Origin of the sequence: Dyella acidisoli (genome assembly GCF_030160295.1) — a bacterium.
GTDB lineage: Bacteria > Pseudomonadota > Gammaproteobacteria > Xanthomonadales > Rhodanobacteraceae > Dyella_B > Dyella_B acidisoli.
Window position 1 is genome coordinate 57,605 of record NZ_BSOB01000018.1, and the last position, 115,343, is coordinate 172,947.

Sequence of the window (115,343 nt, forward strand, 5' to 3'; positions counted from 1 at the left end):
GGAAGACAGGGATGATCCTGTGATACGCGGTACACCGTGCGGTAGCTGTTATCGCTCGAAGTACTCAGGTCCACGTGTACAAGCACCGAAAAGAAACCGTGCTGATAATGCCCCTTTAAGCTGTCAGCCGGCTTAATGTAGGCTCAAGCTGTACGCTCGCGTTCAATATGTTCGGAAAGCGCGCGCAAGCTGCTGAAGATATGCTGGTTGTCCGGATGATCTGACCGCAGCTGCATGCCGTAGCGTTTGGAAACAGCCAGGGCGATTTCCAGGGCATCGATCGAATCCAGGCCCAGGTCACCGCCGAATAGCGGCGCTTCGGGATCAATGTCGGCGGGTTTGACCGTTTCGAGATTGAGCGCGTCCACGATCAGGGTGGCCAGTTCGCGTTGGGCTGCGGTCTGCGTGGACATGCGTGGGTTCAGTGCTCCGGCTACACGGCCAGCCCCTCGGAGGCTGGGTGGCCGGCCAGTGTAACATAGGGGTCTTTCGTCCCCGGTTGCTGTTTCCAAGCATGGTTCAGGCAAGCGAAAACCTGCAGGCCAAGCCCGACCTGCCGCGCACCCTCAGTGTGGCCTATCGCATGTCGCCTCCAACGATGGCACTGGCCGAAGCCGGCACATTGGCCGTATTCGGCTTCGACGCAGGCATTCCCTTCAGCGAGGATCCGCGCTGGCTGCGCGTTCCATTGGAATGCTTCGATGCGCCAGCACCGCTGGAAGTGTGGCACGTCGATGCCACGGTAACCTGCGGCCGTCATGACAATGTGCGTTGGTCCGCCGGCGGCGGCTGGTTGTTTGCAGCGATCGAATTGGACGAGCGTGAAACCACAGGCATCGAAGGTGCCGCTCGCAACGCCTATGATGAGTTGTGTCGCTTCATGCGAACACGCGATGAGCGTTGCGTGCTGCGCATCTGGAACTACATTGCCGACATCAATCTTGGTGAAGGTGATGCCGAACGCTATAAGCAATTCTGCGACGGGCGTGCGTCCGGACTCGGCGATTTCTTCGCAGAGGGTTTTCCGGCCGCCACGGCTATCGGCCATCACGATAGCGAACCGGTGTTGCAGATCTATCTGCTTGCCTGTGTGGATGAGGGAATCGCGGTTGAAAATCCGCGCCAGATGAGTGCATGGCGTTATCCACGCCAATACGGTCGTACATCGCCGGGATTTGCGCGCGGCATGCTGATGCCCGCACGCGATGCATTGGCGATTTCCGGTACGGCAGCCGTCATTGGTCACGCATCAGCGCACGAAGACGATCTGGAAGCGCAGCTCAACGAAACCTTGGTCAATCTGGAAGCATTGCTTGCTGCCGCTGACATGCCTGAGGGTTTCGACGCGCATTCGCCGCTAAAAGGCTATGTTCGGCACGCATCCGATGCGGCTCGCGTACGGGCGCTATTACAGCAGCGCTTGCCAGGGGTACCTGTGCTTTTGACGCATGGCGATATATGCCGTCACGAGTTGTTGGTGGAACTCGATGGATGGCGTTTCAGGTGATCGCACGATGATCGAACGTCCGGTAAGCAAGAACGACTCTTAAGTTCGTCTCTCACTTCTGCTTTTCGGGACGTTTCCACCCATGCAGCGTGGCTTGCCGGCCACGCGCTATGGTGAGCTCTCCTGCCGGCGCATCTTTCGTGATGACCGAGCCGGCGCCAATGGTCGCTTGCGCCCCCACTGTCACGGGCGCAACCAACGCACTGTTGGAACCGATGAACGCACCATCTTCGATGGTCGTGACGAATTTGTTGATGCCGTCGTAATTGCAGGTGATGGTGCCCGCGCCGACATTGACGTGGCGACCGATCACCGTGTCGCCGAGATACGTCAGATGATTGGCCTTGCTGCCTTCTCCGATGCGCGCCTTCTTGGTTTCTACGAAGTTACCGACGTGCGCACCCGCCGCAAGCTCAGTCCCCGGACGCATCCGCGCAAAAGGTCCGATCAGGCAAGGACCGTGCGTAACAACGCCTTCCAGATCGCAATGCGCATGCACAACCGTGCCCGCGGCGAGCTGCACGTCCTTCAGGCGTGAGAACGGGCCGATGCGTACGTCGTCACCGAGTTGCACGTCGCCCTCCAGAATCACGTCAATGTCGATCTCTACGTCTCGCGCCGCCTTCACTGTGCCACGCACTTCCACGCGCCTGGGATCGACCACGCGCACGCCTTCCACCATCAGCGCAGATACGGCGCGCTGACGATATGCGTCTTCCAGTTCGGTAAGTTGTGCTGGCGTGTTGGCGCCAGCCGCTTCCATGGCATCGTCGCATTCGATGCACTGCGCCGCACGACCTTCTGCGGCAGCCATCTCGAAGATATCGGTAAGGTAATACTCACCTTGCGCGTTGTTGCGGCCAAGTTGGCCAATCCAGCCTCTAAGAGAAGCTGCGTCAGCGGCAACGATGCCGGTGTTGATCAGGTTGACGGCGCGTTGCGTGTCGTCTGCATCCTTTTCTTCGATCACCGCACGCACGAAACCATTGTCATCACGCACCACACGGCCATAGCCGTATGGATTGGCGACACGAGTCGCCAGCATGGACAAGCTGCTTTCGGCTTGCACGAGACGCTGCAAGGTTTCTGCGCGTGTTAGCGGCACGTCGCCATAAAGCACCAACACCCTCGCATCATTTGGCACATTTCGGAGGGCCTCTCCGACCGCATGGCCAGTGCCGAGCTGCTCAGCCTGCAAAGTCCAATGCAGGTCCGATTGCCCGTCGAACGCAGCCAGCACTTGATCACCGCAAAAACCGTAAACGACATGTATGGCATCGGCCTGCAAGGCACGCGCTGTAGTCAGCACATGCGCCAGCAATGGATGACCCGCCAATGGCATCAGCACCTTGGCCTTTTTGGACTTCATGCGTTTGCCTTCGCCGGCAGCGAGGACGATGACGTGCAAGGAAGGCTGGCTCATAAGGGGTCGAGTCCTTGATGTCGTTCGGGCGCTAAGGATACCTGCTCACCTGCGCTCACTTTGGGGCGGCTTGCTGTCAAAGCGATGTGCAAACAAAAACGCCGGCATAGTGCCGGCGTTTTTCCTGAATCGAAGACGTACTCAGTGCTTGAGGTTCTTGCGCAAACGTTCCAACGCCTGCAACTGGGCCAGCGCCTGCGCCAGCTTGGCCTGCGCCTCAGCCACGTCGACCGTACCGGTGCGGTTGGCCAGTGCGTCTTCGGCCTCCTGCTTGGCACGCTTGGCGGCCGCTTCATCCAGGTCTGCCGCGCGCGCGGCGGTATCCGCCAGGATGGTGACCACCTGCGGCTGTACTTCCAGAATGCCGCCGGAAACGTAGAACTGCTGGCGCTCGCCACCTTCCAGCACCACGTCGATGTGGCCGGGCTTGAGGCGGGTAATCAGCGGGGCATGGCGGGGCGTGATGCCCAGCTCACCCAACTCGCCGGTGGCGACCACCATCACCGCATCGCCATGAAAGATCTCGGCTTCGGCACTGACGATGTCGCAACGAATGGTGCTCATAACTCTCTCGCTTCGTCCGATGGGTCGGACGGAAAGGATTTATCGGCTTCCCTGGAACCTGCCTGCTCGCACGCGACAGGTTCCGTCAGATGCCTGGATCAGGCGGCCTTCTTGGCGCCCATGTCCTCAGCCTTCTTGATGGCCTCGTCGATGCCGCCGACCATGTAGAACGCCTGCTCAGGGATATGATCCACTTCGCCGTCGACGATCATCTTGAAGCCGCGAATGGTTTCCTTCAGCGTCACGTACTTGCCCGGCGCGCCGGTGAACACTTCGGCAACGTGGAACGGCTGCGAGAAGAAGCGCTCGCACTTACGCGCGCGATACACCACCTGCTTGTCTTCCTCGGACAGTTCGTCCATGCCGAGAATGGCAATGATGTCCTTCAGTTCCTTGTAGCGCTGCAGAGTGCCCTGTACGCGACGGGCCACGTCGTAATGTTCCTGGCCCACCACCTGCGGATCGAGCTGGCGGCTGGTGGAGTCCAGCGGATCCACAGCCGGGTAGATGCCGAGCGAGGCGATCTGACGGCTCAGCGTCACGGTGGAGTCCAGGTGGGCGAAGGTGGTGGCCGGCGATGGGTCGGTCAGATCGTCCGCGGGCACGTACACGGCCTGGATCGAGGTGATCGAACCGGTCTTGGTGGAGGTAATACGCTCCTGCAGCACGCCCATTTCTTCGGCCAGCGTCGGCTGGTAACCCACGGCGGACGGCATACGGCCGAGCAGCGCGGATACCTCGGTACCGGCCAGCGTGTAGCGGTAGATGTTGTCCACGAAGAACAGCACGTCGCGGCCCTTGCCGTGTTCGTCCTTCTCATCGCGGAAGTATTCGGCCATGGTCAGACCGGTCAGCGCCACACGCAGGCGGTTGCCCGGCGGCTCGTTCATCTGGCCGTACACCATCGCCACTTTCGATTCCGGCAGGTTGTCCAGCTTCACGACGCCGGCATCCTGCATCTCGTGATAGAAGTCATTGCCTTCGCGGGTACGCTCACCCACGCCAGCGAACACCGAAAGACCCGAGTGCTGGGTCGCGATGTTGTTGATCAACTCGAGCATGTTCACCGTCTTGCCCACGCCAGCGCCGCCGAACAAGCCGACCTTGCCGCCCTTGGCGAACGGGCACACCAGGTCGATCACCTTGATGCCGGTTTCCAGCAGCTCGTTGGCCAGCGCCTGCTCGTCGTAGGACGGTGCTTCGCGGTGGATTTCCCAATGCGCTTCGGCGTTGATCGGACCGACTTCGTCAATCGGACTGCCGAGCACGTCCATGATGCGGCCGAGGGTGGCCTTTCCGACCGGCACCTTGATGCCTGCGCCGGTGTTGCGGGCAACCAGACCGCGCTTCAGACCGTCGGTGGAGCCGAGGGCGATCGTACGCACCACGCCGTCACCCAGTACCTGCTGGACTTCCAGCGTGATCTGCGTGCCGTCGATCTTCAGTGCGTCATACACCTGCGGCACCTGATCGCGTGCGAACTCGACGTCGATAACCGCGCCGATGATCTGTACAACTTTACCCTGGCTCATGGATGTGCTCCGGATGGATCTTTAAGGTCTGTTTTACTGCCAAAGCGCCGCCTGGGCGTCGCTCTTAGTGAAGAGTGCGGCCATGGAAGGCCGCTTTTTGATCTTCGCGATCATGGATGATCGCACTCATACAGCCGCTGCGCCGCCTACGATTTCGGAAATTTCCTGCGTAATCGCAGCCTGGCGCGCCTTGTTGTAGCTCAGCGTCAGCTCGGCGATGACCTTACTGGCGTTATCGGACGCGGACTTCATTGCCACCATGCGGGCCGCATGTTCACTGGCGAGGTTTTCCAGCACCGCCTGATACGCCACCGACTCGACATAACGGCCGAGCACGTGCTCGAGCACTGCAGCTGCGTCGGGTTCGTAGATGTAATCCCAGTCGTGCGACTGCTCCAGCGCTACACCGGCAATGTGCTGCGCTTCCAGTTCCGCAGCAACCGTCGGCAATGGCAGCAATGCATCAACCGACGGTTTCTGCGTCATGGTGTTGACGAAGTCGTTATAAGCGAGGAAGACACGGTCCAGCTTGCCTTCCGTGTATGCATCCAGCACGACCTTGATCACGCCGATCAAGTGCTCGACTTTCGGACGCTCGCCCAGATGGGTGGCGCTGCCGATCAGGTTCACGCCCTTGATGCGGCGGAAGAACTGCACGGCCTTCTGGCCGATCGCGACCACATCAACCTGAACACCCTTGTCCTGCCACTCGCGGATAGCAGGCAGCAGGCGGCGGAACAGGTTGGAGTTGAGGCCGCCGCAAAGGCCGCGGTCGGTGGTCACAACCACATACGCTACGCGAGCGACGTCAGCACGCTCGACCAGGAACGGATGCTTCAATTCCGTGCTGGCCTGCGCGACGTGCGCAATCACCTTGCGCATGGCACGCGCGTAGGGACGCGAGGCCTTCATCAGGTCTTGCGCTTTGCGAATCTTGGAGGCCGAGACCATTTCGAGCGCGCGCGTCACTTTGCGCATGTTCTGCGTGCTCTTGATCTTGGTTTTAATTTCGCGTCCGCTTGCCACGTTTGCCTCAACCTGTGGGGTCTATGCCGATTCGGCCGGATGGCCGACGTGCGGGGCAGTCATCCACAACGGACGACTGCACACCCTTTCATTGCTTACCAACTACCCGTCTTCTTGAACTCGTCGAGACCGGACTTGAAGGTGGCCTCGATGTCGTTGTTCCAATCACCAGTGGCGACGATCTTCTTCATCAGCTCGCCATGGTTCTGGTGGAAGAAGGCATGCAAACCCTTCTCGAACGCCAGCACCTTGTTCACCGCCAGATCGTCCAGATAGCCCTTTTCAGCGGCGTACACGGACAGAGCCAGCTCAGCGATGGAAAGCGGGGCGTACTGCTTCTGCTTCATCAGCTCGGTGACGCGCTGACCGCGATCGAGCTGGGCGCGAGTGGCCGGATCGAGGTCCGACGCGAACTGCGCGAACGCAGCCAGTTCGCGGTACTGCGCCAGCGCCAGCTTCACGCCGCCGGACAGCTTCTTCACGATCTTGGTCTGCGCTGCACCACCCACGCGCGACACCGAGATACCGGCGTTAACGGCCGGACGGATACCCGCGTTGAACAGGTCGGTTTCCAGGAAGATCTGGCCGTCGGTGATCGAGATCACGTTGGTCGGCACGAACGCGGACACGTCACCGGCCTGCGTTTCGATGATCGGCAGTGCGGTGAGCGAACCGGTCTTGCCTTTCACTTCGCCGTTGGTGAACTTCTCGACGTATTCCTCCGACACGCGTGCGGCGCGCTCGAGCAGACGCGAGTGCAGATAGAACACGTCACCCGGATATGCTTCGCGGCCCGGCGGGCGCTTCAGCAGCAGCGAGATCTGACGGTAGGCCACGGCCTGCTTGGACAGGTCGTCGTAAATGATCAGGGCATCTTCGCCGCGGTCGCGGAAGTATTCGCCCATGGCGCAACCCGAGTACGGCGCGATGTACTGCAGCGCAGCCGATTCGGAGGCCGAAGCGACGACGACGATAGTGTTGGCCAGCGCGCCGTTCTCTTCAAGCTTGCGCACCACGTTGGCGATCGACGAGCGCTTCTGGCCGATCGCAACGTAAACGCACTTAATGCCGGAATCTTTCTGGTTGATGATCGCGTCAATGGCCAGCGCGGTCTTGCCGGTCTGGCGGTCGCCGATGATCAGCTCGCGCTGGCCACGGCCGATCGGGATCATCGAGTCGACGGACTTGTAGCCGGTCTGCACCGGCTGGTCGACTGATTTACGCCATACCACGCCCGGCGCGACCTTCTCGATCGCCGAGCTGAGCTTGGCGTTGATCGGGCCTTTGCCATCGATCGGATTGCCAAGCGAATCGACCACACGGCCGAGCATTTCCGGGCCAACCGGCACTTCGAGAATGCGGCCGGTGGTCTTGGCGGTGTCGCCTTCGCGCAGATGCTGGTATTCGCCCAGCACCACGGCGCCGACGGAGTCGCGCTCGAGGTTCAGCGCCAGTGCAAACGCGTTGCCCGGCAGTTCGATCATTTCGCCCTGCATCACATCGGCCAGGCCGTGGATGCGCACGATGCCGTCGGACACGCTGATGATCGTGCCCTCGTTGCGGGCTTCCGCGCCGAGCTTGAACTGCTCGATGCGATTCTTGATCAGTTCGCTGATCTCGGACGGATTGAGAGTGGTGCTGGACATGGTCGTTATCCTTGGGTTTGCGCCGCGCTAGCGGCACCCGGTGATTTTTGAAATCTGTTTAGTGCGTAAGCGCATTGGCCAGGCGCTGAAGGCGACCGCGTGCAGAGCCGTCGATCACCTCGCTTCCGGTATCGATCACTACACCTGCCAGCAGCGAAGGATCAACCTGAGTTTCCAGTTCGATCTCGCGCTTGAAGCGGCGCTTGAGCGATGCCTTGAGCTGTTCGGTCTGCGCGGCTTCCAGAGCCATGGCGCTGGTGACTTTCACCAAGAGCTGCGACTCGGATTCGCGTTTGTAGGTCTCATAGAGCGCGCCGACTTCCGGCAGCAACGTCATGCGACGCTTTTCGGCTAGCTCCCCGAGGAATTTGCCGAATGCGCTGTCAGCTTTGTTGCCGTTAGGCAGATGCAATGCAACCAGTTGATCCGGCTGCACGCGCGGATTGGTGCTCAACGCAGCCACACGCGGGTCTTTCGCCACTTCCGCGGCGAAAGCCAGCGCCTGTGACCAGGCGGCGAGAGTGCCTTCCGCCTGCGCCAGCTCGAAAGCGGCGCGGGCGTAAGGGCGGGCGAGTGTGATTGCCTGGGCCGCCATCGATCAGATCTCGGTTGCGAGCTGGTCGAGCAGCGCCTTGTGCGCCGCCGCGTCGATTTCACGCTGCACGATCTTCGAGGCGCCCTGCACCGCCAGCGCACCAACGCGCTCGCGCAGGTCCTCACGTGCGCGCTGCGCCATCGAAGCAATGTCGTCCTGCGCCGCCGCCTTCAGGCGGTTGATCTCCGCCACGGCATCGGTGCGGGCCTTGTCCAGAATCTGGTTGGCCTGCTGCTGCGCACGATCAATGATCTCGGTCGCCTGCTGGCGAGCCTGCTTCACCTCGGCGGCGGCCTTGTTGTCGGCCTCACGCAATTCGGCATGCGCGCGCTCGGCGGCATTGAGACCTTCGGCAATCTTCAACTGCCGCTCTTCGATGGCCTTGGTGAGATGCGGCCACACGAAGTGCACGCAGAACCAGATCAGGATGGCGAATGAGATCATTTCGCCGATCAGAGTGGCATTGAATTCCATCGCTACGTTACCTGTACGTACGGGTTATTGCGGACACGGGCGCCGTGCGCCCGTGTCGAGCTGGCGGCGCAGAAGCGCCGCCCTCGGATTAGCCAGCAACCAGCTTCGACAACAGCGGGTTCGCCACGGCGAAGTACATAGCCAGCGCCACGCCGATCAGGAAGGCTGCGTCGATCAGACCGGCCAGCAGGAACATGCGGCCCTGCAGCAGCGGCACCAGCTCAGGCTGGCGGGCAGCAGCTTCGAGGAACTTCGAGCCCATGATACCGATGCCGATACAAGCACCCAGCGCGCCGAAACCGATGATCAAGCCGAGAGCGATAGCGGTGAAGCCCTGGACCTGAGCAATGTGAGCGACTAGTTCCACGATGATCTCCTCAAGAAAAAGAAAGCAGTTGTTCTAACGAAAGTGAACGAAATTAATGGTGATCGTGCGCCATCGAGATGTACACGATGGTGAGCACCATAAAGATAAAGGCCTGGATCGAAATGATCAGGATGTGGAAGATGCCCCACACTGCATAGCCGATAACACCCATGCCAAAGAGCAGCCAGCTGCCCGCGCTGAACAAGCCGGCGATCAGCATGAACACCAGCTCGCCCGCGTACATGTTGCCGAACAGTCGCATGGCTAGACTGACGGGTTTGGCCACTAGCTCGACCAGGTTCAGCGCAAAGTTGAAGGGAGCGAACCATTTGCCGAAGGGTGCCGTGAATAGTTCGTGCATGTAGCCGCCGAACCCCTTGGCTTTGAAGCTGTAGAAAATCACCAGCAGCAGCACGGTGACGGACATAGCAAACGTCATATTGACGTCGGCGGTAGGCACGGCGCGGAAGTGAGCGACGTGAAGCTTCTCCGTGACCCAGGGCAACAGATCGACCGGCAGCAGGTCCATGGCGTTCATCAGGAACACCCACACGAAGACCGTCAGCGCCAGCGGTCCCAGGAATCGGCGGTCGCCGTGGAAAACGTCCTTTACCTGGCCGTCGACAAATTCGAGCACGATCTCAAGGAACGCCTGCCCCTTGCCGGGTACGCCCGCAGTGGCTTTGCGAGCTTGCAGCCAGAACCAAAGACAGAAAATCACACCCAGACCCAGCGACACGCTCACGGAATCGAGATGGAGATGGAATGACCAAAAGCCATTCGGACCGACCTGAAAATTCAGGTGCGTCAAATGGTGCTGGATGTATTCGGTAAGACCGCCCTGCGGCTCGCTTGCCATCTCTTAACCCTTAAATCTGAACGCCAGCAGATTAACCGCGTACGCTACCGCCAGCCCCGTAATGGCAGCCAGCGGCGGCAATTTCCATTGAAACATGATCGCGATCATCCCCCCGATGATCACCATCCATTTCAGGATCATGCCCGTCAGCAGCCGCCCAAGCGCCATACCGGCGCCGCTCACCTGGCTGAACATCCTCACCGAAAGCAACGCGGTACCTGCCGCTGCGATCGTCGCCCCAGCTGCTGCCGCTATCGCTTCGCGAAGCCCGAAGGTCGCGAAAACGAGGCCCACAATGACCGCCGCGAATAGCTGCCATAGCAGCAATCGCAGAGCAAGGTGTCGACCGGAAGCAAGACTGTTGAGCACGTGAGGTTCCCGCGGTGTAGCAAGGCATCAAACCCGCCACGGGTCACGATCCAATCTAAAAAAGTATATCAGTGCAGCTTTTGAGCCAGCAAGCCAAAGCAATGCGGCACGCAGTCTCGGGGGGCTTTTCGGACAAGAAAAAGGCCGGACTCAACGAGTCCGGCCCAAGAGCATATCGCAAGGGGAGTCGCGATATGCGAGAGGGTATTACTTGGCGGCAGCAGCTTTCTTGATGGCGGCAACCGGGGCAGCCACGGCTTCGTTGGCAGCCTTCTGCTGCTCCTGGAGCAGCGCATTGAGGGATTCGGCCGTCTTCTGGGCCACGGCGATCACGTCCTTGGTCACGGCGACGGCACCTTCAGCCTGCTCACGGGTCAGCGAAGCGCCCTTTTCCCACAGGCCGCGCAGAGCGTCGACGTCGCGCACTTCAACCGCCTGAGCGATGAAATCGGCCGTAACCTGGGCTTGCTTTTCGAGCGCAGCGAGCTGCAGTTCGGCAACCTGCTCCAGACCCTTGATGGTCAGGGCGTGTGCCTTGAACGCATTGTCGGACAGCTGCTTGGCGTAAGCGAAGATCTGGGTGTTCAGTTGCTGAGTCATGGCTTTGTCCCTCGCGGGGGATTTAGGAGAGTGGAACAAAGCCTAACAGGGTGTTTTGTGCAGTGCAATATCTTTTTTTCTATTAGATCGATCTGTCACAAAAAATTCAACGAACGTAGGGAGTTAGTGACGGAACTGTGAATTTTGCGTTGCGTCAAAAACTATCCCGGCTGCAGCTGGCGCCCGACGTACAGGTCTCGTGCACCACCACCTTGTCCAGTCCCGACAGGGTCGGTTCCAAACGCTTCCAGATCCAGCGCGCCAACATCTCACTAGTGGGATTTTCCAGGCCCTCAATGTCGTTGAGGTAATGATGATCAAGCTGCTCGTACAAGGGCGCGAACGCCGCCTTGACGTCGGCAAAGTCCATCACCCAACCCAGTTGCGGGTCGGGCTCGCCACGTAAGTGGATTTCGATGCGGAAGGAATGGCCGTGCAAGCGCGCGCATTTGTGCCCGGCAGGCACATTGGGCAAACGATGCGCGGCTTCGATCTGGAAAACTTTGAAGATATGCATGGCCACTATTCTACTCGTGCGGCCATGGTTGGCTCGTTCTCAAACTTCGCCGTTGCGCGCGATCGACCGCCACACATGCCCTGCATCGAGTAGACGCTTCTGAGTTGCCGGGCCATCGGAACCGGCAGCGTAGAAGTCTGGCGCTCCGCTTTGCCACGCTTCCTGTACAGGTGTGAGCAAACGCCATGCCCATTCCACTTCATCGAAACGCAGGAAATGCGTGCGATCTCCGTCGATGGCGTCGGTCAGCAATTGTTCGTACGCCGAAAACTCGCGATCGACCGAGTTGGCGTAAGGCGCGGTGAGCACCACGGGCCGGCCCGCCAATTCCAAACCGGGTCGCTTGGCCGTCACCAGCAGATCCATCTGCTCTGTCGGCCGGATGCGGAAGATCATCCAGTTATTGCCCGCATGCACAGCCTTGGGCAACGCGCCAGGCACTTCGCGGAACTGCACGGCGATTTCCGAATAGTTGCTGGCCAACCGCTTGCCGCTACGCAGATAGAACGGCACGCCACGCCAACGCCAATTGTCGATTTCCAGACGTAGTGCGGCGAACGTTTCGGTGCATGAACCGCGCACAATGCCTGGTTCATTGCGATAACCCGGCACTTTCTTCCGCCCCATTTGGCCGGCGCGATATTGACCGCGCACAGCATGCGCATCCACTGTCTCTGACGTGATTGGCACGACCGAACGCAACACTTCTACTTTGTGATTGCGCAGCACTTCGGGATCCCATTCCGCCAGCGGCGCCATTGCTGTGAGGCTGAACAACTGCATGAGATGGTTCTGCAGCATGTCGCGCAACGCGCCGGCCTTGTCGTAATACGCCGCGCGCTTTTCTACACCCAAAGTTTCAGCGTAGGTAATCTGCACCTGCGCGATGTGTTGCGCATTCCAGATCGGCTCGATGAAACGATTGGCGAAGCGGAACACCATCAGGTTCTGCGTGGTTTCCTTGCCAAGGAAATGATCGATGCGCAGGATCTGCTCTTCTTTCCAATGCGCATGCATGTCCTGACGCAACGCCTGCGCCGAAGCGAGATCAGTGCCAAACGGCTTCTCCACAACCAAACGGCGCCAGCCATTGCGTGGCGGCTTGGCAAAGCCTGCTTCGCCCAGCGCCTTGGCCGCCACACCGAACAACGGCGGCGGTAACGCGAGATAAAACAAGGTCGCCGGGCTCAGCTTGTCCTTGAGTGCAAGCAGGTGGTCCGCATGCAATTCGCCGCCCACGTAATCAAGCTGGCGGCGGAAGCGATTCCATTGCGCCGGCGTGTAATCCGGCGCGAAGGATTGCAGCGCTTTCTGGATGTGCCGCTCGAAATACTCGCGGCTCCACGGCTCCATCGCGTAACCGACGATGCGCAGATCCCGCGTCAAACCCAGCGTATGCAGACGATAGAGCGCCGGCATCAGCAGACGCTTGGTGAGATCGCCGCTTGCGCCCAGGATAACCAGCGTGGTGGCCGCCATGGCTTAGCCCTTGTTGCCGGGTTTTACTTCCTGATGTCCGCCGAAGGAATGGCGCATCGCCGACATCACCTTGTTCGCGTACAGATCGTTGCCCTGCGAAGTGAAGCGACCGAACAACGCTGCAGTGAGCACCGGCACCGGTACGCCTTCATCGATCGCCGCTTGCGCAGTCCAGCGGCCTTCGCCGGAATCAGAAACGCGGCCGGTGTATTCCGCCAGGCCCGGATCGCGTGCCATTTCGTTAGCGGTGAGATCGAGCAGCCACGAACCGACCACGCTGCCGCGACGCCACAGTTCAACGATGTCGGCGACGGGAAAGTCGTATTGGTACAACTCAGGACGCTCCAGCGGTGCGGTCTCGGCGTCGGCCGTGCGCTTCTGCTTGCCGGCGTTCGCGTTCTTCAGCACGTTGAGGCCCTCGGCATACGCAGCCATCAAACCGTATTCGATGCCGTTGTGGACCATCTTCACGAAATGCCCTGCGCCACTTGGGCCGCAATAGAGATAACCCCTTTCCGCCGGCAGCGGGTCACCACTACGGCTCTCACTGCGCGGTGCGGCATCAACGCCTGGAGCCAGCGCAGCGAACGCGGGCTCGAGGCGCTTATAGGCAAGCTCGGGACCGCCGATCATCTGGCAATACCCGCGTTCACGCCCCCACACGCCGCCACTCACACCAACGTCCACATACATCACTTGGTGTTTGGCCAGTGCTTCGGCACGGCGCAAGTCTTCCACGTAATGCGAGTTGCCGCCGTCGATCACCGTGTCTCCCGCGTTGAGCAGCGGCACGAGCTGATCGAGCACCACATCCACCACGGCAGTGGGCAGCATCAACCATACCGCGCGCGGACCTTCAAGCTTGGCGACGAGATCCTGGATGGATTCCGCCGTGGTTGCGCCATAACCCGCTGCTTCGCGACGTGCTTCGACGTGTGTGTCGAACACCACGCAATCGATGCCCGCTTCCAGCATGCGGCGCACCATGTTCAAGCCCATGCGCCCAAGCCCGACGAAACCAAGCTGCAATGTCTGTGCTTTCCCGGCACTCATGTTTTGTTCTCCCAAGCACGAAATCCACCGGCGAATGCGTTGTGGTTGTCGCCGCGCCGCACACCGTCAGGCAACTCATCAAGATGACGCACGTTGCCACCGCCAAGCACGACGTAATCCGGCTCCAATGCGGCCCGCAATTGCTCGATCACATCGAACACATGCGCATGCCATTTCTTCTTACCGAATTTCTTGAGCCCGCGTGCGCCCACGTAATCTTCGAACGTACCCTTCTTGTAAGGGAGATGCGCCAACTCCATCGGCTCGACGATCCCATCGACGATGAACGCCGAACCCAGCCCCGTACCCAGGCCAAGGAACAGCATGCGTCCACCTTCGTAGCTACCGAGCGCCTGCATCGCTGCGTCATTGATGATTTTCACCGGGCAACCGAACGCGCCAGCGAAATCGAAACCCACCCAACCCTTGCCCAGGTTGTAGGGCTCGCGCGCGATGCGCTCATGCAGCACAGGGCCGGGATAGCCGATGGTGACCGCCTCGTATTTCCAACTGCGGATGGCCGGGCGCAATTGCTTGACCATGTCCGCCGGCGTCAGCGTGCGGCTGGACTTGATTTCCACCTCACGTTTGTTGCCGGTGATCATCGCCTTGACGTGACTGCCGCCCACGTCGATCACCAGCACTTTGCGCTGTGCCGCCAATGCCGGCGCCGCACCACCTTCTTCCGTCTTGCGGCGCGCCTTGCGATACCAAGTAATCGCCGCGTTGGTGGCGCTGTCGTGATGGAGCTGCTTGCGCGGGGATTCGATTTCATCCACCACACGTAGCGCGAGTTGCTTGCCGAGCTCAACGCCCCATTGATCGAACGGATTGATGTCCCAGATGGCCGCCTGGGTGAACACGATGTGTTCGTAGAGCGCGATCAGCGCACCTAGAGTGTGCGGTGTAAGACGATCAGCAAGCAGCAAGCTGGAAGGACGATTGCCCTCGAACACGCGATGCGGCGCGAGGTTTTCATCGATACCTTCGGCCCGCACTTGCTCCAACGTCTTGCCCATGGCCAATGCTTCGGCCTGCGCGATCATGTTGGCCAGCAGCAGATCGTGATGACGTCCGTATGGATTAAGCGACTGCCCGAAGCCGACGAAGTCGCAAGGAATCAGCCGAGTGCCCTGATGGATAAGCTGGTAGAACGAATGCTGCCCATTCGTGCCCGGCTCGCCCCAATACACAGGGCCGGTGGCGTAATCGACATGCGCGCCTTCGACGGTGACGTGCTTGCCGTTCGACTCCATCGTGAGCTGCTGCAAGTACGCCGGGAAGCGCTTCAGATACTGCTCGTACGGAAGCACTGCTTGCGTTTCCGCACCGAAGAAATCGGTGTACCACACGCCCAGCAAGCCCATGATCACCGGCAGGTTGCGTTCCAGCGGTGCGGTGCGGAAGTGCTCGTCCATCGCATGGAAACCGGCGAGCATGTCGGCAAACCCATCCGGTCCGATTGCGATCATGGTGGACAGGCCGATGGACGAATCCATCGAATAACGACCGCCCACCCAATCCCAGAAGCCGTACATCTGCTCAGTGGAAATGCCGAATTCTTCCACCGCCTTCGCGTTGGTGGACAGCGCAACGAAGTGCTTGGCCACGGCGCTCTTGTCGCCGCCTGCCGCCTTCATCAACCAATCGCGCGCACTGTGCGCGTTGGTCATGGTTTCCAGCGTGGTGAACGTCTTGGAGGCAACGATAAACAGCGTTTCCTCCGGCCGCAGGTCATGCACCGCCTCGGCGAAATCGGTGTAGTCCACGTTGGAGACAAAACGCAACGTGAGCTTGCGATCGCTGTAATGACGCAGTGCTTCGTACGCCATCACCGGCCCGAGATCGGAGCCACCGATGCCGACGTTAACGATGTTGCGGATCGGTCGCCCGGTAAAACCCAGCCAGCGTCCTTCGCGAATCGACGTGGCGAACTCGCCCATGCGCTTGAGCACCGCATGGACTTCCGGCACCACGTTTACGCCGTCGACTTTGATCGTCTTGCGCGCAGGTGTACGCAACGCAACGTGCAAGGCGGCACGTTGCTCGGTGGTATTGACCTTTTCACCCGCGAACATGGCATCACGTCGCGTTTCCAATCCGCAATCGCGCGCCAGCGCAAACAGATGCTGCAACGTCTGATCGTTGATGCGATGCCGGGCGTAATCGAGGCGCCAGCCCGCGGCGTCAGCGCGGTAACGCTCCGCACGGCCGGGATCGGCCGCGAACATGTCGCGTAGATGCTGCGTTGCCAGTTCTTGTTGATGCGCTTCCAGCGCGTGCCACGTCGCCCTCTCGCGCAAGGCGCTCATGCAGCCGCCCCCATGCGCTCGCTCACGGTATCGACCAGTTCACGCCAGGATTTCACGAACGCATCGGCGCCCTCCTTCTGCAGCACCTGGGCGAGCGGCTCCACTTGGATGCCGTGCGCTTCGAACTGGGCGAGCGTGCCAGCAACGGTCGGATCATCCAGCGCCATCAAGCGCTCCGCCTTGCCGTGATCGGCGAATGCAAGCAGCGTCTTCTCCGGCATGGTGTTGACGGTGAGCGGCGCGATCAGGTTTTCGATGTAGAGCACGTCGCTGGCATTGGGATCCTTGGTGCCCGTGCTGGCCCACAGTAGGCGCTGCACGCGTGCACCGGCGTTCTGCAAGCGCTGCACGCGTGGCGAATTGATCAGTGCGCGATATTTGGCATAGATCTGCGAGCACACCGCAAAACCGAGCTTGTTGTGCAGTTCGGCCGGCACCTTGTCTACCACTTTCACGTCCCAGCGGCTGATGAATACCGATGCGACGGATGCAACGTCCAGATCCAGCCCCGCGGCGTGACGCCGCTCCAAACCGCGCAGCCACGCATCGGCAGCGGCCTGATACTGCTCGGGCGAGAACAACAGCGTGACGTTGATCGGAATACCGCGGAAGATCAGTTCCTCAATCGCGGGAATTCCGGCCGGTGTGCCTGGCACCTTGATGAATAGGTTATGCACGGCCGCTTGCTTATGCAGCGCCACCGCCTGTTCGATCGTGTTTTGCGTGTCGTCCGCCAACAGCGGCGATACTTCCAGCGACACCCAGCCATCCACGCCGTGCGTGTGCTGATACACGGGCTCGAAGATCGCTGCCGCGCGGCGCAGATCATCGATGGCCAAACCGAAGAACACCGCTTCCGGATCAGTATGGCCGCCCGCACGGATGGAAGCGTCATAGTCCTTGCCGGCCTTGATCGCCTGGGCAAAGATTGTCGGGTTGGAGGTGAGGCCGGTCACCGCTTTCTGCTCGCGGTAACCGAGCAAGGTGCCGTCACCCAGCATGCCGCGGGTGATGTTGTCCAACCACAGACTCTGGCCGAGCCCATGGAGCGTGCGGGTCGGTTGTTCCATTGCAGTACTCCTTCATGAAATGAGGCGGATATTCGATCGGGCCAAGCGCCGAGATGTTGCAACGAGGCCGCGAGTCCGCCCGGCAGGGTAGCAAGACAGATGTCACGGCCTGATGACCGTTACGACTATACGCCTGAACGCCGCGCGCCCGGTACCCGCCGCAGAGGCGGTTGCTAGGTGATTTCCTGCCAGCGATAGAACTTCCGGTGCGCCATAGCGAGCATGTCGAGATCTTCCTTGGTATCACCGTAGGCGTAGATGATTGGAAAGTGCTCAGGCACGCACAGTTCGCGCACGCGCCGGGATTTTTCTGCATTGACGCACTGCGAACCAAGGAAGCGTCCGCTGAGCAGACCCTTCTCGACATGCAGTCGTGAACAGATCAGATCAAGGCCGTGCTGCTTGCACCACGGCGAAAGATAGACATCCAACGCGCCGGACACGACCAGTACCTTGTCACCCTGCGACCGATGCCAGCGAATTCGCGCCAACGCAGTCGGCCGCACGGTCGCGGGCAGGATTTCTTCGGCGAAGCGTTGGCCTGCACGTCCCAACTCATCGGCATGCAGACCACGAAAGCCGAAATGCACGACCCTTGCGCGAATCTCGCTGCCAGAGAGCAGACCAAGCCGATAGCCAGCGACCAGCGGCGCAAAAAATGGAGCGCCCAGCACCCGACGACGACGCGGAGCAGCGAACCGAATGAAAGCGCCGAAGGTTTCCCTGCTGGTGATCGTTCCATCGAAATCGAACAGGGCAAGATTCATGCGCGAATTCTTCCTTGAAGAAAAGAAAGCACAAGATACTCGACTCGATACGAGAGGTGTCCTAAGTGAGCCCCTCTCCCTCCGGGACAGGGTGCCAAGAGGCAGGTGAGGGTTCGATCGAAGCGCGATGCTGATTTCTCGCGCAAGTCTTCATCATCACGCGCTGATCGTACCCTCACCCCAACCCCTCTCCCAAAGGGAGAGGGGCTTATACATGCAGCTCAACATTAAAGCGCCTCCAACGCCAACGCGATGCCCTGTCCACCACCGATGCACAAAGTCACCACACCGCGACGCAATCCTTCGCGCCGCATGGCATACAGCAGTCGGGTGGTGAGAATGGCCCCCGTTGCACCGATAGGATGCCCGTGAGCCACTGCGCCGCCTTCGACGTTGACACGCTCTTCGTCCAGGCCAAGTTCGCGCGCAACGATGATGGCGATGGCCGCATACGCTTCATTGATTTCGAAACGCTCGACATCGCCCACGCTCCAGCCTGCTCGCTGCACAGCAAGCTTCACTGCCGAGATGGGAGCGATGCCGAACATACCGGGCTCCACTGCAGTAACGGCGAAACCTGCCAAGCGAGCCAAAGGTACAAGCCCGCGCGCCTGCGCCGCTTCACGATCAGCGACGACCATCGCGGCTGCGCCGCTGTTCAAACCAGGGGCGTTGCCGGCCGTGATGGATCCGTTATCGCGAAAAGCCGGCTTCAAGCGCGCCAGCCCTTCAAATGTCGTGTCCGAGCGAGGCGCTTCGTCGCGAGCGAAAATATCAGTGCCTTTGCGTCCTGGAACGTCGACGGGCACGATTTCCGGTTCAAAACGCCCAGCATCGCGCGCAGCAACAAAGCGCTGCTGCGAACGCAATGCCCATCGATCCTGCGCCTCACGATCTACTCGCTGCTGCGCGACCAGGTCTTCTGTGTGCCAGCCGGAATGCTTCTGCGAAAACGCATCGTGCAAGCCATCCAGCAACATGCTGTCGTAGATCTGTGCATGGCCCATGCGATATCCCCAGCGTCCATTGCTCACGAAGTAAGGCGCGCGATCCATGTTCTCCATGCCGCCAGCGAGAAAAATGTTGCCCGCTCCTGTCAGGACCTCCTGCGCAGCGGAAACGATCGCCTGCGCGCCGGAACCGCACACGCGGTTTACCGTCATGGCCGGCACCGATACATCAAGTCCTCCGTGGATGGCGGCTTGCCGCGCGGGATTCATACCACTTCCGGCCTGCACCACTTGCCCCATCACCACGCCATCGATGGCATCTGGCGTCAAACCGGAACGCGCCATCACCTCGTGGATAACTGTTGCGCCCAACGATGTCGCCGGCACGTCGCGCAGGGCGCCATTGAAGCCGCCGATGGCCGTGCGAACGGGATGGCAAAGCACGATTTCACGTTGCATGAAATGTCTCCTGTGGGAAATATCTGTCGTTACGGCGATGCTTGTTTTACCGCGACGGCGACACGCGCATCCATGGCCGGCGTCCAACCGCCACCGAGTGCACGAAACGTTGCGACAGCAGCCCGCGCATCGTCGGCATGTACGCGCGCCAATTGGTCGCGCGAGCCGAGCAGCTGACGATCTTCATCCAGCACTTCGAGCAAGCTGACGGCACCGCCTTTGTATGCATCTTCAGCAGCTGCGCGTGCACGTTCGTGCGCGGCCACTTCCTGGGTCAACTCGTCGTGCTGACGTTCCAACTCGCTCAGCATGACGATGGCGTTCTCGACATCTTCCGTTGCACGCAACATCGATTGCCGATACGTCGCCAGTGCCTCAGCATTCGCGCCGTTGGCCTGCGCCACCTCGGCGTCAACACGACCGAAATCGAACAATCGCCAATGCAAGCCAAGCACGGCTTGCGGCTGGAATGCTTTGGCGGAGAACAGCTCACCGCTGCGCAGTGTCTCGAAACCGAGCAGCGCGCCTAGCGAAACCTTGGGGTAATACTCGGCCGTCGCTTCACCGATACGCGCGCTGGAGGCGGCCAACTTGCGCTCGGCCGCCATGACATCCGGACGTCGACGCAAAAGCATGGCCGGGCCGCCGTCGGCGTCGATCGAGGGCACCGTGAAGGTCTGCGCACTGTTGAGCGCTTCGTTTCGATACGTGCCAGGCGTGGCGCCCATCAAAACGTCCAGGCGGTTGAGTTGCTGCTCCAGTTCGATCTGCAACGGCGGCAAGGTGGCGCGCGCCTGCATCACGAGCGCCTCCGCTTGCGCCTCCTCACGCGACGTGGCCAGGCCGCCGGCAAGACGCAGACGCACTAGATCCAGCAATCGGTTTTCGGTTTCCACTTGTTGCTGCGCCAAAGCGAGACGCATCTGCGCACCACGAGCGTGGAAATACGCATCAGCCGCTTCGGCCGCGAGCGAGATGCGCACACCAACGCCAGCATCCTCCGCAGCCTGCGCTTCGGCGGCGGCAGCTTCTACACCACGATGCAGGCCACCGGCCAGATCCAGCTCCCAACTCGCGCCTGCACCGATCGTCTCTAACGTCTGATCACGGTGATAACCAGGGAGTGCGCTGGCTATTTCACCCAGCGGCCCGTCCACCGATTGATGTTGGCGTACGGCCTGTGCATCGAGATTGCCTTGTGGCAGCAGCTGAGCGCCGGCTTCGCGTGCCGCCGCACGAGCTTGATCCACGCGCGCCATGGCAGCAGCAAGATCGAGGTTCTGCGCCGTAACGCGTTCGATGATGCGAGTAAGTTCCGGATCGTCGAATCCGGTCCACCAACTGTCCAGCGAAGGTGGGGACGAAGGCGCAACGCGTTGCACCAGTCGATGTTGCCCCAGGTATTGCTCGTTCGTTTGCGGCGTCGGCTTGGTGTAATCCGGCCCGGCCATGCAGCCTGCAAGCCACGCCGCGATCACGACGATCAAGGTGGCGCGCGATAAGTAGCAAAAGGAAGTAGACATGGGATTCTTCAGTGCGCATCGGCCGAAGGGGTGGGAGGAGGCGCGACCTTGCGCATCAATGGCACCATCGCCGTGGCGATCACGAAACACACGCCAATGGCGAAGAACGCATCGGCATAAGAGAGCGTCTGTGCTTCGCGAAACGCGAGCCGCCATAGCTGCTGCAGCTGTCCGTCGGCATCGCCCACGTCGGCCAAATGATTTCCGGCCTGCGCAAGCCATTGGTTCATCGTTTCATTGGTGGCGTTGAGATGCTCGGCCAGCCGATAGAAATGCAGATTCGTGCGATCGTTGAGGATGGTGGCGCAGACGGCAATGCCGATCGCACCGCCGAGATTGCGCATCAGGTTGAACAATCCGGAGGCGAGCTTGAGGCGCGCAGGCGGCAGCCCGCCGAGTGTCAGCGTGACCACTGGTGGCACCGCCAGTTGCTGTGCCATGCCGCGCAATGCCTGCGGCAAAAGCAACTGATGTGCGCCCCAGTCATGCGTGATCGGCGTGAATTCCCACATTGATACCGCAAACAATGCCATGCCCACCATCAGGATCCAGCGCAAATCGAAACGCTGCGCGAGTACGGCATACAAGGGAATGCTCAGGATTTGAAAGATGCCCGTGGAGAACACCGCCTGGCCGATCTGCAACGCGCTATAGCCTTCCACCCGCCCAAGGAACAGCGGCGTGAGGTAGATGGTCGAGAACAGGCCGATGCCGGTTACGAAGGAAAACAAACTGCCCAGCGCGAAGTTACGATCGCCCAGCGCACGCAGATCCACCAGTGGATGCGCGTAGATCAGGCTGCGGATGATGAATGCGATACCGCAAATGCCCGAAAGCCATGCCGTCGTCGTGATCGTGCTGTCGGAAAACCAGTTCCAACGCGGACCTTCTTCCAGCGTGTATTCCAGGCAGCCAAGGAATACCGCGAGCAGCACCATGCCCGGATAGTCGGCACGACGCAGCAGCGAAAGGTCCGGCGCATCGATATTCACCAGCATCGGCACGACGAACGTGACGAACAAGCCGGGCACGAGATTGATGAAGAACAGCCAGTGCCAGGACCAGTGATCGGTGATCCAGCCGCCCAGAGTGGGGCCAAACGTTGGAGCGAGTGACGCCAGCGCGCCGATGGTCGCAGCCGCCACCACGCGTTGTTTGCCAGAGAAAAATACGAACGCCGTGGTGAACACCATCGGGATCATCGAGCCACCGAGAAAACCCTGCAGTGCGCGGAACACGATCATGCTCTGGATATCCCAGGCGCCACCGCACAGCAGACTCGTCAACGTGAATCCCGCTGCCGAGGCGGCAAACAGCCAACGCGTCGAAAACACGCGCGACAACCACCCCGACAACGGAATCACCACGATCTCGGCGATGAGATAGCTGGTCTGCACCCATGCCGTTTCATCCACGCCCGCGGACAGGCCGCCACCGATGTCGCGCAGCGACGCCGATACGATCTGAATGTCGAGCAAGGCGATGAACATGCCCACGCACATACTGGCAAAGGCAATCACCTTCTGAGCATTGGCAAGGCTGGCTGGATCGATCGGCCCGGCCATCGCGGCGGCGCGGACGTTCATAGCGTGCTAGTGCGTGACGATGCGCGCGTATCGACTTCAGCGGTTACGGAAAGACCTGGGCGCAGCAGGCCGAGTGCGTCGTCCTGCTTGTTCAGCGCGACGCGTACGGGCACCCGCTGCACGATCTTGGTGAAGTTGCCTGTAGCATTTTCAGGCGGCAGTACGCTGAACTCGGCGCCGGTAGCGGGAGCTAGGCTGATCACGGAACCATGGAAGGTACGGCCTGGCAACACGTCGGCATGAATCGCCACCGATTGCCCCGGCTGCATGCGCGCCAGCTGGTCTTCCTTGAAGTTCGCGTCCACCCACAGGCCATGCGCGGGCACCACGGATAGCAGTTGCGTACCGGCAGCGGCAAAAGCGCCTACACGAGCACGCCGATTGCCGATCACGCCGTCTACAGGTGCGCGTAATTCGGTGTAGCTCACGTTCAATGCGGCGAGGTCACGTTCCGCTTTGGCTTGCTCCAGCGCTGCGCGCGCCTGCTGTTTTTGCGACGCAATCACGTCGAGCTGACGCTGTGCAGCCGTTAACGCGGCCTGGGCTTTATCCGCGTTCGCGCGCGCCGTCTTGTCGACCGCATCCGCGCGTTGTGCACTTTCCACGGATACCGCCGAACGCCCGGCCAACTCCCGGTAGCGCACTTCGTCATCACGGGCACGCGTTGCTTCGGCATTGGCGGCCGCGATGCCTGCCTTGGCTTCGTTGATGACAGCCTCTTGTAGATGCTCCGTTGCATCGAGATTCGCCAACAAAGCCTGCTGCGCAGCCACGGCGCTTTCGGCTTTTGCCAGTGTGGCGCGGTAATCGCGATCGTCGATCTTTACCAGTACATCGCCAGCACGCACCCGCTGGTTGTCGGTGACGTTTAACACGGTGATGTAGCCCGATACCTTGGGGCCGATCACTGTGATGTCGCCGCCTACGTAGGCATCATCGGTGTCCTGCAGGAATCGCCCGGTGACCCACCAGTGGATGCAGTAGACGATACCGAGCAGCAGCGCGACACCGGCAGCGATGCGTAACGCATGTTTGCGCTTGCTCCTTGGTGGTGCGACGTCGGCATCGTCGGGAATATCGAGTCGCTTAACGGCCGTAGCGGTGTTCATGGCGCTATTCCGATCGCGGCGATGTGGAAGACGAAGCCGAGCGTTCCTGCGCGCGTTTGCGCAGATTGGCGTCGGCGCGTGCCCGCATGCGCGCATCGGCGGCAGGGCCGGCATGCATGGCGTGATGCTTGCGATCGATCAGGTCGCCCGTCTTCGCGTCGACCATTACCGGCTCGACCGCGTCGCCAGTGCGTTCATCGATCAATTGCATGGCCGGCCCTTCCGGCGCGAAGTGGCGGTTGCCCCAGGCCATCAGTGCCAGCAGCACAGGGCGAAAATCGCGTCCGCGCGGTGTCAGCACGTATTCGTAGCGAGGCGGTTTCTCGCTGTAGCGACGGCGCTCCAGCAGGCCGGCATCGGTCAGTGCGCGCAGCCGGCGCGTCAGCATGTTCGGCGCAATGCCGAGGCTGTCCTGAAATTCATCGAAACGCGTTGCGCCAAGAAAGGCGTCGCGCAGGATCAGGATGCTCCACCACTCGCCGACGCGCTCGAGACTTCGCGCAATCGGGCAGTGCATATCGCCAAAACTGGTTCGTTGCATGGCACTTCACTACTCAAGCCTTATGGCCTGGGTGCGTATGGTGCGCCAGTAACTATCATTATGCAAGTAACTACTCAAAAGAAATCTGCCGCTGCGGTTGCAGCCATGCTGGACAGCAGAAAGCGGCGCGAGACTTCGAGATACCAGTGCACCGGAATACGGCGCTCAACCATTTGGTTTTAAAGTCATTTAATACAGGTCGCGCCCCGGAGCCACCCCAGACAGATCACGCTACCGACAATAAAAAGCCCGCAGGGGGAACCTGCGGGCTTCGGGTCATCCATCTTTACGTTGCTTAGCGGGGAGGGGAGGCCCGGCTAAACGGTGGGACTGATGTCTCTCGACATGGAATAACTATACCAATCGGTTTGTTAATAGGGTGTAACTTGATTTCAGGGCGCCAGCGCCTCGCGAGGGCAGTCCCGGGGCCATCCAGACGACGAATTAGGACTGCGAATCGTCGGCTTGGGCGTCTACATCGCTCGACTCAGCCTCGCCCTCACCCTCGGCCTTCTTCTTCGCGACCAATGATTCGAGCGCGCCTGCGCCTTCGAAGCCAGCCACGGCGGCGGCAGCCTCCGTCAGCAACCCCGCGTTCGGATCAAGCTTCTTGGCTCCTTCGACAGCAGCCACTGCGCCCGCAACTTCAACCGCGAGTACGGTCAAAAGGTTGAAGCGGTGAACCGCGAGGTTGTTTATGCACTTCGACCTGGAATTTCGGAGGGCCAAATACCGTCAGAGCAAGTACTAGAGTCTCTGCTCAATGCAACTGCTCGTCGCCATAAGGTTGGCCGCGACGACATTTACAAGCCGAAGCAAATCGCAGAGGAGCTCATAAAGGAAATAATGGACTCCAGCTTTATATCTTCGGACACCAAGCAAAGGTACTGCGAGACTTTGGCTCATCTCGTTAGTCCGCCGCGCGCAGCTACCGACGTGCACAGCAAGAATATTGATCTAAAAGTTGCAGAAAATGATTACCGCAGTCGCATGGCCTCGCGAATGAGCGCCATCTTGGGACTAACTGCAGCCATGGTCACAATGATGAGCGTTTTCTTGAAATTCGTGAGCAGACCTTCTTTGCCACTCTTTGGCAACGCGTTTGAAGTCTTCGTCCCCATGCACCTTCGTCTGCTCTACCTCAACTTCCCACATCGTTCGTCTCCCGTTCCTAACGAAAGATTACAAGCAAAAAATCCGCCGGGGCGGCCAAACATTTCTTAGCGCCGTTGAATCTAACCCAGCCAGCATAAAGCCCTAAATCTTTGCAGTTGTTGTTGTTTATGTTACGACCTCAACAATGCGCCTAAAAAAAGGCATATCGAGCGCTCGAGATAAACAACAAACTTGGTTTCGGAGCGCACGCACACTGCGGAATCCGGGGTGTCGGGGACCCCGCCCTATATACCCCCATAGGAAGGACCCGTAAGATTTCATAGAGTTAGCCTATGGAGGCTGCTTTCAGCACAGAGCGGACATAACGCCGCCCTAGTGTTGCCCTTGCTACGCCACTCGATCATGGTCCAATTTTCGCAGCGTCACTGATAATGCATTTGCAACGACGTGACCCGAATTCCGTACAAGGATGCCGCAGTGAGACAGATAGCAGTGGGGTTACTCGTATTGGCGCTCGAAGCTGGAAGCTTCCCCATTTATGGATCTGAACACCGAGTAGACGCTGCATCTAATTTCAATACGACACTTGGTGCCGTCACGATGGCTTGCACCCATGGAAGTATGCAAATTTGGTTCGATTGGGATTCTGAGATAGGGCCAACAGGGCGTTATAGGCGCCATTTATTCTTACCCGGCGGCCACCTGGGTAGCACACACGTGCTTCTTCCAGTGCTTCGCGGCAATAAGCGCACCGGCTTGCTTAATGATGATATGCAGGCGAAGGAACTCATCGCTCGAATGCTTCAAGAGCTTGATCGCCAATATTTTTCGGTACAGGTATATCCCCAGCGACGGGGCGACACGTCGTGGAAAGAGCAGTGGTTTGACTATGCAAAGTTCGAGGCCGCAGCCAGCATGGCGGCCAAAGAGTGTCACTGGAGCCTTCGGAGACCCACTCACTCGACTCTGCGCATGGTCGATCCCGGTGCACCTTTCGATGGTGGGTAATACGCTAAAGGAAGGATTGAGATAGCTCAGCCCGGCTCCTCGGAAGCGAGACGTCCGATTCCGAGCCAAAGCGGACGCCAATTGAATCTGGTCTTACGGAGCGCGTGTGAATTGGATGGCAAGTTCGTTATTGAGATTTTTGCTTATATTTCTTGTGATAAGCGGGGTGCCTACAGTGCAAGCGGGCGACGCCCCACCGGCTTGTGCGGTGGACTATGTTGCATCGGACCACGGCAGAGTCATCCCATCTAAGGTTACGGGTATACCCGGGGCAAGACTGACGCTCTATAGGATCCATCCCGACAATCTCAAAATTGGCTATCTGCAAAACGCAGATGCCAAGGCAGACGCGGCATATCTGTTGACAGGTGACAAGGTCCAGCAAGTGGAAACTTGCGACGGCTACGCCTTCGTACGCTTCGACGGACCGCACCGTGTATCTACCGGCTGGGTCGAAAGCGATCGGCTTGCACCACAGGGCGAGCCTTATCAGCTCACCCCCCCAAATACAGAGGCACTTTGCCAAGCTGCGGCCGAGATCATGAACCATGGCGGCAGTTTTCCAGCCATTCCTCAGCGCTCACTCGATAAAGTCTTTGCCAGCAAGAACGGCTATTCTGATTATGGGCAACGCGGGCAGGCGATGACGCGCTTGAAGGTGGGTGATCGCGTTTTTGCCTCTATCGATGTCAATGACGGTGGTAGTTGCTCGTCCACATATCAAGACATTTGGAGCGCAGATCTATCCCAAAAACTTTCACCAAAGACCAGGCAGTACGACGATCCGGCGTACAACCTTTCGGAAGGTCGTGATGAGACATGGGTCGAGATCCTTGGTAAGCCTGTTTTGCTGGGGAATGGGCCGGGATCTGATGTGTTTTATATCTCGACGCTAGACGATGGCGGAAACATTCATACGGCCTGCAAAGGTTCACTACAACCTTTGACATCCAAGCGTCTTGTTTCATCAAGTGACAATAAGGTCTGCGCCGCGATCACGCGTGGTGAAGAGAAGCAGGCGGCCATGGGAGAGCCAACCGGGGATAGCTGGATCACACTATCCTCACCGCTTAAAGGTCTAAAGCGCATCGGAAAATCTGGCAACGACGTATTTGTATACGAGGATGGCAACCCGAGCACAATCACTTACAAAGCCCTCAATTCCGGCTCGATTGATCTAAACAATGATGGAAAGCCAGTGCGTATTGCGCTCGTCGCCTATGAAAATTCGTCGGGTGCAGGTTGCGGCAGCGGAGTGCATCTTGAGGCCCCGGTATTGATCGATAAAGACGATCACATCGATCCAAGCGAGCCGGTAAACGATGCGATATTCAAACGAATTGGCGGCCCTTTGTACGAACAAGAAGCTTTTCCGACGGGCAGCATGAGGGCCGGGTTTGTGATAGTGGCCGGCAAGCACTATTTGGAAACGACCTGGAATTCGGGTGAGCAACAGATATGGAGCCTTTCCGACAATAAGGCCATGAAGCTTTGCTCACTGCAGACGCTGCATTACGTCGTAATTCCGAATGACGACGTGGGTACAGTTAACTAGCTATCTTGGAAAAAAATCGGAGCATGACCGCTGGACGTTCTCTCCGTTTTTCCCTATGCGCTCGATCTCGGTACGCTGAGACGAACATTGGGCGAACATTGCGTGGAACCGTCCGACTCCGACCCAAAGCGGATGACTTTTTATGCAGAAGGAATTGGAATCGATGCCTATTAGATGGATGCTTAAGGTCGCTTTTGCAGCCAATGCTATGGCTTTTATGCTTCTGCTATGTCTGTTCTTGATCGTTCTCTTTGCCAGAGGACCCGAATCGGCAGATCGTGTCTGGACCGACTGCCCGTATTACTTGATCGTTTGGCCCATTTCGATTGTTGTATGTGTGAAGTTTCTAAGGAGATAGAGCTTCCGAAATTGAGTGCGCTTGCCGCTCGCTTGCGCGACCTTATCGCGATGCGTTTAAACGCATCGCAGGACTCCCGGGATCGACGCCAGGCGCAGACAGCGTGAGCTGCGGATAACTTGCGACGGTTACGGTTACAGTAGGTTATGGCTTTTCCGTAAGGTTCCCTACAAATATTTTTTTGACCTCTAGTAGGAATGCCGTATCCTGCCGTAACCGTAACCGCTACGGCAATCAGTTGGACAACAAAAAGCCACCTCAATGGGCGGCTTCGTTGCGACAGCCCTACTCCGCTCAGCAGCCGAACTGCTCGACCATCTGGCGGTCAGCGTTTATAGCCGGCCCCATGAACGGCCGAGCATGGGGCCAATGAGCCGGTTTCATCATCAGATACCGGCCACGCGCAACCTTCGCGCGCTCATCGAGCCATCGCCTTTCTATGGCGAACTGCACGCTACAAGACATAGGAATACGCCGAATGGGAACACCGACCATCAGTAGCGCAGCGATCATCGCACCGTTGCAGATATAACCGAATTGATGGCTTTCAGCAGTGTGCTTCAGTCCGTAGCTGTTACGCATGCGTGCCATCGCCTTGCTTGTCTGAACGCCTTCGAGAAAACGGAGCGCCGCCGCAACCTGCGAATGGAAATTGTTTTCAAGGTCGGAGCGCCACTCTGCGAACTCCGCGTCAGTTACGCGCGACGTACGGATTCCATTGGCAGACAGGTCAGGGGTTTTCTTTAGTACTTCTGTGAATGTGAGCATGTTGTTTTGATTCTCGGAAATTTGTCATGCCCGCCAGGGTGCACGCCCCGACGGCTCAATAGGGTCAGAGAGGGCTGCCACCATCATCGTCGGCGCCTGCAAGCACTTCTAGTGCAGTGGCGCTCTGATTGAACTCACGCGCACGCACTGCTTCGGCAGCAATCTCGACGGGAGCGGCATGCTGCCAACGCTCGACGTTGCGAAGAATCCAGCATTTCGACGCCTTGTGGCGAACCTTCACAACACGCCCGCCTCCGTACTGAAGCGCGCCAGCTTCATTCAGCGCGCGACGCATGGCGGGAGTAATCGAAGCGTTATCGGCGCCATCGCACAGGACTTCGGCGGCATCGGCGCCGGTAATGATGTCCACGGGCCAGCGACCTACAAGCTCTCCGGTACTCTGCTGGATCATGGACCGAGACGCGGCGAGCGCAGCGCGCTTTGCCTCATTCATCGGCGGACGCTCGCCCGGGTTGAACGCGCGTATATCACGCTCGCGCAGCCATGCACCTATGGCATTGATGAACTCGACGTCATCTAACAACGCATAGAGTTTGGCGTACGTCTCCGGTGAACGAGGAGCAGCGTTATGGCGTACCACGCGCCAGCGGCGGTCCGTATCCTTCATCGGCAACGCGTTTTCGTAATTCGAAAACACCAGCCAGCGGCAGGAATTGTGTTCTTTGAATTGGCGACCGAACTTTGGATTAATCGCTCGCTCCTCAGCGTTAATGATGGCGTTAAGCCGGTTCGCATGGCGGAACTGGTTGTCCCCCCCCCCACCTTCCTGTACTTCGTCAACCATCGCCAGCACGCGCCCGGCCAGCGTGCCGTTAAATTGGCTTTCCAATAGCGCCGGCAAATCCACGTTCGGCGCCACGTATCCGCGCCACACACGCGACAGGACCGACGCCATCCAGTTACGACCCGTGCCAGTATTCTTGGCGATGTGCAGCCAACCGTAATGCGGGAGTACGCCGGGTTTTTGCTCGATATGCGCCAGCCAATCAAGAAACACCTCGCGTTCGGTAACGTCTTCGAACAGGTATGTGACATGATCGAGGAACGGCGTCACGTCTGCTAATGACGGTCGGCGCTCAATCGGGCGCCAGGCATTGAGCGCGGTGCCTCCGTCAGGGTCGCAGCAGAATTCAGCGGCGCCAGCGTGAAATGTTCGTGTCTCCACGGTTTTTCTGCCCTTATGCCTTTTCCACACCACCGCTGTCGGAATGCTCCGCATAGGGTTGTCTTCGCGCGCGCTTACACAGCTTGCTGTCAGGTCGCAAAACTCATTGAAGGTCAGGACTGCTTGGGGGCGGCTTACGCGGCCCACTTGGCTGCCCGCCGTAATCCAGACGCAGTCGTCCAACATGTCAGTCAGACTCATACGCGGCGGAGTAACGTATTGCGCGTCGTCTTGAAGGCGGGCGTTTTGCTCTTTCTGCTGTCGTCGCCGCGCTTCGTCGCGCCCAGCGTTAGCCGACTCCGCTGGCAGGACCAACGCCGCACGGACCGCATCCACGCCATGCTGTGCCGCATAGTCGTTCCAATCCTGCCCGATGGTAGGCGGCATGATCCATGGCAAGCCCGTGGCTTCGGCGGCCCTCTGACCTGTGCCGCTTTCGTCGTTGTCGGCGGCCACTCCTATTAGCTGTCCACGTAATAGCTCAGCGACAGGCTTTAAGCCACCAGCGTCGAACGCAACAACAACTGGCCGCCCGGTTGCCTCTTGCACGCTGGCGCCGGTGGCATAACCTTCAACCAGCCATGCAGGGCCATCTCCGCCAAAGCGATAGAAGCAACCGCGTTTCTCGCCGCCAGCCAGATAGAACTTGGCGCCGTCATAGGTGATCCGTTGCAGGCTCACCAGTTCACCGCCCGCATTGTTGAGTGGAATCAGCAAATCGCCAGCGCGAACACGATTACGTCGGTGCGCGCCACGCGCAGCCCGTGCGACTGTACGCGCTTGCGCTGAAGATAGGGGTGGCTGGTAGCCGTGTCTGCGACTTCCCATGCCGCGCGGGCATGTTCCGCTGCCTCGGCGCGGCAATGTTTTTCTGCGCGCTCACGCTCAACGCGTGCCATTTCCACCCGGCGCTTCTGCTCCGCGCGCTCACCAGGTGTTAACTCAGAATCTCGTTTCGAGCACCAGTTATGCGACTCACCTGTTTTCCAGTTACCAAACATACCGGCTGGTATGCCATCGCCATGCAGGACTGCCCAGCCGTTTTTACTGTCCTTGCTATCACCTTCGACGCGGAAGCGGATCAGTTCACCGTTAGGTATCAAGTCCTCACGCGTAAATTCCGGAACAATGCCGGCCGCGTGCATGGCCGCTTCAAACTGGCGTGTTACTTCGGCGCCGACGTGATTCTGCCGGACGCTCACGCCGCAATCTCCGTTGCCTGTGATTCGGCGAATGCAACCACATCGGCATATCGCCAGCGCGTACACCCAGGGGAGAGGTGAATAGCCTTCGGTGCCTTATTCAACTGGCACCAGTTCCACCATGTGCTGCGGGAGATCGACAAGATTCGCGCCGCTTCATTGGCGCTTACATACTGGGGAGTTACTTTTGATTGCATGCGGGTTAGACCTATCCGTCTTGGTTTGGACAACCCGAATACTGAATATCGAAAAGAAAGCACGCTTAGCGTACTTTCATTTTTTTAATCCCCCCCCCTCCTTCAGTGCCTTCCGGATTGTTGGCGCTGAAAGTTCAAATTTTCGGGCCAGTTTGCTGACAAGATCCCGATCAGAAGCCCCATTCTTTACAAATTTCCGAGCCTCGTCACAAATCTTGTCACTGCGACCCTGCGCGCTTTTCTTCCGTTGGATGGCGGTCTTCTTTCCGCCTTCCGACTGCATCGCAAGCAGCGCTTTCTTTCTATCCTTTTGTTCGATCTTCGAGACAAGAGTGATTAGCGTTAGGCCGTCCATTGGCTTGAGGGACTTCACTTCCCGAAGCGTCGCATTGCGCCGGAGCATGTCGAGAAATTGATCAGCATGCTTCTCCATCTCTCTCCAACGAAGGGCAGGCTCTGACATCTTTTTAATCGCGTCGCCTATCGAGGATTTAAACGCTGCTCCGATAACCGGCTTTATAGATGATTTGATGCTCAACTTCGTCATGCCCTTACCTAGTCGTCCCAGACTGGATCTTTCTGGAAATTACAAATACACGCGCACTCAACTCCGCTGATTCTTGAATGCGATCACCTGTCCGCCCACACGCAGGCCATCCAAATAGTCTGCCCACGCTTGCATGATCTTTCGTCGCTCTGGAAGATGTTGGGCCTTGTTGTAGACCCCCGCGACGCCCGGCTCCTTATGCGATAGCTGACGCTCCAGGGCTTCGGCACTCCATCCCATCTCGCCTAGCAGCGTGCGTGCCATGTGGCGAAAACCGTGTCCGGTAATGATGCCCTTGTAGCCTAGGTGGGCCAGTGCGGCGTTCACTGCACCGTCTGACATATGCCGCTTTGGATCGCGCGCACCGGGGAATAGGTAGCGTCCATGTCCAGTAAGCGGGTGCAATTCGCGCAGTATTTCCAACGCCTGACGTGACAACGGCACAACATGCGAAGGAGTTTGCGGATTTTCCTTAGCGGCCTTTTTCAGTTTGCGATTTACAGGTGGCACCGTATAGCTAGGGTTTTCGCTCTCAAGGTCAAAGTGCACCCATTCCGCCATGCGAATTTCACCCGGGCGACAAAACCATAGTGGCGCCAGCTTCAACGCACACTGCACAGAAAAGGTGCCAGTGAATCCCTCGATAGCGCGCATCAACTCACCGACTTGTGCTGGGTCCGTAATCGTCGGATGGTTTTTCGGCTGACGAGCCGGCAGCGTGTCGCGCAGGTCCGCAGCCGGATCGCGGCTGGCTCGTTCGGTCGCGACTTCAAATCGGAACACGCGGCTTAGTTGATGTCGTAGCCGATGCGATTGCTCGATGTGACTTTGCTTCACCAGGTGCATTAGCAGCGGACGAATTTCCGCCACTCCGATATTCGCAACAGGCAGCGCGCCAATTCGCGGGAAGGCATGGTTCTCTAAACGGTCACGCTCTTTCGCAAATTGGCCCGGAGTCCATTCGGGTTGCTTCACCGCCAGCCATTCACGCGCGACCACTTCGAAACTGTTCGCTGCACGGTCGGCGCCGGCCGCCTTCTCGGCTTTGCGCTGTTGACCAGGATCAGCACCAGCCGCCAGAAGTTTTCGCGCGGCATCACGTCGATTTCGTGCATCGGAAAGGCTGGTGTCTGGGTAAGTACCCTGCGATAGGCGTTTCTCCTTGCCCCCAAATCGGTACTTCAACCGCCACCACTTGCCCCCTGAAGGGGAAATTTCGAGATACATGCCCCCGCCATCGAACAGGCGCTGGGTCTTTTCGGCTGGCTTGGCCTTGCGTATAGCAGTGTCAGAAAGTGCCATGTGGGGGCAACTGCTTTGGGGATCGGTATACAGGCCCCCAATGTTGCCCCCGGATATCAATGGACCAGATGGGGCTGGACCGGACAAAGAATTCCCCGAAACCCTTGGTATTGCTGAATCCTCAGGGCTTTATCGGACGGACTTGGATGCGTATATGGTGGCTATGGGTGGACTCGAACCACCGACCCCAGCATTATGAGTGCTGTGCTCTAACCGGCTGAGCTACATAGCCAAGGGGTGCGCCGTCCGGGATCCGGAGCGGACTTCGTTCAGGCGGGGCGCGGCAGTTTAATCGGGCTGCCCTTGCGGTTCAAGTGGTTGGCTTGCTCCCGCTTCGTAGGCTGTGGTTGAATCGATCCAGGGTCGCGAGCGCTGACGTCTCTGCCAGATTGCAGCGACAGGCCCCGAGGAGGCTGGATGATCGACGCAGATGGCTACCGTCCGAATGTTGGCATTGTGCTGCTAAACGCAGACGGCCGGCTGTTCTGGGCGCGCCGCGTCCATCGGGACGGCTGGCAGTTTCCCCAGGGCGGCATGCGCAGCGACGAAACCCCGCTGGAGGCCATGTACCGGGAGCTGGAAGAAGAAACCGGCCTGATGCCCCAGCATGTCGAAGTGCTCGCCAGCACCCGTGGCTGGCTGCGCTACAAGCTACCCAATCGCTATATCCGCCATCATCAGCATCCCACCTGCATAGGCCAGAAGCAGGTGTGGTTTCTGCTGAAGCTGGTCGGAGCCGAAGACGCCCTGCGCCTGGATGCCTGCGACAAGCCCGAATTCGATCTCTGGCGCTGGGTGGATTTCTGGTACCCCGCTGCCCACGTGGTGAATTTCAAACGCGACGTCTACCACCGCGCCCTGCGCCACTTCGCGCCGCTGGTGGAAAACATGTTGTGCATCCAACTGGGACCGCAACCACAGCTGCATAGCCGTCCCGGGCGAGGCCGTCGAGCCGCCTGATCCGGGCGCTTAACGAACTCTAGTTGACAATCATTCGCATTCGCGTTGAAATGCGCGGCATGTACATATGCCTGTGCAACGCCGTTACCGATCACGACATCCGCCGCGCGGCCGCCGACGGCGTGCGCAGCTTCGCCGAGTTACAGGCGCGCACCGGCTGCTCCGATTGCTGCGGCTGCTGCGAAACCGAAGCCCGCTCCACACTGGACAAGGCTATCGAGCAAGTCACGCTGGATTTGCCGATCTTCGTCGCGGCCTGATCGGACAACATCTTTTGCCTTAAACGCCATCGCCTCGTGCGATGGCGTTTTGCTTTTCCGGCAAATCATTCTCATTGCCCCATCGCTTCGCGCAGAACCGTATAGTTCCGCATCACCCTAGTTCCGGAGAACAGCCATGAAAGGCGACGCCAAGGTCATCGAGTTCCTCAACAAGGTGCTCTACAACGAACTGACCGCGATCAATCAGTATTTCCTGCATTTCCGCATGTACAAGAACTGGGGTTACGGCGAACTCGCCGAGCACGAGTACAAGGAATCGATTGACGAGATGAAGCATGCGGACCGTCTGATCGAGCGCATCCTGTTCCTGGAAGGTCTGCCCAATCTGCAGCACTTGGGCAAATTGCGCATTGGCGAAAACGTGCTCGAGTGCATTCAGTGCGATCTCGATCTGGAGCTGGCTGCCGTGCAGGATCTGCGGGCTGGCATCGCGCATAGTGAAGGCGTGGCCGATTATGTGAGCCGCGACCTGTTCAAGGAAATTCTGTGTGCTGAAGAAGAGCACATCGACTGGCTGGAAACGCAGCTCAGCTTGGTCAAGGACATCGGCGCAGAACGTTATCTGCAGTCGAAGATGGAAAGCTGAACACGCACGGCAACGCATTGCCGCCTTCGGCGAATCGAGCGCTTGCGTGCTTGATTCGCAACAGGCCATGCCGGCCTGCGATGACAGAGTAGAAAGCGAGTACGTTAAGAACCTATTCGCTTGGCAGCAGGCAAGGCGATCTGCAGCACAAAGTGCCCTGCGCTTCCTTGACGGTCTCGTCACGGACCAGCTATATCCAGCGTTTTGCCGGAAGGGCCTTGCATGGCTTCCCGTCCACCACCGCGCTACGTCGTACGTCCGCACGACGCTGCCAGTCAGCGTCGCAGAATGCTGTGGCTCTGCCTCGCGTGGGTGGGTAGCCTGCTTTTGGTGGCCATCATTACTGCGTTGCTGAGCGGTGTGTGGAAAAGCGTGGGACCGAGTCTGTCGGATCGGCGAACGTTGCGCACGCTCACCGCGGAAAACGAAAAGCTCAAGCAGGATGTGGCAAACCTGCAGCGTTCGCAGCAAGTGAGCGACGTTGCCAATCAATCATTGCGCAAGACCATTACGCAACGCGATGAAGAAATCAGCGGCCTGCGCGCCGATCTTGGCTTTTACTCGCGACTGGTCGGCGGTGACGCACAACGCGAAGGCATGAAGGTGCAGGAAGTGTCTCTGCAGCCAGTGCCACATTCACCCGCGGCGTGGAACCTCACCGTCAGCCTCACGCAGAACGTCAAGCGCAACGACGATACCAGCGGCACCACCACGGTCAGCGTGGAAGGCCTGCGCAACAACAAAGTTGTGCAGCTTGATTGGTCCGCGCTCGGTGATGCCGCCGAAAAGAACGGTATTCCGTTCCGCTTTCGCTACTTTCAGCAATTGCACACCACCATCGCGCTGCCCGCCGATTTCCGGCCAACGCGATTGCATGTCACGGTCACGCCGGAAAATGGAGAACCGGTCAGCCGCGCCGTCGCCTGGAACGACGCCCTCTCCAGCCCAGTCACGATCACCCAAGGGGAATCCGATGCTCAGCCGTAAACGCAATGAACCCAGCGCCTCCTCATCCCGGCATGCCGAGACCAGCCTGATTTCGCAAGGCACGATCATTCGCGGCGACGTGCGCTTCACCGGCACGCTGCACGTGGAAGGTCGCATCGAGGGCGCGGTGCTGGGTGAAGGCGCCCATGCGGTGTTCACACTGAGCGAGCACGGCCAGGTGCAGGGCGAAGTGCGCGTACCGCACGCCATGATCAACGGCCAGGTCACCGGCGACATCTACGCCAGTGTGCGGCTGGAACTGGCCCCGCTGGCCCGCGTGACTGGCGACGTTCGCTACAGCTCGCTGGAGATGGCGGCCGGCTCACAGGTGAACGGCCGCATCGCGCACCAGGGCGATGATCACGTACAGCGCGAGCTGCCCGCACCAGAAGTGCGCGCCGAAGCGGCAACCGCCTGAATCCCGCGGCACAGCTGCCCGGATCATGGACTCAAGCTGATATGCTTGAGTCCGCAGTGTCTGAGCCCAATATCCGCGCTATGGAAACCATCGTAGCCATCCCCGACTATCGCCAAGCCGGCGCGCCCCTCATTTTTACTGAGGCCGCCGCGCGCAAGGTGCACGAACTGATCCAGGAAGAAGGTAACCCCGATCTCAAGCTGCGCGTGTACATCAGCGGCGGCGGCTGCTCGGGCTTCCAGTACGGTTTCACCTTCGACGAAACCCGTGCGGAAGACGATTTTGCACTGGACCGTGAAGGTGTAACCCTGCTGGTAGATCCGCTCTCCCTGCAGTACCTCACCGGCGCCGAGATCGACTACACCGAGAGCCTGAGCGGTTCGCAGTTCGTCATCCGCAACCCGAACGCAAAGACCACCTGCGGCTGCGGCTCCTCGTTTTCCACGTGAGTACTGGCCTGTCCGGATGATTGCGACGAAGCTCAACACATTCGCCGGACTCAGCCTGATTCTCGACCGCGTTTCCGAACAGCGCGACGCCATCGAGTGGGTGACAGCCAAAGCCGGCTCGCCCGATGCACGCTATCTGCTGCTGGATGCCCAGGGCGACGCCTTTCTGCACCGGGGAGAAGAGTCCTTGCGCTGGCTCGATGCCAGCGAACGCGAGCGGCTGCTTGCCCACGCATCCTGGAGCTTGCTCGGCATCGCTGACGGGCAGCCGCATTTCATGCTGCTGCTCGACGAGAGCGATGACATCGCTGCGCTGGAGGAAACCTTCAACGCCCGGCGCGCGGGCTTGCGCGAAGCGGGCTTGCTCCTGGCCTCGGACGAAGCCGGCCTGTTCGCTTACGCCAAGGGGCTTGCGCATTGGCAGCGCGAAACGCGCTTCTGCGCGCGCTGCGGTGCGCCGCTGCAATTGGTTTCCTCCGGGCACCGCGCGCACTGCACCAATCCGGCTTGCGGTCGTCTGCACTTTCCGCGCACGGACGCAGCCATCATCGTCATCGTCGAATACCAGGGCGCCTGCCTGCTCGGACGCCAGGCTGGCTGGCCACCTGGGCGCTATTCCACCCTGGCCGGCTTCATCGAGCCGGGTGAAGCACTGGAAGATGCGGTACGGCGCGAAGTCGCCGAAGAAGCCGGCGTGCTCGTAGGCGATGTGCACTATCACTCCTCGCAACCCTGGCCGATGCCGGCCTCGTTGATGGTGGGTTTCACCGCCACCGCGCTTTCGCCCACGATCCGACTCCGCGATGGCGAACTGGAAGACGCGCGCTGGTTTACGCCGCAGCAGATCATCGACGGATTGGCAGATGGCAGCTTGAAACCACCCACGCCACTCTCCGTGTCGTATCAGTTGCTGTCGCATTGGCTGCAGCAGCGTGCAGGGTTGGATCTGGACGCGCTAAGCACGCGTTGATACCTGCCGCAGGTTCGTGAACGGGCCGCACCACTCGCATACAATTGCAGCCATTCGAGGGAGTCCGTTTTCATGGCCATTCGCCTGCTTGCCGCGCTCATCGCTCTGGGACTGCTGCATCTGCAGCCGCAGCTTGCATGCTGGCGTGGAGACGCCGGATTCCGACGCTGGGTGAATCAGCTGGCCGATACCAGCGGCGTGGGTCGCGTAGCGCTGGCGATATTGCTGCCGGTGGTGCTCTGCATCGTAGTGATCTGGGTCTTGCACCGGTTGCCACTGACAGATCTGCTGCTACTCGTGTTTGCGCTGGTCGTCCTGCTGTTCTCGTTCGGCCCACATGCATTTGAAGCCGACATGGAAGCGATTCTCAAAGCGCCCGACCAAAGTGCCCGCGAAACCGCCGCACAAGCCCTGTCAGACGACGGCGAGACCGTGGCGTGGCGAACTGCGGATCTGGGCGAAGCCACCGCCTATGCCGCATTGCGTCGCCGCTTCGCCGTGTTGTTCTGGTTCTTCGTGCTCGGCCCGGTCGGCGCCCTGCTCTATCGCCTCGCGCGACAACTCGGCCATGACACGTCACTGGCACTGGATTCCGGCGCCCGTGCGAATGCGCGTTATTTTGCCAACGCCTTGGATTGGCTGCCGGCGCAGCTGATGGTGTTCACGCTGGCGCTGGTGGGTCATTGGGATGCGGTGATCGGCGCGTGGCGACGTTGGCATCAACAGGCAGCCCCGAACAGCTGGTATCTGTCCAATCCGGATTTTCTGGGTGCCGCCGCGCGCGCAGACGTGCTGACGGATATCGAAGGGGGCGATGGCTACATCGAAGAGCGCACCGACGCACTGCACGAGCTGCGCCGATTGCGCGATGCGTTGCTGCGCGCATTGTTGGCCTGGTTGAGCGTGGTGGCGCTGATGGTGATGGGAAGCTGGCTGCACTGATCCCCATCTACACGGCCGTCATTCCCGCTTTTGCAAGAATGACGATCGAGGGGATCACGCCATATCGCCGCGCAACTCTTGCACGCGCGCTTCCAAAACTCCCGCGCTGACCTCTTCTGGCGGCCGCGCCGCATCCACTACCAATTCGACGCGTGCCCGAAAGCGACGCGGCAATCGCGCACGTCCAAGCATCGAATCGCGCCTGCTCCACACGCTGCCCCACAAACCTCGCAGGGCCATCGGTACGACCGGCACCGGACGCCTGGCCAGAATCTTGTCCACGCCAGAGCGGAATGGCGCGATGTTGCCATCCTTGGTCAACCCGCCTTCCGGAAAAATGCACACTACCTCGCCATCCGCCAAGGCGGCATCCACTTCGTCCAACGCGCGCTGCAGCACCGCAGGATCTTCTTTCTGTCCCGCGATCGGAATTGCCTTCGCTGTCTTGAACACGAAGTGCAGCAGCGGGACGTTGAAGATTTTGTAATACATCACGAAGCGTGCAGGGCGACGCAAGTTCGCCATCAGGATCAACGGATCCATGAAACTCACGTGATTGCACACCAGCAATGCCGGTCCTTCTTCCGGCAGGTTGCGCATGCCATCCACGCGAATGCGGTACAACGAATTCACCAACACCCACGTGATGAAGCGCATCAGGAATTCGGGCACCAGCGTAAAGATGTACGCCGCCACCACCACATTAAGCAACGCTGCGATCAGGAAGATCTGCGCTGCGCTGAACCCCAACCTCTCCATCGCCAGCCCGAAGCAGGACGCGATTACGATCAGCAAAGCATTGAGGATGTTGTTGCCCGCAATCACGCGCGACAGGCGATCACGCGGAGCACGCGATTGCACAAAAGCGAACAGCGGCACCACATAAAAGCCGGCAAACACGCCGATCAAGGTGAGATCCAGCACGATGCGCCAGCTTCCCGCCGTGTGCAGAAAGGCCAGCCAGTCCAGGCCTCGTTCGGCTGCTGCGCCAGAGCGCGCCAGGAACAAATCGATGCCGAACGCCGTCAATCCAAAGGCACCCAGTGGTACCAGGCCGATTTCTACACGCTTGCCTGACATTTTTTCGCACATCAGCGAGCCAATGCCGGTACCGATCGAAAACAAAGTGAGCACGAGCGTATTCACCGTGCCATCGCCGCCCAGGTTGATGCGCGTGTAGAGCGGTAGCTGGGCAACCAGCACGGTGCCAAAAAACCAAAACCAGGAAATGCCGAGTACCGCGTTGAACACCGCGTGATCTTCACGCGTAATGCGCAAGACACGCGCGGTTTCGGTGAACGGATTCCAGTTGAACTTGAGGTCCGGTGCAGTAGCCGGCGCTGGTGGAATCAGCCGGCTGGCGAAATAGCCGACTACGGCAATGCCGATCGTCAGCGCCGCGGAAAAATGCGGGCCCACCCCTGCGATCAGCATCAGCATGTTGCCTGTCGTCATGCCGATCAGGATCGCCATCTGCGTGCCCATTTCCACCAACCCATTGCCGCCCACCAATTCGCTGGACTTCAAGGCCTGCGGCAAGATCGCGTATTTGATGGGGCCGAACACGGTCGAGTGGATCCCCATCATGAAAAGCACAATCAACAACAGCGGCAAGTGATGGGTAATGAAACCGTAGGCCGCCAACACCATGGCGGTGATCTCGAACAGCTTTACGTAACGGATGATGCGTGTCTTCTCGAATTTCTCCGCCAATTGACCAGCCGTGGCGGAAAACAGGAAGAACGGCAAGATGAAAAGCGCTGGCGCGAGGTTCGTGTACAGACCCACGTCGCGATCCGACAAACCCATCTGAAAGGCCGCCAGCATCACCATGGCGTTGCGGAATGCGCTGTCGTTAAACGCACCCAGCGCCTGGGTCCAGAAAAACGGGGCGAAGCGTCGACTGCCTAGCAGGGCGAACTGGCTCATGCGAATCCTTGGCAAGCGGAACGCCACTAGCGTAACGTGAAAACCGATCCGATCACGAGCGGTGCTCCGTGCCAAAGCCATGTATGTGTCTCTAGCCGATGCCGTATTAGCCGTGCACTTAGGCTTTATTCTGTTCGCCTGCCTCGGCGCGCTGCTTGCGTTGAAGTGGCGCCGGGTTCTCTGGCTGCAGATACCGGCGGCAGCATGGGGCATATATGTCGAAGCGAGCGGAACGATTTGCCCGCTCACGTCCATCGAAAATTATTTTCGCGTGCGTGCCGGTCATGCCGCATACGAAGGCGATTGTCTCGGGCACTACCTCACCGCGACCATTTACCCTGATGGCCTGACCAGGAACATCCAGTTCGCCCTGGGTGCATTAGTACTGATCTTGAATCTCTCCGTGTATGCCTGGCTGCTGCACAAGCGTCGCACCTGAGCATGGCGTATGCTCCGCGCTGGATAGGTCATCAACAAGCGCGCCATGCTGATCGCCGGAAGCTGCCATTGCGGGAATATCACCTACACGCTCGACTGGTCACCCGATCCCACGGAAATTCCTGCGCGCGCCTGCACGTGTACGTTTTGCTCTAAGCATGGCGGTGTATGGACGTCCTATCCGGCGGGCTCATTGAAGGTCAAAGTGAAGGACGTACAGCTCGTGTCGCGCTATGCGTTCGGAACAGAAACAGCTGATTTCTACGTCTGCAAGCAATGTGGCGTGGCGCCCTTGGTCACCAGCTTGATCGACGAAAGGCTGTATGCCGTGGTGAACGTGAATACGTTCGAGAACGTAGATGCCTCCCTACTGCGCCGATCCTCTTCGACCCTTGATGGTGAGAATACGGATGACCGGCTGGCCAGACGCAAGCGGAATTGGATCGCGGACGTGACGTTCGTGTAGGTTGGGGTGCAAACCCCAACATTGTCATTTCCGGCACATAAAGATGAGGGGTTTGCACCCCAACCTGCGGAGAAAGCGCATGATCACCGGCGGATGTCTGTGTGGCGCCGTGCGCTACGAATCGGATGGCATCGCATTGTTCAGCGTGCTGTGACATTGCCGCGATTGCCAACGAAGCTCCGGCAGCGGACACGTACCGGTCATGGGCGTGTCGAAGTCGACGTTTCGAGTAACGGGCGAAACACGCGCTCATGCCATCATGGGTAGCAGCCAGCTGAAAACGGCTCGTCACTTCTGCCCTACCTGCGGCAGCTTGTTGTTCGGCACACCGGAGGTGATACCGGACATGGTGAGCATTTATGTAGGCAGCCTGGACGATCCCAGTGTTTTTCAGCCGGAATGCTCGCTGTTCACGTGCAATCGCTATCACTGGGATACATCAGGCTCACAACTGCCCGGCTACGAAACGATGTCCGACTGACATTGCTGACAGTCTCGCTGCGTTATCACCGATGCAGTGCGCGATGGGCGATGTCCTTGCGGCAGAACGCACCATCGAAGTGAATTTTCTTGACGCTTTCGTAAGCACGTTCGCGTGCGGCCGCGATGTCTTTGCCGAGCGCGCAAACAGTCAGCACACGACCGCCAGCGGTAATGACGCGGCCTTGCGCGTCGAGCTTGGTGCCGGCGTGAAACACTTTGGCCTCCGCACCGAAATCCGCATCCAGACCTTCGATCACATCGCCGGTTTTCACCTTCGCCGGATAGCCACCGGCCGCCATCACCACGCCGATGGAAGGGCGCGTATCCCACTGCACATGGGTGTGGTGCAGTTGGCCATCCAGTGCAGCTTCGATCAGATCGACGAAGTCAGATTTTAGGCGCAGCATGATCGGCTGCGTTTCCGGATCGCCGAAACGCACGTTGAATTCGATGACTTTCGGCGTGCCGTGCTTGTCGATCATCAGGCCGGCATAGAGGAAGCCGATGAACGGTGCGCCTTCGGCGGCCATGCCGCGCAGCGTCGGCTCGATCACTTCCTTGAGGATGCGCTTCTCCACTTCAGGCGTAACAACCGGCGCGGGTGAATAAGCGCCCATGCCACCGGTATTCGGGCCAAGGTCGTTGTCGTCGCGGCGCTTATGGTCCTGACTGCTCGCCATCGGTAGCGCGTTGGAACCGTCGCTCATCACGATGTAGCTGGCTTCTTCGCCTTCGAGGAATTCCTCGATCACCACGCGCGAGGATGCATCGCCGAACGCGTGCGCACCGAGCATATCGTGCAAGGCGAGCTCGGCATCGCTCAACGTAAGCGCGACGACGACGCCCTTGCCCGCCGCAAGTCCATCGGCCTTGATCACGATCGGCGCACCATGCTCGCGCACATAAGCCAGCGCTTTATTGAGCTCCGTAAATACCGCGTAGCGCGCGGTGGGAATGTTGTGGCGGAGCAGGAAATCTTTGGCGAAGGCTTTGGAGCCTTCCAGCTGAGCAGCGATCGCGCGCGGCCCGAAGATGCGCATGCCTGCGGCGCGGAATTTGTCTACGACACCGGCCACCAGCGGCACTTCGGGACCGACCACGGTCAGTTCCACTTTCTCGGCTTTGGCGAGTTTCAGCAGGCCTTCGATGTCGGTCACCGCCACATCGGCATTGCGCACACCGTGCTCGCGTGCCGTGCCGGCATTGCCGGGGGCCACGATCACTTCACTCACGCGCCGCGATTGCTTGAGTTTCCACGCCAGCGCGTGTTCGCGGCCGCCGTTGCCGATCACCAGAACTTTCATGCCTGCTCCAACTGCTTAACAAGGAACGCCGCTGCGTGGCGCAGCGCGCATTGTAGTGGCTGTTCGAGGGATTGCCCGCTCGCTTCAGCCTCGCGTGAAATAGCCCCTCTCCCCTCGGGAGAGAGGCTGGGGTGAGGGTACGATCAGCGCGCGATGGCCAAGACTTGCGCAAGAAACCCGCATGTCGCTTCGCCCGAACCCTCACCCCCGGCCCTCTCCCGAAGGGAGAGAGGAGAAAACTAGGCGTGCAGCAAATCCAACAACGCCGCGCGCGGCAGCTTGCCGGTTTCGTTGCGCGGCAAACGCTCCACTAGGCGTAGGGGACGCGGCAGGAAGACCGGATCGATCGAGGCACGCAGCGCGTCGAGGATGACATGCTCATCGAGCGTCGGCGCCACCACCATCGCCCCGATGCGCCGCACGCCGATGGCATCGGCATCGTTCAACTGGAACACCACGCCATCTTCCACGCCGGGGATGCTCAACAGGCGGCGGGTGAGATCGCCCAGCGATGCACGCTTGCCGGCGATCTCCAGCAAGTCGGCATGGCGTCCGCACAGTTCGAAGGTGCGGCCTTCGTCATGCATGGTGATGATGTCGGCCAGCACGGCAGGGGCATCGAGCTGCGGCGCTTCGATTTGCGTGCCGTCCGGCTGCGGATGCAGATGAACGCCGTGATAAAGCGACCAGCGGCTTTCCACCGTGACGCGGCGCGACGCGAACGCGCAGGTCTCCGTGGAGCCGAAAACTTCCAGCAGCGGCGCGTGGAAAACCTGTTCGGCCTGCACCGCCAGCTCCGGCGGCATCGGCGCAGTGGCCGACAGCATCGCAGCCAGAGGCGGCAGTTGCACGCTCGATGCGACGAGCGCGCGTAAGTGCACTGGCGTAGTGACCAGCACGCGGGGCGCCGGCATGGTTTCCAAGGCAGCTGCGATATCGGCCGGAAAGAATGGCCGGCCAGAGTGCACCTGCACCTCGCCCAAGAGCGGCAGCAGGATCGACATTTCCATGCCGTAGATATGCTGTGGCGGAACCGTCGCCACTACCGAGAAACGCTCGCCTACCACGTGATGCAGCATGCGCAAATTTCCGGCCGTGCTGGCATGTAGGCCGCGCCAGGATTTGGCGTTCGAACGCGGCGCACCGGTGGAACCGGAGGTGTAGCCCACTGCCACGGTCTGCAGCGCGGGAATGACTGGCCATGCCAGGTCATCGGACACGGATTCGTTGACCGGTAAGGGCGGCAGCACATGGAAACGCTGCGGAGAGGGATGCAATGGGCGATCGCCCACCGCATGACAGCCCGGATGCGCCGCCATGACTTCTTCCACCGCCTGCGGCGCGCGCGAGGGTGGCAGCAGGTTGGCCTGGCCGCGCAGCGCGATGGCGCAAAACGCGACGAGGAAGGCGTAGCGGTCTTCGCACAGGTTCACTGCCGCAGAGGCTTCCGGCAATTGCGCAGCAACGCGTGCGACATGCGCGACGAATTGCGCGGCGCTGACCGCCTGGCCATCGTGCATCGCCACGATGCGACGCGGATCGTCCATCTTCAACAGCGGCAGCAGACGTTCCGCTTCATCGCGTTGATAGGTGTCGTAGACGATCGCCACGCACAAACTCCCGGTTGCCAGCCATGCAAGATCCCAACCCGGCCAGATCGGTCGGTGCTGCCGGTGTCCGGGATTTGCCCCTCATCCTCACGCAGACGGCTGAATCGGCGCCCACCGCGCCGCAGCCTCGTTCTGCGGGATTCAGGTTCGAATGATAGCGCCTGTCAATGCGTCCCGGATGGTGGTGGGCTGGGCCGCGCCGCCCAATGGGGCATCGACCACGCCATCCAGCGCGTCTCCGAAATAGGTATCGAGCGTGGCCAGATCACGCGCAGGAGGGTGGCCATGAGGGTTGGCGCTGGTGGACACCAAGGCACCACCGAAGGCGCGACACAGCGCGGCGGCTGGCTCATGTGCGGTGACCCGCAGGGCAATGCCCTCATGCGCGCCAGCCACCCATTCCGGTACCTCAGCGCTACGCGGGAACACCCAGGTAAACGGCCCCGGCCAGCTCGCCCGCACTTGCGCCAGCACGCCCGCAGGGACTTTGGCCAAGTCCACGTAGTGGGTGATCTGTGCGAAGTCGGCGGCGATCAGCAGCACGCCTTGTGTAGCCGGGCGCTGCTTCAGTTCGAAGATGCGCTCGAAAGCGGCGCGATTGTGCGGATCGCAGCCGAGGCCGAAGACGGCTTCGGTGGGATAGGCGATGACGCTGCCTGCGCGCAGGGCGGCAGCAGCGTCTTGGAGTTGGGTGAGGGTGTAGTGCTTGGGCATGCGGCTTTGCTTCCTCTCCCCTCCGGGGAGAGGACCGAGGTGAGGGGTCAAGACTTGCCTCGGACTTCGTTTGAAACCAAAACACACTGCTGCCAGCTATGGTGCGAGGTCGGCCCCTCACCCCAACCCTCTCCCCAAGGGGGAGAGGGAACAGATCACGCGAGGTTTAGGCCTCAGCCTTCTTACTCGCCGCTTTCTTGGCTGTTGTCTTTTTGGCGGCTGTTTTCTTGGTAGCGGTTTTCTTCGCAGCCGCCTTTTTGGTTGCCGTCTTCTTGGCCGCAGCCTTCTTCGTAGCCGGTGCAGCTTTCTTCGTGGCCGTTTTTTTGCCAAAGCGCCCCTTCTTCACCGGAGCCGCGGCCAGCAATTCCAGGCACTGCGTTTCGGTCAGGGTCTTTGGATCCTGGTCCTTGGGAATCCGTGCGTTCTTGTTGCCGTCGGTGATGTAGGGACCGTAACGGCCGTTGAGCACTTGCACGCCGTTGCCGAAATCCTGGATGACGCGGTTGGCAAGTAGCTCGAGTTTTTCCTGCACGATCTGCAGCGCGCGCGGCAGCTCGATGGTGTAGGGATCATCTTCCGCCTTGAGCGAGGCATAGGTGCTGCCCTGCTTTACGAATGGCCCAAAGCGACCGACGCCCACGCTGACCTCGTCGCCGTTTTCGGCATGCCCGAGCTTGCGTGGAAGCTTGAATAGTTCCAGCGCGTCTTCCAGCGTGATGGTGTGCATGCTCTGACCGGGGCGCAGCGAGGCGAACTGAAGTTTTTCGTCCGTGTCCTTGTCGCCGATCTGCGCGTACGGTCCGTAGCGACCCAAACGCACGGATACCGGCTTGTTGCTCTTTGGATCAATACCGAGTTCACGCGCGCCGGTGGCTTCGCTGCGGTCGACCGATTCGGTTTTTTCTTCCACCTGCTGCTTGAACGGCTCCCAGAAGCGCCTCATCAGCGGCACCCAGGCTTCTTCGCCGCGGCTTACTGCGTCGAGTTCGTCTTCGAGCCGAGCGGTGAAGTCGTAATCGACGTATTGCGTGAAATGCTGGGTGAGGAATTTGCTCACCGCACGGCCCACATCGGTGGGACGGAAGCGGCGGTTGTCCAGAAATACGTATTCGCGGTTCTGCAACACCTGGATGATGCTAGCGTAGGTGGACGGACGGCCGATGCCGTATTCCTCCAGCGCCTTCACCAGGCTCGCTTCGGAATAGCGCGGCGGCGGCTCGGTGAAGTGCTGGTCGGCAAGGATGTCTTGCAGCGGCACCTGCTCGCCTTTGGTGAGCCTTGGCAGGCGGCGGCCTTCATCGTCATCCTCGGCCGTGCGTTGGTCGCGCCCCTCTTCGTACACCGCCAGGAAGCCTGGATCGATCACCGTAGTGCCCGTCGCGCGGAACGCAGCGTCGCCGCCCTTGACGTGCTTGACATCGAAATCCGCCGACACCGTGTTCAAGGTGGCGTGGATCATCTGGCAGGCCACAGTGCGCTTCCAGATCAGTTCGTAGAGCTTGCGCTGATCGTCGTTGAGGAACGCTGCAACTTCGCGCGGCGTGCGCATCGCGGAGGTCGGACGGATCGCCTCGTGCGCTTCCTGAGCGTTCTTCGACTTGGTGCGGTACACCTGCGGGTGATCGGGCACGGCCTTGCTGCCGAAGTCACGCGCGATCAGCTGACGCAGTTCGCCCACCGCTTCACCGGACAGCGCCGTAGAGTCGGTACGCATGTAGGTGATCAGACCGACGTTGCCTTCGCTGCCCAGGCTTACGCCTTCGTACAGGCCCTGCGCGATCTTCATCGTGCGGGTGGTGCCGAAGCCAAGCTTGCGCGCGGCTTCCTGCTGCAGTGTGGAAGTAGTGAACGGCGGCGCCGGGCGGCGCTTGCGTTCCTTGCTGCCAACCTCGCTGACGGTAAGGTGGCCGCGCGCGGCTTCCTTCAGCGCCGCGCGCGCGGCCATCGCATCGGCCTCATTGGTGAGGTCGAACTGTTCGAACTTCTTGCCGTGCAGCTTGGTGAGGCGCGCGCTGAAGTCGCCGTCGGCGTGCTTGAGCTGGGCTTCGATGGTCCAGTACTCGCGCGCCACGAAGGCTTCGATTTCTTCTTCGCGCTCCACGATCATGCGCAGCGCCGGGCTCTGTACGCGGCCAGCGGACAAGCCGCGCTGCACCTTGCGCCACAGCACCGGCGACAGATTGAAGCCCACCAGGTAATCCAGTGCTCGGCGTGCCTGCTGCGCATCCACCATCTCGAGCGAGAGCTCGCGCGGCTCGGCTACCGCGGCCTTGATCGCGCGCGGCGTGATTTCGGAGAACACCACGCGATGCAACTTCTTGCCGTCGGTGAGGCCGCGCTCCTTGAGGATCTCGCTGATGTGCCAGCTGATCGCCTCCCCTTCGCGATCCAAGTCGGTCGCCAGATAAATGTCGTCGGCGGCCTTGGCAGCTTTGGCGATGGCATCAACGTGTTTCTCGTTGCGCTCGATCACCTCGTACTTCATGGCGAAGTCGTGCTCGGTATCGACCGCGCCCTCTTTGGGCAGCAGATCGCGCACATGGCCGTAGGAGGCCAGGACCTGGAAGTCCTTGCCGAGGTATTTGTTGATCGTCTTGGCCTTGGCCGGCGACTCGACGATGAGCAGGTTCTTTGCCATGTGGCTTGGGGTTCCGGAAGTCCATACGCGGCCATCCTGAATGGCCGCCCTTTTATAGTTGGAAGCACGCCGGCTTAACGGCTGTCAAGCTGGCGCGCGTGAAATCGAGGTCTAGCGCGCCTTTCAGACGCCCGGCAACCGCTGGTACCGCCCTCCCGGCAACCCCTCCACGCAACCCTCCAGCTCAAGCATCAGCAGCATGGAAGACAGCTCGGCGGCGCCTTGCCCGGTGCGCGCCGAAAGCTCATCCAGAGCGATGGGATCGTACCCGAGCACGTCCATTAACCGCTGGTATTGCGGATCGTCACGCCAGACGCCAGACGCCGGTCGAGCGCGTTCGGTAGATGCTTCGGCAGGCGACCACTCCAGGCGCAGGGCCAATTCGGCCCCAAGCGCCCGCGCAGCAGGAACCAGGGTTTCAGCGACTTCCGAAGCGCTCTCGACCAGCCGCACACCATCCCGGATCAGGCGGTGGCAGCCGCGGGCGAGAGGATTATGGATGGAACCGGGCACGGCGAATACCTCCCGGCCCTGCTCCCCAGCCAGCCGCGCAGTGATCAGCGAACCCGACTGCAGCCCCGCCTCGATCACCAGCGTACCCAGCGAGAGCCCCGCGATGATGCGGTTGCGCCGCGGAAAGTGATCGGCCCGTGCCGCCGTACCCGGCGGAAACTCGCTAACTAGCACGCCCTGCGCCGTAACGCGCGCAGACAGCTCGCGATGCTTGCGCGGATAGACCAGGTCCGGCCCGGTGCCGATCACGGCGATGGTGGGTTGGTCAGCCTCCAGCGCCGCTTCGTGCGCCGCGCCATCGATGCCGTCGGCCAAGCCGCTGGTAACCACGAACCCGGCCAACGCCAGGTAGCGTGCGAAGGCGCGTGCGGTGTTCTTACCCGCCACGCTGGCGCTACGCGCGCCCACAATCGCCACCTGAGGGCGTAGCAGCAGGCTGGCATCACCGGCCGCGAACAGCGCAACAGGCGGCTGTGGGATGGTTTCCAGCTGCGGTGGGAAATCCGCCTCGGTATAGCGCAGCAACCGATGTCCCGGTTTGCTCAGCCAAGCAAGATCAGCAGCGATGCGCGCTTCATCGGGTTGCTCCAGCCACGCCTGTGCTTCGACATCCAGCATGGAGGTCCGGCGCCGAAGTTCTTGTACCACCTTGCCGATGCATCCGTCCTTAGCTGCCAGGCGCTCACGCAGCCCGCCCGGCCCCAATCCTGGCGTGCGCAAGGCAATCAACCAGTCGCGCAGTTCCGCTTGCTCATTCATGGCGCGAGTCTACGCGAGCCCGGAAACGACGACGGCGCGGATTGACCGCGCCGTCGTGTGAGCTTTTATCGGAAATGCTGGCTTTATTCCGGTGTCCTGATCCGTGCGCCCTTCTGCACCGGCTTCAGGCCGTCCATCACCAGGCCATAGCTCACGCGATCGAAGGTGCGGAAGATCATCACATGACCGACGTACTCGTCGGGCAGCTTCACGAACTTGTGGTCGTAGCGAGTCCAACTGCTGTGAGCTACGTCATCAGGTACTTTCTCGCCCGGCTGCCACAACGAGAAGGTCGTGCCGTTGTCGACACCGTCCTTCGAACCCACGGACAGCACCACCACATCGTACGGACCCACCTGATTCAGACGCTCCTGCGCGTAGGCAATCACGCGGCCGTTGTCCGGCAGGCTCTTGGGCGGATGCGGGTAGTAGAACGGATCGTAGGGATTGTCGTCGATCGGCATCAGGCGATCGCCAGCGCGGATTTCCATGAGCGAGTTCAGCAGCAGCAGCGTGGACGGATCACCGCCGCGCAGCACTTCAGCCTCGCCGATCACGGCGACTTCCATCGCCAGCGTCTTGCCGCGGAACGTATGGTTGGGCGTGACATTGCCGAGATCGGTAGCCCATTCCTCGTTCCATGGCGTCTCCTGGGTGGCGACATCGGAATCGGCTACGTTGGCCGCCATTTCATCGCTTTGCTGGGATTCGTCGCCGCCGTAAGTGCGGAACACGTGGGTGGGACGCACGATCGCCCAGCGCTGGCCAGGTTGCGCATTGAGGTTACGCACATAGATGTTGCGACCCGGCGTACCGGTGAGCCCGGCTTCTTCGAAGCCCATCACGTACGGCGCATGCTTGACCTCGTCCGGATCGACTACGCGGGTGTCTTTCAGGAATGGCTTGAGCTTATCGAGCGGCACCGCCGGAATGGCTTCGCCTTCGCGATGCGCGGTTGGCTCCAGACGCAGCGATGGGCCGCCATTGACGAAGGACAGATCCAGCACGTCGCCCGGATAGATCAGGTGTGGATTGCGCACCTGCGGGTTGGCCTGCCAGATTTCCGGCCAAAGCCAGGGCTTGGACAGGAAACGTGCGGAGATGCTCCACAGCGTATCGCCGCGACGCACGGTGTAGTTATCAGGGTGGTCGGTGCGAAGCTGTGCTCCGGCCGCATAGACGGCCACGGTGACCAGCATACCGGCCAGCAGCCCGATGGACTTTCTGATCATAAACGGGATTCCCCCTCCCCCTGCGCTCGGGCGAGTGTAGCCGAACCGTTAACCCAAGCAACACGTGTTAGTTGGCAAATTCGTGCGCCGACAGCACGTTGAAGCACGTACAATACCCATATTCTAGACCGCGGCCGGGGTGGCTTTTTACCAATTCGCCCGCATTTCCGGCGTCCGAGGTACCTATCCATGTCTGTCCTGACCATTCTTGAGTTCCCTGACCCGCGCCTGCGCACCAAGGCCGCACCGGTGACCGAGTTCGACGCCGCATTGAAGCAGTTCGTCGATGACATGTTCGAGACGATGTACGCCGCCAACGGCGTAGGCCTGGCCGCCACCCAAGTGAACGTGCACAAGCGCGTACTGGTAGCGGACATGAGCGAGGAGAGCAACCAGCCGCTGGCCCTGATCAACCCGGAGATCCTGGAAAAGGAAGGCTCGCAGGTGTATCAGGAAGGCTGCCTGTCCTTTCCCGGCATCTTTGCCGACGTCACCCGCGCATTGAAGGTGAAAGTGCGCGCGCAGGACGTCGAAGGCAAAACCATTGAACTCGAAGTGGAAGGCCCGCTGGCCGTGTGCATCCAACATGAGATGGATCATCTGGCTGGCAAAGTGTTCGTCGATTACCTGTCACCGCTGAAGCGCTCGATCCTGCTCAAGCGCATGGAGAAACAGCGCAAGCAGGCTGCGAGCGCGTGAGTTTGCGGATCGTTTTTGCCGGAACCCCGGAATTTTCCGTCCCCTGCCTTGAAGCCTGCCGCACCAGTGGTGCGCAGGTCGTGGCTGTCTATACGCAACCCGATCGGCCCGCCGGGCGCGGACGCAAGCTCACGCCCAGTCCGGTGAAGCAGGCGGCGCTGGCTGCTGATATTCCGGTCGAACAACCTGAAACGCTGAAGACCGCCGAAGCACGCGCCACGCTGGAAGCGTATCGGCCCGATCTGATGGTGGTGGTCGCGTACGGTTTGATTCTTTCGCGCAAAGTGCTGGCCATTCCGTCACTCGGCTGTTGGAACGTGCATGCAAGCCTGCTGCCGCGCTGGCGCGGTGCTGCTCCCATTCAAAGGGCGATTCTCGCGGGTGATACAGAAAGCGGTGTCGATCTGATGCAAATGGAAGCAGGCCTCGATACCGGCCCCGTGTTGCTCGAACGCCGCACGCCGATCACGCGCGAAGATACGGGCGGCTCGCTGCACGACCGTCTTTCTTTGCTCGGCGCCGATGTGCTCGCCGAGGGTTTACGGCGCACGCTCGCGGGTGAAACCCTCAACGCCACACCGCAGTCCGAACACGGTGTGGTGTATGCACACAAGCTGGAAAAAGCCGAAGCGCGCCTCGATTTTTCGCGCGCTGCCATGGCGCTCGAACGCCAAGTGCGCGCCTTCGATCCCTGGCCAGTAGCCGAGGGCGACATTGCCGGCGAAAACGTGCGCATCTGGGCCGCGCACGCCATTGATCAGCATCACAATGCAACACCAGGCAAGGTGATGGCTGCGCAGCGCGATGGCATCGATATCGCCTGTGGTGAAGACGTGCTGCGCATCACTTCTCTGCAGCGCGCCGGCGGCAAGCGCATTACTGCAGCCGACTATCTCAACGCCCGCCCCGAACTGCGCAGCGCGCGATGAACGATACGCGTGCTCTCGCCGCGCAGGCGCTGGCGGATATCGCGCTGCGTGGCGTATCGCTGCGCGAGGCCTTGGATCAGCGCGCGCCGAAACTGCGCGATCCGCGCGACCGTGCCTTGCTAACAGCACTGTTGAACGACGGTGCGCGCTGGTGGCTTCGCTTCGACGCCGCACTCGACCACTTGCTCGACAAGCCACTGCGCCGCAAAGAACCGGACGTACACGCGCTGCTGGTGCTGGGTCTGGTGCAGTTGGAAATTCTGGAATTGCGGGACTACGCCGCTGTGGCCGCCACGGTGGAAGCCGTGCGCGCCTTGAATCGTCCACGCCTGTCCGGATTGGTGAACGCCGTATTGCGCCGCTGGCAGCGCGAACGCACCACGCTTATCACCGAATTGGATGCACATGCGCAGTCCCGCTACGCGATGCCACCATGGCTGGCGAAAGCCATCGCATCTGATTGGCCCGCGCAAGCCGATGCCGTGCTTGCCGACAGCAATCGCGAACCCCCACTGATGCTGCGCGCGAACCGTCGACGCGTATCGCGCGATGCGCTGGTCGAACAGCTTCGCGCCGGCGGCTACACCGTCGATGCACATCCCTGGCTCAGTGACGGCATCGTGCTGCCGCACAGCAGTGACGTCACCCGCATGCCGGGTTTCACACAGGGCCTGTTCGCCGTGCAGGATGGCGCCGCGCAAATTTCGGCAGATCTGCTCGACCTGCGCGATAAGCAGCGCGTGCTGGATGCCTGCGCCGCGCCGGGTGGCAAAGCTTGTCATGTGCTGGAGCGCGCGGATGTTGCGCTTACTGCGGTGGAGTTTGATGACGCGCGCGCCGCGCGCATTCGCCAGAACTTGGAGCGGCTTGGTTTGCAGGCGGATCTGCACATCGGCGATGCCGGCGATCCTTCCACGTGGTGGGACGGCAAGCCCTTTGATCGCATTCTGATCGACGCGCCCTGCTCCGCCACCGGCGTGCTGCGCCGTCGCCCGGATGTACGGTTACACCGCCGCGCCAGCGACATCGATGCGCTGGTCGCGCAGCAGCGGCGCATCCTGGACGCGCTATGGCCGCTGCTCGCACCAGGCGGGCGTCTTGTCTATGTGACGTGCTCGCTGCTGCGTGCCGAAAACGAGGCGGTCATCGAGCACTTCCTGTCGGCACAAAACGATGCGCGCGTCATCGCCGTGCAACTGCCGGCGGGGCAAGCTGCCACCGTCGGCTGGCAAATCCTGCCCGGCAATGATGATCTCGACGGCATGTACTATGCCGTGCTTGAACGCCGCTGACCTTCACCCTCGCGAGTCGTTCCTCCCGCTCCCCTCCGGAGAGAGGGTTGGGGTGAGGGGCCAATCTTGCGGCGAACTTCCATCGAGTTCTCACTAAGTCTTTCTAAAGCACTGCGGAAATCATGGGATCTATGGCAAGCGCGCCCCCTCGCCCCACCCTTTTCTCCTTGGGGAAAGGGAAAGATAAGGATGTTCTCCCCGGAGGGGAGAGGGAGCAGATTTCAGAACGCCGAAACTTTTGGCTCCTCGCCATCTTCGCCATCCTGATCCTCGGCATCGGCATCGGCCTGCGCAATCCCTGGCCATCCGACGAACCACGCTACACGCTCGCCGCTAAACAGATGGTGGAAAGCGGCGACTGGTTGTTCCCACATCGCGGCGTGGAGTTGTATGCGGACAAGCCACCCATGCTGATGTGGCTGGAAGCGGCCAGCTTCGAGCTGGTACGCAACTGGCGCATTGCTTTCATGCTGCCCTCGTTCCTCGCCGCGCTGGGGACGCTGTGGCTGATCTACGATCTGGGCGCGCGATTGTGGAACCGCAAGATCGGCCGATACGCAGCCATCGGTGCACTGATGTGTATCCAGTTCGTGTTTCAGGCCAAACGCGCGCAGATCGATCCGCTGGTGGTGTTCTTCATCACCGCGGCCAACTGGGGTTTGCTGCGCCATCTGCTGTGTGGACCGAACTGGCGGCTGTACTGGTTTGGCTGCTTTTGCGCCGGCCTGGGCGTGATCACCAAGGGCGTGGGCTTTCTTGCCCTGCTCATGCTGCTGCCTTACGCGTGGGCAGCCATTCGCCGCTGGAACAGCATTGCCACCATCGATAACGGCGCATGGTGGCGCTGGTCGCTGGGATTGATTGCCACGCTTGCAGCCATCGCCCTCTGGCTGATCCCGATGTTGCTCGCCGCACGCGCTCACACTGGCGATCCCACCTATACGGCGTACGTCGGCAACATCCTGCTCAAGCAAACCGCACATCGTTACGCGAACGCCTGGCATCACATCCATGGACCACTCTTCTATTTGCCGTTGATGATCTACAACTGGCTGCCGCTGTCGCTCACCTATCCCGGCACCTTGCCGCGCTGGTGGCAGTCACTCAAGGCCAAAGATGCTCGCGTGTTGCTACCGCTTGGCTGGATCGTGCTGGTGCTCCTGTTCTTCAGCGCATCGGGCGGCAAGCGCGACGTGTACATTCTGCCGATCGTGCCGATGCTTGCACTGATTACTGCGCCGTATCTCGAAGAGATGCTCGCCAAGCGTTGGTTGCGCACACTCGGCGCGATCTTCCTGCTGTTGATAGGCGGATGCATGCTGGGGCTTGGCGTTTATGCACTCAGCGCACATCCGGCCTTCGCCACCAAGCTGGCCTACGATCGCGGCTTCGAAGGTCCGGCCGATAGCCTGTGGTGGATGTGCATCATCATCGGCGCTGCGCAGTGGCTGGCGCTGGCAATCTTCCGCCTGCGTCGCGTGCACTACGCCATCGCGGGCGGCATGCTTGCATTGTGGATCGTGTGGGGCGTGTGGGCGTATCCGCTGCTCAACGACAGCAGTTCGTCCGCGGGATTGATGAATCGCGTCGCTGCACATCTCGGCACTCAAGATGAAATCGGCCTCATCGACTGGAAAGAACAGAACATGCTGATGCTCGACCGCCATGCCATGGATTTCGGTTTCAGCGCACCCACCTCGCAGCAATTCACGCGCGGTGTGCAATGGCAGTCGACCTCGCCGGCCACGCGCTGGCTGTTCGTGCAAGAGCCGGCGATGGGTAACTGCGTGGATCGCAGCAAGGCCATCGACGTCGGCCACGCGAATCGGCGCGACTGGTGGCTATTTAAGGCCGATGCTGTTGTACCCGGCTGCGTGCCGAAGAATTCAGACGAAGTGCCGGAGCCGGAAGATGCCGCATCGTGATCGTTGCCAACTGATTGCGCGCGACAACAACGCCGGCCTCAGCCGCGATCTCCCGCTGTTGGCCGATGCGCTGCAACGCGCAGGATGCTCCACGCAAATCACCGGCCTGCCGCATCGTGGCCGTTTTGCGGAATGGCTGACGCGCATCAAGCTCGCCCGCCAATCGCCCGCCTTCGACGTGAATGTGATGCTGGAACGCATCCGTCCGGAATTTATGCGTGCCGCAAAACGCAACGTGCTGATTCCAAATCCGGAATATTTCCGGCCGCAAGACAAAGCGGCACTGCCGCTGATGGATGTGGTGTGGGTGAAGACGCGGCATGCGGAACGATTGTTCCAGACACTTGGCGCAACCACGCGCTATATCGGCTTCACCAGCGCTGATCGTTACGACGCGGGCGTTGAGCGCAAGCAGGCGTTCTTCCACGGGCCTGGACGCAGCGGCAACAAGGGCACGCAAGCTTTGCTGGCGTTATGGCGCAAGCATCCAGAATGGCCGATGCTCACCGTGGCGTGGCGGCGCAAGCGCGTGGAGATCGAAGCGCTACCTGCGAATGTCACGCTGATCCGTGACCATCTGAGCGATGCTGATTACCGCCGTTTGCAGAACGAACATCGCTTTCACCTCTGCCCCTCGCAAACCGAAGGGTTCGGCCATTATCTCGTCGAAGCCATGAGCTGCCGCGCCGTGGTGGTAACACTCGATGCCGAGCCGATGAATGAGCTGGTGACGCCCGAACGTGGCGTGCTTGTGCCTGCGCAAGCGATCGGGACACAGGATCTGGCGACCTGTTACGGCTTTGCAGAAGCGGCGATGGAGACGGCGATCGAGCGCTGCCTGGGTATGGAAGCAGCGACGATCGAGCACATAGGTGAAGCCGCACGGGCATGGTATGAAAACAACCACGCCGGCTTCTCTCTGCGCTTGCTCAGCGCGCTACATCCGTAGGTTGGGCTGCAAACTACGTCAGCTCTCGGCAAATTCCGCCAAATGCCGGTCGATACCTAATTCGCAGCGCACAAGACGCTGCTCGATACTTGCCTGCAACAGCTTGTTGTTGGGCAGACTCAGATCGTTCACGTCGTCCTGTGCACGCGTTCGGTGCTCCAGATGCATCGCCAGCGCGCACCACTTCAACGCGCGACGCCGCAATCCGGCATTTTCTAGTCGCACCACCAGCTCACGATCTTCTGCGCCATAACCTTCCATGCGTTCGTCGAAACCGTTGACACGCAGCAGATCTTCGCGCCAGAAACTCATGTTGCAACTCATCACGCGACCGCCGCTGCGCGAACGCGCTTTTCGCCGCGCGAGAACCGGCGCACGGAAGGCGTAAAGCCGCTTGGTGCCGTCGAATTCGTGGAAGTTGGCTTTCACCCACGGCGCATACACGGGCTTGCTGCCTGCCAGCAAACGCTGGCTTTCTTCATAGTTGGCCTTCAGCCGCCCACCTTGCAGGAAATAGCCCTGCTCGGCCAGCATCAGATGATCGGCGATGAAGTACGGGTGGATCAGCATGTCACCGTCGAGCAACACGATGTAATCGCCTTTGCTCGCCGCGATGCCACGGTTGCGCGCACGCGCGGCACGGAACCCCAGATCTTCCTGCCAGATGTGCTTCAAAGGCACCGGAAAACGCTCGCGCGCCTTGGCGATCACGGCCGCGGTATCCGGGCCAGATCCGTCATCGGCAATCAGCACCTCATCCGGCAAACGCGTTTGCGCAGCGACGCTTTCCAGCACGCGCACCAAAGCTGTCGGCCAGTTGTAGGTGATGATGATCAGCGAGACCTTCATACCTTGCGTTGCCGGCCCAACATGGTGCTGAGCGCCAACGGCAGCCACGTGATCAACCAGCCGGGCCGCGGGCTGTCGAGCAAATGCGGGAGATCGAATTCCACCGCGACCGTGCCGAACACCCACAGGCCGAACACAGCCAAACCGAGCGTTTCGTACCGGGCGCGCCAAGCGCGCCAACCCAACACCAGCCAGATGCCCGCCCACAGCAGTACCGCGGGCAAGCCCATTTCGATCGCGAGCTGCGCGAACATGTTGTGCGCATGGTCGAGCGTTTCGTCGCCGGCTTGGATGGCGAACGAAGTACCCTGCCCCAATCCAAGCAACGGATGCTGCAGGAACAGCTCCAGCGACTTGGCGAAGATCTGCGGCCGCAGCGACCAGCCGCGTTCCATCAAAACCTCGTAACCCAGCCCCACACCGAGCGCGCCCAGCAGGCAGATCGCGCCGGCATACAGCCAGGCACGCCGGTCGCCTCGGCACAGGATCATCGCCACTAGCGCCACGAACAGCGCTGCCCACGCGCTGCGCGTGAAGGTGAGCAGCACGAACAGAGCCAGCATGCTGATCGCCATCCACTTGGCGACGATCCAGCTCCAGCCCTCGAACCGCCACGGCCACAGCCAGATCAGCGCCGCGCCCATGCCCGCCGCCGCAAGATTGGGATTGGCCATCACGCCAATGCCGGTCAGACGTCCGTCGGTGGGCGGATGCAGCGCAAAATCCACCATATTGAGCACCGCCGCCGCCGCCAGCACAAAGCTGCAGCCGACCAACAACCATCGCGTGCGTGGTTCGTTGTCACCGAACACCCATTGGCTTGCGATCAGGAACAGCAGCACGCTGAGGTTGCGCGCAGCTTCATCACCGCGATGCGGCGCATGACTCCATGACAGCGAGATCCAGCCCCAGGCCAGCAATGCGATGACCCATGGCATCAACGGCAGCCTGCAGAATTCGAGCAGGCGCCGCGGGTGCATGGCAATCAGCACGATCGCCGGCAACCACATCGTCAGCGCCAGCACGGTCTGGTACGCCTTGCTGGGATTGTAGGAAACACCGCCGGGCATCACCGCCATGCCTATGATCAGCCACGCCATGCCTACGATCAGCAGACGCCGGATCCATCCGGTGGTGGTGGTATCGCGCTGTTCCGTCCATGCTTCCAGCCACACCGAGTTGCGCAGCGGTGCCGTCATGCGTGCTGGCTCCGCGGCGCGCGCAGATCGATGGCGGGCGATTGCACGAAATCCGCCAGATGAGCATCCAGACCTAACTCACTGCGCACGAGATGCTGTTCCTTGCTTGCGAACAAAAGCTTGTTATTGGGTAATTCGGGATCGGCCGGATCCTGCGACGACACGGATTTGTGCTCCAGATGCAGCGCCAGTGCGGCGAACTTGATCTGCGAACGACGCAGCCCCGCGTTGCGCAAGCGGATGTCGATCTCCAGATCCTCGCTGCCGTAACCGTGCATACGCTCGTCGTAACCGTTGACCCGCACCAGGTCCTCGCGCCAGAAGCTCACGTTGCATCCCATCGGATGGCCGGTGGAACGCGACTTGATCTTCGCCAGCCACGGCAACCGCAAGGTGTGGTGACGACGGCCGAAGTGCCAGGTGCCGCGGTCTTTCTCGTCGCGATAATACGCATCAACGAACCAGCCGAATTGTGGTTTACCGCCATTGAGCAGGCGCGACGTTTCCGCCACCGTGGTGCGAATGCGCGTGCCCTGCAGGAACCGCCCCCGCTGGGCCAGGCTCAGGTGATCTTCCACAAAATGCGGGTGCGCCAGCATGTCGCCGTCGAGCTGGATGATGTACTCACTGCGCGCGGCGGCGATGGCGCGATTGAGAATGCGCGCTTTGCGAAAACCTTCATCTTCCTGCCATACATGCTTCAGCGGCACGGGGAACGTCTTGGCGATCTCGCGCAGCAGCTCGGTGGTGTCTTCACGCGAGCCGTCGTCGGCGACGATCACTTCATCCGGCAGGCGGCTTTGCCCGGCCAAGCTGCGCAGCGAGAGGGCCAGCGCCTCCTTCCAGTTATAGGTGGAGACCATGACGGTAACGCTGGCCACGGCTGATTTGGGCATGACGATCCAGGGGTTTCCAAATAACGCCGATGCATCATTTCGCCATGCAGACCGGCAAGTTTCGAGTGCACGGCAGGCCAGATTTGGACTGCCGGTGGGGTGGCGCGCATCTTAACGTACCCGGCCACACCGGAACGGAATGTGTCCGGAACGTTTGAAAGTCGCAGGCCGTGATCCCGCGCACGTCCTTGCTCTGATCCCTGCGGATGCCCGCTAGAATGCGCCGATGGCTTCTCCTCTACCGCTCACGCTCGTTGTGATCACCCGCAACGAGTCGCAAAAAATCGCGCGCTGCCTGGACAGCGTGCCCTTCGCCGCCGAAAAGTTGGTGGTGGATAGCGGCAGCACCGACGACACCGTGGCGATTGCCCGCGCCCATGGCGCGCGCGTGGCGCATCAGGATTGGCTGGGCTTCGGCCCGCAACGCAACTTCGCCGCCACACAATGCAGCCATCCGTGGATTCTGGCGCTGGATGCGGACGAATACCTCACGCCCGATCTGGCGGAGGAGCTGCAGCGGCGCCTACCCGAATTGATGGCCAGCGACACGGCCGCGGTGATCCTGCGCCGGCACCTCATCTATATGGGCAAACAGATGCGCTGGTACCGCCCGGCGGTGGGCGAAAAGATGGCGCGCCTGTACCACCGCGATCGCGCTCGCTGGAGCGACGTGCGCGTGCACGAATCGCTGCAATTCAAAGGCGCATCGGTCACCTTTCACGCGCCATTCCTGCACGACAACAACCCCAGCCTGGTGGAGAAGCAGCTCAAGGTGCTGCTGTATGCCGAGCTGAAGTGCCGCGACTGGCTGGACAAGAACAAGCCCGCGCGAATGTGGCAGACACCGTTTGTGTTTGCGTTGGCGTTCTTCAAGGATTACGTGCTGCGCCTGGGGTTCCTCGACGGCTGGCGCGGCTATGCGATCGCGCAGACCGCTGCCAGCTACGCCGCATATAAACGCATGCGTTACTACGAAATGCGCCTGAACCCTGCTTCCCGCGATACCGCTGCAGCTGCATTGACGCGCAGCGGCCTGGATCACTGACATGCCCAAGCACTACCTGCTCTATGGATCGGAACGCTACGCGCTGGCCATCCTGCGCCCGCTGCAGGAAGCGATTCGCGCGCGCGGTGACGAAACCGCGTGGTTCTTCGACGGCCCTGGTGCGGAGGATCTGCTCGAAGGCGAGCGCCTGCTCAGCGTGCGGGAAGTACGCAAATGGAAGCCGATCGCGGTGATCACGCCCGGTAATCACCTGCCGCATTTCTTTCCAGGCGTGAAGGTGGAAGTGTTCCATGGCTTCAACGCTGGCAAGCCGAGGCATGTGTATATCCGCGGCTTCTTCGATCTGTATTGCACCACTGGTCCGCGCGATACCGCGCAATTCGGCGCGTTGGCGCAAAAGCTCGGGCATTTCGCTGTAACCGAAACCGGCTGGCCCAAGCTCGATCCCTTCTTGAAGGAGATCGCCGGACCGTTGCCGCCCGTGCGCACGCCGCCGGTGATTCTCTATCACTCCACCTTCTCGCCTTCATGGAGCGCGGCGGAAACCTTGTACGAGGAAGTGAAGCGCCTTTCGCGCGATGGCCGCTGGCGCTGGATCGTATCCTTCCATCCTAAGATGAGTCCCGACACGGTGGCCAAGTACAAGGCGCTGCAGAACGAGCACCTTACTTTCGCCGAGAACGACAACGTCCTCGAGCTGTTCCCGCAGGTCGACGTGATGTGTTCGGATACGTCGTCGGCGCTGAGCGAATTTCTGCTTACCGGCAAGCCGGTGGTGACGTTCAAGAATCGCGTGCCGGGTCCGCAGCTGATCGATATCGACGATCCCTTGCAATTCGAGCCGGCCGTCACGCGTGCGCTATCGCGCCCACCGGAACTGATGCAGGCCATCAAACAGTTCGGCGAAGCGATTCATCCCTATCACGATGGCCGCTCCAGCGAACGCGTGCTGGATGCGATCGATGCGTTCATCGCCGCAGGTGGGCGCAATCGCAAGCCGAAGCCGGGCAATTGGTGGCGTAAGCTGAAGTTGCGCAAACGCATCGGATATTGGGGTCCGGCGTAGTTCCAGCTTGCCGATATCTGCCCCCCCTCCCCTGCTTGGCAGGGGAGGGCTGGGGTGGGGTTGCATGAGCTTGCGGTGTTGGTTCGATTCATTGCGAGGTTGCTTCACCCCACCACCAACCTCCAAGACAAACGGTGGCACACACGAATAAGGGCCGATAAAGCCGAACCGGCTAGAATCCCGCCAACTCCAAGAAAAACACCCAACCGTGCAGACTGCCACCAACTATCGCCGCTTCGAAGTCTTGCGCAGCCTGTGGCCCTGGCTGCCACTGTGGACCGTGGTGGCACTGGTGGCGATTTTCTCGCATGGACCGATGCCGCTGTTCTCCACGCGCACGCTGGCCGTCGCCTGGGAGATGTGGCGCGAACACACCTGGTTGGTGCCGCACATCAACGGCGAATCCTATAGCGAGAAAGTGCCGTTGTTGTTCTGGCTGATCCACGCCGGATGGTTCGTGTTTGGCGTGAACGATGTGTGGCCACGCGTGCTGGAAGTGATTTTCGGCTGCGTGCAACTGGTGCAGTTGTCGTTGCTTGCACGCCGGCTGTTCCCCGACCGTCCGTGGGTGGCGAAGGCCGCGCCGTGGATGTTGCTGGCCTTGTCGTATGCATTCCTGTTCGGCCTGCAGGTCATGTACGAAGTGCTGCTGGCCAATTGCGTGCTTGGCGCATTGCTGTGCCTTACGCCTACGCTGCGCCGGGCGGAGCCGCGCTGGTTGCTGTTTGGTTTGCTGATTGGCGCCGGCCTGCTCACGAAAGGGCCGGTGATGCTGTTGCACGTCGTGTTTCCGTGGCTGCTCGGCCCGTTGTGGAATGACTGGGCGCGCGAGCATCGCGCGCGCTGGTACGGACGCGGCGTGCTGGCCATGCTGCTTGGTTTTGCCTTGTTGGTGGCCTGGGCGATTCCCGCAGGTTTCGCCGGCGGCGACGCTTATCGGCATCGGCTGTTCTTCACCCAGACCGCCGGACGCGTAGTGAATGGCACGCAGCAGGCGCAATCACTGCAGAGCCATCCGCACTGGTTCGGCTGGTATCTGGTGTGGCTGCCCATGTTGCTGTTCCCATTCACCGCATGGCCGCGTGCATGGGTGGCCGTGGGCAGTTTGCGCAAACCGCTTGAAGGCGGGCTGCGTTTCGCACTGTGCTGGTTGTTGCCGTCATTCCTGCTGTTCTCGGTGATCAGCGGCAAGCAGTGGTACTACCTGCTTCCGGAATTCGGCGGCTGGATGCTGTTGCTGGCCGGCGCCATTGCAGTGCTGCGCGAGCGGAACTCAACGCTGGCCGAGAACTACTGGCTAGGCAGTTGGGTGCTTGGCGTGGGCAGCATCGTCTTCGCGGGGCTGCTGTTCGCGCTGCCGTATCTGACGTTCGGCCACGCGTTCCGCAACGAATGGATCGAAGGCGCATCACCCTACAGCCGCACCTTCAGCGTGGCATTCCTGCTACTCGGCTGCCTGCTGCTGGTACGTGGGCGCGGCGAAATGCGGCGCGTGGCGGTAACCGGATTGCTTGGCTCGCTCGCACTCAACACGTTGTTCACGCTGACGCTGTGGCACAAATACGATCTCAGCCCTACGACTGCGCTGATTTCTGCAGCGGAAGCCGATCATCATCCGATCGCCTTCGAGGGCAACTACGAAGGCCAGTTCCATTTTGCAGGAAGGCTGACTCAGCCGATCACGGAACTGCGCGATGGATTGGCCTTGCAGGCGTTCGCCAAGGATCATCCGGACGGCTTGATCATTACTCACCCCGACAACCTCGATGCCTCGGCATCGCGTTATGCCTTGCTGGCGCAGCCTTTCCGCTCGGCGTGGATCGTAGTGTGGTCGGCACCAACGATTGCAGCGTTGCGCGCGGGCCACACGCCGCCGGAACCCCTGCAGCCGACGCGTATTTTCCCCGCGCCCGTTCCTTCACCACTCACGCCTCAGTCGTGAACACCACCCTGATCGATAGCTTGCGTGCGCAATGCGGTGGCCCTCGCGATGGGGCGTTGCTGCGATTTTCGCTGGGCAATGCACTGCTCAATACAGGCGATCACGTCGCGGCCATCGAAGAGTTACGCCACGCGGTCACGTTCGATGCCAATTATTCGGCAGCGTGGAAGCTGCTCGGCAAAGCTTACCTTACCGCCCACGATGAAGTGGGTGCCGCTGATGCATGGCGGCAAGGCATCGCAGCGGCGCAACAGCGAGGGGACAAGCAGGCGGAGAAAGAGATGACTGTATTTCTGCGCCGTATCAGCCAAAAAGGCGAAGGCTAGCCGGCAGCTTGTCATCGCCTCAGCGTCATTCCGGCGAAGGCCGGAGTCCAGTTAAAACACGTCGTGCGGAGCACTCAACACCATCGAATATCGTGTCCTTCGGACGCGTATTTGACTGGATTCCGGCCTTCGCCGGAATGACGGTGAGGTACAACCAGCCCTATGTCGGGTACAAGCAACGACTCGAATAATCGCCATCAATACGGACTCGGCCGGTTATCCGCCGAATACCGCTTGTAATGCCATTGATACTGCGCAAATGCGAGATCCACGCAGCTCTCCACCCCGCGATTGAGCGCCGCGCACGCACGCGGCAGTTCCGCATCATCCAAACCTTCCGGCGCGGGCTGGAAGTGGATGCGATAACCCTCGCCACGCGGCAGCCGCTCCGCAAATGCAAACAACACCGTGGCACCCGTGCGCGCTGCAAGCCGCGGCAACAACACCATCGTCATCGCCTCACGACCGAAGAACGGCGCAAACTCGCCCTCCCCAGCGCGCGGCTTCTGGTCCGGCAAGATGCCCACCGTGCCGCCTGCCGCCAACCGCTTGTACAACGTGCGCACGCCGGCGCCTTCCGCACGCACCTGCTCCGGTGCCAGCGCACCACGCACCTTGCGCAGTAGCGCTTCTACCGCGGCGATGCGCGGCGGGCGATAGAGGATGGCCATCGGCGTCTTGCGGCACAGCCAATAATTGAGCAGCTCCCAGCAGCCCAGATGCGGCGCCGCGATGATCACGCCCTTGCCGGAAGCAAGCGCTGCGTCAAACAGCGCTTCACCACGCACCTCCCTCACCAGATCGAGCGCACGCTCCGCACCCGAGCCCCAGATCTTCACGATTTCGGTGATCGACTTGCCACCCTCGATCATCGCCTCGCGCACCAGTTTGGCCTGTGCGCGCTCGTCGAGTTCCGGCTTCACGATGCTCAGATTCACCGCCGTGTAGCGCGCCATCTTCCCGCCACGCCGCAGCGCCAGGCGCCCGAGCAGCGCGCCGCATCCCTGCAGCCAGCGCAACGGCAGCAGGCCGAACAGGCGCAGCAGCAGATAGATGAGATAGATGTCGGGACGCATTGAGAGAGGCGTGTGACGTGAGGACGCGTAAGGGTAAAGGGCGAGAGACATTTGAGCGAATGCTTCATGTTCGCCGCGATCCGCCCCCTATATGCAGCAAGCACCACCCTCAAGCATCAGCACACCCTGCCGTTGACCCCTCAACGGCAACCGCTTTCCCCTGTTACAGGAACTCACCTCACAGCCACCCGCCCATCGCCTCTTTACCCGACGACTACCGCCCTGCAGAGTTACCGCATCCTTCCGTGCCTCTCCTCTCATCCATGATCGCCCTTATCCAGCGCGTGCTCTCCGCCCGCGTCGACGTCGACAATGAAACCGTAGGCGCCATCGGCCCCGGCCTGCTGGCATTGGTGGCCGTAGAGCCGGACGACGGCGAAGCGCAAACCAAACGCATGCTGGAACGGCTGCTCGGCTACCGCGTGTTCTCCGACGACGCCGGCAAAATGAACCGCTCGCTAACTGATACTGCCGGCGGCCTGTTGCTGGTAAGCCAGTTCACGCTCGCCGCCGACACACGCTCCGGCATGCGCCCAAGCTTCACCAGCGCCGCTTCGCCCGAGCACGGTCGAACCTGGTTCGAACGATTGGTGGAACTGGCGCACGCCACGCATCCAAGGGTGGAAATTGGGCGCTTCGGCGCCCATATGCAGGTTCATCTGGTCAACGATGGCCCTGTCACCTTTTGGCTTGAGGTGCGTTAGGTGACCCGAGCAACGAGCAAGCCTACGAACGCTGTCACTCCCCTGGAAACCCGCGATTTGGCGCGATTTTTGCGTGCCGATGACAGCGAATTTTTCACTTGAAAACTGGTCAAAAAAGCATCACATCGTTATACTGATTGGTTCCTATCCCGCGGCGGACGGTATGAATAACAAAGCCCACGAGCAACAGTCGGAAATCAAAGCGCTTATCTCCAAAGGTTTGGAGCAGGGCTATCTGACTTACGCCGAAATCAACGATCACCTTCCTGACGACATTGTCGATCCGGAGCAGATCGAAGACATCATGGCGGTGCTCAAGGGCGTCGGCATCGACGTGCACGATGCCGCCCCCGATGCCGACCCGCTCGCCGACAACGCCCCCGGCGTCGCCACCGACGACGAAACCGCCGCTGAAGAAGCGGTGGCGTTGCTCTCTGCCGTCGACTCCGAGGTAGGCCGCACCACCGACCCCGTGCGCATGTACATGCGCGAAATGGGCACGGTCGAGCTGCTCACCCGCGAAGGCGAAATCGCCATCGCCAAGCGCATCGAAGAAGGCCTCACCCAGGTACAGACCGCGCTGGCCAGCTTCCCGCTGACCATCGAACTGTTGCTTGAGGAATACGACCAGCATCTGGACGGCAAGCGCCGCCTCAGCGAAATCCTGGCCGGCTTCGCCGACCTGGAGCAGGCCGCCGACGCCGCCCTGGCCGAAGCAGAACTGGCTGAAGCCGAAAACGATGCCGACGTGGAAGAGGACGAAGAGGAAGCCGCTGGCGACGGTGAAGACGAAGAAGCCGGCCCGAGCGGTCCCGATCCGGAAGAAGTGAAGCGCCGCATGGAACTGCTGCGTGACCACTACGGCAAGTTCCAGAAGGCCGCCGCCAAGGCCACCGACATCGAAGACAAGAAGGTGACCAAGCTGCGCGACCAGATGGCCGAGGAGTTCCTCAAGCTCAAACTCCCGTCCGCGCTGATCGACAGCTTCGTACGCCGCTTGCGCGAAGTGGTCGGCCACATCCGCCATCACGAGCGCGTGCTGATGGACGTCTTCGTCAAGCACGTGAAGATGCCCAAGGCTGAATTCCTGAAAGCCTTCCCCAGCAACGAGGGCAACCTCGCCTGGGCGGAAGAGCTCGGCCGCAAGCGCCAGAAGTGGTCGCCAAACATCAAGCAATATCGCGAACAGATCGACGCCGAGCAGCAGAAGCTGCTGGACATCGAGAAGAAGCTGTTCCTGCCGCTGACCGACATCAAGGAAATCAACCGCAGCATGTCGGTGGGCGAAGCCAAGGCTCGCCGCGCCAAGAAGGAAATGGTGGAGGCCAACCTGCGCCTGGTGATCTCCATCGCCAAGAAGTACACCAACCGCGGCCTGCAGTTCCTCGACCTGATCCAGGAAGGCAACATCGGCCTGATGAAAGCGGTGGACAAATTCGAATACCGCCGCGGCTACAAGTTCTCCACGTACGCCACGTGGTGGATTCGCCAGGCCATCACCCGCTCGATCGCCGACCAGGCACGCACCATCCGTATTCCGGTGCACATGATCGAAACGATCAACAAGCTAAACCGCATCTCGCGCCAGATGCTGCAGCAGTTCGGCCGCGAGCCCACGCCGGAAGAGCTGTCCAAGGAAATGGACATGCCAGAGGACAAGATCCGCAAGGTGCTGAAGATCGCCAAGGAACCGATCTCGATGGAAACCCCCATCGGCGACGACGAAGATTCGCATCTGGGCGACTTCATCGAAGACACCAACGCCAGCTCGCCGATCGATTCGGCTACCGAAACCGGCCTGGTGGAAACTGTGCGCGACGTGCTCGCCGGCCTCACCCCGCGCGAAGCGAAGGTGCTGCGCATGCGCTTCGGCATCGACATGAACACCGACCACACCCTGGAAGAAGTCGGCAAGCAGTTCGACGTCACCCGCGAGCGCATCCGCCAGATCGAAGCCAAGGCACTGCGCAAGCTGCGTCACCCGAGCCGCTCGGAACAGCTGCGTTCGTTCCTCGATATCGATTGAGCCAAACGTTAGTCGTTACAGCAAAAGCCCCGCGAATGCGGGGCTTTTTCTTTACCCCCTCTCCCCTCCGGGGAGAGGGCTGGGGTGAGGGGCCATCCTCGCCCGAAATCACTTCGAAGCCGGACACCAAAACAACCTGAGCGCACATTTACCCAACACGCGCCGTCATCCCGGCGCAGGCCGGGATCCAGTCAGGCACGTCGTGCGAAGCACACAACATAAAAAAATCTCGCTTCACCACCAACTCGCATCGACTGGATTCCGACCTAAAACAACCATCCAACTGAATCGCCGATCAGGAACAACTTACCTGAGCGCCTCAGTGCACATCATAGAAAAACTGCTCCTGCACAACCTTGTCGCCCTTGACGTGATACACGCAGATCTCGCGCATATCCGCCCTGCCACGTCCTTTCATCGTGACATCCAGATGCATCGCCACGCTGAACCAGCCATCCGCGATCACCGGATCGCTGACTTCATTCTTGTGGATCTTCTCCAAGCTGTCCTGGAACTGATGTCCCTTCTCCAGAATCGCCTTCAATCCCTTCGCGTTCCCCATCGGGCCACTCGCCATCTCCTGCGGCTCGATGCTGATCGCATCCTTCGCATAAAGCTCGTTCTGCGCCTGCTCGTACTTACCCTCGCGGCACAGCGCCACCAACCGCTTCGCAACCGTTTCAGTGCTCATGGTTCCACCTCCGCGTAAAAGGGGGAACTTAATCTAAGCCCGGCAACGTTAAAGAAACGAGCACGAGGCAGCGGGCCACGGATTTTTTTGCGGCGCGCAACGACACCAACTGCCGTTGTCATGCTGTTATCATTCCCCGCGAGATAGGGCCTATAGCTCAACGGTTAGAGCAGGGGACTCATCGAAAGGTGCCGTCGCGCAGTAATGCGCGAACGGGAACGGGATGAATTCAGGGAACCCGCAGCGACGCCAGTGCGGATCGGTGGCAACCCTGAGCCAAGCCGGCGGTACACCGCCGGAAGGTGCAGAGACTACCTGAGGACTTCAGCGTCCTTCATAACAGGCTCGAGCGTCCCGCACCCCACCCGCACGTTGTGAAACGTCGGAGGGTGAAGAGATAGTCCGCGCCGAGAGGAAACTTTCGGAGCACGCGAATCCCTTGGTTCCAGGTTCGAATCCTGGTGGGCCCACCAATCTCTCATCTCAGGTGACCTCATGCGCTTTCACTCATAGTTTGGCCGCTTTGGCCAAACTATGAGATTTTGGAAGCAAAGTTTGGCCAGAATCGAGAAGCTGGCGCGCGTCCTGCGCTCACCGATGAAGTCAATCACGTAAACCAAACAGTCGCCATCAGTGTGCCGATTCCCTGACCAAATCGCCTAGGCGCGCTTCTGACTTCGGATAGTGGTCTCCCAGGGAGACCACCATGCCTCATAGATACCCGGCGGCACGCCCGCGTTTCAACATGCATCGCTGACTTTTACTCAGCATAGTCATCTCACTTAGATTCTTTATCCTTGCGTGCGTCTTCAGCACCTCATTTATCAGAAGCCTCGCGACGCGCTTCTTTATCTCGAAGTTCGAATGAAGATGATCAACAAGCTCATCTTGGCTGCGAAATTCGCCTGCTAGGTAACGAAGGAATGCTCGGCCCTCGGTGAGCTCGGCTTTGGCTTGGCGCTTATGCTGCTTGTTAGCCTGACGAACTTGAGCCTTGTATTCCTGCTTGTATATCTTGCAGAGAATAGGTTCCCGATAGCTGAGAAAGCCCTTAGAAACGCCAAGCGCTCGCGCAAATTCGGTAAACGCGACCAGAGGCCGCTGGGGGTATTCGGAGATCGCTTCAATCAGGCGCAAGCGAACTTGCTTCAACATCTCAGGTGAACGGCGCGGCTTTGGGCTACTGGGGAGTGCTTGATGATCGATCAATAGCTGACCCGCCGCCTTCGCAGCGCCGCGAGGGTCGGCTAGCACGTCAGGCAATCTTACGCCCGCAACGTGGCAGCGCTTGAGCATGGTCGAAAGTGTCGGTCTCTGCCCCTCTCGCCATGTCCTGGAAGCAAACTCCGGCCGAGTGTTCTTTACATAGGCCACCAGAGGATTGGCCAGCGCACGGAGCTCGTCACAAAAGATCGAAAACGCCCTCGGAACAGTCGAGCTAAGCGATCCATCGGCGATGTTCTGCACTAATGCCCTGCAGTTGTCCTCCGCGAAGCAGGGATGCGGAGCCCTAGTCCATGTCTCAGGTTGTTGCACCAACGATTCAGAGCATTTTGCACAGCGCGCCATTCCCGCACGAGGATGGTATGCCAGCTGATGGTGGCCGCAGTGGCAACACGCGTGTTCCAGCGCAACCTGGTGTATCGGGCATCGCTCCATGGGAGCTATCGCCCATAGCAGCCTGTCGTAGTGGGGCTCCCCTCGCCGATCAGACCAATACATACAGGCCGGACACCAAGCTCGCCCTCGCTTTAGCACCCCATGTGCGACGGCATCCGCTGCATCTCGAAGAGGAAGGAGCGTTGTGCGATAGAGATCGGGCTGGTGAGTCGCAGCGGAGACGACGCGGACGTAGTTCGCCACGGCCTCGCCGTAACCGCAAAGAGGCTGACGGTTGGCCTTGTAAAGAAATACATCATTGAGCTCGACGGGCACTTCGTTATTTCGCTGCCACCACTCGGCAAGGTGCTTAGCCATAGGGATCATTGTCGTAGCGTGAAGCAGGGCAAATCGATAAAAATACGAATGAAATTGCTCAATCTCTTCCGTTTCCCAACCCATGGGCTGTAGCGAGAAATAGTTACTCATCGGCCACCGCCGGATAAGCCGGGAGCGCGCGGTTGGGTTTGCGCATGAAAGGGCGATGGGTCGCCTTGTCCTTGGTCGATTTAATCCCATCTGCCTGCTTTGCAGGCATATCCGTCGTTAGGCTCGCGAGAGCCTGCTTGCCCGTAGCGATATCATGCTTGATCGCCTCGTGTTCGTGCCTTAAGGGATAGACGGCGTGCAAGCTGCGTCGGTCGATGGCTTTCGACCCGCTTAGTGATCGGGCAGCCCACAAGACCTTTTCGAGTAGCCCAAAACATCCGTTGGTGACTTGAAGGAGAGGTTCCGCTTCGTCGAGAAGGAGCGTAGACGGTCGCGTAGCGACATATTTACTGCAGAACTTCAGGATCCGGTCCCATTCGGCAAGATCATCACTACTTTCCGTATAGGGCGCCAATTCGACACAGATCAAACGGCCCGCAAAATGCGCCGAATCGAACAGTCCCCGGTAGGCAAGCTCGTATCCACCGACGAGAACCAAGGTCCGATCGATGGCACCCAAGCACTTGATCGATTGGATGACGTTCGTGCGAACGTCTCTATTATTCGTGTGTGTCAGGTGGTGTGCCTCATCGAGCAGGACAAAGGACGTCGACCGGGCTGCGAGCGCCACCTCAAGCGCCACTCTCATCGTGCCTTCGTCTCTACCCCGCGAGGGCCGGTAGTGATCGAGCTCATCGAACTCGCCGACATGCTCGTACATGGGATGACGAACTGCCTTCAGAAGGCTCAAAGTCAAATGCTTTGGTGATATCCGTCCATCGTTGCTCGTTCTTACGACGAGCGACACCCAAGGCATGGCATTCCTGTCTCCAGTCCGTAGCTCGCGGGAAAGCAACTCGGTGAGGCCCTTGAAGATAAGTGACTTGCCAACCTGAGTCGGCCCCACAAGCGCGATCACTTTTCCACCGGGCGAACAGCGCACCAGCTCGGTAAATTGGCGTCTCGCTTCGACAAAGTTGCGGTGTTGAAGTGGTGCAGGAAAGAGAATGGGCTTCACCGTCATTCCTTATCCATGATCAGGTCGCCGATGTCCTCCATGCGTCCGGTACGGCGCAACTCTTGGACGTCCGTTGCTTTAGGCCTTCGTTGAGCTGGCCTCTCTTTATCAAGGCTGACGTCGCGACTGAGTGCCGACGCCAGCGCCAACCTCTTGGCCTCGTATGTTTCGAGCTCAGCCTCGAAGGCCAGCGCTTTCGTCAAGCTTCGAAGCTGCTGGTGAACCGCAGTACGCGCGATGACTTCAAAGGTCGGAAGCGCGGCATGGATCTTCGCTTTCGTACTCCGACAGACGTGCCACGTATTGACCAGGCACACGTAGGCGATCGAGCCGTCGAAAGGCTCGATCCTTACTCGAACAGTCTTCTTGGGTCCTTTGTAATTGAAAAGAGCGTGGCAGCCGTACCATGTTTCGTAGACGCGAATTCCGCGGCCTGGAACGAGTTGATAACTCTCCTCAGGAGCGTCCACCGCCGTCTGAATGAGAAAACTGGTATCGACGACTACCCGCTTCCCGTTGAACGGGAAAGACGCGTCAGATTTCGCCCGCATTCCCGAGCGGCTATCTAACGCATCAGGTTTGGGTTCATGGTTGTATCCGTTGAATGTATAGGTTTCGAGCATCTCGGCAAGCTGGTGAAAATTGAGGCGTGCGCGATGGGCCGAGTTAAATTTTCCAGACGCTTTGCGCGCGGATGCGACACCGGGAACGAATCCGGGCAATCCCCTAGCAAACTTTTCCTTGAATACCCCAAAGAGACGCTCGACCTCTTTACCAAACCGAGGATCTTCGGGAGGCCGCTGGAATCTTGTTATCCCAAGCGTGGCCAGCAATGTCACGAAATGGACACTGTCAAACTCCTTGCCTCCATCGACGATCAGGATCTCTGGCAAGCGCCCATGGCGGCTGGCGCAGTCTCTGATGACCATCGCACATGAGTTACGGCATGGTGCCTTGTACGACAGCCATATTCCCAGCACCTCGCCGCTGTAGCCATCGACCATGGCTGTAAGCCATGCCCTGCGTGTGAGGGGGCGACACTTTGCTCGGCCCAACAGCAAAGCGATATCGACCTCGTAGTGATCGATGTGCGCGATCGAAAACGCCCGTGTAGGGAGCAGTGTTCGGTTGAGGGGATCAATGGATGCCGCAGCAGCGTTGCTTGCCCGACGTCCTCCGCGGATAGCATGGAGGTCAGCCTCGCAGGAATAGGAGTTGTAGTGGCGGTAGAAGGTTGCCGCTACGACCGGCCGATCGTCGCTGTTCTTTGGGAAGGAACGCCATCGGGAGCGGTATTCCAAGTACCCGTTCGCGATTGTGCTGAGGTTTGAATCGCCTTTTGTCTCCCGAATGACGTCATGCATCAGCTGAAGATGGGCGGGAGCGATACGCGCCTTTCTGTTTCCGCAGCGTGCCCAACGAGGATGCAGAGCGGCCGGATCCCCGCCCGCCTCCCTTAGAGCCTTCCCATACCGGCGCTTAGTCCTTTCGGACTTCTGCGAGAGGTCAGGTATCGGATCTATCAGACCACAAGCTGCATACCGCGAGGCGACCTCTTGCACGTGCTGAGGTGCCGGCACGTACTCAGTAGAGACCGTATTTTTTACAGCTATCGCATCTTTGAATCGGAAACCCGTGCTACCCATCAAACGGGTCAAGCTCGGGTCAGCGGTGACCCAGACGTCAGCAGGCGTGCTTAGCAAACAGTGGTCAAGATCAACGTGTATGCACCCTTGATCCACCAGCTGCAGAATCGGTGTAACGTCTTCGATATGCAGGCGATCAAGAAGCAGTCTGATCTGTACAACTTCAATTTCCCGAACGATCGTGAGGACGCGCGCTCTCAGGCGCACGAGCCTGGGTGTGTCATTAACCTGGCGCACGGTCAGCAACGTTCGTAAGTTATCCGCGCGAATAGCAGAAGTATTGCTGCTTGGTATCACGCGATGGTTGATGCCCAGTGCGCGAAAATGCGCCCTCGCCGGCACACAGACGTACTCCTCTTGCTCCTGGATCCAATCATTCGCCCGTTGTCTGCAAAGCGCCTCAAGAACTTCATCGTGCTTCGCTTCATAGGCAACGACACAGTCATCGTGAATGACCAGAAAGTCGGGCGTATGGGGCACTCTCGTCGCGACACCTGATCGATTGGTGATGCAGAGCGGCACGCTCTTAGGCTGGTCATAGATGGCCAGGACATCTCGCCGCCATAGCATCTCCAGTAGGAAGAAGTATTCCCCCGACGCCGACTCAACCTGCAACACGACTCCCAAGTCAGGCACCGGCACGTTGCCGATGAGGTTTCGGTTCCGGTGGACACCAACAGCACGAGCCGGGGGGGAAGAGGCCACCTCCAGCACGTACTTACTCCCCTCTTCCGTCAAACCAAGATCGTCGAGGAGCTCCTCCAAAGGTGTAGAGCCACGAATGATTGGCGACGAAGGCTGTCCGGGAACTGCTACCTCTATTGCTTCTTGAAGAGTATTCATCCTCGGCTCCACATCGAAATTCGACCAGGTGGTTAGATCGAGATCGGCGAAGTAATGGCCTGGCGCCGGTTGATTGGGTGACGCGCGGCCACGACGAGGCACTTCTCACCTGCTTTCCGATGAAAAGGCCTTGACTTCGGGGAATAGGGCTCTGAAGATAAGTTCGGGTGGTTGCTTCAATACCCGTCTCACCGAAAGGCTCCGCATGCCAGTGCGGGGCTTTTCTTGTCTCAGCGCCGGTGATTTCGTGTTAGTCACTCATGGGACGAACCTCCGTTGGATCCTCGCTGACAGTACGTCGCCCTTGTTGCTTGCTTTCCAGCCCAAGGCCTGGTGACGCATCTCCTTGGACGGCCGGCTTCATACCGAGGGCAATGGCGATCTGATGCCCGCGGCCACGGGTACAGCGCGACCTGCCCGACAGCACTGCGTAGACGGCTTGGCGCGGGTAGCCGTGATCTCGCGCCCAATCGGTCAGCGATATTCCCCTGTCGTAAAACCAGTTTCGCGCCTCTTTGGCGGTGCGTAGGTGGTCACTCATATCTGATCGCACTGTTGGAAACGGATGCCGCAACTGATTGAGTAGTAGAGAATTTCTTCCGAAAACCAATCCACGACGAAATCGGGATATCTGGTTAGAAACATGATGATTTGGACGAATATGCGACGAATCACGGTTACACCTACCTGTTGATTGCTTGGTAGTTTCACGTATACGCCTTATATTTCAATCACTTACGTTAACATCGACCAAGGTAGCACTCGCCCCGTGACGAGTAAACATGTGCCTTAGCGAACCGGGAATCAGCTCGCTGGGGGATATAAGTGAACCAAGTGAGAACTGACGCCCTACCCGCTTTCAGTAGCGGGTGGATGCTGGTTGATCGGGGTGGGTACCACACAGACGCCACTTCGGGGCTGGGTTATGGGTGGCTGGCTGATGTCACATGGCGCTTGCTTGCTTCGGCCTTGTCACGTTCACGAAGGCGCAACGGATCCACTCGCTCGGTGGCGCCGGCGATCGGCCAAAGACCTAAGGCAAAGTCATTGCTTGACTAAGATTTCAACCGTCCACCGAGCCCATACAATAGAACTTAAACCTGAAGCGCCCTCGTTTTTCCAGTCGCTCGAAAGTAGAGGCTGCTGACGACACTCAGCAGAATTTGGATAGCCATTGGGGTCATCAAACTCGTCGAGCAGGCAACTTTCCGAATGGCGGATAAGCTCATAGCTAAGGCAGAGCCTCTTCGGTCATCACGACAAGTTGTAGTGAATCTCAGTGAAGTAGTGTCCCGCGCCCGGTGGGATCTGGCGCAGGATCTCGCTTGCGGCTAGGGGAATCCACTGGATCATTGCCTTGACATCCTCGCCAGCATCCGCGTCGATGGGCGTCGTTACGATGCCTCGGTGGAAGTACTCAGGCAGCTTCTCCTTAAGTATCCGCTCCGCGGCCTCGGCTGTGCCGGCCACGGCCAAGCAGGACCTCAGGCCTTCGCCCGTGGCAGCGTAGTTCATGTAGCTGAGGTACCAGCCGGCCTCGAGGAGGGTGGGCGGCATGGACTTGTTGGCCATGACGGAATTCCTGTGGCAAAGAGTGGTCTCGTCTTCGGACTTTAGGCGACCGCGTTCTCAATCGCTGAGATTGAGCTCCCACAGGGGATCAAACGCTTCCGGACGTGCAGGTTGCATACCGACCTACGTAAAAGTGGTCGGTTACCGCCGGCTGGAAAGCAAGGGCGACAACCATTGCAGCTTGGCCGACTACGTCAAGTTGAACGGCCTACACGCTGAGCCACGACTCCAGCGCCACTCCTACCAATCTTTAGTGAGTCTGCAAGGCGGGACTATCATGATCCCGCCTTCCTCTGATTCCTTGGGGTGATCACTATGGCGACCTTCGAAATGCGTGAGCTTCACTTAGTGAAGAAAGCGCTAGCAATTTCCATCTTAGTGATGGAACGCCAACACGGCCCCCTGAGTTCGCCTAGCGATAGGTTCGACATGAAGCTCCTACTGGAGCATTTGACGGATACGGCTGAGCTTGAACATTACACACGGTCTGCCTGGATCGCGGTCACTGGAAAACCACCAGAAGGCCATTGAATACGGGCCAAATTGTTAGCATTGAGAAATGTCGTCAGCACACTGCCCAGATTAGCCTCATCAGTGCATCATCAGGGTTCAATGGAGTAGGGTTGCACCGTTCAAGAGGCGTCAGTGTTGTGATCCCAGGAAGAAGTAGTGCAGAGCAAAGCACGCCACCGCGTTCCACAATTTCGATGGACGGGATTCCCTTTTGAAGGCCTTGGTGGACTTCAACAACGTCCTCTGGATTGGCGTAAACAGAAAACCACCAATGTTCACCACGCGTGGGGCTTCGTGCGTATCTAATCGCGTCTTGAACTCTGGCTGAGACGGCTACATCGTAGAGGTGCTTTGCCAGAAGCTCTAAGCCCATTTTTAGCAACATGCGACAGACGGCGAGCGGTTCAGTGACCTCTGCCACTACACGGAACGAAGTAATTTCATCAGTCATTACTTTTTCTAAAATGGTGTGATTTCTAGGCGCTAACTCTAGTAGACCTGGGATACCAGACGCGTAAATTCTGCCAAGAGTTGCTGAGATGGATGTCATCTTTCCTTTTTTTGTGGGAATGCTGTTGAACAGCCGATAGAAAGAAAATGGGAAACTGGCGAGAGCAGGAAGTTCGACCTTCTGACCAAAATACTGATTGCATCCGTCGCATGTAATACCAGGAGGGGCCACGGGGGACAGTGCGCCACCTAAGGATTCGGGAATTATGTGAGATATGGATGTGAATGGCCCGTTCGACTGGCAGAAGATGCACGTTTCCATCAAGTCGTCCCTCTCTTGAGAACTACTTTGGCTGAGTTTTGTATGTCTGCCAAATCTGCTGGATGTCACCGCCATCTTTGATGAAATCTTGCATTTTTTTCAATGCATTGTCTGAGTAACAAGGAAATGTGCTCTTGCCGAACTCAAAGACATGGCAGCAATTTTCGTCCGAATCTATCGTCAAATGGTGGCGAAGGGCCTTGCATTTTGGTTCGGTCAGTTCAAGCTTTCTGGCAATCTCAGAAGCCCGCATATGGAACTTCTTTTGCATATCGACTTCACGGATTGCCGCCACAGCGGACGGATCATCCCCCGCGATGTAACGAACGGGGATGCCCTCTTTTTTGGAGAACTGGATCTTTAGAGTCGGCCCTTCGCCAGCTTGAATGGTCGATATGGCAACAAGGCGTGGAAATACGCGACCTATTTCTTCTCCAGCTTTCAGCGCCTTCTCAATGCGATCTACGTCCTTTTCACTGATTTCCACTTCTTCGGTAATCAGTGCTTCCATCGCAAGTAAGGATCGGACTCGGGCCCTTGCTTCGTCGCGTTGGCGTCGTCCAGGCTTTAGCAGGTCATGGATGAGCTTGTATTCCTTGTCCACAAGAAATTCGAAGTCACCAGGGGGAAGTGTTGATACAGGCAGCACGCGTAGCGGGATGTAAGTTTGAAGGTCAAGGTTTAGAGCAGATTTCAAGTAGGCATCGAACGCTGTTACCAGTGCCCGGGTCTGCATGTAAAGAAGGTCTTCGGAGACGTATATGAACCAGTGCTGGGCGCTGTCTCGAAGAGCATCAATGGATCTCATTACCCCAGCTTGTTGTGAACTTAGGCCGTGATGGGACTGGCACAATCGAACACATTTATCAAAACCAATAGACGTTCCTGATTTCTTATCAAATACGTCGACTTTATTTTGAACGAGGACTGCTTTGAGAAGCATCTCGCTTGCATGCTGTAGATGAAGGAGCACAGAGCAGATGCGCCCCTCTTCGTGATATGAATTGAAAGTAGCCATCGCAATCTTTAGTGACGCGATGGCTTTGTCTTTCAGTGTCTTGGCATCTCTAAGAAGACTCACGTTCTTCCATCCCAAGATGCGACTATTTGCTCATGTTACCAACGGGCTGATGCTACAGCATCTATGTAGCGGTATGACTGTGGCGCGGATATCCATTCACGTCACATCGCCAGTCAGAAGGTCGCTTTCTGCACAAGTCCTCGAGATCACTGTCTGTCTTGACCTCGTAGATCCGTACGCAGTCGGATTCCACTACGAGATAGTCCGCTGTATAGCTGATGCGCGTTTTTCTTCCCGAAGTGTCGGTGATCGATAGAGGAACGCTCAGAGGCTGGTCATAGACCGCCCGTAAATCGTCGCGGCGGTCGAGTTCCACTAAGAAAAGGTATTCACCGGAAAGCGATTCGGCTTGTAGCACCACACCGAGCCGCTCCATCGGCACGTCCAGCACGAGGTTCCGCCGACGCCGTCGCCCTACCTTCCGAGCAGGAGGTGAGTGGCATACGTCGAGTATGTATTGGATGCCCGGCTCAGGCGTTCCAATCCTTCGCAACTCAGCCTCGGTAATCTGGTTAGCTGACCCCATAGCTTCGCCCTCCCAGCAGCTTCGTTGCTGAGACAGATGCCGCCATGCGCTTTTGCATGGCAGTCCGAAAGACGCCGCGGAACCTGATTAGGCAGTCTGCTCCCCATCTCGATTTTAGTCAATAACCTTATGATTTATAACGTTTTTTGTCCGTATGATGTATATCATACGGACATGATTATCCGCACAGGCTGCGGGCCATTTCACACAACATTGACGCTGTAGCCTATCTATTTGAATACCCTGATAAATATGTAAGTCTATCCTCGTGAGACCAGGGGAAGTCAGGATGACCACAGGGGCAAGTTCGAGCAGCGATGCCGTTCGGCAGCAATTGCACGAGGTGAAACCGAAACGAAATCGCCTTGTTATAAAGCGAGGCGCAGTTCCACCGGCCGTGTACTTGATGCATATCTCCGACAAGCAGTGGGAAAAGTTCATTGAAGCTGCTTGCCGTCAACGGCCATCACCCAAATATGCACAGGTGAAAGTACTCGGTAACGCCAATGATAAGGGGCGTGATGTCGAAGCTCGCCTCCAGAAAGATCTCGTCGCCGACGCGTGGGATCTGTTCCAGGCGAAGCATTACTCGGCTCGCCTCGCGCCTGGCGATGCTTATCCGGAGATGGCGAAGTTCTTCTTGAATCTGTCAAAGGGTAGTTATCCTGCGCCGCGCAAATATTACTTTTGCGCCCCCCAAAACGCAGGCCCTGAGCTTCACGATCTTCTGGCTGATGCTTCCAAGTTGAAAGCGGGCTTTCTGGCTGCATGGCGGAACAGCACACACGGGCTAGGAGCCAACGCCCTGAAGATATCCGGCGCAGCTGAAGCCATCGCAGAGAAGTTCGACTTCAGTAAGTTTGAGGAGTGTCTAGTCCATGAGCTTCTTGACTGGCATTCGCGGGACTCCGCTTCGCACTTCAAGTTATTTGGCATCGAGCCCGAGCGCGGCGACGACCCCGCTGTTCCAGAAAAAGCTCAGCCTCATGAGCAAGTTTACGTAGAAGAGCTTCTTCGAGTTTATTCAGAACGATCCGGAATGCCGGTTCAGATCCAGGACGTCGATAGCGACAGCAACGGAATCTACGGAGATCACTTCGCGGCTCAAAGAGAGGTGTTCTATGCCGCGGAGGGATTGCGGCGTTTCAGCCGAGATATATATCCAGCGGATGAGTTCGAAAATTTATTGCAGATGGTGAAGAAAGGCATTCAGCCAAAGGTGACGAGTCCACGTTTGACCACGGGATTTGATCGGCTGGATGCAGCTCTCGATGCCGTATCCGGGCTCTCCCTTCAGGACAGCGTTTTACATCCACGTCTGCGGGGAGGCGATCTTCCGGGCACATGCCATCACCTCGTCAATGAGAAGAAACTCAAATGGGTACGATGAAGAACTCGAAGAGTCCTGAGCTCTTCAATACGCCATTTGAGCTCGGGCTACGCATGGTCTACCTGCTCACAGCGCTCCGTCCGGGAGGCGCGGACCTACAGAAACTTGTCTTGCTTGACTACGCCATTGTTTACTCAAAGGACGTCGGAGGTCCTGAAAGCCTGCACACGCCCGTACCATTTCGAAATGGCGAGCTATTCAGTCGGCGCGAGCGAATTGAGCAAGGGCTCTACCTGATGAGTACTCGAGGGCTAGTCGAAGTGGTGCTCGATGAAGGTGGAATGACGTATATCGCCGGGCCTAGCAGCTTCACGATGATTGGCTCCATGACCTCAAAGTACTGGCGCGACCTTGAAGTTAGGTGTCAATGGGCCTCTGCTCAATTCGGTCAAGCAAGCTCGGCTGAACTCTTGGAAGAATTCGCCTCCCACGGCCACCTTTGGGGCGCGGAGATTGAGACTACGGCAAGGAGCCTCTTTGAATGAGTATTGCGCTGATTTCACTGATGATATCGGGGCCGGATAAGGCTGACGCGATAATCGACTTTCGATCTTTCGCGACCCTAGTCCGCGGACCAAGTGATACGGGCAAGTCCTATATTCGCGATTGCCTCTGGTACCTGCTTGGTGGTGACAAGGTACCCAAAGCGCTCCCGCAAGCTGTGGGCTACGGGCAGATGGTTCTCACGGTAGTAAGTGACGGCCAGAGCTTCGAGATCGTGCGCGGTCTAGAGGGTGGTGAGGCCCATATTCGACAAGTGTTCGTCGATGCTTCTGGCTTCGCTCGTAACGAGCCGATTGACGAAGACTTGAACGACTTCCTGGTAAGGCTTTCAGGCGCCCAGGGAAAGGAGCTGTTACGCTCTAAGTCAAAGAAGGGAGCCGTAACCAGTGGCGATTTCCGGCATTGGTTCCTTCTCTCCCAACCACACATGATTAGCGAAGAGGTGACGAGTGGCGTTGGTGTCAACGCCACGCAGCGCACAGCCGCCTTCCACCTGTTCTTGACTGGAAGTGACGACTCCGCAATCCAAGTGGCAAAAACAAATGCTGAGCGCGAGCGTATCTCCGGACAGATTACCGGCGCGGAGTTGAGCTTGGCACGCATTAACGCAGAGATTCCCTCTGAGCTGGAACGCGACGATGTCGCCCAGTCCTTGGAGCGCGTGGATGCAGCGCTTGGAGCCATGAGTAGGCAGTACGAGGCCCGCGCAGCCGCTCTGAAGGAATTACGAGCCAGCATCCTGCCGACAGCTGCAGCACTTCAATCGGCAACGACTTCACTCGAGCACAGTCGTTCAATGGTCGAACGCTTTGAGCTCCTTGATAAGAAGTATAGAAGTGATATTGAGCGACTCGGTGCCACCTGGGAGGGCGTTTCAATGTTCCAGGCGCTAGAAGAGGTGGACTGCCCGCTCTGCGGCACACCCGCCTCCGAGCAGCTTGATCCGCAACATTTAAAGCAGGGTGCACAGGATAACTATCGGCGAGCCCTCAAAGCGGAGGCGACGAAGATCCAATCTCTGCGTGCAGGCCTATCCGGGGCTCTAGTGCGCGAACGGGAGCGTGTGGCCCAACTGGATGTCCAAGTGGCTGGCCTCAAGCGTCGGCTGTCGCATTTAGAAGGATTAGAGACTGCCAAATTAAATGAAACAAAGGTCGAGTTTACGGCCGAGCCCAAGACGTTAGCTCTTCGCCGCAGCGAGCTTTCCGAGATCCTGTCCAAGATGGACGAGATGACCCGCCTCCGGGCAGAGATTGATCGACTTACAAAATCAAAGCGAAGGTCGAAGGTTGAGCTAAGTAGAAACGTGGGTGACGAAGGGAAGGTCGTTGCAGAGTACGCGAAGGACCTGCTTCACGCGTGGGGCTTTACGAGCATCGAAACAGTTGCGCTGGACGTAGGTGAATGCGACCTCGTTATTGATGGGCGAGCCCGCTTGAGTTTTGGCGCAGGTAAACGGGCCATCTTCTTAACGGCCATGACCGTTGCGCTTATGCAGCATGCAATGACCGAAGGGTATCCGCACATCGGCTTTGTCGTCATTGATTCCCCGCTGAAATCCTACGCAGACCCAAAGAGCGCTGAAGTTCGAGAAGTACCCGTCAGGACGGTTACTGATAACTTCTACGACTGGCTTGCTACTTGGAAGGGAAAAGGGCAGATCGTCATTCTCGAAAATCAGGACATTTCTGCCTCGACGGCCTCCACATTACGGCCGATCGAATTCTCGGGTGTTGATGGGCAGGGGCGCTATGGGTTCTACCCGCTAAGAGAATGAGATGCTGACTGAGATGTTCAGCGCGATTTCTCACTAAAGACTGCAAGAGTATGGCTGAAGGACGACGAGCGTCTAGCGAAGGTCACTAAGGGGGAACAAATGGGCGTCTTAGCTCTATCGGCAGATAAGGTGCGCGGACTTGAAGCTCGCATTGGCTCTCAACATTACTCAGTGTGTGCTAGTTCTCACATAGCGAAGCGATCGCATCGTAAATGCGGACGTTTCTTCCGTTGCAACAGCAATGCGGAATGGATTGCCTATATGGCGTGGTACCCGTAGACCCTTGCTAGATCCCATTTTCTTGAAATCCAATGGTCACGCCGGGCGACGCATTTAACGACCAGCAATGGGCCATTAAAGCGCAAGGTCTTCTTGTCCATTCAAAATGATCGAACTTCCTTCAGAACTTAAAGGGAACACATGGCGACGCTGATCATTTTTTTGAGTGATATTCATATCAAGCTTCCAAGCGATCCAATTCTCGCTCATCACAAGGAAATTGTGGACGCATCGTTCTCAGACTATTCGGACGGTATAACTGACTGCCATCTGGCGATCACAGGCGATATTGCACAGTCAGGAAAGAAGGAGGAGTACGAGCTTGCGAAGGCCTTCATAGGAAATATCAGCGATCACGTCTTTAATCGCATTGGGAAGCGCCCAGGCATAGCGCTATGTCCAGGAAATCACGATTGTAACTTTTCCGACGACCAAGATGTCCGAAACTTGATCATCGAAAAGATGGACTATCGAGCCGAGGTTAAGCAGGGATTGAGTGATGCCTTGGCTGAGCCGCTCAAGGCCTACTTTGAATTCGCCGCAGACGTAGCGTCGCCCATCCACGGGCCTGGCAGGTGGACAACTGACTACCGCTTTTCTGGTGACGTCCGCATCAACTACACCTCCTTGAACGTGGCGCTTACATCTGGACTGCCTGAGCGACAAGGAAAGTTGCTTTTTAGCCTAGCTGCGGACGCAGGCTCTAACGCTACAGAATCTGGAATATCGATCTATTTGCTGCATCAGCCACTTAACTGGTTGGTGGCCGATTGCGCGCGCGATGTCGGTGATCTCATTAGCACAAGGGCTGACATTGCTCTGTTTGGGCATGAGCACCGGGAGCGCGGATTCGTCGTGGCAGGCTTATATGACGAATCAAAGGTCATCAACTTCAACGCTGATGTCTTGCAGGATCGCAAAGGCAAGTTGCCCAGTGGGTTTCGCACCGTTCTTATCCAGCGCGGAGGGAAGATCAAGTCATCTAGGTATGTATGGCAGAGTTCTAGCTATTTGAGAGACGAAGCGAAGTCGGACGATTCATGGCGCGACTGCTTGAATCAGGAATCTCGGCGCAGCGTACTCTCCTTCAAGAAAGACTTTGTGGCATGGATCGACGACATAGGAGCCACCTATGCTCATCGTCGGAAAGAGAGATTAACGTTATCTGATATCTTCGTATGGCCCAACTTGAGGATCAAAACTTGGGACAAGAGTGCCCAGTCGCTTCTCATCGATGCAGAAGAACTGAGTGCGTCCAAGTGCTTTGACGTCGTCGCGCCGTATGGCGTTGTAACAGTCACAGGCGATGAGCAGCATGGTAAGACCACGCTCGCAAAGCGATGGCTGGCCAAGCTCAAGTCAATCGGCTTCTTTCCACTCTACGTTGATTGTTCGGATATCAAGTCTATCAAGGGTCCTTACATCGACCAGAAAGTGAAGGAACTCGTGAAAGGGCAATACGCTTGCGCATCAAGTGACGCCTTTGACCAGCTCGACCCAAAGCAACGCGTTGTGATCATTGATGACTTCGACGACCTGACCTTTAATAGCGAAGGCAAAGCGGAGATCCTCAAGATCCTCAAGGAGCATTTTGGGACTGTGATCCTTCTTGTCAGTGACACACCCGGAGTAGAACTCTGGCTGGACAATATTCTGAGCGAGGTGAAATTCTCAAAACAATCATCTTTCCAGTTGCTGCCGATGAACTTCCAGTCTCGCATGCAGCTCATTGAGAAATGGCTACATATCGGCAACGAGTACAGCTTGGAGCGAGAGGACATCGAGTCGACGGCCACGAGGCTGGGCCGACTTGTGAGTGATGCGCTGGGTCGAAATCTTGTCCCTTCTGTTCCGCTTTTCGTGTTGATTATTCTCCAAAGAGCGGAATCTGAATCCGAACTGGAGACCGTCATCAAGAACGGTTCTCACGGATTTCTATATGAGGCCCTGATCACCCGAGCAATTGGAGAGAAGGTCCCGTCTTTTACCGTGGATACTGCCCAAACGTATCTTACGAACTACGCCGAGACAATCTATTCGGCGGGTGTGGACGGGCTGAGCCTTCACGACGCAGAGGCCTTTCATCGAGCGCATTGCGATTTCTACGAGATTGCCTATAGCTTTGAAAGGACGAAAGTCGAGTTGTGCAATGCGGGCATTTGGCGGGAAAAAACTGGCGTCATTGTATTCGCGTACCCCTATCTGTACTTCTATTTCGTCGCGCGTTTCTTGGCTAATTCAGCCGACCAACCGAAGCGAATGGAAGTCGTCGAGTCCTTGATTTCAACAATACATACTGAAACTTCGGCAAATATTCTGCTTTTCTTGGCACACTTGGGTCGGGACGCGGAAGTCCTTAACAGATTGTTGCAGCACGCTGGAACGGTCATGAGTGATGCTCCCTCCTTTGATGCATACGAGGCGGTTTCCGTTTTTCAGGAATATCAAGAAGGCAAGGTGCGCGCAATCTACTATGAAGCCTCGCGCGAGGATGCCTTGAAAATCGCTCACGACACGGATTGTGAGAGCGATCCAGTCAATATAGTCTCGACCGGCGCTATTTCGACGGTAAGGGATGTTCAAGAATATGCAACCGAGATAAATAGGTCATTTCGTACCCTGCAAGTGCTGGGACAGATTCTTCGAAACCACGCAGGATCCATTGAGAAAGGTAAGAAGCGAGAAATTGCGCTCGCCTGTACGAACCTTGGTCTGCGTACACTGGGGTCCATGTTGACTGTATTTAAGGACGCGGCGCCAGAGATCATTCAATTGCGTGTCGAGTCGATCATCTCAACTGAGAGGGACAAGCTCCTTTGGAGGCAGAAGGTTGACGAGCAGCTAAAGGCGATGTCAGGGGACTTGAGCGACCTTATTACAAATGTTGCTGTCGGCACCTTTGTCCGCATTGCGGGCGCAATCGGAGCGGAGGCACTTGCTCCAACCCTGCAGCACATTCTCTATGAAGGTAATGACCCAACTAAGAAGATCGTTGGGCTAAGCGTGAAACTGGAACACTTCGCAGCGTTTCCTCGCAAGGAGGTCATGGAATTTGTTCCGAAGAAGCCCACGGTCAAGGATGTTTTGGCAGTCGCGCTTGTTCGAGGATTTGTGTTGCGAAGGTTCTACATGTTTCCCGATGCAGCTGAACTGAAGCGCGAGGTCTGCACAGCGCTGAATATCGCTCGACTCCCCTTCCAAGTGAAGAGCCTTGAGAGTAACAAGCAGTAGGTTTTAGCGGCTCCAACAAGAGACGGAGGTAGTTAAGAATGCTGGCCGCTTAGTTACCTTCGACCCTTATACGCATTGATACATTCATTCATGTAACAGTGGCACGAGGCGGCTTGCCAATGATAACTGCTGAGGTCGCCTATATCGCTAGCATCTCGACAGCAAGGGTTGGAGATGACACGTTCTTCTCTGATTCCAAGGCATTCCGAGGGCGGCGTTGCGGCGAGCGGAATGTTTGTACGATCTTGAATGACTAGTTGAATAGCAAGCGCCTGGCAAGGATGAATCTATGAGCAAGTGGACGTCTCAAGGAGTAAAAGCCCCCTGAGTGTTGTATTCAACGAACACCGTAACGCCCGATTGGCCACCGCCGCCATTGTTGATGCCACCGGAGAGGTTGCCCGAACAATCGTTGTCGATGATTGAATAGTTCACTATGGTCGAGTTGCTAATATTGATCCCATAACGCTGCGAATTGATGATCGTAGTGGTATTGATGCCGTTATACGTAGGGCCTATGCGACAGCCGTTAATATGGATGCGATCGGCGCCCGACAGCACCTGGATTCCATCGGTCGCACCTGGGTTCGCACTTGAGTTGCCAGTGATTACACTGTCGTTGATGCGCACATCTCGGCAGCCGGTATCGATGAGAATACCCGTCGAGCCGTTGTCGATCACCTGCGCATTGATCTTCAGGGTTTTGACATTCTTGAAGTACATACCAACATTGGGAATGGATCCCGCCCAGCAGTTGGTGAGGAAGACGCGACCCAGGAATTGCGCGGTGCCATCGAAATACCAGCCACAGTTTGCCGAACTCGGGCCACCCGCGCCATCGCACAGGACGTTAGTGAAAAATAGGTTTGCTAGGTAGCTCCACTCTGAATTGGTCATGGCCGAAATGGCTACTTCAAACTGCGCGATGTTAGCGTCAGTTACAATGACCGTATCACCAGAAATAAGGTCCAGACCATAGCCATTGTTGGTGGGTCCACCTTGGAAGTTTAGACGGCTAAATTCCAAAATTCCGTATTGTTGACCGGTTGCAGACTGCGACACATTAACGGTAAAGCCACTTCCGCTCATGCCTGCACAAGTGATGTCGCAAGCACCACCGCCCGTGCAGCCCTCGCCCCAGGACGCGAGCGAACAGCCGTTATAGGCATCAATGCGGCGCAGCGCATGGCGGCCATTGGCGAAGCTGAAGAAATTGCCGCCCGTGACATAGCCTGCCGAACGCCCCTCCACCGTCATGTCTTGTGCGGTGAAAAATCCTGCGCTCGCAGTCATGAGCGATCCGTTAGAGCTGTTGAGGACCAGGGCTGTAGCCGGACCGTCCCCCTGGAAAGTGAGGCGATTAGGGAGACCCCAGGTTAAGTTTGCTAGTAGATAGCGGCCGTAGGGGAAATAAAGCGCGAGGTCACCGGTCGCCGCACTCAGTACCGCCTGTATCGCCGCCGAGCTGTCAGAGTTGCCCGTCGGATCGACACCAGAGAGCGTCGTAACATTGAACGTGGGGATGTAATTTGACGGAGTTTGGGTGGTCTGCGCCTCAGAAATATTGGGCTTGAGTATTAAGGCCCCGCCGATAGCAAGCGGAGCAGCTCCAAGAAATTTGCGCCTCTCCACAATTCCCTCCCTTAGTTTACCCTAGCTGATAAAGTTGTATTCGTTAGTAACGCTTGGAACAGATAGCCACTCAATACTATTGAAATCCATGGCAGCGAATGGTCATGTGCCTTACCCATTGGCGCAATGGCTGCACTAACGAATTCAGGTTCATTTCGTGACGCATAACAGGACTCCCAAGGTACTCAATCTCCGTGTAATCCTCGAGCCTCTGCTTTCACAGGGAAAACTGTCAGGAGGCATCCGCATCGCCGATTAAGACATTCATTGAATGGTTTCACGACGCTCCGCGACGTGGATAAGAATAAGAAGTAAAGAAGCATCGCGCTTAAGCGCTAGATGTTACCGATTGGACCTTCACTCGACCTACCGTTTTCATAAAGCTTGTGACGTGATGCCCAGTCTTTTGCCTCGTTCAAGATAGCGTCCTCAAATAATTTGTGATCCGCCGGTCTATCCCGCATTTCGCTAGCCGCATAAATAAAGGGATCGAGTTCATGAAACTCTCGCTCGTGACTTCGCAGTACGACATTCCAGAGAAACGTGGCGCCTTCCATCGGTGTGATAGCCCGGTCAAGAATCGAGATGGAAATTTTCCCTGCGAGCCTACGTATGGCATCTCTATTAGAGATATCGCCACCCTCTTCCTGTAATAGGAAGCTGTTGAACTTAGTCCTAATGCTATCCGACTCATCCTCCGAAAGAACAAGTATGTCGATAAGCTGATTGGCAACTATGCCGCAAGAAAGAAGTTCAGACGCTAAGGCCTGAACTTCTTCCACGTTGATCATCCCTAATTTCCACAGTGCCAGCAGGTCCGGCACGTCGGCGGAAAAACGGGGAACATTACTTAAATTTAAATCCACTTCTAACTCCCGTTAGCAGCTCTTCCCAGTAATGAATCACGATGTTTTCGCCTGTGACTAGATCCTGATGCACGTGTTCCATCTTTGCATAAACGTCTTCAGGGAACGCCGGATCTTTTATTCTTCCGGCCATGATGCGCGCTCCTGCGCCGGCCTTGGCCTCATCAAGAGCGAGTTTCTCCGCCAGGCTTAAGGCCTCCGTTCTGACTGGAATTGGCGCTGTGCCAGTAAGGGGCGATCCCACCACATATGTGTAGTCGCCCGGACAACCTGGCACCTCCACAAAAAGCGCAAATTGAGTCCCCATAAAGAAGCGCCTTAGAGGACCACCATTGACCGTCGTCAAATAAGCGCCCGCATCTCTACTTGCATCGGCCAAGCTTCCAAATATGTCCCCGGGATTGAGACCTGATGGGTCCGCAAGGGTTATAGGGCTTTCCTCCGCATAAGCATACGTATTGACTCCCGCAGCCAAGCCGAGTGGATCGGATTCCAGATACCGTCCATTACTCGAATCGTAATCACGAAATCCGTTGCTCCAGTTCCCTGTAAAGTGATCGTAGACCTGCCCTGGCGAACCCACGTCTACGTCAGCAATACCTTCGACCACTACTTCTCTATCGAAAGCACTGTTTTGTGCGCGCCAAACGACTGATCCACCACTGTTTGTAATTTGCTCAGGCCGCCCCGTGTGATCATCCAGCATGTAGTACAGGTTAGGGGTGCCACTACCTATCTGATTGAGCAGCGCTATCGGTTGGCCATTTAAATAAATGTAGTTATTTGCATTAACCACACCCGACGAAGATGTCAGTTCGCCGATGAGATGACCGTCCAAATCGTAACCATACATCCACAACCCCAAGGGGCCATTGGTTAGGCTCAACTGTCCTAAAGCATTCACCTGGTAGGTTGTAGTTCCGCTAGGATACGTCGGACACTGATAACTCGTTTCGCAGTTTGTCAGCGCAGCGCTTCGACTCACGCTGTTGAGACGATTAAACCCGTCGTATGTGTAAGTCGTGGTCACTCCACTGACTGAGTCAGTCGCCCTGTTCCCGTTTCCATCATAGGTATAAGCGTGCGAGCCACGCGACGCAATCTGGTTACTATTCGTGGCGATGGCAACAGTGTCGTTCGTCATCCAACTCTGCTGAGTACGATTACCATTCGCGTCGTAATTGAAGAAAATGGGCGCGACCTGAGTTTGGCTAGTCAAGCGATTCAGATTGTCATAGCCAAATCCCTGCGTTCCAGCATATACGGAGTCAGTCTTTGCAGTGATCCGATCGAGGTTGTCCCAGGTATAAGCTAGGCTCTGTATCGTTGTAGTACCCAGCGTCGAGCCAATGCTCTTGAGCCGCTCATCCTGATCATATGTCTGAGTTCTAGTTATACCGTTTCCATAAGACCAGCTCAGAGGCCGACGAGCCGCATCATAGATAACGTTACTTACCACATTGACGCTTTGGCTTCCGTACTGAAGATTTACGTTCGTTATCTGATCATCGGTCCAAGCATAGTTAACTGTGTATGCCGTTCCGGACATCATTTGAGTGAGACGATTCATTCCGTCATAACTGAATGACGTCGTGGACGAACCCAAGAAGGAATTGTCCGTACGGGTAGCAACCAAACCTTCGATGGAATAGGTCAAAGATGAGGAGCCTCCTCCATTTTGACCGGCGTAAGCACAGAGCTTTCCCTTACCATAGGTGCAGGAATCATACGTGTATGTATACGTCTGAGAGCCCGCAGTCACTGCTGTGACGCGATTAAGCGTGTCATAGGTATAAGATGCGACGAATCCATTGTTCGTTGTCTTGCTTGTGACACGCCCATAAGGGTCGATCGAGTAGCTTGTGGTTCCCGAGTCAGGACTCGTTACTCCCCACACATCTCCAAATCCGTCGTACTTGTAATACGTAGTGAGTCCACGGGGATCGGTTATCTGAAGAGGATTGTCGCCAAAATCATACAAATATAAGGTGGATTTTCCAGTTGTATCGACAATGTACTGCAATCGACTGACAGAATCGTACTTATATGTTGTTGTGTTACCGACAGCATCTGTAACGGTAGAGACGTTCCCGTTTGGATCATACGAATAGGTCCGGCTCTGCCCGCTGTTGCCGTTAATTACTAGCGGTCGCCCAAGCTCATCATAAGTTGCATGAGTTATTAAATCGGGAGAGGTCTGCCCCTTTCGGGTGTAACTTGTGGTAGTGACATCACCGTTTATGTCATACCCGTAATTCTTACTTATCACTGCACCCGATGGGCCAGTCCACATTGAGGAGGTCAGCTTGAAGTCCGGGTCATATACGTACTGAGTGACTTCGCCATCAAACGCTACTAATTTGGATACCTGCCCAGAATTGGGATCGTAATTTATGGACTCCGTGTTTGTTACGCCCGCATGTGTGTGCGATATAGAAGTGACTCGTCCAAACGCATAGGTGTAATTCAACACATCCCCGTTGGCTGATGTCTCAGTAGTCGGCAACCCCATTCCGGTGAAGTTGTTGTAGCTCGTGGCCTGACCTAGAGCATTCACAATACTGGTTACGTTACCCAGGCTGTCGTAGTTATATGTGAGCGTATTCGCTCCACTGGGTGATGGCAGAGTCGTTACAACAGCAGATACCATGCCGTTCGGGTATAGCGAGTAACTGTATGTAGTAGTCCGCGACTGATTCGCGACACCATTGCTAGCCAAATTCGTCTGAGTGACGCTCGCTAGCCTGCCTTGCGGCGTGTATGCGAACGAGGTCTGCAAGTATCCGACTACGGTAACGGATAAAAGTCGATCAGTGCCTGGCGTCGTATCCCATACAAAGTTTGTCACGCGCTGAAAGGGGCCTGGACTTTCTACCTTTTGCAGAATTTCACCATTGACCGCATATGTGTAGTTAGTGATATTACCGTCATTATCGGTATCTGATTGAACATTTTCATTCGCATCATAAGTGCGAGAACTAAATGTCGCTGCGCAGTGCACGGACGCCTGGCCAGTTATCGACAATATGTTTGAATTTGCATCGAACTGATATACAGAAACGTGGCCAAGCGGATTAGTTACGGTGGTAACCGGACCTGTACTATTGCTGCCGTAGCTAATGTTCGTTTGTTGCGTACCATCAGCCATTTCATCCTGAATAGCTTGGCCGACACCGTTATAGCTTGTCAGATCTTGCGCGATGCCATTGTAGTCAACCTCGGTCAGCGCGTATTGGTAATTACCAAAGCCATATGCGCCGCCGGCGTCACTTTTGTACTTATAAGCAACTGACGTTGATCCGCCGGGGAGCGGGAGGGTCGCGGTCTGGAGTTCACCTATCAAATATCTCGTTCCGGACATATCACCAATTGTTCCATATGGAATAATTGTGGAGTACGAATACGAGTTGCCTGCAGGATCAACAACCGTCAATTGCCTAACGATATCGTAGGCTGAATTAGGACCATCAGGAACTTTGGTATCGGTCCAGTGCAACGAGACAGTCTGCCCAGATGTATGGGAAACCACTACGTCTGTCGCATCAGGATAAGCAAAGGTCCAGCCCACGCCAGCCAAATCCTTGATCGACGTCAGTGTGAAATAAGTTCCATTGTAAAGTGCATTGCTGAACGTAAGGACCTTGGAGTCCTCGTCATGAATGACATAAGACCCGTCGCTATTGCGCGTCATCGTTGCGATACCATTTTTAAGTTCGCCAAACGATGCAGTTCCGTCGCTATGGGCGGTACCGGGCCCAAATTGAACAATCGTGCCGTCAGGGCGGACTAGCACGAGAGGACAAACACTTGATGTAGAGGTGTAATTGCAAGCCCCACCTTGCGTCACATCAAGGAACAGCAAGTAGTCGTAGCTTGTCCTCCATCCCCCTGCACGCGTACTAGAGAACGATCCGGTGTTATATACATTGGAGCTGTAGTACCGAGTAAAACTCAGCCCCATTTCACCAGAGCGAGCAAAATCAGTTACCGATTCCACTTTAGCTCCGGTAGCCAACGAAATGGGATCAGCTTTCTTGCAGTCATCCTTAGGCAACTTTCCATTAACTGTAATACGGGCGAGTGTCGTGACTGAGCCTGGTGTCTTTCCAACTTGGAGCGGCGGCGAGACATTCTGGGGTGGAGGCATACCGATAACTGACCCCGCCCCCAACTGCTCCTGTACATCTGGTGCACGGTTGGCAACAACATCCACCCCAGGTAGCTTTTGGGGGCCCGATGCCATCGCGCCTCCAGAACCGCCACCGCCACCGCCATAATCTGTGGGCACATCGGTTTCCGCAAATACATTGCAACTAGCCACCAGCAGGAAGGCGCAGAAAGATGTCGCAAACTTGCTAAACCAGGAATTCGTCGAACCATTAGTCCGCAAACCACGAACAATTGCGGACTCGGTTCCGAGCCTTGCCTTAAGGACTGTCATCATAATTCCCCTTAGTGTGAGGCGAGTATGGACCCGCCTACCGAAATCGCTGCTCAATCTATAATAGACACGTATTGTCCGAATGTAGAATCTTTTGACCTTCGCTGGAAAAATGTAGCCACTCAGGGGGCTAATCCGGTAGAGATGGTATCGTCACGCCCACGCTGCGCTCTCGGCTTGCGAAGATCGAAGCATTGGAGAATTTCTTGGCAGAGAAGATCTCCGAGCCGGAGTGGCGGCCTCCGAGGAGACCAACGCACCAGAGTTAGTGACCCTTGCAGGCTTCGCGAATGTTTTTGTTCGCCTGCTCGATGGCGACCGGTGTATCGAAAAGTACATTGATGAATTTTTGGGTGACGCCTCGAGCGCCGCTGCATACGTAGAAATTGACGGCGCTAGGAGTATCAAACCCAGGACCTGGGCTTTGAAACTCATTTGATCGCTCCCGCAATAGGATCCCGGAAACGGTAGAAGTGCCGCGCCATTCTGCGATTGAGGTCGGAGCACCTATAGAAAATACGGTGACCCACTTGAACAGGTTTCTTGAGATGGCCCGCCACAAGCGATCGGGGCAACGTGACCGCGTGATAAAGTCATCAGATCATGCGGTTGCGCGTGCCGGCCAAACTATGCGAGACATCAGCGGCCAAACTATGTGAGATCGCGCACCTCAATTCCTATCACGCGCCGAGCCAATCTCCAATTTCCCGGGGATTTTTGGCTTTTTTCTTTCTCATCTCCTCTCAAGCCTTCTCACCAAAGCGCGCGTCCGCTGGTAGTATCTTTGGTGGTACAAATGCACTGCCTGGCAGGTGGACTCGCGAGATACCACCTAAGCGCGTGCGAAGTAGCTACATAGGAGAGAAAGATGACGGAACTGACGGCCTTGGCTGCGCGCAATGCAAAGCCCAGGGACGCGATGTACCGGCTCGCAGCAGGCAAAGGACTCTATCTGCAGGTGATGCCGAACGGAGCCAAATACTGGCGCCTCAAATATCGGCATCTGAAGAAGCAACCCAAGATGATCAGTCTGGGAGTTTTCCCAGAGGTTAGCTTGGCTGACGCTCGTGTCGAACGCGATCGACTACGTCAGCTCATTGCGTCAGGCATCGACCCTAGTACGCAGCGACGTGTAGATCGCCTTGCACGCGAACTCGCCAGCGAGAATAGTTTGGAAGCTGTCGCTCGCGCATGGTTTGCCCAAAAGAGCAGTGATTGGGTGCCTAGCTACTCACGAGGCGTGCTTAGTCGACTGGAAAACAATGTCTTTCCATGGCTCGGAAAGATACCCATCAGCGAAGTTACACCGCCACAGATTTTAACGGTGATGCAGCGCATTCATGAGCGGGGCGCAACCGAGACCGCACACCGTACGCGTAACTATCTGAGCGAGATTTTCCGTTTCGCTATCCGGCAAGGCTTGGCCGAACGCGATCCGGCCGCTGACGTCATTGGCGCCATTCCACAAGCGGAAACCGCGCACTTCCCTACTCTCACCGATCCAGCTCAAATAGGAGAACTGCTGCGCGCCATTGATGGATATCGCGGCACTTACATAACACGCTACGCGTTAAAGCTTGCCCCACTCGTATTTACTCGCCCAGGCGAGATGCGTTACGCCGAATGGAGTGAGATAGATTTTTCGCGCGCCGTGTGGACGGTTCCAGGCACCCGACTGAAGATGCGTAAAGCCAAAAAGGCGAAAGCGGAACCACATGTCGTCCCCTTAAGCCGTCAGGCCGTACAACTGCTTCGTGAGCTTCACGCGCTCAGCGGCGCCGGCCGCTTTCTATTTCCCGGTGAACGCTCGGCGCTTCGCCCCATGTCAGAAAACACCGTCAACGGCGCTCTTCATGCACTCGGGTATAAAGGTCTGATCGTCACCCACGGATTTCGACACATGGCCAGCACTGCCCTCAACGAAGCAGGCTGGGCCGAAGACGCGATCGAGCGGCAACTTGCTCACAAAGACAAAAATCGCATCCGCGGAATCTACAACAAGGCGCAGTACATGGCTGAGCGCCGAAGGATGATGCAGGCCTGGGCTGATTATCTCGACAAACTGCGCGGCGACGTTGCTGGTGCGATTCTTCACAGCAAGGCCGCGTAATTGGGGCGCCGATCATTTTCAGCGCCCCGTAGTAGCTCACTTTGTAGTTAACAGTCGCAACAGCAGATCAGCGCGACTCTTGAGGTCTGCGCTGATCATGTCCAGAAGCTGATACACCGCATCCGGCTGCAGCACGTTCTGGCGCATGCCTTCGGTGATGCCTGTCGACGCAGCGTCGATCGCGTCGATGCGCTGCCGAAGTGCTTCGGCATGGCGAATCAACTCCGCGACTGGCGTGATCAATTCCGTGAGATGGTGAGCCATCATGATCATCGTATTCCCTGTTTTGACTAAAACGGCAGGACGAGTTGCGCGCCATTCCGACGCGAAGTTCGTCACGAAAGAAATTACGATGCAGGATATCAGGCGAGGCGGCGATGGCCTATAAAGACAAATTGTGCGCCGACGAATTCACATGTTGTGTAAGCGCATCGATCGCCCCTGCGCACCATCAATGCTTGCTTGCCACTGCGCGCTCACGACGAAACACCCAGCACTTCACCGATACACCGCGACCGTCGGTAATGCGAATGGCACTGTTGACGGTGCGGTAGGTTTGAAATTGGCGCGCGCGGCTCTCCGGTAGCAGCCGCTTCAAATCACTATATGCCGGTACGCGCAATCCAAACTGCGTCGCACGACTCTGAAATTCCGGCAAGCTCACTGCGATCAGTTCATCGTCACGACTGTGATTGAGCTTTTCCCCCTGGTCGGTCTCATTGAGATGATCGAACAGCTCCCAGAACTCCTGCACGATCGGGTGATCGGCATTGATCGCCTGCTGACGATCCACGGCCATTTGCGTGAGCAGATCGAAGGTCGCGCGTTTCTGGTCGGCGGAGATCGGGACGACGTGCTCCAGCGCATCGACCAGCGCCATGATCTGCGCGTGGTTCTTGCAGATGCGCACGCTCTTGAGATTCGGGTGCGCTTTGAGCATGGCTTCATAGCCCGGTGCGTATTCGGCCATCGTGGCAAGGATCTTCGTTTCACGCCGCACCGCCGCGAGGATGAAGCCGCTCACCTGCTCCATGGACCAGTTCTCCAGTGCCTTGCCCGCCGCGCCGCCTTCGGCACTGTGGCCGCTTTTGTCGAAGTTCAAATGCACAATACGTTGCAACACCGCATCGCTGGCATCGACCACCGCGTTCTGACTGATCACAACGGTTCCGCGGAACGGTGGTTCGTAGGTTTCGTTGCCGGCACTCTTGATGCCGCGTGCGCGACCAATACGGCCGTTGTACAGCGGTTTCAATTCATCCCAATCGAACTGCTTCGCGTGCTGCTTGTCGGCGCCGTTGGAACGATCGGCTTCGATCATCACCATCGGCAAGTTGCCGACCTGCCCAAACGTACGTGTGCGGCCGGCCAGCGTGCTCTTGGTGGGATCGATGCCCTCATGTTCCCGACCCAGCAGCTTCCACAGAAATTCGATCAGCGTGGTTTTTCCAGCACCGGCTTCACCGATCACTTCGAGGAAGGGAAAACTCTTGTCGCTCGCACGGATCTGCTCGGCAAACAAGGTGCCCAGCCAGAACGCCAACGCCACCAACCCTTTCACACCGAACGCCGTCCATAGCTGCGAAAACCAGGCGTCGTTATAATCCGCACGGTTCGCGTTGACCGTTAACTTCATCGACTGCAGAAGGCTCTTGATGTTGAGCTTGCCGATTTCGAAGTAATCCTCACTGTTGAGCTCGTACAGCGCACCGTCTTTCACAGCCACGTCGCCCAGGACATAGGTGCCGTGTTCCTTGCTGTAGCCAATGAAGTCGATCGTCTCCACCGTTTTGATGCCGGCGAGCTGCTCTTCCATCAGCCGCATCAGTTGTGCGGTGTTGCCCGTGTAGAGTCCGCCGGCGCAGATGCTCGCCAACCGCTTGCCGAACTCCGCCGCCGCCATGATCTGCGCGCCAGTGAAGGTGTTCTTCACCGCAGGCCGATCGTCCGGCAAGCTCACGCGGAAGTAGTACCAGCTCTCGTCGGTCACATCGTTGCGCTGGTAGTACAACGCGCGGGGATAGCAGGTGCTGATGGGCGTCACTGCATTGCACTCCTGCAACGCGGCGTCCTTGAGCTCATCGTCGGTCAGGCCGTTGTCCTTGTCCTCCAGCGCTTCGCGCGCTTTCGCGTATTTACCGAGATCGAGCTTGAACCACCACAACCGATTGCCGAACTCGAACGGAAATTCAGCCTTGTTCGCTAGGTTGTAGATCAAGAGCGCCTTCTCACTTGGCGTGCGCGCGATGAGCAGCGCACCCTCGTGCAGATAGTCCTTGAGGTGCTCGGGACCGAGCCGATCCCGCTGGTGCAGATCGTTCCAGTCGATCTTGCCGCGACCGGTCTGCTTGATCTGCGCCGCCTTGCAGTCCCAGCCTTGCTGGCGGGCTTCCTTCACCCACTTGCGGATATAGCGCTGACCGGCGCCGTCGTTATCCGTCCCGTCCGTATCGAGCGCCCACACCAGGGTGGGACGACGTAGGCCATGCAACGTCGCGAGCTGTTCCAGCGCGTGACGGGGATAGTTGTTGCAAGTGAGCGCCGCCACGGCGGGGATACCATGCAGCCACAATGCAATCGCATCGAAGATGCCTTCGACAATCCACACCTCGTCGACTGTCTTGAGGTCCAAGCCAGGCGGCACCCACCAATGCCCCGCGTGCTGGCTGCCGTAATTGAAGCGCGCCTTCTTCTTGCCGAACCGCTGTGGCCGATCGATCAGGCGCTCCCAGTAACCGCCACCGGGCAACGGAAACCGCACCGTGGCCGTGCTGGCATCCAGTTCGCGATCGACATAGCTTTCCTGCGTGTAGCTCCCACGTAATCGGGTGATGTCGAACCCACGCGCATGGGTGAGGTACGCGCCAGCGGCGGCATGGGGGTTTGTCTCGGTGACAGCGAAGCGATCCGACCAGCTTTCGAAGAGATCCGCGTACAGGTCTTTGACGTGCCCCTCCCACCCACATTTATTTTCCCGCCCGCAGCGGATGACCCACGGGCTCTCCGCGCGCGTGTACAACTCTTTCTTGCCGCAGTGCGGACAGCGGCCCTCACGCAACCAGGTACCTTCCTTGTCCTTGAACTCGTAGTCCTTCAACAGGCGGCGAGTAATGACCTGGTGCAGCGTCGTATTCATAGGCCCTCGTCGCGTGTCGCAATCCACGCGTCGATGGTGCTTTCGCGCCAGCCGACCGCTTTGCCTCCCAGGCTCACGGCGCGCGGGAAATCACCCTTCGCCATACGGCGATAAATGGTGGCCGCGGAGATGCCACAACGTTGCCGCACCAAGGGCAGACGAAGAATGCAGTCCTTGGGCGCAGGCAATGCATCCTGCTCAAACGCCACCCTCACGACGCCACCGGCGTCGTCGGGTCCGAGCACTCAGCCAGGATGGCGCGGTAGTGATGCGCCGCCGCGATCAGTGCACTGCCCACGGCGATGGCTTGCTCGACCGACATGGCGATGCTGGCAGGACCCGCGAGTAAAGCGACCGGATGCTTGTTATCGGCAAAGCTGCTGGTGGTGACATCGACGGGGCCATCCGTCAGCGGAACGGTGGTGTGGCTGGCCAACGCGGGGTTGTAGTCTGGGATCATGGTCATCCCTCAATGGCGCGTCACGACGGTATCGGTGCGCGTGGCGTAGTCACGCGCCAAGCGAATCAGATCGGCTGCCGTGAACGCGATCCGCGCGCGCGTCACCGGGTCCACCACGAACACCGCGAAGCTCGTGCAATGCGTCAACTCGATGTGCGCTTTGGTGGCGCGCGTGTCCAGCTCGCCCAGTGCTTGCAGTGCGACGATGTTCGCGCGTTCAACGGTGGCACCTTGCGCTTGCAGATGTGCGGCGCAGCGCTCGATCAGATACTGCCGATCGTGCGTGAGGTGTTCGGCCTGGTGGGTAAGCAGGTAGCCGATGGCCACCTCGTGCAGGGTCGTCTGCGACATGGTGAAGTCTCTCCAGGTTGTGGGGAATGAGGCGTTAGCCGGTGGCTTTCGCCGAGGCGTGGTTCGCCGCGCGCGTGGCGGCGAAGGGGATGTCGATCGCTGGGTTCGGCATATCGCTGGGGCACAGCGTGCGGATGGCTTCGAGCCCTGCCACCCAGATATGCCCACAGGCGTCGTTCTGGCACTCGAAGCGCACCTCGCGGTACGTCGGCGTCAGCAGGTCGCTGCTGCGCGCCCGGGCAAAGCTCAGGCAATGCGGACACTTCACCCTGAAGCGACTCTCGCGCCGTGCGGAAGCGGCATGCAGTGGGTGGCGGGTCATGCGCGATTCACTCCAATCGCCGTATTCATGCAACCCGTGATGGCCGACACAGCCGCCGCGCGTTCGTAGCTTTCCAGGCCGCGCAAGTACATCTGGCGGGCAAAAGCTGCGCTGGAGCAGTCATGGCGCTGGACATGGGCATCGTGGCGCGCACGCTCGGGGGCGAGCAGACGCAAGGCGATGACCTGTTTGGTGACCCCGCGCGGGGAATAGCGAACCGGGGATTTGCGCATACTCGGCATGGGGTACGATGGCCTCGATGTGTCACACAATTCGCAGAATACACGCAAATTGCGTGATTGCAATACGCGTTATGCAGGATTCACGCAAAACAAGGGAGAGAGGCAGTGGCCGAATTTGAAGCAGCACCGATCATTGACCGAATGCAGGAAGTGGTCGGGGTACGAACGGATATCGCATTGGGGCAGCATTTCGGCCACGGGAGCAGCACGGTCAGTGGCTGGCGGACCCGCAACAAGATCCCCTACGAAGAATGCATGATTCTTGCAAAACGCAAGGGCGTGAGCCTGGATTGGCTGTTGCTAGGTACGGGTACGATGCATGGCGATGCCACCCCCACCTCCATCACAGAGGGGAGCAGCAACGATCCACGCATGCAACGGATCGGCGGGTTCCTGTCGCATTGGACAGCTACGCACAACGAAGACGAAAAGGCGTGGCTGGAGATGCAGCTTGCGCGTGCAGTGCCTGAATATGCCGAGTGGGTGGCTACGCGCGGAAAGTCATAGCCAACTTAGTGCCCATGCAAGGATGACGTGTCTACGAACGGGGGTGATTCCAAAAACAAGAACCCCTGGTGTAGCGTGATGGATAGGGGTAGGTAACAGCCGCCGGGACGCCCGTGTAAGTATCGGGATGGCATGGACCTAGTAAAACGCATGCTGGGTGGAAAGCGCAGCGTGTAGCAAAGGGGATGGATGCGATGTCAAAGACCCAACTCAAGAAGCTGGTCATCGAGAAATTCCGTGCGCTAAATAATGTAGAAGTCGAATTCGGTGACTACATCACAGTTGTATGCGGGAAGAATGGCACGTCGAAGTCGTCCATTCTTGGCATTGCTGCGCAAATTTTCAGCTTTGACAAGGACTATGTAAAAAACCAAACGCTCTCTTTTCGGCAGATTGCAGGCGGAGCATTCAAGTCGCAATACAGTGAACACTTCAGGATTTCGGACAGGTTTGATATCCCTGGCTCCATGACGGTCAATATCGAATTATTCGATGGTTATACCGATCAGGCTGCAACGGCAAAACTTGAGCTGATGAAGCGAAATAAGTCACCGAGGCCTGTAGTAAGGAATAACAGCACAGCGACGGGCAAAAGCAACACGAGCAGAAACTTCACACACCCGGTCATCTTCCTTAGCCTGAAACGTCTTTTCCCTATCGCAGACAGAGACTACAAGGTTAGTGACTTTGATTACCTGCAAAAGCACAAGCAAGATTTCATCGGCCTTACCAATGAGCTTCTTAATCGCAATTCTTCTGATGCCACAGGCACGGATGGAACCATCAGCTCAGCTGTGGCACATGGAGAAAATTACGACCAAGAATCGGTTTCCGCAGGTGAGGACAATGCAGGTCAAATCATCTTGGCCCTAATGTCTTTCAAGAAATTGAAAGAAGAGTATGCCGACTACAAAGGTGGCCTTCTTCTGATAGATGAGGCTGACGCAGGATTGTTCCCGACGGCGCAGGTGAACCTTCTGAAGATGCTCGACCGTGAGTGCAAGAACTTGAATCTTCAGGTCGTTATGACATCACACTCGCCTGTGTTGATTGAGCATGCGTTCGAGCAAAGTCAGCAGTTCAGAAGAAAATACAAGACGATCTATTTGAGCAACACCTATGGTGATGTTCAGGTGATGCAGGATTGGTCTTGGGCGCAAATAAGCGCAGATATAAACACGAGAACTATTGCTGCAGCTTCCGGCACGTCCTTGCCAAACATCAATGTCTATTTTGAGGATAAAGAGGCTGCAAATTTCTTTGCCGCCTTGATGAGCCGGCAACCAGTAAAGAAGTTTACAACTCCCATGTCGGAGATCACTCTTGGCTGCTCTAACTATTTGGAACTGATTAAGAAGAAGATCCCCGAATTTGCCGAGAAGAGCATTGTTTGTTTGGACGCCGACCAGACTCAAAACATAGAGGGCAAGAACTTTAAGACAATTGTTCTTCTGCCTGGAAGTTTGCCGCCTGATCAGCTGATTTTCGAGTACCTTTACAATCTCCCTGCAAATCACAACTTCTGGAGAAACGACTTGCAGTTCACGCGAGATGTATTTACCAATTCTTCCGCTGAAGTGATAAGGGAATTCGAAATCAATGGGGGCGTCGTTGATGTGAAGGAGCGAGTTGCAGCCTATCCTGAAGAGAAGAAAAAACCGCGCGAAATCTTCAAGCGGTTCTACAAGGGCGTGGAATTCCAGAAGCTTGTGACTGCTGGCACAAAACCGCACAACCCGTGGAAACATTGGGTCGAAAGCAACCCCGAGGCCAGCAATGAATTTTTGAACAAATTTAAGACGGCTCTCCACGACGTAATGAAGAATGGATATGCGGTTGATACGGCCAAGCTGGCCGCGCTCGAAGTGAAGTTGAAAAAGGTTTAACGATGTACTCCAACAGACTGTATAGTCCCTTGCGCTATCCTGGTGGGAAGGCACCATTCGCCCCCTTTATCGCAAAGGTGATGGAAGTCAATGGCATCGCCGGCGGTCATTATCTAGAGCCATACGCGGGTGGCGCGGGTGTTGCTCTGGATTTGTTGTTTCATGGCTACGCAAGCCATGTTCATATCAACGATGCAGATCCTGCGGTATACGCTTTCTGGGTTTCCGTCACCAAACATCCACGTGCGCTTCTGAAGTTGCTGGAAGCTACACCCATCACCATCGAAGAATGGTTCAAGTGGCGGTCAGTTCTGCGTGAAGACTGTAAGGCAAATTTGATTGAGAAAGGCTTTGCAACTTTGTTTATGAACCGGACGAATCGCTCTGGGATACTCAAGGCAGGCGTTATCGGCGGAAAGAACCAGGACAGCGATTACAAGCTGGATGCGAGATTCAAGAAGGACGTTGTTGCCGCACGAATCCAAGAAATTGCCAAGCATGCAAAGGATATTTCGGTGTATTGCGAGGACTCGCTGCATCTTTTGAATCGTTGTTCGGAATTTCTTCCGAAGAGGTCTTTGATCTATCTCGACCCGCCCTATTACGTCAAAGGCAAAGGTTTGTATCGCAACTACTACGAGCATGACGATCACGTCGCCATTGCGAAAGCGATTCAGAAGAAAAAATTCAGGTGGCCTTGGGTAGTGTCTTATGACAATTCCGAGGAGATTTGTGCGATGTACCAGCTGAGTCGGTCACTCAGTTATGGACTTAACTACACTGCGCAACGGCGATATGTGGGGAATGAAGTGATGTTTTTCAGCCAAAACCTCGTTGTCCCAGATGAGGACATTCCGCAGACAAAAGCAGTTGGCTGATAGTCATTACACAAAACAAGGGGATGGATTGGATACGAAAGGATTCCTATGCGAAAGTAAGTTAGTCGGCAATGCTGTCGCTGGAACGATGTTCCAGTTCCAGTCGCGTGATTAATCCTTGCTCATCGAGCGAATGCTCCGCACGCACAATGATCCAATCAGTGTCATCAATCTCTGGCTTGAAGGTTCCCACTCGAATGTGCATTTCCGGATAAAGGTTCGGGCGGCCACGTGAAAGTGTATATTCGAACGTCCTGATACCTCGAAGTAACCGCCGATATTCACTGCGCGCAGCGCGCAATGCATTGCTCCTACTGGCGTAGATCGTGCGCAACGTCTTCACACCCTGGCCGTCATCGGTACCAATAAGCACCGCTTCAGTCTTGCCTGTGTGCACGTCATCGTACAGCGCGCGAATGCCCCCATATGCGTCACGATCCGCCGCGTGATAGCGATGCTGGTCACCATCAACCCGTACGAGCGTCACGCCAGGTAGCGGCTTGCCCGTCGCCGTCGTGCCCTGACCAATAGGGCAGAAAATCAGCACCCCGGACTTGATGGTGGCGACGGCATCGTAGTGCTTGCCTAGTCGCGTCAGAAAGTTGATGTCGCTTTCATTGGTCTGCTCCACGTGGTCAACGAATGTGTCGGCGAGACTCGCGTGACAGCGCGGCGTGAGTCCGTTGCGCCCTGCAAGCTGGCTGATGATCGCGCCGAGTGTTGTATCGGTATAACTCTGCTCACGCTGTTGACGAAGATCTCCGCGAAGGTGCGCGCTGCGTCCACGCAAGATGAGCTGGTCGGGTGCACCGGTGTGTTCCAGCTCATCGATCGCAAACGTGCCCATATCGGTGAGCCCGATGTCGTCCCAGCCGAGCCATACCTGCAGCGTGGCGGTCTTGGGCGGCAGCGCGAGCTTTCCGTCATGATCGCTCAGTTCGATATCGAGCTGGTCAGCACTGTATTGACGGCACACGCTGATCTTGAGCGATATCAGGCGTGGCGCGATCGTCGAGGTGAGGTCGTGGCCGTCGAGCGTGACCTTCCAGCGCGGCTTCGGATTGCTACCGCTCATGCGTAACCACACATCCCGCTACCGTTGTTCACGGTCCCCGTGAGGTTGTCATTGCCGGGCGGTGCACTCTGCACCCGGCCGTCATCCGTGCGCGCAAGTGAGACCGTGAATTCGGTCCGCCGCGGTATACCGTCCTGCGTGAAATGCGTAGCGCCTTCCTGCAAGTGATCAATCACCCAAGCGCCCAGCACGTTGCCCGTGCCATCGACCAATGCATAGGCATTGCCGGCATCGGCCATCGTGCGCAGCGTAAGGAGGCTCATGCGCTTGCCGGCGATCTCCGGAACCAACACACCGCTCAGCGTGATGGTGTCCTCGCCAGGACCGACGTATTGCCGCGCCTCGCGCGCACCGACACGGCTGTTGCCGGGATGTCGCCATGCCGTCGAGCGACGCAGTTCGTGATACGCGATGTCCGGCAGTTGAAACACGAATTGGCCGAGTGCCATCAGCATGCGTTACTCCGAATCGCTAAGTCGTGAGCGGTTCGCCGCGGCCTTGGCACGCTCGCGGCGATCCAGTTCCGCGGATACGGCACGCGCTGTCGCGTGCGGATCGGCACCCGGTGCCGCATGCACCGTGACTGCGTAGGTGTTGGTGATGGTGCTGCCGGCGTTGCCTGCTTTGAGCGGCGGACGGTCATCGATGGCAAAACGTGATGGCGGCATGCGGCCATCGTTCCACTCCCATGTGCGTGGTTCGCTGTTACCACTCGGCCCGTCCTGGCCAAGCGAGGCTTTCAATGCGCGCCACTTGTCGAGCAGCCAGTCGATCTTGTCGCTGATCCAGCGAAAGGCCGTCGCGAACGGTTGCTTGATCACCTCGGTGATGCCGCTCCAGTTCACCTTGATCCAGCCGATGCACTCGCCGATTTTTGTGCCCAGCCAGGTGAACGCCTGCACCGTCCAGGTAATCGCCGTAACAACCCCGGCCAACGTGACGCCGAGCACGCGACCAAAGGTGACGCCGTGCGCCGTTGCGCTGGCCAATTGCTCGGATGTCGCCTGAAAGGGTTCGAACAAACTGACGATCCAACGCCACACCGCGCCCAGTGCGTCGGTGATGGCATCCCACGCTGGCTTAAGCGGAGCCAGCACGGCGCCAAGCGCAGCCAATGCGGGCAGCAGTTCATCGCGCAAGCCCAGGCCGATGCCAACGAAGAATGCCTTGATCGGCTTCCAATACTTCCAGACCACAACGCCGAGCGCGACCACCGCAGCGATCAATGCGAGCACCGGCCAGCTCACACCCGTGATCGCGAGCATGGCGGCACGCGCGCCCGTCGCCATCACCGGAAACACGTTGCGCGCGAGGCCACCTAGACGTGCCAGCATGCCCACGCCGGCCGCTTCGCCGTCGGCTGCAGCACCACCGCGGGCCGCCCAGCCCAATCGGGCGCGTTCCATCGCGAAGCGCAGCAAGGCGAACTGGCCGATCAGTCCACCCAGCACGACCATCAGTCCACCCGCGCTCACCATCAGCACACCCAACCCACCGGCAAGCAGCATCAAACCTTTGGCAATGGCGGGATGCTTTTGTGCTCCCTCTGTCAGCGTTTTCAGCACTGTCACGAGTTGGCGTAAACCCGCCACATACAGCGGCAACACTTCGCGCCCAAGCGTCAGATAGAGATTGCGTTTCTCCGCTTCGAGATCCGCCTCCTGACCCACGGCCGTGTCGCCGGTCATGCGATACGTGTCATCGAGACCCGCAAATTTGCTGGCGGCATCGAGCTGTTTCTGGATGTTCGCGCGTTGCATAAACATGCCGGCGAAGAGGTCGCCGCCCTTGCGCGCACTGAAGAGCGCATTGAGCTTGCTCACCACCTGGTCATCGGTGAGTTTGCCGGTGGGATTAATGCGCGGGATGACCTCGGTCATCATGTATTCGAAGGGGTTGCTCTCGTAGAGCGTCTGGTTCTTCAGTGCTCCCGGCAGCATCTTAGTGATGTGGCCGTTCTTGCCGTATTTGACGGCGTCCTTGTTGACCAGGCCGAGCTGCGCCAACGCTTCGGCGGTTTGCTGCGTGCTGCGTCCGGCCGCCCAGTTCTGATAGGCCGACGCAAAGCCGGTACCGGCGCGCATACCCCCCATTTCCTGGATGGTGTGCATCGCACCGAAGAACAGCGCCTTTTCGTCCATCAGCTTGGCGGCGACACCACCGACCTTCATGGTCTCCAGGTAATCGGAGGGTTTCACCAGGCCGCCCGAGCCGACGTAGGCCCGGCTCATCATGTCCAGGAGGTGCTGGAAGTCTTCTGGCGTCTTGGTCGCGTTGCGCAGCTCACCGGTGCGGATCGCATCGATCAACTGGTTGACCGTCTCCTGCCCATGGCCACCGCCTTCGCCATGCTCGGCCATCAGCGATTCGAAGGTGTACTTCGCTTTCAGGAGCGAGGGTGCGACCTGCACGGCTTCATGCATGTCGCGGAAGATGGAGTTGGCGTCCTTGAGAATCTCCATCTTATCGTTGATGGAGCTGCCGCGCGTGGTGTCGCTGCGGACGAAGCGCTCCGCTTGTGCGACATCGGCGTTGCTGACGCCTTGGGCGCGCAGTTGCGCGAGGTTCGTCTGATAGATTTTGGCTTCGTGAATGGCCGGTTGCACCTGATCGATCAGGTGTCGGCCTGTTTGCATCGCGGCGTAGCCCGCGATCGACAGGTTCGCACCCATCGCTTGGCCGCGCGCCAGGCGCTCGCGCAGGGTCACTAACTGCTGCGCCTGAGTACCTTGGGCACGCAGTGCGGCCGTCTGCTGCTCCACCGCACGCGTGGCTGCTGTCGATTGCGTGCGCAGACGCGTTTCGGCCACACCGAGGTTGCGCGTGTCCACGCCTGCCGCGGCGAGGCCTGCACGAAGCTGCTGAAGCTTGCGGATCTGCTCACCCTTCTGCGCTTTCAGATCACGCGCCTCGGCGGTCAGCCGTTTGAACTGGCGAGACAATGCGGCTGTGGGCCTGTCGGTCTCGCGCATCTCGCGCGCCACGGTGTTGATGCGCACTTGCAGATCCTTCATGCGTACCACCGTGTCCCGCGTGCCTTGTTTCAGCGTGCGGAACTCACCCGCTTTCTTCTGCACCTCGTCCAACTGGCGCAGCGTGTCGCGCGTCTTCTTCAGCTGCTCGGCCGCGGCCTTGCTGGCTTGCTGCACCTTCTTGAGCGGTGCCGTGGCCTTATCCAGGGTCTGCAGCAGGACCGACAGCTTGAGATCCACACCTTACTCCGTACCGTTGCGTTGCCGGGCGCGTTCGCGCCAGGCCATCAGTTCGTCCAGCTCGAAATCGGCCATTGCGGTGGGCGGCCAGTGGAACACCACCGCGATGTCCGCCATCACGTCTTCTACGCAGATAGGAACGCCGCTTTCTGCGAAGGCAGCAAAAAACCGACGACTTCCGCACCGAGCTTCATGAGATCGCTGGGGTCGAGGTTTTCGACGTCGGCGCCGGTCAGCGTAGGCATGGAGACGCGCGGCAGTACCTTGATGAGGGCGCTCACGTCCAACTGCGCCAGGTCGGACAGATTCACGCCGCGCAGCTCGCCGGATTTCGGTCGGCGCAGATCCACGGAGGCGATGGTTTGCGCGCCGCGCACGATGGGCGTATCCAGCGTGACGTTCACAAAGCTAGCTTGCGCGGTGATAGGGATGTCGTTGGGTTGCGTCATGGTGCGCTCCGAAGCAAAGGCATAAGGGCATGCCCGCCGAAAGCGGTGGGCAGCAAGAGAAGAAAAGAGGGTTAGACGCCGAGCGCGCGGCGCTGGTCGGCCAGGCGATCGATGCCGCCGACGTTGAAGATGAAGTTGAGCGGATCGATCTCGATCAGCACCTCACCGTTGACGGTGAGCTTGTAGTAAGCGCAGCTCGTCGTGAACTTGTGCTGCGTGTTGTCGGCCGGCTTCGCAGTACCGAAATCGATCTCCTTGTGGCGACCGCGCACCACGACTTCCACCGCATCGGTGACGCCGGTGTCGTCGCGCTGGTAGGCGCCGGCAAAGCGCAGCAGACAGCCGACGGCACTGGTGATGCCAAATTGCTTCAACGCATCCAGCATGAGGCCCCCGGCCGTCCATTCCAGCGTGATGAGTTCGCCGCCGAGGTCGACTTCCACGCCGGCGTCCATGCCGCCGCCACGCCACTCTTCCATCTTGCGGCTGAGCTTGGGCAAGGTGACTTCGGCGATCTGGCCGAGATAACTGTTGCCGTTGTTGAAAAGGTTCAAGTTCTTGAGCTTGCGCGGCAGGGCCATAGGTAGATTCCTTCAAAGACAGGGAAAAACGGCCGGCAGGCCGGCCGTCTTGGGTCAGGCGTTGATCGACGCGGCGAAATCGACCAGGTAGCGATCGGTGATGCGCTGGCGAAGCTGGAGGTCTTCCAGCGGCGGTACCGGCGTGTAGTCGTAGTCGATGAAAAGATCACCGCCGGCGAGGGACGCCACCTGATTGGCCGACTCGTCGTACCAGGCGCTCGCGCCGATGACGTAACCGCTGCTCTTCATCTCTCGGAACTTGGCGTTGATGCCTTCGAGGATGTCTTTCACTAGGCTGGGATACATCGACTTGTCGACGGCCCACATATGGCCGTCTGCAATGGTGTCGGCCAGCACCTGCGCGGTGCGCGTCGCGCTCTCGAACACGAACTTGGGCTCATCGGAACAGGTGCGATTGCCCCAGAAGCGGAAACCCTGTGCATTGATCAGCGTGGTAACGCCTGCCTGGTTGAGAATGCCCGCATCCGTGGCCGGGTCCTGCAGATCCCAGCTCACGTCGATGCTGATGCCGGTCACATTGTTCACGGCGACATTGGATAGCGTCTTCTGCCAACCCTGGCTCTCATCGATGGCAGCACGCAGACCCAATGCATATGCTGCGGAAGGTACTTCCACTGTGGCATTGGTCGTCGTATCCCACGCGGTGAAGTTCGGCCACACCAGCATGACTTCGCGCTGGCTGAAATTCGCACGGTAGGCAATGACCTCTTCGACCTTCTTGGCATCGGGCACGTTGAGGTACGTCATGCCGCGCAGCTTCTTGGCGATCGTGGCGAGTGCGAGGCCCACCGGCTGCGTATCCAGGCCTGGTGCACCCAGGATGCGCGGCTTCACGCCCAGGCGTGCTTGCGCGGCGAGCAACGCCTGCGCGCCGGTCAGCCGGCCGTTCGCGGCCGTCGTGCCGATCACATTGCTGGTGGTCTCGGCCGCATCTTTGCCTTGCGCGACACGCACAACCACCAACACCGGCTTGGTTTGCGCATCGATGGCGTTGAGGGCGGCGTACAGCGTGCCCTTTCCAGGACTGCCGGCCTTGCTGATCGCCGACTTGATGTCGGTGACAAGCACGGGCGTGTCGAGCGGAAATACAGCGGGGTCGGCATCCTCGCTGATCGCGACCAGACCGATAACCGCCGTGGAAACCGTGGTGATCGTTCGCGAGCCATCGGTGGCTTCGATAACGCGGACGCCGTGGTGATAAGCCTGGGCCATGAGGGTTCCTCGTGATAGATGCCGTTACGAAGCGGCGCTGAGTTGCAGGGGGACGGTGAGGGAAACGGGTGTGGCGACCGGCGTGTCGGTACGCGTGCCTTCCAGGATCAACACGACCTGACCTGGCGCAGCACCGAGCGCCATCGATACGCGCGTCAACTGCACGCGTGGCTCCCAGCGCATCAGCGCCGTCGCGGTTGCAGCGTAGAGACGCAGTCGTGTAGCGGCATGGAACGGTTGGTCGATCAGATACGGCAGCAGCGAACCGTACTCGCGACGCATCACGCGCGTGCCGTACGGTGTTTCGAGGATGTCGCTGATGGACTGCTGCAGGTGTGCAAGCCCTTCGATGGCCTTGCCGGTGGTGGCATTGGTGCCGCGCATGGCTATATCGGCTCGCCGGAGAGATACGCACCCGGTTGCACACCTTGGGTTTTGTGGTGCTGCAGGCTGATAGTGCCAGCAACGACGTCATCTGCCGCCTTGATGCCGGCGTCGACGGAGACGTTTTGAGTGACATGCAAAGTACCGGCAATGCGCGTGTTGCCGGTGATATCGACACCAGCCGGCGCGACCAGGATGACTTTGCCACCGGATGGCAGCGCAACGCTGACCTCGTGTTTTTCTGGGGCGTAGCTGATCAGTGCGCCGTCGGGGTACTGCGTGATGTGCGCGGAGTCGTCGTCGACTGGAGTCGGAGCGTTATCGGCATATAGCGCCGGAAGTACGGCGCCGCGTGCGGTATCGCCGCCAGGGCACAACAGGATGACCTGTTCGCCAACGCTGGGTGCCCACCACGTGCGTGCATCCCCCGCGCGATAAGTCAGCCATCGTAGCGGCTTGGTAACCAGCGCGCCGCTACGAACGGTGCAGCGGCGTGCGGCGTGATCGACGGAGGCGACCACGCCGTAGCGCAGCAGGTTCTGCAGTAGGCGGGAAAGTTCGACGAGCGGGTCCATGCCGGCATGCTGCAGGCGCCAAGTATGGTCATGCGAGCCAGTGGCCGTGTGCCAGGTTATTGGTACAGTATTTACGCTGTACTCTCATCACTATCCGGGAATCGTTTGGATAAACCTCGCAGGAGGATGCATGCCTCGCAGGCCAGAGATTGATAAGGAATACATAGACAACTTGATCGCTGGCGCGGTACCCGAAGATCAAGGCATGGATTACAAAAGGGAATTGCCCAAAAAAGGGGATAAGAGCGACCGAGACGATCTATTGGGTGATGTTTGTGCGCTTGCCAACGCGACTGGTGGCACCCTGTTATATGGGATAGGCGAAGTCAGCAAGGAACGCACACCTATTTTGACTCCCATTGCAGATGAGCCATACGACGAAGCGCATTTGCGCCTTCATCAACAACTTGACAAGCTAATTGAACCACGAATACACGGTCTCGAATTTCAGCGTATCGACGTCGATGGAGGGTATGTACTTGCCCTGCACGTTCCTTCGACTTTTGGCGGTCCTTACTGGTTTGGAGATGAGGGTAAGAAGCGCTTCAAAGTCAGGCGAGGAGGTCGCGTGACAGATTTCACTTATCAAGAACTTCGAGCAGCGTTTGATCGCACAGCCGCAGCTACGACTCGTGCACGCGAATGGATTCGTACACGGCAGAACGACCATATACGAGGTGAAAGCTGGCGACCACTGCGAGAAGGACCGCTATGTGCAATACATATTTTGCCTCTAATCAACTATCAGCAAGAACCTGAAGAAATAGATCTAAAAGCAGCAACCAACATTTGGCAGAGAATCCCCAAGCCCTGGGAGGACAGCCCCAGGGTTGATACGAATTTTGATGGACTGTGTATAAGTTCGCTCGAACGATTGAAGTCGCTTACTGATGACGTAGATGCGGTAAGGATGATGGGCTACGTGCAACTCTATAGAGACGGCGCATATGAATCATTGGCCTACGCGGGCTCAAGGTGGGCAGATACTAAGATAGTGCCTGATGGTGGTTTGGCGCATTACATTCGAGATGCTATTCAACGTGTCCCGGATGTACTTTACGATCTAGGCAAAGAGGGCTCTTTCCTAGTGAGCGTTGCCATATTGAATGCTACCGGCTATGGATTACCTGCAGGCCGTCAGTTTGATCAAACGCCACAATATGCTGACCGGCCGCATCTCATCGTTCCAGCGAAAGTCCTTGGTGAGCGAGAAACTCCAGAAGAGAAAGATAAGACGACCCGAAAGATATTGGACATGATCTGGCAGGGATTTGGATTGTCGCGCTGCCCTTACTTCAAGGAAGATGGAACATGGATACAGCCACGTTGATGCTAGCCAAGGTGGTTACGGCGGTTCTGTGAGGAAGTTGTTTTCGGGCACCTCTCCTAGTTCCTTGATTTCATGGAGTACACCGTCTTTTGTCCAATAGCGAAAGCCACGGTAGTCGAGCACTGCATCCCAGGCTTGCGCGGCGTCATTCCACATTGCGCGCACATGCTCGCCCATCGGCGGTTGGAGCGTCGTCAAGGTATCGGGTAACGCCACGCCCGGTAACAAGGATGATGTGCGTTGAGCGGTCGCTTTTGTCCATAGCGTGCAGCGGCTGTAGTCAGGCGCAGCAATCCATGCGTTCGCTTCTGCGTCCCATGCAGGACACTTATAGTCCTGCACGCCGTAGGCTGGTGGCGGAAGGTGCGTCACGCCCTGCGGCGGCATTTCCCCGAGTGTGAGTGTGTTGGGCATCGGATGTGCCGTCGAAGTGTCCCACAACATGATGAATCGAAAATCGTCAACGACCTCCCACGCATTTCCATCCTGCGTAAGGCGACGTGCTTTCTGCAGCCCCGGATCAGCTCCCGGCTCGACAAAGACTGCGTTGTTTGGCAGCGGATAGGTGCCCTCTAACGGAGCCAAGTACGCCTCCAATTCGCCCAAGTATTCGCGCGTCTTGGTACAGAAGGTAAATGCACATTTCGTTTGGGGCAGATTCTTCGTGTCAGGCATGGATGCGTCCTTTTTAATAGGCGATGCAATGGAGCATGTAGGTACCGGCAGGCAAGTTGTCCGTGACACCTGTCGCCGTCACGGTCAGCGTGTGGGTATGTCCACCGGCGGCGCCGACATTGACGCCATGGTTGTGGTCGCCCACTGCCGCGACGTAGATGTTGTGTGAGTGGTTGCCGGGGCCGTTCATGCCGATGGCATGACCGTGATTGCCTTGCCAATCGGTGGAGAAGTTGTGCGCGTGATTGCCGGCGTCGTTCGTTTGGCGTTGCATGCTACGGAACGATGGTCCACCACCGCCGACATAGCTCGATCCTGATCCGTCACCAAAGACGTTGTTCAACGTCACGTGCGAGTGCTGCCCCTGCGCATCGGTGGAACCGCTGTGCGCGTGATTGCCCTGGCCATCCGTCCACGCATAGTGCGTGTGATCGCCTTGGGCATCGGCACTGGCCGCGTGCGCATGCGAACCGGCATTGCTCAACGTCACACTGTGTGCGTGATCGCCCACGGCCGTGGCAGAGGCGGCGTGGCTGTGCGACAGGATGGTACCCGCGTCATAGGTACCGACCTTCGCCGCTTTGGTCGTCACTCGGACGGACGTGCCTTCTCGCAGGTTCGGAACGTTGAACGTGTTGGTGCCATCGCCGGCGCCGTACGTCGTGCCGATCGCCGTGAACAGCGCCGCATACTGCGTGCGGGAAATTGCCGATCCATCACACACCAGAGTCATGGGCGGCGGGGTCGATGCCGCGGTCACGATGATCTGACCGGGGTAATACCGCGAGGCCACGTCCAGCTTCGTGGCGAGTGCCGCCGCAAAACCGATGATGTCGGCCATCGCATGCTGATGTGGCGCGGAGGGAAAAGCTGCTGGCACGCCGGTCAGGTTATTCCACGCCTGATAGAACGCACCTTCCTGGCCGTCCAGCAGATCCGCATCCAGCCCATTGTTCGCGCCGGTGTCCTTGAGCGCAGCACTCTTGAGGCCAAGGCCCGAGCGGAACGTGATCGTATCTACTGCCGCCAAGAGCGCCTTGACGAACTTGGTGGGTGCATTTGCACCGAGTCGATCATCCAGCCCAGCCTTCAGCGTAGACGGCGTGATCCCCAGCGAGCTATCTGACCCGGCAACTACATCGTTTGCGGTGGCCAACTGCACCACGCCGGCCATCGTCGTCGTGGCCTTGTTGAGCTGGAAGTTGGTATCGCCAAACACCAGGCTCGCTGCATTGATATCAGCGAACCGTGTATCGATCGCCAACAGCAGCGTCGCCTGTGTGGATTTCTCCGCAAGCACGCCAGCCTGCCCGTAGACGCCGAAAAGCGTGCCGTCCTGCAGATACAGCCCAATGCCGCGAATGGTGTACGACTCGGCGCTGTTGTCGCGGATCGTGACGTGCACGGTATCCGCAGCCGTAGCACCGCCGCTCAAGGTGGTGAGTCGCTTGGACTCACTAGGAAGCTTCGTGAGTGACGGATCAGGCGTGAAGGTCGATGCCGTTACGCCCACCGATGCCACCAGCACCGCGTTGGTGCCATCGTGCTTGGCATTGACCAGGGCGGCGCGGCCGGCCGTCGTGACGGTCAGAGTCAACGCTTGGGGCATGTCAGGTTTCCTCGGCAGGCGCGACCAAGTCCAGGCGCGCGAACAGGCAGGGGCGTGCGACCGCCGCGATGCCGGTCGCCGCGTAGAGGTTCACGCCTTGGGTAAAGGTGAAGTGCGACCGCACCGGTTTTGTGCGTGTCACTTCCGCGATCACGTCGTCGACATATTGCGCCGCGGCTTCAGCGCCATCTGCACCGGACAGCGTCATCGACAGTTCAAACGTATGAGGCTCGCCTTTCGGTTCCTTCTGCCACCACTCCGTGATCTCCACCGCACCGCCGAAACTCTCGACCACATCGCTGACGCTCTTGGCGGTGCCTTTGTGCTTTTGGATTTCGAAGGCACTCGCGATACGCGCACGCTTGATGTGCTCAGGCCAATCGCTACGCCAGGTGTCGAGCGACAGCGCCCAGGCCAGCCAGGGAAGCAGTTCAACAGGACAGGTCTTCGGGTTCCAAAGATCACGGATCGGAACCGGTACGTCCCCGATACGCGCCATCGCTGCTTCGAGCGCGCGTTCGGCGGGTTTGGCGTTGGGCGGCAAGAGGCTATTCATCGTTGCCGCCGTAACGAAGATCGATCGCTGTGCAATACGCCGCTTGCGTCCGGCTGATCACGATGCGATCGGTTGGAGTGTCCAGATCCACGCGCTGCATACCCGGCACGTGGATCGCCGCATCGAGCCCGCTGCGCGTGATGTCGCGTCCGAGCTTGTGCGTATCGACAACGAACTTGGCGAGGTTCCTGTCCGAGTTATCCAGCACGACGGCACTATCGGGACCCGCGAGCGTGTAGCGCGTACCAGTGATGCGATAAGGGATGATCTCCGCGCTCTGCACGATGACTTCATCGGTCAGCGGGCGAACCTTCACCGACGACAGCGCGGCCGCTACAGCATCGAGCGTCGCTTGCGGTGCCGTGCCGTCGCCGGTGCGCGATAGCACCGCCACCCGCACTTGCCCTGGCGATGGGCTGGTCGCGCTGGCATCCAGCACGTCCGGGCTCGCGCTAAGGGCGTGGAAGATGTACGCGCCTTCCGGCCCGGCGACGGAGAAGCCTTCCGGCGAGAGACGGATGCGACGCAGGTAGTCCTCGTCGCTTTCCGTGATTTTCGGAATGCCGCGCGAAGGATCACCCGGATCTAACGTCAGGCGTTCGACGTTGTAGAACGCACCGAGATTGTCCAGATCCGTGCTGCGGGCATACGGCAACATCACCGCCTTAGCGCCGTCATTGACGCGCTGGCGCAGGAGCATTTCGCGGTACGCAGCGACCTGCAGCACCTTATACGACGGATCGGATTCGGTGAGTGCCGTGAAGGTCACGTC

Annotated in this window: 108 protein-coding genes, 1 tRNA gene and 1 pseudogene (2 of these 110 running past the window's edge); 35 read left to right on the forward strand and 75 right to left on the reverse strand. The window is 58.5% G+C overall.

What is annotated here, in order from left to right; genetic code table 11:
- Together QQJ86_RS11395 and QQJ86_RS11400 are read right to left on the reverse strand one after the other, a co-directional pair.
- On the reverse strand, positions 1–74 hold the 5' portion of the coding sequence (locus QQJ86_RS11395; RefSeq protein ID WP_284321068.1) for a 3-hydroxyacyl-ACP dehydratase FabZ family protein. The gene continues 241 nt to the left of window position 1, outside the view; 74 of the gene's 315 nt are visible here — the first part of the coding sequence; it begins with the start codon at positions 72–74; its stop codon lies beyond the left edge, outside the window.
- Between the two features lie 69 nt (positions 75–143).
- Complete coding sequence (locus QQJ86_RS11400; RefSeq protein ID WP_284321069.1) at positions 144–413, reverse strand: phosphopantetheine-binding protein; 270 nt, start codon at positions 411–413, stop codon at positions 144–146.
- A gap of 101 nt (positions 414–514) precedes the next feature.
- Between QQJ86_RS11400 and QQJ86_RS11405 the strand changes: the two genes are divergently transcribed.
- Positions 515–1,507: a chorismate transformation FkbO/Hyg5 family protein gene (locus QQJ86_RS11405; RefSeq protein ID WP_284321070.1), complete on the forward strand. Its 993-nt coding sequence runs from the start codon at positions 515–517 to the stop codon at positions 1,505–1,507.
- Between the two features lie 52 nt (positions 1,508–1,559).
- Here the strand turns inward: QQJ86_RS11405 and glmU are convergent, their stop codons facing one another.
- The 23 genes from glmU to QQJ86_RS11525 all read right to left on the reverse strand — a co-directional run bounded on the left by glmU (position 1,560) and on the right by QQJ86_RS11525 (position 24,961).
- The gene (gene glmU / locus QQJ86_RS11410) at positions 1,560–2,930 is read right to left on the reverse strand and encodes a bifunctional UDP-N-acetylglucosamine diphosphorylase/glucosamine-1-phosphate N-acetyltransferase GlmU (RefSeq protein ID WP_284321071.1); all 1,371 of its coding nucleotides are present in this window, start codon (positions 2,928–2,930) and stop codon (positions 1,560–1,562) included.
- A 141-nt stretch (positions 2,931–3,071) separates the two neighbouring features.
- Positions 3,072–3,494 carry a F0F1 ATP synthase subunit epsilon gene (locus tag QQJ86_RS11415; protein ID WP_284321072.1) on the reverse strand — a complete coding sequence of 141 codons (423 nt, stop codon included), beginning with the start codon at positions 3,492–3,494 and terminating at the stop codon, positions 3,072–3,074.
- 98 nt (positions 3,495–3,592) lie between these two features.
- Positions 3,593–5,026, reverse strand: a complete 1,434-nt coding sequence (gene atpD / locus QQJ86_RS11420) for a F0F1 ATP synthase subunit beta (RefSeq protein WP_284321073.1) — start codon at positions 5,024–5,026, stop codon at positions 3,593–3,595.
- Between the two features lie 126 nt (positions 5,027–5,152).
- Complete coding sequence (gene atpG / locus QQJ86_RS11425; RefSeq protein WP_284321074.1) at positions 5,153–6,052, reverse strand: F0F1 ATP synthase subunit gamma; 900 nt, start codon at positions 6,050–6,052, stop codon at positions 5,153–5,155.
- A 95-nt stretch (positions 6,053–6,147) separates the two neighbouring features.
- Complete coding sequence (atpA, locus tag QQJ86_RS11430) at positions 6,148–7,698, reverse strand: F0F1 ATP synthase subunit alpha (protein ID WP_284321075.1); 1,551 nt, start codon at positions 7,696–7,698, stop codon at positions 6,148–6,150.
- Positions 7,699–7,756: 58 nt separating this feature from the next.
- A complete protein-coding gene (locus QQJ86_RS11435; protein ID WP_284321076.1) occupies positions 7,757–8,293 on the reverse strand; it encodes a F0F1 ATP synthase subunit delta in 537 nt (178 codons plus the stop codon).
- Positions 8,294–8,296: 3 nt separating this feature from the next.
- Positions 8,297–8,767, reverse strand: a complete 471-nt coding sequence (locus QQJ86_RS11440; protein WP_284321077.1) for a F0F1 ATP synthase subunit B — start codon at positions 8,765–8,767, stop codon at positions 8,297–8,299.
- 88 nt (positions 8,768–8,855) lie between these two features.
- Entirely contained in the window at positions 8,856–9,134 is a 279-nt protein-coding gene (gene atpE / locus QQJ86_RS11445; RefSeq protein ID WP_284321078.1) for a F0F1 ATP synthase subunit C, read from the reverse strand.
- Positions 9,135–9,186: 52 nt separating this feature from the next.
- A complete protein-coding gene (gene atpB, locus QQJ86_RS11450) occupies positions 9,187–9,993 on the reverse strand; it encodes a F0F1 ATP synthase subunit A (protein ID WP_284321079.1) in 807 nt (268 codons plus the stop codon).
- Positions 9,994–9,996: 3 nt separating this feature from the next.
- Positions 9,997–10,362 (reverse strand): hypothetical protein, encoded by a 366-nt coding sequence (locus tag QQJ86_RS11455; RefSeq protein ID WP_284321080.1) that lies wholly within the window; start codon positions 10,360–10,362, stop codon positions 9,997–9,999.
- A 207-nt stretch (positions 10,363–10,569) separates the two neighbouring features.
- The gene (locus tag QQJ86_RS11460) at positions 10,570–10,962 is read right to left on the reverse strand and encodes a phasin family protein (protein ID WP_284321081.1); all 393 of its coding nucleotides are present in this window, start codon (positions 10,960–10,962) and stop codon (positions 10,570–10,572) included.
- 154 nt (positions 10,963–11,116) lie between these two features.
- Positions 11,117–11,479 (reverse strand): 6-carboxytetrahydropterin synthase QueD, encoded by a 363-nt coding sequence (gene queD / locus QQJ86_RS11465; protein WP_284321082.1) that lies wholly within the window; start codon positions 11,477–11,479, stop codon positions 11,117–11,119.
- A 39-nt stretch (positions 11,480–11,518) separates the two neighbouring features.
- Positions 11,519–12,958 carry a glucose-6-phosphate dehydrogenase gene (gene zwf, locus QQJ86_RS11470; protein ID WP_284321083.1) on the reverse strand — a complete coding sequence of 480 codons (1,440 nt, stop codon included), beginning with the start codon at positions 12,956–12,958 and terminating at the stop codon, positions 11,519–11,521.
- Between the two features lie 3 nt (positions 12,959–12,961).
- On the reverse strand, positions 12,962–14,011 hold the full coding sequence (gene gnd / locus QQJ86_RS11475; RefSeq protein ID WP_284321084.1) for a phosphogluconate dehydrogenase (NAD(+)-dependent, decarboxylating): 1,050 nt from the start codon (positions 14,009–14,011) through the stop codon (positions 12,962–12,964).
- Positions 14,008–16,323 (reverse strand): glucose-6-phosphate isomerase, encoded by a 2,316-nt coding sequence (gene pgi / locus QQJ86_RS11485; protein WP_345782816.1) that lies wholly within the window; start codon positions 16,321–16,323, stop codon positions 14,008–14,010. The genes gnd and pgi overlap by 4 nt, the downstream gene beginning before the upstream one ends.
- Positions 16,320–17,393, reverse strand: a complete 1,074-nt coding sequence (tal, locus tag QQJ86_RS11490) for a transaldolase (RefSeq protein ID WP_284321085.1) — start codon at positions 17,391–17,393, stop codon at positions 16,320–16,322. The genes pgi and tal overlap by 4 nt, the downstream gene beginning before the upstream one ends.
- 173 nt (positions 17,394–17,566) lie before the next feature.
- A complete protein-coding gene (locus tag QQJ86_RS11495) occupies positions 17,567–18,160 on the reverse strand; it encodes an HAD family hydrolase (protein WP_284321086.1) in 594 nt (197 codons plus the stop codon).
- A gap of 227 nt (positions 18,161–18,387) precedes the next feature.
- Positions 18,388–19,569 carry a thiolase family protein gene (locus QQJ86_RS11500; protein WP_284321087.1) on the reverse strand — a complete coding sequence of 394 codons (1,182 nt, stop codon included), beginning with the start codon at positions 19,567–19,569 and terminating at the stop codon, positions 18,388–18,390.
- A 29-nt stretch (positions 19,570–19,598) separates the two neighbouring features.
- Positions 19,599–21,092, reverse strand: coding sequence for an efflux transporter outer membrane subunit (locus QQJ86_RS11505; RefSeq protein ID WP_284321088.1), 1,494 nt, complete (start codon positions 21,090–21,092; stop codon positions 19,599–19,601).
- Between the two features lie 8 nt (positions 21,093–21,100).
- The gene (locus QQJ86_RS11510) at positions 21,101–22,678 is read right to left on the reverse strand and encodes a DHA2 family efflux MFS transporter permease subunit (protein WP_284321089.1); all 1,578 of its coding nucleotides are present in this window, start codon (positions 22,676–22,678) and stop codon (positions 21,101–21,103) included.
- Positions 22,675–23,787, reverse strand: a complete 1,113-nt coding sequence (locus QQJ86_RS11515; protein ID WP_284321090.1) for an HlyD family secretion protein — start codon at positions 23,785–23,787, stop codon at positions 22,675–22,677. The genes QQJ86_RS11510 and QQJ86_RS11515 overlap by 4 nt, the downstream gene beginning before the upstream one ends.
- 4 nt (positions 23,788–23,791) lie before the next feature.
- The gene (locus tag QQJ86_RS11520) at positions 23,792–24,328 is read right to left on the reverse strand and encodes a winged helix-turn-helix transcriptional regulator (RefSeq protein WP_284321091.1); all 537 of its coding nucleotides are present in this window, start codon (positions 24,326–24,328) and stop codon (positions 23,792–23,794) included.
- A 444-nt stretch (positions 24,329–24,772) separates the two neighbouring features.
- Positions 24,773–24,961, reverse strand: a complete 189-nt coding sequence (locus QQJ86_RS11525) for a hypothetical protein (RefSeq protein WP_284321092.1) — start codon at positions 24,959–24,961, stop codon at positions 24,773–24,775.
- Between the two features lie 45 nt (positions 24,962–25,006).
- Between QQJ86_RS11525 and QQJ86_RS11530 the strand changes: the two genes are divergently transcribed.
- From QQJ86_RS11530 to QQJ86_RS11540, 3 genes are all read left to right on the forward strand, one after another.
- Positions 25,007–25,552, forward strand: a complete 546-nt coding sequence (locus QQJ86_RS11530; protein ID WP_284321093.1) for a hypothetical protein — start codon at positions 25,007–25,009, stop codon at positions 25,550–25,552.
- A gap of 369 nt (positions 25,553–25,921) precedes the next feature.
- On the forward strand, positions 25,922–26,452 hold the full coding sequence (locus tag QQJ86_RS11535; RefSeq protein ID WP_284321094.1) for a hypothetical protein: 531 nt from the start codon (positions 25,922–25,924) through the stop codon (positions 26,450–26,452).
- Positions 26,453–26,558: 106 nt separating this feature from the next.
- A complete protein-coding gene (locus QQJ86_RS11540; RefSeq protein ID WP_284321095.1) occupies positions 26,559–28,007 on the forward strand; it encodes a hypothetical protein in 1,449 nt (482 codons plus the stop codon).
- Positions 28,008–28,659: 652 nt separating this feature from the next.
- Here QQJ86_RS11540 and QQJ86_RS11545 read toward each other — a convergent pair.
- The 7 genes from QQJ86_RS11545 to QQJ86_RS11570 form a co-directional block, all read right to left on the reverse strand.
- Positions 28,660–29,133, reverse strand: a complete 474-nt coding sequence (locus tag QQJ86_RS11545) for a hypothetical protein (RefSeq protein ID WP_284321096.1) — start codon at positions 29,131–29,133, stop codon at positions 28,660–28,662.
- Positions 29,134–29,197: 64 nt separating this feature from the next.
- Positions 29,198–31,036 carry a DUF5906 domain-containing protein gene (locus QQJ86_RS11550; RefSeq protein ID WP_284321097.1) on the reverse strand — a complete coding sequence of 613 codons (1,839 nt, stop codon included), beginning with the start codon at positions 31,034–31,036 and terminating at the stop codon, positions 29,198–29,200.
- Complete coding sequence (locus tag QQJ86_RS11555; RefSeq protein WP_284321098.1) at positions 31,030–31,521, reverse strand: primase/helicase family protein; 492 nt, start codon at positions 31,519–31,521, stop codon at positions 31,030–31,032. The genes QQJ86_RS11550 and QQJ86_RS11555 overlap by 7 nt, the downstream gene beginning before the upstream one ends.
- Complete coding sequence (locus QQJ86_RS22830; protein WP_423372864.1) at positions 31,518–31,718, reverse strand: helix-turn-helix transcriptional regulator; 201 nt, start codon at positions 31,716–31,718, stop codon at positions 31,518–31,520. The genes QQJ86_RS11555 and QQJ86_RS22830 overlap by 4 nt, the downstream gene beginning before the upstream one ends.
- A gap of 76 nt (positions 31,719–31,794) precedes the next feature.
- Positions 31,795–32,265: a hypothetical protein gene (locus QQJ86_RS11560; protein WP_284321099.1), complete on the reverse strand. Its 471-nt coding sequence runs from the start codon at positions 32,263–32,265 to the stop codon at positions 31,795–31,797.
- Positions 32,266–32,322: 57 nt separating this feature from the next.
- Entirely contained in the window at positions 32,323–33,654 is a 1,332-nt protein-coding gene (locus tag QQJ86_RS11565) for a tyrosine-type recombinase/integrase (protein ID WP_284321100.1), read from the reverse strand.
- 68 nt (positions 33,655–33,722) lie between these two features.
- Positions 33,723–33,799, reverse strand: a tRNA-Met gene (locus tag QQJ86_RS11570).
- Positions 33,800–33,984: 185 nt separating this feature from the next.
- Here QQJ86_RS11570 and QQJ86_RS11575 point away from each other — a divergent pair.
- From QQJ86_RS11575 to ampE, 8 genes are all read left to right on the forward strand, one after another.
- A complete protein-coding gene (locus tag QQJ86_RS11575) occupies positions 33,985–34,527 on the forward strand; it encodes an RNA pyrophosphohydrolase (protein ID WP_284321101.1) in 543 nt (180 codons plus the stop codon).
- A gap of 50 nt (positions 34,528–34,577) precedes the next feature.
- The gene (locus tag QQJ86_RS11580) at positions 34,578–34,787 is read left to right on the forward strand and encodes a (2Fe-2S)-binding protein (protein WP_423372998.1); all 210 of its coding nucleotides are present in this window, start codon (positions 34,578–34,580) and stop codon (positions 34,785–34,787) included.
- A gap of 136 nt (positions 34,788–34,923) precedes the next feature.
- On the forward strand, positions 34,924–35,394 hold the full coding sequence (gene bfr, locus QQJ86_RS11585) for a bacterioferritin (RefSeq protein ID WP_284321102.1): 471 nt from the start codon (positions 34,924–34,926) through the stop codon (positions 35,392–35,394).
- A gap of 222 nt (positions 35,395–35,616) precedes the next feature.
- On the forward strand, positions 35,617–36,381 hold the full coding sequence (locus tag QQJ86_RS11590) for a DUF6776 family protein (protein WP_284321103.1): 765 nt from the start codon (positions 35,617–35,619) through the stop codon (positions 36,379–36,381).
- Positions 36,368–36,799 (forward strand): bactofilin family protein, encoded by a 432-nt coding sequence (locus QQJ86_RS11595; protein ID WP_284321104.1) that lies wholly within the window; start codon positions 36,368–36,370, stop codon positions 36,797–36,799. Before QQJ86_RS11590 ends, QQJ86_RS11595 begins: the two co-directional genes overlap by 14 nt.
- Positions 36,800–36,879: 80 nt before the next feature.
- Positions 36,880–37,248: an iron-sulfur cluster insertion protein ErpA gene (gene erpA / locus QQJ86_RS11600; protein WP_233843824.1), complete on the forward strand. Its 369-nt coding sequence runs from the start codon at positions 36,880–36,882 to the stop codon at positions 37,246–37,248.
- A gap of 16 nt (positions 37,249–37,264) precedes the next feature.
- Positions 37,265–38,218: an NAD(+) diphosphatase gene (gene nudC, locus QQJ86_RS11605; protein ID WP_284321105.1), complete on the forward strand. Its 954-nt coding sequence runs from the start codon at positions 37,265–37,267 to the stop codon at positions 38,216–38,218.
- A 72-nt stretch (positions 38,219–38,290) separates the two neighbouring features.
- Entirely contained in the window at positions 38,291–39,160 is an 870-nt protein-coding gene (gene ampE / locus QQJ86_RS11610; protein ID WP_284321106.1) for a regulatory signaling modulator protein AmpE, read from the forward strand.
- Between the two features lie 54 nt (positions 39,161–39,214).
- On the opposite strand, the gene QQJ86_RS11615 is transcribed toward ampE, so the two are convergent.
- The gene (locus QQJ86_RS11615) at positions 39,215–41,089 is read right to left on the reverse strand and encodes an MFS transporter (protein ID WP_284321107.1); all 1,875 of its coding nucleotides are present in this window, start codon (positions 41,087–41,089) and stop codon (positions 39,215–39,217) included.
- Between the two features lie 79 nt (positions 41,090–41,168).
- Between QQJ86_RS11615 and QQJ86_RS11620 the strand changes: the two genes are divergently transcribed.
- The 3 genes and pseudogenes from QQJ86_RS11620 to QQJ86_RS11630 form a co-directional block, all read left to right on the forward strand.
- Entirely contained in the window at positions 41,169–41,528 is a 360-nt protein-coding gene (locus QQJ86_RS11620; protein ID WP_284321108.1) for a DUF2784 domain-containing protein, read from the forward strand.
- A 45-nt stretch (positions 41,529–41,573) separates the two neighbouring features.
- Positions 41,574–41,993 (forward strand): GFA family protein, encoded by a 420-nt coding sequence (locus tag QQJ86_RS11625; RefSeq protein ID WP_284321109.1) that lies wholly within the window; start codon positions 41,574–41,576, stop codon positions 41,991–41,993.
- Positions 41,994–42,159: 166 nt separating this feature from the next.
- Positions 42,160–42,474 (forward strand): annotated as a pseudogene (locus QQJ86_RS11630) (GFA family protein); the annotation flags it as partial.
- A gap of 25 nt (positions 42,475–42,499) precedes the next feature.
- On the opposite strand, the gene purD reads toward QQJ86_RS11630, so the two are convergent.
- From purD to QQJ86_RS11660, 6 genes are all read right to left on the reverse strand, one after another.
- Positions 42,500–43,780, reverse strand: coding sequence for a phosphoribosylamine--glycine ligase (gene purD, locus QQJ86_RS11635; protein WP_284321110.1), 1,281 nt, complete (start codon positions 43,778–43,780; stop codon positions 42,500–42,502).
- A 239-nt stretch (positions 43,781–44,019) separates the two neighbouring features.
- Positions 44,020–45,390: an AMP-binding protein gene (locus tag QQJ86_RS11640; protein WP_284321111.1), complete on the reverse strand. Its 1,371-nt coding sequence runs from the start codon at positions 45,388–45,390 to the stop codon at positions 44,020–44,022.
- 141 nt (positions 45,391–45,531) lie between these two features.
- Positions 45,532–46,104, reverse strand: a complete 573-nt coding sequence (gene tsaC / locus QQJ86_RS11645; RefSeq protein ID WP_284321112.1) for an L-threonylcarbamoyladenylate synthase type 1 TsaC — start codon at positions 46,102–46,104, stop codon at positions 45,532–45,534.
- A 166-nt stretch (positions 46,105–46,270) separates the two neighbouring features.
- The gene (locus QQJ86_RS11650) at positions 46,271–48,742 is read right to left on the reverse strand and encodes a DNA topoisomerase I (RefSeq protein ID WP_284321113.1); all 2,472 of its coding nucleotides are present in this window, start codon (positions 48,740–48,742) and stop codon (positions 46,271–46,273) included.
- A gap of 123 nt (positions 48,743–48,865) precedes the next feature.
- Positions 48,866–50,014: a DNA-processing protein DprA gene (dprA, locus tag QQJ86_RS11655; RefSeq protein WP_284321114.1), complete on the reverse strand. Its 1,149-nt coding sequence runs from the start codon at positions 50,012–50,014 to the stop codon at positions 48,866–48,868.
- Between the two features lie 83 nt (positions 50,015–50,097).
- The gene (locus QQJ86_RS11660; protein WP_284321115.1) at positions 50,098–51,246 is read right to left on the reverse strand and encodes a LysM peptidoglycan-binding domain-containing protein; all 1,149 of its coding nucleotides are present in this window, start codon (positions 51,244–51,246) and stop codon (positions 50,098–50,100) included.
- A 189-nt stretch (positions 51,247–51,435) separates the two neighbouring features.
- On the opposite strand from QQJ86_RS11660, the gene def reads away from it, so the two are divergent.
- From def to QQJ86_RS11685, 5 genes are all read left to right on the forward strand, one after another.
- Entirely contained in the window at positions 51,436–51,945 is a 510-nt protein-coding gene (def, locus tag QQJ86_RS11665; RefSeq protein WP_284321116.1) for a peptide deformylase, read from the forward strand.
- Entirely contained in the window at positions 51,942–52,874 is a 933-nt protein-coding gene (gene fmt, locus QQJ86_RS11670) for a methionyl-tRNA formyltransferase (protein WP_284321117.1), read from the forward strand. The genes def and fmt overlap by 4 nt, the downstream gene beginning before the upstream one ends.
- The gene (rsmB, locus tag QQJ86_RS11675) at positions 52,871–54,166 is read left to right on the forward strand and encodes a 16S rRNA (cytosine(967)-C(5))-methyltransferase RsmB (protein WP_284321118.1); all 1,296 of its coding nucleotides are present in this window, start codon (positions 52,871–52,873) and stop codon (positions 54,164–54,166) included. The genes fmt and rsmB overlap by 4 nt, the downstream gene beginning before the upstream one ends.
- 131 nt (positions 54,167–54,297) lie before the next feature.
- The gene (locus QQJ86_RS11680; protein ID WP_284321119.1) at positions 54,298–56,091 is read left to right on the forward strand and encodes an ArnT family glycosyltransferase; all 1,794 of its coding nucleotides are present in this window, start codon (positions 54,298–54,300) and stop codon (positions 56,089–56,091) included.
- Positions 56,078–57,040, forward strand: a complete 963-nt coding sequence (locus tag QQJ86_RS11685) for a glycosyltransferase (protein ID WP_284321120.1) — start codon at positions 56,078–56,080, stop codon at positions 57,038–57,040. The genes QQJ86_RS11680 and QQJ86_RS11685 overlap by 14 nt, the downstream gene beginning before the upstream one ends.
- A gap of 18 nt (positions 57,041–57,058) precedes the next feature.
- On the opposite strand, the gene QQJ86_RS11690 is transcribed toward QQJ86_RS11685, so the two are convergent.
- The 3 genes from QQJ86_RS11690 to QQJ86_RS11700 are packed head-to-tail and all read right to left on the reverse strand — an operon-like array spanning position 57,059 to position 59,984.
- Entirely contained in the window at positions 57,059–57,889 is an 831-nt protein-coding gene (locus QQJ86_RS11690; RefSeq protein ID WP_284321121.1) for a glycosyltransferase family 2 protein, read from the reverse strand.
- Positions 57,886–59,088 carry an O-antigen ligase family protein gene (locus QQJ86_RS11695; protein WP_284321122.1) on the reverse strand — a complete coding sequence of 401 codons (1,203 nt, stop codon included), beginning with the start codon at positions 59,086–59,088 and terminating at the stop codon, positions 57,886–57,888. Before QQJ86_RS11695 ends, QQJ86_RS11690 begins: the two co-directional genes overlap by 4 nt.
- Entirely contained in the window at positions 59,085–59,984 is a 900-nt protein-coding gene (locus QQJ86_RS11700) for a glycosyltransferase family 2 protein (RefSeq protein ID WP_284321123.1), read from the reverse strand. Before QQJ86_RS11700 ends, QQJ86_RS11695 begins: the two co-directional genes overlap by 4 nt.
- 226 nt (positions 59,985–60,210) lie before the next feature.
- Between QQJ86_RS11700 and QQJ86_RS11705 the strand changes: the two genes are divergently transcribed.
- The 4 genes from QQJ86_RS11705 (at position 60,211) to QQJ86_RS11720 (ending at position 64,324) form a co-directional block, all read left to right on the forward strand.
- Complete coding sequence (locus tag QQJ86_RS11705; RefSeq protein ID WP_284321124.1) at positions 60,211–61,029, forward strand: glycosyltransferase family 2 protein; 819 nt, start codon at positions 60,211–60,213, stop codon at positions 61,027–61,029.
- A 1-nt stretch (position 61,030) separates the two neighbouring features.
- The gene (locus QQJ86_RS11710; RefSeq protein ID WP_284321125.1) at positions 61,031–62,056 is read left to right on the forward strand and encodes a CDP-glycerol glycerophosphotransferase family protein; all 1,026 of its coding nucleotides are present in this window, start codon (positions 61,031–61,033) and stop codon (positions 62,054–62,056) included.
- Between the two features lie 208 nt (positions 62,057–62,264).
- The gene (locus tag QQJ86_RS11715; RefSeq protein ID WP_284321126.1) at positions 62,265–63,998 is read left to right on the forward strand and encodes an ArnT family glycosyltransferase; all 1,734 of its coding nucleotides are present in this window, start codon (positions 62,265–62,267) and stop codon (positions 63,996–63,998) included.
- On the forward strand, positions 63,995–64,324 hold the full coding sequence (locus tag QQJ86_RS11720; RefSeq protein ID WP_284321127.1) for a hypothetical protein: 330 nt from the start codon (positions 63,995–63,997) through the stop codon (positions 64,322–64,324). The genes QQJ86_RS11715 and QQJ86_RS11720 overlap by 4 nt, the downstream gene beginning before the upstream one ends.
- A gap of 197 nt (positions 64,325–64,521) precedes the next feature.
- On the opposite strand, the gene QQJ86_RS11725 is transcribed toward QQJ86_RS11720, so the two are convergent.
- On the reverse strand, positions 64,522–65,400 hold the full coding sequence (locus QQJ86_RS11725; RefSeq protein WP_284321128.1) for an LpxL/LpxP family acyltransferase: 879 nt from the start codon (positions 65,398–65,400) through the stop codon (positions 64,522–64,524).
- Positions 65,401–65,663: 263 nt separating this feature from the next.
- Between QQJ86_RS11725 and dtd the strand changes: the two genes are divergently transcribed.
- Positions 65,664–66,104 carry a D-aminoacyl-tRNA deacylase gene (gene dtd, locus QQJ86_RS11730; protein ID WP_284321243.1) on the forward strand — a complete coding sequence of 147 codons (441 nt, stop codon included), beginning with the start codon at positions 65,664–65,666 and terminating at the stop codon, positions 66,102–66,104.
- Between the two features lie 163 nt (positions 66,105–66,267).
- A complete protein-coding gene (gene rpoD, locus QQJ86_RS11735) occupies positions 66,268–68,130 on the forward strand; it encodes an RNA polymerase sigma factor RpoD (protein WP_284321129.1) in 1,863 nt (620 codons plus the stop codon).
- A gap of 319 nt (positions 68,131–68,449) precedes the next feature.
- Here rpoD and QQJ86_RS11740 read toward each other — a convergent pair whose 3' ends face one another.
- The 9 genes from QQJ86_RS11740 to QQJ86_RS11775 all read right to left on the reverse strand — a co-directional run bounded on the left by QQJ86_RS11740 (position 68,450) and on the right by QQJ86_RS11775 (position 78,745).
- Positions 68,450–68,821, reverse strand: a complete 372-nt coding sequence (locus QQJ86_RS11740) for a SnoaL-like domain-containing protein (protein ID WP_284321130.1) — start codon at positions 68,819–68,821, stop codon at positions 68,450–68,452.
- Between the two features lie 711 nt (positions 68,822–69,532).
- Positions 69,533–70,909, reverse strand: a complete 1,377-nt coding sequence (locus QQJ86_RS11745; RefSeq protein WP_284321131.1) for a TniQ family protein — start codon at positions 70,907–70,909, stop codon at positions 69,533–69,535.
- The gene (locus tag QQJ86_RS11750; RefSeq protein WP_284321132.1) at positions 70,902–71,933 is read right to left on the reverse strand and encodes an AAA family ATPase; all 1,032 of its coding nucleotides are present in this window, start codon (positions 71,931–71,933) and stop codon (positions 70,902–70,904) included. Before QQJ86_RS11750 ends, QQJ86_RS11745 begins: the two co-directional genes overlap by 8 nt.
- Positions 71,930–74,416 (reverse strand): DDE-type integrase/transposase/recombinase, encoded by a 2,487-nt coding sequence (locus QQJ86_RS11755; protein ID WP_284321133.1) that lies wholly within the window; start codon positions 74,414–74,416, stop codon positions 71,930–71,932. Before QQJ86_RS11755 ends, QQJ86_RS11750 begins: the two co-directional genes overlap by 4 nt.
- 250 nt (positions 74,417–74,666) lie before the next feature.
- On the reverse strand, positions 74,667–74,957 hold the full coding sequence (locus tag QQJ86_RS22835; protein WP_423372865.1) for a DNA-binding protein: 291 nt from the start codon (positions 74,955–74,957) through the stop codon (positions 74,667–74,669).
- A 713-nt stretch (positions 74,958–75,670) separates the two neighbouring features.
- Positions 75,671–75,988, reverse strand: a complete 318-nt coding sequence (locus tag QQJ86_RS11760) for a hypothetical protein (protein WP_284321134.1) — start codon at positions 75,986–75,988, stop codon at positions 75,671–75,673.
- 565 nt (positions 75,989–76,553) lie between these two features.
- Positions 76,554–77,273 carry an HNH endonuclease gene (locus tag QQJ86_RS11765; protein ID WP_284321135.1) on the reverse strand — a complete coding sequence of 240 codons (720 nt, stop codon included), beginning with the start codon at positions 77,271–77,273 and terminating at the stop codon, positions 76,554–76,556.
- Positions 77,274–77,295: 22 nt separating this feature from the next.
- Positions 77,296–78,354, reverse strand: a complete 1,059-nt coding sequence (locus QQJ86_RS11770) for a hypothetical protein (protein WP_284321136.1) — start codon at positions 78,352–78,354, stop codon at positions 77,296–77,298.
- Positions 78,355–78,415: 61 nt separating this feature from the next.
- Positions 78,416–78,745, reverse strand: a complete 330-nt coding sequence (locus QQJ86_RS11775; protein ID WP_284321137.1) for a hypothetical protein — start codon at positions 78,743–78,745, stop codon at positions 78,416–78,418.
- A 424-nt stretch (positions 78,746–79,169) separates the two neighbouring features.
- Here QQJ86_RS11775 and QQJ86_RS11780 point away from each other — a divergent pair, with 424 nt between their 5' ends.
- The 4 genes from QQJ86_RS11780 to QQJ86_RS11795 all read left to right on the forward strand — a co-directional run bounded on the left by QQJ86_RS11780 (position 79,170) and on the right by QQJ86_RS11795 (position 86,061).
- On the forward strand, positions 79,170–80,270 hold the full coding sequence (locus tag QQJ86_RS11780) for an ABC-three component system protein (protein ID WP_284321138.1): 1,101 nt from the start codon (positions 79,170–79,172) through the stop codon (positions 80,268–80,270).
- Positions 80,258–80,755 carry an ABC-three component system middle component 2 gene (locus QQJ86_RS11785; RefSeq protein ID WP_284321139.1) on the forward strand — a complete coding sequence of 166 codons (498 nt, stop codon included), beginning with the start codon at positions 80,258–80,260 and terminating at the stop codon, positions 80,753–80,755. Before QQJ86_RS11780 ends, QQJ86_RS11785 begins: the two co-directional genes overlap by 13 nt.
- Positions 80,752–82,551 (forward strand): coiled-coil domain-containing protein, encoded by a 1,800-nt coding sequence (locus tag QQJ86_RS11790; RefSeq protein ID WP_284321140.1) that lies wholly within the window; start codon positions 80,752–80,754, stop codon positions 82,549–82,551. Before QQJ86_RS11785 ends, QQJ86_RS11790 begins: the two co-directional genes overlap by 4 nt.
- A gap of 420 nt (positions 82,552–82,971) precedes the next feature.
- The gene (locus QQJ86_RS11795) at positions 82,972–86,061 is read left to right on the forward strand and encodes an anti-phage protein (RefSeq protein ID WP_284321141.1); all 3,090 of its coding nucleotides are present in this window, start codon (positions 82,972–82,974) and stop codon (positions 86,059–86,061) included.
- Positions 86,062–86,367: 306 nt separating this feature from the next.
- Here the strand turns inward: QQJ86_RS11795 and QQJ86_RS11800 are convergent, their stop codons facing one another.
- From QQJ86_RS11800 to QQJ86_RS11810, 3 genes are all read right to left on the reverse strand, one after another.
- Entirely contained in the window at positions 86,368–87,693 is a 1,326-nt protein-coding gene (locus QQJ86_RS11800) for a right-handed parallel beta-helix repeat-containing protein (protein WP_284321142.1), read from the reverse strand.
- Between the two features lie 335 nt (positions 87,694–88,028).
- Entirely contained in the window at positions 88,029–88,559 is a 531-nt protein-coding gene (locus tag QQJ86_RS11805; protein ID WP_284321143.1) for a hypothetical protein, read from the reverse strand.
- Positions 88,540–93,003 carry an RHS repeat-associated core domain-containing protein gene (locus QQJ86_RS11810; RefSeq protein ID WP_284321144.1) on the reverse strand — a complete coding sequence of 1,488 codons (4,464 nt, stop codon included), beginning with the start codon at positions 93,001–93,003 and terminating at the stop codon, positions 88,540–88,542. Before QQJ86_RS11810 ends, QQJ86_RS11805 begins: the two co-directional genes overlap by 20 nt.
- Before the next feature lie 865 nt (positions 93,004–93,868).
- Between QQJ86_RS11810 and QQJ86_RS11815 the strand changes: the two genes are divergently transcribed.
- Complete coding sequence (locus tag QQJ86_RS11815; RefSeq protein WP_284321145.1) at positions 93,869–95,110, forward strand: tyrosine-type recombinase/integrase; 1,242 nt, start codon at positions 93,869–93,871, stop codon at positions 95,108–95,110.
- Positions 95,111–95,146: 36 nt separating this feature from the next.
- Here the strand turns inward: QQJ86_RS11815 and QQJ86_RS11820 are convergent, their stop codons facing one another.
- From QQJ86_RS11820 to QQJ86_RS11850, 7 genes are all read right to left on the reverse strand, one after another.
- A complete protein-coding gene (locus QQJ86_RS11820; protein WP_284321146.1) occupies positions 95,147–95,377 on the reverse strand; it encodes a hypothetical protein in 231 nt (76 codons plus the stop codon).
- Between the two features lie 184 nt (positions 95,378–95,561).
- The gene (locus tag QQJ86_RS11825; protein WP_284321147.1) at positions 95,562–98,246 is read right to left on the reverse strand and encodes a toprim domain-containing protein; all 2,685 of its coding nucleotides are present in this window, start codon (positions 98,244–98,246) and stop codon (positions 95,562–95,564) included.
- Complete coding sequence (locus tag QQJ86_RS11830; protein WP_284321148.1) at positions 98,243–98,461, reverse strand: AlpA family transcriptional regulator; 219 nt, start codon at positions 98,459–98,461, stop codon at positions 98,243–98,245. The genes QQJ86_RS11825 and QQJ86_RS11830 overlap by 4 nt, the downstream gene beginning before the upstream one ends.
- Positions 98,458–98,712 carry a hypothetical protein gene (locus tag QQJ86_RS11835; protein ID WP_284321149.1) on the reverse strand — a complete coding sequence of 85 codons (255 nt, stop codon included), beginning with the start codon at positions 98,710–98,712 and terminating at the stop codon, positions 98,458–98,460. Before QQJ86_RS11835 ends, QQJ86_RS11830 begins: the two co-directional genes overlap by 4 nt.
- A gap of 3 nt (positions 98,713–98,715) precedes the next feature.
- Positions 98,716–99,057, reverse strand: coding sequence for a hypothetical protein (locus QQJ86_RS11840; RefSeq protein WP_284321150.1), 342 nt, complete (start codon positions 99,055–99,057; stop codon positions 98,716–98,718).
- A 34-nt stretch (positions 99,058–99,091) separates the two neighbouring features.
- The gene (locus tag QQJ86_RS11845) at positions 99,092–99,379 is read right to left on the reverse strand and encodes an ogr/Delta-like zinc finger family protein (RefSeq protein WP_284321151.1); all 288 of its coding nucleotides are present in this window, start codon (positions 99,377–99,379) and stop codon (positions 99,092–99,094) included.
- A complete protein-coding gene (locus QQJ86_RS11850; protein WP_284321152.1) occupies positions 99,376–99,612 on the reverse strand; it encodes an ARID/BRIGHT DNA-binding domain-containing protein in 237 nt (78 codons plus the stop codon). The genes QQJ86_RS11845 and QQJ86_RS11850 overlap by 4 nt, the downstream gene beginning before the upstream one ends.
- Before the next feature lie 114 nt (positions 99,613–99,726).
- Between QQJ86_RS11850 and QQJ86_RS11855 the strand changes: the two genes are divergently transcribed.
- From QQJ86_RS11855 to QQJ86_RS11865, 3 genes are all read left to right on the forward strand, one after another.
- Positions 99,727–100,128 carry a helix-turn-helix domain-containing protein gene (locus QQJ86_RS11855; protein WP_284321153.1) on the forward strand — a complete coding sequence of 134 codons (402 nt, stop codon included), beginning with the start codon at positions 99,727–99,729 and terminating at the stop codon, positions 100,126–100,128.
- A 194-nt stretch (positions 100,129–100,322) separates the two neighbouring features.
- Positions 100,323–102,014, forward strand: coding sequence for an AAA family ATPase (locus tag QQJ86_RS11860; RefSeq protein WP_284321154.1), 1,692 nt, complete (start codon positions 100,323–100,325; stop codon positions 102,012–102,014).
- A 2-nt stretch (positions 102,015–102,016) separates the two neighbouring features.
- Positions 102,017–102,892 carry a DNA adenine methylase gene (locus QQJ86_RS11865; protein WP_284321155.1) on the forward strand — a complete coding sequence of 292 codons (876 nt, stop codon included), beginning with the start codon at positions 102,017–102,019 and terminating at the stop codon, positions 102,890–102,892.
- 61 nt (positions 102,893–102,953) lie between these two features.
- On the opposite strand, the gene QQJ86_RS11870 is transcribed toward QQJ86_RS11865, so the two are convergent.
- The 9 genes from QQJ86_RS11870 to QQJ86_RS11910 form a co-directional block, all read right to left on the reverse strand.
- Positions 102,954–103,967 carry a contractile injection system protein, VgrG/Pvc8 family gene (locus tag QQJ86_RS11870; RefSeq protein ID WP_284321156.1) on the reverse strand — a complete coding sequence of 338 codons (1,014 nt, stop codon included), beginning with the start codon at positions 103,965–103,967 and terminating at the stop codon, positions 102,954–102,956.
- Positions 103,964–104,422: a phage tail protein gene (locus tag QQJ86_RS11875; protein ID WP_284321157.1), complete on the reverse strand. Its 459-nt coding sequence runs from the start codon at positions 104,420–104,422 to the stop codon at positions 103,964–103,966. Before QQJ86_RS11875 ends, QQJ86_RS11870 begins: the two co-directional genes overlap by 4 nt.
- A gap of 3 nt (positions 104,423–104,425) precedes the next feature.
- Entirely contained in the window at positions 104,426–107,179 is a 2,754-nt protein-coding gene (locus QQJ86_RS11880) for a phage tail tape measure protein (RefSeq protein ID WP_284321158.1), read from the reverse strand.
- Between the two features lie 3 nt (positions 107,180–107,182).
- Positions 107,183–107,296, reverse strand: coding sequence for a GpE family phage tail protein (locus QQJ86_RS11885; RefSeq protein WP_284321159.1), 114 nt, complete (start codon positions 107,294–107,296; stop codon positions 107,183–107,185).
- A gap of 8 nt (positions 107,297–107,304) precedes the next feature.
- Complete coding sequence (locus QQJ86_RS11890; RefSeq protein ID WP_284321160.1) at positions 107,305–107,628, reverse strand: phage tail assembly protein; 324 nt, start codon at positions 107,626–107,628, stop codon at positions 107,305–107,307.
- A 71-nt stretch (positions 107,629–107,699) separates the two neighbouring features.
- Positions 107,700–108,209 carry a phage major tail tube protein gene (locus QQJ86_RS11895; protein ID WP_284321161.1) on the reverse strand — a complete coding sequence of 170 codons (510 nt, stop codon included), beginning with the start codon at positions 108,207–108,209 and terminating at the stop codon, positions 107,700–107,702.
- Between the two features lie 54 nt (positions 108,210–108,263).
- A complete protein-coding gene (locus QQJ86_RS11900; protein ID WP_284321162.1) occupies positions 108,264–109,442 on the reverse strand; it encodes a phage tail sheath protein in 1,179 nt (392 codons plus the stop codon).
- A gap of 24 nt (positions 109,443–109,466) precedes the next feature.
- Entirely contained in the window at positions 109,467–109,826 is a 360-nt protein-coding gene (locus QQJ86_RS11905) for a GPW/gp25 family protein (protein WP_284321163.1), read from the reverse strand.
- Between the two features lie 2 nt (positions 109,827–109,828).
- The gene (locus tag QQJ86_RS11910; protein WP_284321164.1) at positions 109,829–110,401 is read right to left on the reverse strand and encodes a phage baseplate assembly protein V; all 573 of its coding nucleotides are present in this window, start codon (positions 110,399–110,401) and stop codon (positions 109,829–109,831) included.
- Positions 110,402–110,531: 130 nt separating this feature from the next.
- Between QQJ86_RS11910 and QQJ86_RS11915 the strand changes: the two genes are divergently transcribed.
- Positions 110,532–111,731, forward strand: coding sequence for an AlbA family DNA-binding domain-containing protein (locus QQJ86_RS11915; RefSeq protein WP_284321165.1), 1,200 nt, complete (start codon positions 110,532–110,534; stop codon positions 111,729–111,731).
- Between the two features lie 15 nt (positions 111,732–111,746).
- On the opposite strand, the gene QQJ86_RS11920 is transcribed toward QQJ86_RS11915, so the two are convergent.
- The 4 genes in view from QQJ86_RS11920 to QQJ86_RS11935 are tightly spaced (at most 13 nt apart) and all read right to left on the reverse strand, a layout consistent with a single transcriptional unit that may run on beyond the window.
- The gene (locus tag QQJ86_RS11920) at positions 111,747–112,406 is read right to left on the reverse strand and encodes a phage tail protein (RefSeq protein ID WP_284321166.1); all 660 of its coding nucleotides are present in this window, start codon (positions 112,404–112,406) and stop codon (positions 111,747–111,749) included.
- Between the two features lie 13 nt (positions 112,407–112,419).
- Complete coding sequence (locus QQJ86_RS11925; RefSeq protein ID WP_284321167.1) at positions 112,420–114,015, reverse strand: tail fiber protein; 1,596 nt, start codon at positions 114,013–114,015, stop codon at positions 112,420–112,422.
- Position 114,016: 1 nt separating this feature from the next.
- A complete protein-coding gene (locus tag QQJ86_RS11930; protein WP_284321168.1) occupies positions 114,017–114,571 on the reverse strand; it encodes a phage tail protein I in 555 nt (184 codons plus the stop codon).
- Positions 114,564–115,343, reverse strand: partial view of a baseplate assembly protein gene (locus QQJ86_RS11935; RefSeq protein ID WP_284321169.1) — the 3' portion only. The gene runs 111 nt beyond the window's last position; 780 of the gene's 891 nt are visible here — the last part of the coding sequence; its start codon lies off the right edge, out of view; it ends in the stop codon at positions 114,564–114,566. Before QQJ86_RS11935 ends, QQJ86_RS11930 begins: the two co-directional genes overlap by 8 nt.

Bases quoted from the DNA above. Each gene is read 5' to 3' on its own strand.
- QQJ86_RS11400 (WP_284321069.1), bottom strand. From the start codon at position 413: ATGTCCACGCAGACCGCAGCCCAACGCGAACTGGCCACCCTGATCGTG.
- QQJ86_RS11405 (WP_284321070.1), top strand. From the start codon at position 515: ATGGTTCAGGCAAGCGAAAACCTGCAGGCCAAGCCCGACCTGCCGCGC.
- glmU (WP_284321071.1), bottom strand. From the start codon at position 2,930: ATGAGCCAGCCTTCCTTGCACGTCATCGTCCTCGCTGCCGGCGAAGGC.
- QQJ86_RS11415 (WP_284321072.1), bottom strand. From the start codon at position 3,494: ATGAGCACCATTCGTTGCGACATCGTCAGTGCCGAAGCCGAGATCTTT.
- atpD (WP_284321073.1), bottom strand. From the start codon at position 5,026: ATGAGCCAGGGTAAAGTTGTACAGATCATCGGCGCGGTTATCGACGTC.
- atpA (WP_284321075.1), bottom strand. From the start codon at position 7,698: ATGTCCAGCACCACTCTCAATCCGTCCGAGATCAGCGAACTGATCAAG.
- QQJ86_RS11435 (WP_284321076.1), bottom strand. From the start codon at position 8,293: ATGGCGGCCCAGGCAATCACACTCGCCCGCCCTTACGCCCGCGCCGCT.
- QQJ86_RS11440 (WP_284321077.1), bottom strand. From the start codon at position 8,767: ATGGAATTCAATGCCACTCTGATCGGCGAAATGATCTCATTCGCCATC.
- atpB (WP_284321079.1), bottom strand. From the start codon at position 9,993: ATGGCAAGCGAGCCGCAGGGCGGTCTTACCGAATACATCCAGCACCAT.
- QQJ86_RS11460 (WP_284321081.1), bottom strand. From the start codon at position 10,962: ATGACTCAGCAACTGAACACCCAGATCTTCGCTTACGCCAAGCAGCTG.
- queD (WP_284321082.1), bottom strand. From the start codon at position 11,479: ATGCATATCTTCAAAGTTTTCCAGATCGAAGCCGCGCATCGTTTGCCC.
- zwf (WP_284321083.1), bottom strand. From the start codon at position 12,958: ATGGCGGCCACCACGCTGGTTATCCTGGGCGCAAGCGGCGATCTCACC.
- gnd (WP_284321084.1), bottom strand. From the start codon at position 14,011: ATGAGTGCCGGGAAAGCACAGACATTGCAGCTTGGTTTCGTCGGGCTT.
- pgi (WP_345782816.1), bottom strand. From the start codon at position 16,323: ATGAGCGCCTTGCGCGAGAGGGCGACGTGGCACGCGCTGGAAGCGCAT.
- tal (WP_284321085.1), bottom strand. From the start codon at position 17,393: ATGGAACAACCGACCCGCACGCTCCATGGGCTCGGCCAGAGTCTGTGG.
- QQJ86_RS11495 (WP_284321086.1), bottom strand. From the start codon at position 18,160: ATGAATCTTGCCCTGTTCGATTTCGATGGAACGATCACCAGCAGGGAA.
- QQJ86_RS11500 (WP_284321087.1), bottom strand. From the start codon at position 19,569: ATGCAACGTGAAATCGTGCTTTGCCATCCCGTTCGCACGGCCATCGGC.
- QQJ86_RS11505 (WP_284321088.1), bottom strand. From the start codon at position 21,092: ATGTCTACTTCCTTTTGCTACTTATCGCGCGCCACCTTGATCGTCGTG.
- QQJ86_RS11510 (WP_284321089.1), bottom strand. From the start codon at position 22,678: ATGAACGTCCGCGCCGCCGCGATGGCCGGGCCGATCGATCCAGCCAGC.
- QQJ86_RS11515 (WP_284321090.1), bottom strand. From the start codon at position 23,787: ATGAACACCGCTACGGCCGTTAAGCGACTCGATATTCCCGACGATGCC.
- QQJ86_RS11520 (WP_284321091.1), bottom strand. From the start codon at position 24,328: ATGCAACGAACCAGTTTTGGCGATATGCACTGCCCGATTGCGCGAAGT.
- QQJ86_RS11545 (WP_284321096.1), bottom strand. From the start codon at position 29,133: ATGCTCACATTCACAGAAGTACTAAAGAAAACCCCTGACCTGTCTGCC.
- QQJ86_RS22830 (WP_423372864.1), bottom strand. From the start codon at position 31,718: ATGCAATCAAAAGTAACTCCCCAGTATGTAAGCGCCAATGAAGCGGCG.
- QQJ86_RS11560 (WP_284321099.1), bottom strand. From the start codon at position 32,265: ATGACGAAGTTGAGCATCAAATCATCTATAAAGCCGGTTATCGGAGCA.
- QQJ86_RS11575 (WP_284321101.1), top strand. From the start codon at position 33,985: ATGATCGACGCAGATGGCTACCGTCCGAATGTTGGCATTGTGCTGCTA.
- QQJ86_RS11580 (WP_423372998.1), top strand. From the start codon at position 34,578: ATGCGCGGCATGTACATATGCCTGTGCAACGCCGTTACCGATCACGAC.
- bfr (WP_284321102.1), top strand. From the start codon at position 34,924: ATGAAAGGCGACGCCAAGGTCATCGAGTTCCTCAACAAGGTGCTCTAC.
- QQJ86_RS11590 (WP_284321103.1), top strand. From the start codon at position 35,617: ATGGCTTCCCGTCCACCACCGCGCTACGTCGTACGTCCGCACGACGCT.
- QQJ86_RS11595 (WP_284321104.1), top strand. From the start codon at position 36,368: ATGCTCAGCCGTAAACGCAATGAACCCAGCGCCTCCTCATCCCGGCAT.
- erpA (WP_233843824.1), top strand. From the start codon at position 36,880: ATGGAAACCATCGTAGCCATCCCCGACTATCGCCAAGCCGGCGCGCCC.
- nudC (WP_284321105.1), top strand. From the start codon at position 37,265: ATGATTGCGACGAAGCTCAACACATTCGCCGGACTCAGCCTGATTCTC.
- ampE (WP_284321106.1), top strand. From the start codon at position 38,291: ATGGCCATTCGCCTGCTTGCCGCGCTCATCGCTCTGGGACTGCTGCAT.
- QQJ86_RS11615 (WP_284321107.1), bottom strand. From the start codon at position 41,089: ATGAGCCAGTTCGCCCTGCTAGGCAGTCGACGCTTCGCCCCGTTTTTC.
- QQJ86_RS11620 (WP_284321108.1), top strand. From the start codon at position 41,169: ATGTATGTGTCTCTAGCCGATGCCGTATTAGCCGTGCACTTAGGCTTT.
- QQJ86_RS11625 (WP_284321109.1), top strand. From the start codon at position 41,574: ATGCTGATCGCCGGAAGCTGCCATTGCGGGAATATCACCTACACGCTC.
- purD (WP_284321110.1), bottom strand. From the start codon at position 43,780: ATGAAAGTTCTGGTGATCGGCAACGGCGGCCGCGAACACGCGCTGGCG.
- tsaC (WP_284321112.1), bottom strand. From the start codon at position 46,104: ATGCCCAAGCACTACACCCTCACCCAACTCCAAGACGCTGCTGCCGCC.
- QQJ86_RS11650 (WP_284321113.1), bottom strand. From the start codon at position 48,742: ATGGCAAAGAACCTGCTCATCGTCGAGTCGCCGGCCAAGGCCAAGACG.
- dprA (WP_284321114.1), bottom strand. From the start codon at position 50,014: ATGAATGAGCAAGCGGAACTGCGCGACTGGTTGATTGCCTTGCGCACG.
- QQJ86_RS11660 (WP_284321115.1), bottom strand. From the start codon at position 51,246: ATGATCAGAAAGTCCATCGGGCTGCTGGCCGGTATGCTGGTCACCGTG.
- def (WP_284321116.1), top strand. From the start codon at position 51,436: ATGTCTGTCCTGACCATTCTTGAGTTCCCTGACCCGCGCCTGCGCACC.
- rsmB (WP_284321118.1), top strand. From the start codon at position 52,871: ATGAACGATACGCGTGCTCTCGCCGCGCAGGCGCTGGCGGATATCGCG.
- QQJ86_RS11680 (WP_284321119.1), top strand. From the start codon at position 54,298: ATGGCAAGCGCGCCCCCTCGCCCCACCCTTTTCTCCTTGGGGAAAGGG.
- QQJ86_RS11685 (WP_284321120.1), top strand. From the start codon at position 56,078: ATGCCGCATCGTGATCGTTGCCAACTGATTGCGCGCGACAACAACGCC.
- QQJ86_RS11690 (WP_284321121.1), bottom strand. From the start codon at position 57,889: ATGAAGGTCTCGCTGATCATCATCACCTACAACTGGCCGACAGCTTTG.
- QQJ86_RS11695 (WP_284321122.1), bottom strand. From the start codon at position 59,088: ATGACGGCACCGCTGCGCAACTCGGTGTGGCTGGAAGCATGGACGGAA.
- QQJ86_RS11700 (WP_284321123.1), bottom strand. From the start codon at position 59,984: ATGCCCAAATCAGCCGTGGCCAGCGTTACCGTCATGGTCTCCACCTAT.
- QQJ86_RS11705 (WP_284321124.1), top strand. From the start codon at position 60,211: ATGGCTTCTCCTCTACCGCTCACGCTCGTTGTGATCACCCGCAACGAG.
- QQJ86_RS11710 (WP_284321125.1), top strand. From the start codon at position 61,031: ATGCCCAAGCACTACCTGCTCTATGGATCGGAACGCTACGCGCTGGCC.
- QQJ86_RS11725 (WP_284321128.1), bottom strand. From the start codon at position 65,400: ATGCGTCCCGACATCTATCTCATCTATCTGCTGCTGCGCCTGTTCGGC.
- dtd (WP_284321243.1), top strand. From the start codon at position 65,664: ATGATCGCCCTTATCCAGCGCGTGCTCTCCGCCCGCGTCGACGTCGAC.
- rpoD (WP_284321129.1), top strand. From the start codon at position 66,268: ATGAATAACAAAGCCCACGAGCAACAGTCGGAAATCAAAGCGCTTATC.
- QQJ86_RS11740 (WP_284321130.1), bottom strand. From the start codon at position 68,821: ATGAGCACTGAAACGGTTGCGAAGCGGTTGGTGGCGCTGTGCCGCGAG.
- QQJ86_RS11745 (WP_284321131.1), bottom strand. From the start codon at position 70,909: ATGAGTAACTATTTCTCGCTACAGCCCATGGGTTGGGAAACGGAAGAG.
- QQJ86_RS11750 (WP_284321132.1), bottom strand. From the start codon at position 71,933: ATGACGGTGAAGCCCATTCTCTTTCCTGCACCACTTCAACACCGCAAC.
- QQJ86_RS11755 (WP_284321133.1), bottom strand. From the start codon at position 74,416: ATGAATACTCTTCAAGAAGCAATAGAGGTAGCAGTTCCCGGACAGCCT.
- QQJ86_RS22835 (WP_423372865.1), bottom strand. From the start codon at position 74,957: ATGAGTGACCACCTACGCACCGCCAAAGAGGCGCGAAACTGGTTTTAC.
- QQJ86_RS11760 (WP_284321134.1), bottom strand. From the start codon at position 75,988: ATGGCCAACAAGTCCATGCCGCCCACCCTCCTCGAGGCCGGCTGGTAC.
- QQJ86_RS11765 (WP_284321135.1), bottom strand. From the start codon at position 77,273: ATGGAAACGTGCATCTTCTGCCAGTCGAACGGGCCATTCACATCCATA.
- QQJ86_RS11780 (WP_284321138.1), top strand. From the start codon at position 79,170: ATGACCACAGGGGCAAGTTCGAGCAGCGATGCCGTTCGGCAGCAATTG.
- QQJ86_RS11785 (WP_284321139.1), top strand. From the start codon at position 80,258: ATGGGTACGATGAAGAACTCGAAGAGTCCTGAGCTCTTCAATACGCCA.
- QQJ86_RS11790 (WP_284321140.1), top strand. From the start codon at position 80,752: ATGAGTATTGCGCTGATTTCACTGATGATATCGGGGCCGGATAAGGCT.
- QQJ86_RS11795 (WP_284321141.1), top strand. From the start codon at position 82,972: ATGGCGACGCTGATCATTTTTTTGAGTGATATTCATATCAAGCTTCCA.
- QQJ86_RS11810 (WP_284321144.1), bottom strand. From the start codon at position 93,003: ATGATGACAGTCCTTAAGGCAAGGCTCGGAACCGAGTCCGCAATTGTT.
- QQJ86_RS11815 (WP_284321145.1), top strand. From the start codon at position 93,869: ATGACGGAACTGACGGCCTTGGCTGCGCGCAATGCAAAGCCCAGGGAC.
- QQJ86_RS11820 (WP_284321146.1), bottom strand. From the start codon at position 95,377: ATGATGGCTCACCATCTCACGGAATTGATCACGCCAGTCGCGGAGTTG.
- QQJ86_RS11825 (WP_284321147.1), bottom strand. From the start codon at position 98,246: ATGAATACGACGCTGCACCAGGTCATTACTCGCCGCCTGTTGAAGGAC.
- QQJ86_RS11835 (WP_284321149.1), bottom strand. From the start codon at position 98,712: ATGACCATGATCCCAGACTACAACCCCGCGTTGGCCAGCCACACCACC.
- QQJ86_RS11840 (WP_284321150.1), bottom strand. From the start codon at position 99,057: ATGTCGCAGACGACCCTGCACGAGGTGGCCATCGGCTACCTGCTTACC.
- QQJ86_RS11845 (WP_284321151.1), bottom strand. From the start codon at position 99,379: ATGACCCGCCACCCACTGCATGCCGCTTCCGCACGGCGCGAGAGTCGC.
- QQJ86_RS11850 (WP_284321152.1), bottom strand. From the start codon at position 99,612: ATGCGCAAATCCCCGGTTCGCTATTCCCCGCGCGGGGTCACCAAACAG.
- QQJ86_RS11860 (WP_284321154.1), top strand. From the start codon at position 100,323: ATGTCAAAGACCCAACTCAAGAAGCTGGTCATCGAGAAATTCCGTGCG.
- QQJ86_RS11865 (WP_284321155.1), top strand. From the start codon at position 102,017: ATGTACTCCAACAGACTGTATAGTCCCTTGCGCTATCCTGGTGGGAAG.
- QQJ86_RS11870 (WP_284321156.1), bottom strand. From the start codon at position 103,967: ATGAGCGGTAGCAATCCGAAGCCGCGCTGGAAGGTCACGCTCGACGGC.
- QQJ86_RS11875 (WP_284321157.1), bottom strand. From the start codon at position 104,422: ATGCTGATGGCACTCGGCCAATTCGTGTTTCAACTGCCGGACATCGCG.
- QQJ86_RS11885 (WP_284321159.1), bottom strand. From the start codon at position 107,296: ATGGCGGACATCGCGGTGGTGTTCCACTGGCCGCCCACCGCAATGGCC.
- QQJ86_RS11890 (WP_284321160.1), bottom strand. From the start codon at position 107,628: ATGACGCAACCCAACGACATCCCTATCACCGCGCAAGCTAGCTTTGTG.
- QQJ86_RS11895 (WP_284321161.1), bottom strand. From the start codon at position 108,209: ATGGCCCTGCCGCGCAAGCTCAAGAACTTGAACCTTTTCAACAACGGC.
- QQJ86_RS11900 (WP_284321162.1), bottom strand. From the start codon at position 109,442: ATGGCCCAGGCTTATCACCACGGCGTCCGCGTTATCGAAGCCACCGAT.
- QQJ86_RS11905 (WP_284321163.1), bottom strand. From the start codon at position 109,826: ATGCGCGGCACCAATGCCACCACCGGCAAGGCCATCGAAGGGCTTGCA.
- QQJ86_RS11910 (WP_284321164.1), bottom strand. From the start codon at position 110,401: ATGGACCCGCTCGTCGAACTTTCCCGCCTACTGCAGAACCTGCTGCGC.
- QQJ86_RS11915 (WP_284321165.1), top strand. From the start codon at position 110,532: ATGCCTCGCAGGCCAGAGATTGATAAGGAATACATAGACAACTTGATC.
- QQJ86_RS11920 (WP_284321166.1), bottom strand. From the start codon at position 112,406: ATGCCTGACACGAAGAATCTGCCCCAAACGAAATGTGCATTTACCTTC.
- QQJ86_RS11925 (WP_284321167.1), bottom strand. From the start codon at position 114,015: ATGCCCCAAGCGTTGACTCTGACCGTCACGACGGCCGGCCGCGCCGCC.
- QQJ86_RS11930 (WP_284321168.1), bottom strand. From the start codon at position 114,571: ATGAATAGCCTCTTGCCGCCCAACGCCAAACCCGCCGAACGCGCGCTC.